Source organism: Roseivirga sp., assembly GCF_049099775.1.
Taxonomy (GTDB): Bacteria; Bacteroidota; Bacteroidia; order Cytophagales; family Cyclobacteriaceae; genus Roseivirga.
Genome location: NZ_JAGDZM010000009.1, coordinates 1 through 115,343, shown reverse-complemented (window position 1 = coordinate 115,343; position 115,343 = coordinate 1). Strand labels below are relative to the sequence as shown.

Sequence of the window (115,343 nt, the reverse complement as noted above, 5' to 3'; positions counted from 1 at the left end):
CAAGTTAGAAGTTGAAAAGAAGGTCATGTTGGTCGGAAAATTATAAAGAGAGTTAACTAGAACTCCTTTTTCCAAAACGATATAACTTAAACCTGCTTTTTTAGCTTCAATGGCACTATTCAGACCAATTGGCCCGCCCCCGATGATGACAAGATCGTATTTCAAAATACTTGATTATTTCGTTCTTCTAATAAAGCAAAAAGTAAAGAATTGGTTCCTAAAGAATAGAAGGTTTTCGGATTGATGCCCAATAAAGCACAAAACTTAAAGGAAGTAATTGGCACAGATTTATATCAGTGCAAGGCAGAAATAGCCACTTCTACCACTTCCGCCATTTCTTGCTTAGAAATTTCTCCCTTGGCTAACAGTCGAAGGCCTCCGGCGGTGTTGAAAATAAAACGTGCATAAGATTCGCTGGTGTGCTTGCTAGAAAACTCACCTGCTTCCTGACCTTCTTTGATCAACTCGTTTAACACACCCTCCATTTTAATGCGATTGTCAGTAAACATTGTATTTACTTTTTCATCACAATAGGCCAACTCGGTTGCGGAGTTAGATAGGTAACAACCTTTTTTCAAATCATCTTCAGAAGAGTCTTGAACAATGTCTGCCAAGAAGTCTTTGATGATTTCTTTTGCCGTTTTTTCTGATCTTAATTTTTCTAGAAACTTTCCGGATGAATGTCTCCGGTATTGTTTAAGGGTTTCAAGATATAGGCCGTGTTTGTCGCCCCAAGTATCATAGATACTTGCGCGATTAATCCCCAGATGGTTTACAAGGTCTTGAATAGAAGTGGCGTGGTATCCTTTTTGCCAAAATAAATTCAATGCGCTGTCAAGCACTTCACTTTCAACAAAATTTTTAGTCCTAGCCATAACCTAACTATTATTTGAAAGGCGACTTAGCACTATTTAAGCGCTAAGGCCACCTTTTCATTTAAATTTAACTGAACGTTCCAGAATTAGCAACTTAGATCGTTGCAATCCCGCCGTCCACAAGAATCTCTTCTCCTAACACGTAAGAAGAATCATCAGAAGCTAAGAAAAGAACCGCTTTAGCTACTTCATCAGAAGCACCAAATCTTTTCATAGGAACCATTGCCGCAAAGCCTTCAGCCATACCCGCCAATTGCTCTTCGCTCATACCCATTTTACCATAGATTGGTGTTTCAATCGGGCCTGGGCTTACTACGTTTACCCGAATGTTTCTTGGCGCTAAATCAGTAGAAATTGTTCTTGCAAGATTTCTTACTGCACCTTTTGTTGCCGAATAAACACTTCCGTTTTCAAAGCCTTTATGCACAACTGCAGAGGCGTTTAATACAATAGAACCACCATCATTAAAGATTGGGAGTAGTTTTTGAATCGTAAAAAAGAGTCCTTTTACGTTAGTATTAAAGTGTGCATCGAAGAAAGCTTCATCCACTTGATCAATAGGAGCGAACCAAGCGATACCAGCATTGGCGAATAAGATATCTATAGTACCGAATTGTGCTTTTATTGTGGCAGCAAGTGCATCTATTTCATCTAGCTTCGAAGTATCAGATTGAATAGCAGTCAGGTTGTCGCTGTTGATTTCAGCAACTGCAGCATCAAGTGTTTCTTGGGTTCTACCCGTGATTATAACTTTTGCTCCTTCAGATAAGAATGTCTTGGCTGTTGCCAGTCCAATACCAGTACTTCCGCCAGTAATTACAGCTACTTTGTTGTTTAATTTTGTCATTATTTTATTTATTAGAATGATTGTTCCAGAATTATGATTTCCATAATAGAACGTTCATTCTAAAAAAGAGTTCAATGAATTGAAAAAAGAATTCAGAAATTTTATTTATCGCCGTTATTGGAGCGGAAACGACTAAAATGAAGATAGACGGTATTGATAAATGCTAAGATTAATCCGACCCCTATAATGATATAAACGATGGTAAAGGCTTTACCAAGATCTGTTTGAGGGGCAAAATCTCCAAAACCAATGGTTGTTAAGGCTATTACCGAGAAGTACAGTGAGTCGAGCCAGTTCCAGCCTTCCACATAGTGATAAACAACGGTACCTACACTCACAATAAAAGCAGAGGCCATTAACAGGCCTCGATATTCACGATCCTTTAAGAATAAGAGTAAGGTGCGTATAAAGATCATTTAAACTTAATTTCTGCGGCTTTCAATTCTTCACCTCTTTTGTATTCTACAACTGTTTGCTCACCAGACTTAAATCCGCTTAATGCACGCATGTAACTCATCATATCTACAATGGTTGAATCTCCTAGTTTAATGACGATATCACCTTTTTTCATACCGGCATCGGCCGCTGGTTTTCCATCAGTAACACCATCTATTCTCATACCAGAACCATCGTAAAGGTAATCTGGAACGACACCCAAAGAAACTGTAAATCGAGGTGAATCACCTGAACTGTCTTGTGTTTTGGTGAAGGCAAGTTTTTCATTTTCATCTACCTTATCTATGAGCCTTTCGATATAGCGAATCACGTAAGTTAGACCCTCATAGTTAATTTTGTCAGCATCATCAGACGGCTTATGATAGTCTTCATGTTGTCCTGTAAAGAAATGAAGTACTGGGAGGTCTTGTAAATAGAAAGAAGTATGATCCGAAGGTCCCACTCCTGATTCCGAGGTCACTAATTTCAAGCTATCAGTATTAACTACTTCTAACACTTCATTCCATATCGGGCTAGTTCCAACACCGTTTATGGCCAACGTCTTTTCTTCGTTCATACGACCAACCATATCCATATTGATCATAAAGTTTACACTATCTAAACTAACCGTTGAGTTTTTAGAGAAGTAGTTCGATCCCCAAAGGCCATTCTCTTCACCTGAAAATGCTAAGAACAGGAAATTGTAATCACTCTTTGTCTCTTTTAAAATTCTAGCGAGTTGTATGACTGCTGCCGTTCCGCTGGCATTGTCATCAGCACCATTGTGAATTTCAGGCTCACCACGGAAAAGTGAACCTTCCTCGCCATATCCTAAATGATCGAAGTGAGCGCCAATTACGATTGTGTAAGCCGCATCATTATCAACAAAGCCAGCGACATTATGACCAGTTACTCCTTCACCATTAGATCCAATTACAGCTTGTTCATGAGGGCTAGTAGCTTTTTTGACTTTAAATGGCTGTAGGTAGCCTTCAGTTCCTTTGGGGTCTAAACCAATTTCTTTGAAAGCATTGGCAATATAGTTTGCTGCCTTAACCTCTCCAGCAGTACCTATCGCTCTACCTTCAAGGGCATCATCGGCAAGGAAGTTAATGTCTTTAGTAAGCCCTGCCTTTATCTCTCTATCTGTTGTAAAATCGGTACACGATACCGTAAAAAAAGCAATGCAAACGACTATTAGAAAAGGAACTAGATTCTTCATAATTGAAACTTTAGCACAAAGATAATAATGATTATCTTCGCGCCATTATTGAACGAATCATTAATTCCATGCGATATATTTCTGTTTTATTAATCCTTTTAGTTTTTGGATGTGGGGCACAAAAAAGTGACGAGACTAAAACTGCTGAACCGAGATCTGAACAAGATTCTTTATTGCTTCATCCTGAAGAAATGAAGTACCTCAAGAATATAAAGCAACTTACGTTTGGTGGTAACAATGCCGAAGCTTATTGGAGTTTTGATGATACGCATTTAGTATTTCAGTCCGATTATGCTGAATGGGGTGTGGGTTGCGATCAGATGTTCATTACTGATTGGCGAAACGATGATTTGAAGAATAACAAACCTCAAATGGTGAGTACCGGAATGGGAAGAACAACTTGTTCTTACTTCTTGGCAGATAACAAAACCATAGTCTACGGTTCTACTCATTTGGGAGATAAGAATTGTCCAGTTGTACCTGAACGTCGCGAAGATGGAAAATACGTATGGCCTATATACCCTGATTATGACATTTTTACCGCAGATCTAGAGGGTAATATTTTGAATCAGTTAACCACAAATGAAGGCTATGACGCTGAAGCTACAGTTTCTCCGCAAGGTGATAAGATTGTGTTTACTTCTATGAGAACGGGAGATTTAGAACTCTTTACTATGAATGTTGATGGTTCTGATGTAAAGCAAATTACTAATGAGTTAGGATATGACGGTGGAGCATTTTTCTCTCCTGATGGTTCAAAACTTATTTTCAGATCATCAAGACCAAAGACTGAAGAAGATATTAAGATTTACCAAGACCTGTTAAAGGAAGGACTTGTAATGCCAACGGACATGGAACTCTACATTTGCAATGCGGATGGCTCTGATTTGCGAAAATTGACAGACTTAGGGCAGGCAAACTGGGCGCCATTCTTCCACCCTTCAGGAGAAAAAATCATTTTTGCGTCGAACCATACAGCTACACGTGGTTTCCCTTTTAACCTCTACATGATCAATGTTGATGGTACAGGATTAACGCGTATCACAAGAGACGAAACGTTCGATGCCTTCCCAGTATTCTCAAATGATGGTAAGCACATAGTATTCTCTTCTAACCGAAATAACGGTGGTGGAAGAGACACCAACCTTTTTGTAGCTGAGTGGATTGGAGGGTGATTTTAACCTTTTAGTCGCTTATTTAATTCCGCCTTATAGCTACGGCTAATGGGTAGGGTTGTACCATCTAACTCCACATACTCTTGTGTGTATGAAATGATGTGATTGATGGCGACGATGTAAGAGCGATGAATTCTCAGAAAATTAGATTTAGGTAACCTCGCCTCGATATTGCTGATCGTTTCTCGGGTTACTATCGTTCCGTCTGAAGTATGTATTTTCAGATAATCTTTAAGGCTTTCGATATGTGATACTTCGTTAATCACGATTTTCACCATTTTTCGCTCAACTTTTACGAAGAAAGACTTTCTAATTTCTGGAGCCTTTTCGGGCACTTGAATTTCCTTCGGTTGGATGAAAATCTCAAAGTAGCGATTGACGGCTTTGAATATGCGCTCGAATGAAATAGGTTTCATCAGGTAATCAAGGGCATGAAGCTCAAAACCTTCCAAGGCATATTCCCTATAGGCAGTTGTGAAAACCACCTTTATGTCTTTATTCAAAGATTTTGCAAAGGATAAGCCAGATAGCTCAGGCATGTTGATGTCGAGAAAGACAAGATCAATGGATTGTTCATGAATGACGTGAAATGCCTCAAGCGCGCTGCTACAACTGCCTGCTAATTTGATACTTGCGATTTGTGCAAGATGATTACAAATAATATCCCTCGCCACTTTCTCATCATCTACGACAAGACAATTTACAATTGCTTTTTTATCAGCCATTTGTGTCAATTATCAGTTCGACATTAAACCTGTTGGGTGTTTTTTCTATCCGAAGCTCGTGCCTATCGGCATAGAGCATGGATAGTCTTTTTTTAATGTTTTCAAGGCCAATTCCCTCTCCCTTTTCAAAAGGAAGGCTTTCTCTCAACGTATTTGAAATTGAGAAATTTACCTTGCCCAATTCTGCTTTCACATTAATATCAATTTGCAGTTTGCCTTCCGTAGATCCGCCATGCTTAAAACTGTTTTCGACAAAGGGAATAAAAAGCATAGGTGCCACTTGAAGTTCGGCCGGAAAATCTTCCAGTTTCATTCGTATGTCTAGGCTATCGCTAAACCTTGTTTTTTCTAAATCAATGTAGTCTTGAATATGGTTCATTTCGCTCGACAAATCCACCATAGGTTTATCCACTTGATAGAGTAGATAGTCCAATAAATTGGAAAGCTTCAGAATCAAATCTGGAGTTTCTTCCGCCTTGGACAAGGCAAAACCATAAAGCGTATTTAATGTGTTAAAGAGAAAATGAGGGTGAATCTGCATTTTGAGGTATTTCAACTCTTGCTCTTTTAGCTTTAGCTGAGTTTCTAGAACCTTAGTTAAAAGCTTGTCATTATTCGTTTTAGAACCATAGTAATGTCTTAATAGTGTTATTCCACTGGCCAGAAATATGATCAAGTAAACAGCAATAAGAATAAATGGAAAACTCCTAGCGATGGGTAGCTCTACTATTTTTAAGTCTAGGATGAAAATGAGGGCATAAAAAACGGATAGTACAACTGCAAAGGCTGTGAGTATGAAAGTATACAACCCATATAACAAGAAACTAGAATACTTTTTGAGCAAGAGGTATTTAGGGATTAAATAGTATACCATTACATAACAAGAGGCAATTGTGATTGGCATCAAGAATGAAGAAAATGCTATGTTAATCTTCATGTTACTATTATTAAACCCGAAAACATATAGGTAGAATAGAAATACGGATAACCAGAAAAGAAGGTGGATTCCAGATTCCATGGTTTTTTCCAAAACTGTCTTTCTGGTAATGATCATGACTCGAATAAACAATCTTTCTTTTTAAAGGCAATGTTTATGCGACGAATTACCGATTTGTGTAGGCCTTTAACATAAGTTTTCACACTGTTCGATCAACCGGGTAAAACTGGTCAAACGTCTTACTTGACCTTCAATAGGTCGCATATTTCTGTTTAATCAGATATCTTCTTTTATCATCGTATCAGGATAACAATTAGGAAAGTTACCTATTTTGTAGTGGTGTTTATTTTACAACAACTTACGGTTAAGTCTTTTGTCTTAGATAAGGTAAATGAGGGAGGACCATTCATTATGATACCCTTGCTATTGATATTTGCGGTATGTTTGCTGCTTTCTGTCAGGAGTTTTATCCAAGTTAAAAAGGGTAAGGAGTATTCGGATAAAAGTATAAAACTGCTGAACTCTTTGGGCCTGTTTGCATTGGTCTATGGAATTTTTGGTCAGCTGCTTGGATTGGTTGAAGTATTAGACCAATTCAGTTCTGATATAGAAGCTTCTGTTAACCAATTGGCTATGGGATTGAAATTCACAATACTGTCTACCGTACTAGGCTGCTTCATATTTCTTGTTAACAAGGGCGTTTCGGTTGTATTGACATCATTGCAACCAAATAAGTAGAGTGCCTTCCTAATGTTTCCATAATTAATTCCTATATGGTATTGTAGGTCTTTTGACTACTCTTCCAGATGGGTTCATAACCAAGTTTTAAACAAAAAAACAAGCATATGCGTAGCATTAAACACCTTTTGGCTTCACTTTTTCTATTGGCTTTTAGTACTGGAATTCTTTATAGTCAGAATAAATCAGAAGTTATAGCCCAACTTGATAAGTATATGGATGAGCTGGAAGCCAATGATGAGGCAATGGGGATTCTCTCAATATCAAAGAATGGCAAGGTAGTGTACAGTAAAGCGATTGGTTTTTCCAATGTGGAGAAGGGTACTAAACTTACACCCAACACTATTATGAAAATAGGCTCAAACACTAAGGTTTTTACAGCCACAATGATCTTTCAGCTTATAGATGAAGGAAAAATAACCCTAGACACCAAACTAAGTGACTTTCACCCTGAATTGAAGAATGCTGGCAAAATCACAATCTCTCAAATGTTGAGGCATAAAAGCGGAATTTTTGAGATGATTCAGGACAATGATTTTGGCAGTTATCGGGTGAAAGGCCTAACGGCAGAAGAACAACTAAAGAAAATTGCATCCTTTGACAGTAAGTTTGAACCAGGAAGTCAATACGAGTACTCAAATACTAACTATATCTTACTAAGTTACATCATCGAAAAAATCACAGGTATCTCGTATGGAAAAAACCTGTCAGAACGTATCACAGATAAGCTAAACTTAAGCCATACGTTTTATGCTGCCGACCCTGGAGTATTAGATAAAACGGCCCGAGGATATTACTACGAAGATAGCTGGAATGAGATTCCTTCAACAAGTATGAATTTACCTAGAGGTGCGGGAGCAATTGTTTCCACAGCTGATGAATTGAATCAATTCTTAAGGGCTTTGATGCAAGGAAAGCTAATGTCTAAAGCATCATTGGAAAAAATGACTGACTTTGAAGAAGGTCGAGGTAGGGGCATTAATGGCTTTGAAGTACCCCCTTCAATAACTACTGAGAAGGCTGTTTCTCATGGAGGTCAGATTGACGGTTTTTTGGCGCAGCCTACCTACTTTCCTAATTCAGATATCGCATTGACCTTTATTTCAAATGGGCTTAATTGTCCGCCGCAAAAGATCATTGGCTTGCTGGCCACGTATGTGAGAAATCCTTTTTGATTAAAATAGCTCATACTATAGACTATTCTAGATAATAAAGCCTGTCCCTGAGACAGGCTTTCATACCTACTTCTTTTGAATCAGCTTTTTTAAAATCTGGTTCTCCTTTTCTAAGGCCTTGATTCGCTCTTCTTGAGCACTGGTCTTTTTATTTTGTTCTATCATGTATAGCGTCAACTCCTCTACTTTCTTTAAAAGCGTTGCCTGAATATCTCCCAAATCTTGTCCTTTTTTTTCAACCTCTTTGGCAGTTGGTACTTCAGGTAAATGTTGGTTGGATTGAATGTAAGCTTCTAATTCATGGAGGGATTTGAGCTTATAGTTTGGAGAGAAGACATAGTCTGGCCAGTTACCAGGGGTTTGAGTGACTTTTACTTTCTTGGATTCCAAGTCTCCATTCAGAATCATTGAACCACCGCCATTAACTCTTAGAATTTCACCATTAGATGTATTTCTTAAGATCATTAGTGTATGACCACTAGATGCACCAGTATCTACGACGAACCTTGCAGCTTCTTGACCAAGCGCGGAACTTCCTTTCAACCTTAGAGTTCCATTATTTATATCCAAAGTTGTTCCAGGTGAAGCAGTGCCAATCCCGACATTGCCTTGAGAATTGATACTCATTCTTATGTTTTGATCCGAATTTGCTACCTCATCCTCAGTAACGCTACCGTTTGCACTGAATAAGTCAATTTTCCCATCTAAGCCAAATTTGAGACCTGAGAACCCTCTTGAGCTTGTAGAGCCTACCAGAGCCTTATAGTTGTAAGTAGCGTTATCGTATCGAGCATATATGTTTTTGCCCAAAATGAGGCCTCCATCCGATCTTGTTGAACCAATTCCTGCGTATGCTTTACCCCCACCGAGGTAAACCATTCCATTCTGTGTATAGTTTCCAACCTGTATACTTCCACCGGAAACATGTAATCTAGCTTCAGGCGAAGTAGTGCCAATACCGACACTACCGGTTGTTGGAAATGTATTTTGTCCAAATGTTAATTGAGATACACAAATCAGCGTAATTATAGAAAGTATTTTATTCATAGTGTTTATTCTTTAAGGAGGGTTGACAAATGGGCCACTGTTTATTAAATATAGTAATAGTTCAAATTTATCATCGTTAAATTAGATATTATTTGATTAATTATTTAGCATCATCTTGCCATTTCTAAACTTTTCGCTTCCTTTGTTATCTCAATAAAGAAATGCAAACAAACGCTTCTACATATTTCCAAACCATTCAGCTACCTCAAGTAGCCATGGAAGCTGTTGCATTAAGGGTAAGGAATAGGAGGCGCTAAGCCTCGATATCATACCGACTGCCTATGTGGTGGTCATCAATTCCTCAAACTGTATTTATTTCAATTATCTCAAACTCATCATTCGATGCGTCAAACTGGTTTCTCTAATTGTCGCGTTGAGAGGTTTTTATAAAAATGAAAAAGAATTTTATCATAAGAGCTGCTGATTCTTCCGACGTGAACTATGCCCAAGAGATCGTACAAGAGATCGCTGATTCAGCCAAAGTTCGTGGTACGGGCATCGCGAAACGAACGCCTGAATATGTATCTAAGAAGATCGAGGAAGGTAAGGCTATTATAGCGACTACGAAAAGTGGCGAATGGGCAGGTTTCTGTTACATCGAAGTTTGGAGCCACGGTCAATTCGTTGCCAATTCAGGCCTAATCGTATCCCAAAAATTCAGAGGAGAAGGGCTAGCCAAAAAAATTAAAGAGGCAACATTTAATCTGTCTGGCGAAAAGTACCCCGAGGCTAAAATCTTTGGTTTAACAACGGGTGCTGCGGTGCTTAAGATTAATTCGGAACTGGGCTATAAACCAGTTGTCTACGGTGAGCTCACCCAGGACGAAGAATTTTGGAAAGGTTGCCAAAGCTGTATCAACTTTGATATTCTTACGGCTAAGAAAAGGCAAAACTGTATCTGTACAGCAATGCTGTATAATCCAGCTTGGGAAAAAGATCAAAAACCGAAACGGACGCAATGGAAAGGAAGAGAACTCGATAAGGACTTAAAACTCTTCGAACGCTGGTTAAAATTTAAGAAAACAGTCTTACTCAAACGAGAAGCTAAAAAGAATAAAAATGGAAAATAAGAAAGTTGTATTAGCATATAGTGGCGGACTAGATACATCTTACTGCGTCAAATATCTTAAAGACGAGAAAGGTTTAGATGTACATTCTGTATTGGTAAATACAGGTGGTTTTACAAGTGAAGAACTCGTTGAGGTGGAGAAAAGAGCCTACGAATTGGGTGTAAAAACCCATACAACGATCGAAGAAACCGAGAACTACTATCAAAGTGTAGTAAAGTACCTGGTTTATGGGAATATCTTAAAAAACAGTACCTATCCGCTTTCGGTAAGTGCTGAAAGAGTAAGCCAAGCGATTGCCATAGCGAAACACGCTAAAGGACTTAATGCAGATTACATCGCACATGGAAGCACAGGTGCTGGAAACGATCAAGTGCGTTTCGATATGATTTTCCAGAGCTTCCTTCCAGAGGCAGAAATCATTACACCAATTCGCGATTTACAATTGTCGAGAGAAGAGGAAATAGAATACCTAAAGGAAAAAGGGGTTGAGATGGATTTTGAAAAGGCAGCATATTCTGTGAATAAAGGTTTGTGGGGAACATCTGTAGGAGGAAAAGAAACGCTCACTTCTAATGGCTTTTTACCAGAAAGTGCCTTCCCAACACAAGTAAAAAAAGAAGAACAGGAGGAATTAATACTGGGCTTTAAAAAAGGACAATTGAAGTCTATTAATGATAAGCCTTTTGAGAAATCACATGAGGCCATTCAATATTTAGAAGCCTTGGCAGGTCCATTTGGCATTGGACGTGATATTCATGTTGGTGATACAATTATCGGAATAAAAGGTCGCGTAGGTTTTGAAGCTGCAGCGGCTGTTTTGACTATTAAAGCTCATCAGGCCTTAGAAAAGCATGTTTTAACCAAATGGCAGATTTATTGGAAGGATCAAATCGCTGCATTCTATGGCAATTGGTTGCACGAAGGTCAGTTTATGGACCCGGTAATGCGCGATATGGAAGCAATGATGGAAAATACTCAGCAGCATGTAACGGGTAAAGTTTTTATTTCACTCTTGCCCTACCGATATCAAGTCAATGGCATTGAATCTGATCATGATTTAATGTCTGCCAAGTTTGGCCATTATGGTGAAATGAACAAGGCTTGGTCTGGAGATGATGTGAAGGGATTTGCAAAAATCTTTGGCAATCAAAATGCGATTTATCACCAAGTAAACTCAGAATCATGATTAAAGTAGGAATAGTTGGTGGCGCGGGTTATACAGGTGGCGAACTGATTCGTCTGTTGCTAAACCATCCATCAGCAGAAATAATTTTCGTTCAAAGTAGAAGCCAAGCGGGAGAACCACTTCATACAGTTCACGCTGATCTTCTCGGCGAAACAGAAATCGGCTTTACCGATGAAATGAATTTTAATGTGGAAGTACTTTTCTTATGTATGGGGCATGGTGCGTCTTCGGAGTTTATAAGTCAGCATTCGCTACCTGAGCACGTTAAAATCATCGATTTGAGTCAAGATTTTCGGATGGACACCGAAAAGGTGTATGGGCTACCAGAATTAAACAAAGAAGCCATCCGGTCGGCTAATTTTGTAGCCAATCCAGGTTGTTTTGCTACGGCAATTCAATTAGCCCTATTACCAATGGCACATAACGGCGCGTTAAAAGAAGTTCATATTTCCGGAATTACCGGATCGACCGGTGCAGGGTTTCAGCCCTCTAAAACAACACATTTTAGCTGGCGCGATAGCAATGTTTCTAGCTATAAAGCATTCGATCATCAGCATATGGCAGAAGTCACAAGGAGCCTGATGCAATATCAACCTTGGTTCGATCAGCCGCTGAACTTTATTCCATATCGAGGCAATTTCACCCGAGGGATTCTCGTAACTGCCTATCAATATTGCGAATGGCCTTTAGAAGAAGCCATCAGGGTATATAAAGAATATTACCAAGAGCACCCATTTGTAAGCGTAAGTCAGCAACCTGTAGATGTGAAACAAGTTGTGAACACGAATAAGTGTTTCGTCAACATTACCATGCATAATGGCTATTTAATGGTACAGACCGTAATCGATAATTTATTGAAGGGTGCTTCTGGACAAGCTGTTCAAAACATGAACTTGATGCATGGTCTTGAAGAAACGACTGGGCTAAAATTAAAAGGAGGGGCTTTCTAATGGAAATGTTCGACGTATATCCGCTTTACCCTATTGAACCTGTAAAAGCCTTAGGATCAAAGCTATGGGATAAAAAAGGAACTGAATATTTAGACCTTTATGGTGGTCATGCTGTTATTTCAATTGGGCATAGCCATCCTACTTATGTGAAGAATATTTCTGACCAACTCACAAAAATTGGTTTCTATTCTAACGCGGTTCAAAATAGTCTGCAAGGAGAATTGGCCTTGAAGCTTGGGAAGATTTCTGGCTACTATGACTACAAACTGTTCTTATGTAGTACGGGCGCTGAAGCCAACGAAAACGCTTTAAAACTTGCCTCTTTCCATACGGGTAGAAAAAAGATTATTGCAGTTGAAAATGCCTTTCATGGACGAACTTCAGGTGCAGTTGCCGCTACACATAATCCCAAAATAGTAGCGCCTTTTAATGCCGATCATCAGGTAGAGTTTGTGCCGATGAATGATTGCGATGCCCTTGAATTGGCCTTCGATGAGGAGGTAGCTGGTTTTATTATAGAACCGATTCAAGGAGTTGCAGGTCTCTTTGAGGCAACTAATCAGTTTCTTCAAAAGGCACAGGATCTGTGTGAAAAATTTGAAGCTGTTTTTATAGTAGATGAAGTCCAATCCGGTGCAGGACGTACAGGAAAGTTTTTTGCGCACCAATACTCGAATATCCGTCCTGATATTATTACCCTAGCCAAAGGAATGGGGAATGGTTTTCCCGTAGCCAGTGTACTCATTAATCCCAAATTAGAACCATGGCATGGCATGTTAGGGACTACTTTTGGAGGGAACCACTTGGCTTGTGCTGCGTCGCTGGCCGTTTTAGACGTACTTTCAAAAGAAGCCTTAATGAAAAATGCTTCAGTGATGGGTGACTATATAGTAGAGCAATTGAAATCTATTTCTGGGGTGAAAGAAATCAGAGGTAAAGGCCTAATGGTCGGTGCGGCATTTGATTTTCCGATTGCCGAACTCAGAAAGAAGCTTTTATTCGATCACCATATTTTTACCGGTGCCGCTGCAGACAAACAAACGCTGCGTTTATTGCCTTCTCTCGCTGTGAGCCAGTCAGAACTTGATCAATTTTTCGACGCATTGAAAAAAGAGATATGAAGCATTTTACCAGCATAGCGGATGTTAATGATGTCAACCAATTAGTTGAACAAGCCATTTCCTTCAAGGCAAATGCTTTCCAACCTGAATTGAGAAAAGGAAAGAAAGTGGGCTTAGTATTTCTGAATCCGAGCCTTAGAACAAGATTAAGTACCCAAGTGGCGGCACAAAATTTAGGGGCAGAGGCCATTGTACTTGACATCGGGAAAGACGGATGGGCTTTGGAATTCGAAGATGGAAAAATCATGAACGGTGACAAGGCAGAGCATATTCGTGAAGCAGCTGCCGTTATGGGTCGATACTTTGACGTATTAGGTGTTCGTACATTTCCTAGTCTCACCGATAAAGCAACCGACTATTCAGAAACCTTACTACAGTCATTTTTAAAGCATGCAGGAATTCCTGTGTTGAGTTTAGAGAGCGGAACGAGACATCCCCTGCAAAGTTTGGCCGATTTGATGACGATCAAAGAACATTGGACAAAGGATCGGAAACCAAAAGTCGTCTTGACTTGGGCACCGCATATAAAGGCGCTTCCCCAGGCAGTGCCGAATTCATTCGCTGAATGGATGATGCATGCAGACGTAGATTTTTCAATCACAAATCCAGAAGGCTACAATTTAGCCCCAGAGTTCCGTGAAGGAGTTTCAGTTTATCATGATCAAGCAGCTGGACTTGCAGGTGCTGACTTTGTCTATGTTAAGAATTGGTCGGCCTATGAGGCATATGGGCAAGTGCTTTCTCAAGATGAAAGTTGGAGTTTTGGGAATGATCAGTTGGCACTTACTAACAATGCAAAAGTAATGCATTGCTTGCCCGTAAGACGAGGCTTGGTGATTAAGGATGAAGTGCTCGACAGTGCTAATGCAATCCATTTGGACCAAGCCGAAAACCGGGTTTATGCTGCTCAGTCTGTTTTAAATGAGTTGTTGAAATGAAGGAATTAACAGTTATAAAAGTTGGCGGAAAAGTCATCGATGATCCGGAAGCACTTAAGCGTTTTCTAGATTCGTTTGTGGAGGTTTCCGGTGCGAAAATACTCGTTCATGGTGGTGGAAAAATCGCCTCTGATTTTGGAAATCGATTAGGAATAACGCCTCAACTCATAAATGGAAGAAGAATTACCGATAAACCTACTTTAGAGCTAGTAACCATGGTTTATGGTGGGTTAGTCAATAAGAATATTGTAGCACAACTGCAAGAAAGAGGCGAAAATGCGATAGGTTTAACGGGTGCCGATGCGAATGTGATTTCGGCCAATAAAAGACAAGTAAGCGCGATAGATTATGGATATGTGGGAGATGTGTCAAGAACTGACGTTAACACTGCTATGATATCGAATTTTATCGATGCAGGTTTGGTTCCAGTTTTGTGCCCACTTACGCATGATGGCAATGGCAACTTACTCAATACAAATGCTGATACAATTGCGAGTGTACTAGCAACGGCCATGACAGAAAAATTTCGTGTTAACTTGATCTACTGTTTCGAACAGGATGGTGTCTTAGAAGATTTTGCGAAGAATAAAGTTATAGCGACAATAACATACGATCAGTACGATAAGTTAAAAACTGAGGGGGTTATTCAGGCGGGTATGATCCCGAAAATGGATAATGCTTTCGATGCTATAAAAGGTGGAGTAGATACTGTAAAGATTGGTTCTTTTCAATCTGTTCAAACGTTAGTAAAAGGAAAGTCAGGCACAAAAATTACACTAAGTTAATGAGTATAGAGGCGTTAACATCCGATGCAATTGAATTGCTGAAGAAACTGATACAAACACCTTCCTTCAGTAAGGAAGAAAAGGTGACGGCTAATGAAATTGCTCAATTCTTACAACGAAATGGAGTAGAGACGAGCCGAATTGGCAATAATGTTTGGGCTAAGAACTTACACTTCGAATCCGCAAAGCAAACCATTCTTTTGAATTCGCATCATGATACAGTAAAACCCAATGCCGGCTACACAAATGATCCGTTTGATGCTAAAACTGACAATGGAAAACTCTATGGCTTAGGAAGTAATGATGCTGGGGGATGTTTGGTGTCTTTAATCGCCACTTTTCTACATTTTTATTCACAAGAAAATTTAACCTTCAATTTGGTATTGGCCGCTTCGGCCGAGGAAGAAATTTCAGGAAAAGGAGGAATGGAAAATCTTGTGCCCCATTTACCGGCGATTGATTTTGCGATAGTTGGAGAACCCACACAAATGAATTTGGCCATTGCTGAAAAGGGGTTGATGGTGTTGGACTGTGTGGCCAAGGGAAAATCAGGGCATGCCGCCAGAAATGAAGGTGAAAATGCCATTTATAAGGCGTTGGAAGATATTCATTGGTTTAAAAATTATGCATTTGAAAAAGTGTCCGAATCATTAGGGCCTATTAAAATGAGCGTAACCGTGATTGAAGCAGGTGAGCAACACAATGTAGTGCCTGATGAATGCAAATTTGTGGTGGACGTTCGAACGACCGATGCTCATTCCAATCAAGAAACACTTCAAATTATTCAGGCTCATGTAAACTGCCAAGTAACGGCTCGATCCACCCGTTTGAATCCATCAGGTATACCAAAAGATCACCCAATTGTGAAAGCAGGTCTTGAATTAGGCAAAGAAACCTATGGGTCGCCAACACTTTCCGATCAGGCTTTAATGCCCTTTCCATCTTTAAAAATGGGTCCTGGCGATTCTGCAAGATCACACGCTGCCGATGAGTATATTTATATATCAGAAATTGAAAATGGCATTAAAGATTATATCCAGCTGCTTGAAAAAATGCTATAGCATTTCCATTATCCCAAATCGAAGAAAAACTACTTAAAACGCACTATGAAACTCTGGCAAAAAGAAACGAACGTATCTGAAATTGTGGAACGCTATACGGTTGGTCGCGATTTAGAATTTGATATACAATTGGCCCCATATGATGTATTAGGTTCGCTGGCTCATACGGAAATGTTGGCTTCTATCGATTTACTGGAAAAAGAAGAGAAAGTTCTTATTCATAAAGAATTGAAGGCTATCTATCGGGATATTATGAGTGGCGATTTTGAGATTCAGGCAGGCGTGGAAGATATACACTCTCAAATTGAGCTTTTACTGACCGATCGTTTGGGCGATGTTGGCAAGAAGATACACAGTGGCCGATCTCGAAATGATCAAGTTTTAGTGGACTTGAAGCTTTTTATGCGGCAAGAAATTCAGGAGATAACTGATGGCGTTTCTACCCTTTTCGATCGATTGATTTCACTGAGCGATGAACATAAGGAAGCCCTTATGCCAGGCTATACTCATATGCAAGTGGCTATGCCTTCATCCTTTGGTTTATGGTTTGGTGCTTACGCCGAAAGCTTGGTCGACGATTTACATATGCTATATGCGGCTTATAAAATCGTGAATAAGAACCCGCTTGGTTCAGGGGCTGGATACGGCTCATCATTTCCTTTAAACCGTCGATTGACGACTGATTTACTCGGTTTTGACGATTTGAATTATAATGTTGTTTATGCCATGATGGGACGTGGCAAGGCTGAAAAATCTTTAGCAACTGGTATGGCTGCTATTGCGACTTCGCTCGCCAAATTTGCTATGGACGTATGCCTATATATGGGGCAAGATTTTGGGTTTCTTTCCTTCCCAGATGAACTCACGACAGGCTCTAGCATTATGCCGCACAAGAAGAACCCGGATGTCTTTGAGCTAATGCGCGGTAAGTGTAATCGAATACAAGCTTTACCTAATGACATTGCTCTGGTTACAGCCAATTTACCGGTAGGGTATCACCGAGAGATGCAATTGATTAAAGAGGTACTTTTTCCGGCGATTCAAGATTTGAAAGACTGCTTATTTATGTGTGATTTCATGCTTCAAAAAGTAGCAATCAGTACGGATCTGGTCGAAAAGGAAAAGTATAAATACCTATTTAGCGTTGAGGAAACGAACAAATTGGTACTAAACGGCGTGCCATTTCGAGACGCATATAAGCAAATAGGCCTGGCCATTGAAAACGATGACTTTAACCCTGAAAAGCAGGTGAATCATAGCCATGAAGGAAGTATAGGACAATTGAATTTATCTGAAATACAAGAGCAAATGTCTCAAGCCATGCAACAGTTCGATTTTGATAAATGGAATGTGAAAACCAAAGATCTTGTTTCGGTGTAACAATATTTAATAAATAAAACTATTAAATATTGTCTTATAAGGTTATTTATGTATTTTCAAGAACGATAAAACCCACACTAATGAAGATACTTTTTAATGTTCTTGTTCTTAGTCTTTTGGTTTCTCTAGGCACTACAACAGTAGACGCCCAGTCTAGGGTTAGGCTTAGTAGAGAGCAGGATAGGCATAATCCTGAGGACTATAATATTTATGCCAACAACCCCACTGGTACAGATCAGCATGTTGTAGTTGTATTTATGGACCTTGTCGGTTATACTCCTTCGCTAGGCATCCCTCCAGCAGTCAATGTTGAGCCTGGTAGAAGTAAAATCTTTGAAATGAAAAGGGATGAATTAACGAGTGAAGGTACTTTTCAATACCAGTATTATGTATACCCAGGCGTTGCAAATCCAGATATTAAATATGTAGACTATGTGCTACCTGTTTCGGCCGGCAATGAAGTTTCAGTTCGAAAATTAACGGATGCGCGTTTATCTTTTGGTGGCTCTTCGGCAGAGAATGTTTTTTATGGGTTGGCATTTTTGGGCAATGAAGGTGATACTATCCATGCAGCTCGTGGAGGAGTCGTCCAAAAAATTGTTCAAGATCAAGAGACGGAAGGTGAAAACGTGGTCTTCTCAAATGTTAAGAACTACATGCACATTAAGCATGCGGATGGCACGATAGCGCGATATGAAGTTTTCAAAATAAATTCTGCTCAGGTTAAAGAAGGAGATGAGGTTTTAGCGGGTGACCCATTGGCATTGTTCACTGGAGAAAATTATCAAATGGGTCCTAATTTTAGGTTTAGCGTGCGCTATTTGAAATTTACATATACAAAAGCATTAAGATCTAATGAGTGGTATTCACATCACTACTTAAAACCAAAGTTCAGTACGGCAAAAGAAGGTGTAAAGGAGCTACAAAGTAACTATACCTATACCGCTGTTTTGAATGATGAATTAATCACTCAAGACATGTCTCGAAAACAGAAAAAGAAGTATCTGAAATCGAAGCGTTAAAACAGCTCAAGGGCAAAGACTAGAAATGCATAAACTGCGGTAATAAAGGCGAGTCTTCTACTTTGTTTCAAGTCCTTTTCAGGAATACCCATCGCCCGAATTACTTTGATGTTGAAAGAGAGTGATACAAGTATAAAGCCAAGCGACAGCCCAAATACAAAATCTGGGTTTTGATAAGTTACCCATCCCTGACTCTCACTTAATTCAGTAAGTGCGGAAAGGATAAGGAGTATGAAAGATATGAGTTGGAGTCTCTTGTGTTTCATGGCAACCAAAAATCAAAAATGATGTCGTTCATACATTTAAAGTGCCCTTTAGGGCATTTATCATAGCCAATTTTGGAACAAGGTCTGCAAGAGAGTTTCTTATTTTCTAACAGCGTAAACTTGGTTTGATATGGGTACATGCCAAATTCTGGAATGGTATTGCCCCAAATAGAGAAAATGTTTTTATTCATTGCTGCCGCAATGTGCATCATGCCAGTGTCATGCGTAAAAACATAAGAGGCCTTCTTAATTATTGAGGCAGATTGATTGATGTTAAATTTTCCGCAGGCATTATAAATTTCCGCGTTCTTGCCAAGCGCTTCTAATGACTCTCGGTTTTCTTCCGTTTCGCCCTCGCGATCAAAAAAAGCTTCGATTTTAGCGCCATTCTCGGCATCTTCCTTACCACCTAGCAATATGATCGGTTTGTTGATTTTATCACACAACTCAATCATTCTATCTAAAGGAAGTTTTTTTGTCTCATGTTGCCCTCCTATCGCAAAGGCGACAAAGTTTTTCTGATGAGTTTTAGGTAGCCAATCGTCTTCAATTTCATCCTTTTCGGGAATGAAATAATCTAGTCCTAATAAATCCTTTTTAACCCCCAAAGGCTTGGCAGCTTCCAAATACCGATCTACAATATGAATATTAGGAAGCTTGTCAACTTTGAGGTTGACGATAAGCCATTTTTCCCAATTTAATTTTGGAAACGCCTGGCTTTCAGTGCCCAACTTTGACTTTAAAATTCTTGTTCTCAGGTTGTTGTGGAGGTCTACCACAAAGTCGAATTGTTCTGCTTTTAATGCTTTCGCCAGCGCATTGAGATCTTCTCCCAGAAAATGAAATTTGTCTATGTACGGGTTGGCCTCTAAAATGCTATGGTATTGTTTTTTGGTACAGTAGTGAACTTCAACATCGTCTAATTGACTTTTAATAACCCGTATCACGGGAGTAGTCAAAACAATGTCTCCAATTGACGAAAACCGTATAATGAGTATTTTCTTAGGCATTGGTTTTGGCTTGTGCCTTTTTCTTTTTGAAGTGTTTAGAGATCTCATCAAGCGTCAATGCGTTATAAGTCATTTCTGCAGTTAGCCCACCTTTTCTCCCTACCAGTAATCCATATTTCATATGATGATAGCCGGACATTTGATGCGCATCTGGATTGATCGACAACATAACCCCTTGCTCTAGCGCATAATTGGCCCAACGCCAATCTAGGTCTAGCCGCCAAGGATTCGCATTAATTTCTATCACAACATTGTGCTTTGCACAATGGTCAATCACTGCCTTATGATCAATAGGATATCCTTCTCTTCTCAGCAATAATCGACCTGTTGGGTGTCCCAAAATAGTGGTGTATGGATTTTCAATTGCAGTTAAAAGTCTTTGTGTGGCTTTTTGTTTATTCATTTTAAGCACGGAATGAACTGATGCGACTATAAAATCAAAGCTAGCCAGTACATCATCTTCATAGTCTAGTTGTCCATCATAGAGGATATCAGATTCTATGCCTTTCAATATCTTGAATGGGGCAAGTTTTTCATTCAACCGATCTATTTCTTCATGCTGTGCTATGATGCGATCTTCATTAAGCCCATTGGCATAAAATGCAGACTTACTATGGTCGCAAATACCTAGATATTCATAGCCTAGTTCTTTGCAATAAGTAGCCATTTGGTCAAGGCTATGTTTACCATCACTATAGGTAGAGTGATTGTGTAAAATTCCCTTGAGGTCGCCCATTTCAACGAGTTTTGGTAGCTCGTTTTTCTTGGCAGCTTCTAATTCAAAAGTTCCTTCGCGCAGTTCTGGCAAAATATATTCCATACCAGCTGCGGCGTATATTTCTTCCTCAGAGCCATAAGGTTTGGCGTTCACAATATCTCTTAGCGTCTGTTTATCAGTTATGGGTGTCCCTAGATGTAAATCGCTGCCAGATCTAAGAAAAAGATCTTTTACAAATGCACTTGGGTCGGTAAAAGTAAATTCACAAGGAATTCTGTTTTCCATATAAGTACCTCGCCAAGTGATGGGACCACTCGCTTTTAAGTCTTGTGTAAACTCAGGCAAATCACTAATGGCTGTTTCCATGTCGTCGAAGTCTTCCCCAGAGATCAGTAATTCTAAACGATCAATTATTTCGAGATTTCGTCTTAAACCACCAATGGCTTGTACATTTTCTATGTCACTAATTGATTTTAACTTCTCAATTACTTCCTCAATTAAGGCTTCTGCATCAGCATAGTGAAGTTTATTCGCATTGGCCTCTTTAAATTCAAGCGCATCGATAATTACTTGCTGCGTTTTATCACCAAAGCCCTTCAATTTAGCCACAAGCCCTGCATTGGCCGCTTCTTTTAGTTCATGACCACTTTCTATGCCCAAATCTTTCCACAACACTTTAATTTTCTTAGGGCCAATACCTTTAATGTCTAGTAGTTCTACGATGCCTTCGGGTGTAGCCTCTAAATACTCAGATAAAGCTTCAGAAATACCCGTACTTGAAATCTGGAATATGGTTGCGGCAATTCCCTTTCCAACGCCTTCAATTTTTTCTAGCTCTTGTAAGCCAAGTGATGCTAAATCAACGTCAATTTTGTCTAAATGGAAAACGGCATTTTGATATCCGCGAATTTTAAAACTGTTTTCATCGTGCAGCACCATAAGTGAAGCCTGTAGTTTCAGTTGTTTAAGTATAGTAGCGTTATCCAATTATTTGATAATTTGAATTGAGAAGTGTTTTTCAAGGATTTTTAATCCCTTGATGGTTTCATTAATTTCAGAGATACAAAGTTAAAAATAAGTCTTTATGAACTACTGGCTAATTAAATCTGAACCAAATGCCTATTCTTGGGATGATTTGGTAAAACTTGGAAGAGACCATTGGGACGGTGTAAGGAATTATCAGGCTAGGAATAACATGAAAGCCATGCAACCGGGAGATCTGGCACTTTTTTACCATAGCGTCAATGAAAAGTCGGTGGTAGGTGTAGCTGAGTGTGTCAGTGAATTTTATCAAGATCCGACTACAGAAGATGAACGTTGGGTTGTAGTAGATTTTGTGCCAAAAAATAAGCTAAAAAAGCCGGTAACGCTCGAACAAGTAAAATCAGATTCTCGTTTACAAGATATGGTATTGGTTAACAATTCCAGACTATCCGTTCAGCCTGTGAAGAAAGAAGAGTTTGATATCATTTTAGCCATTTCTGAATTATGATGAAACGCATTTCCATTTCTTGCTTTTTTCTTTTTGCCTTAGCTACTGCATATGCTCAAGTAGGACACATTGCCCGATTTGAATCTCCGCATGAGTGGAATAATCAAGACCATATTGTTATTTCTAATGAAGAAAAAGGGGTGCTTCTTGTACAACCAATGACACCAGGAACATCGAAAAATGTGGACATTCAATACCGCTACCTCGATAAGAACTTAGAAGAACAATGGATTGGCTTTTTCGAAGTTTCCAGGCGACTTTTTCTAAAAGGATATCACTATGTAGATGGCGTAGCCTATTTGCTTTTTCAGAATAGATCAAGCCAGCGCTATATTAAGTTAGTTACCATCGATTTAGATAATCAAAAGGTGGATTCTTATGAACCAAAACAGATTGTTGAACTCGATATTCAGGAATTTGAGGTGATTCAAAAAACGGCTATAATCGGTGGGTATATAGAAGGAAGACCAGCCGTTTTTGCCTATGATTTAGCCGGCGGAAATGTTCGAACACTCCCCAATGTTTACCAGAACAACTCCGATTTACTAGAGGTAAGAGTGAATAGTGATAGCCTAACGTTCAATGTTATCGCTTCTGAAATAAACGAAGTGAAAGACAGAACAATTCTAGTGAATACCTATGACTATAAAGGAAATGCTGTTCGAGATTATCAATTACAAACTGAAGAAGGACATCAACTTTTATCAGGAATATCTTCTTCCATTATAGATCGAACACAAACAATAGTTGGGCTTTACAGTATGAAAACCGGCACCTATCCATCGGGTATTTATGTCAACCACGTTGATAAAACCGGTCAGCAATCGATGAAGTACTATTTCTTTGGAGAGTTTGAGACCTTTCTAGATCATACAGGAGAAAAACGAGCAAAAAAATTGAAAGAACGGGCATTGAGTGCAAGGCAAAATAATAGAGATTGGCGTTATAAGACCGATGCGCTTTTCAGAGAAATAATTGAGCAAGATGGCAAACTGATTGTTGTTGGTGAATTCTTTAAACCTTGGACGGTTAACACCGATAATTATTGGAGGAATAGGAATCAATTTAGTCGATTTTCAGATTTTGCGGACCCGACGCTTGGTACTTTTCAAGGATTGACTAGAGATCCTAATGCCTTTCGACAAAATGGAATTCGTTCAGATTTCAACTTTACTCATGCTTTTGCCTTAGTACTTGATGAAAAGGGTACAGTTGAATGGGATAGTAGCTTTGAAATAGAAGAAAACGTAGATGGGGCTTTAGAAGATTTTGGTGCTTTTCAATGGTATGATAATCAAGGCTTTTATGCCTTTTATCATGACAAGGAGTTAGTAGTAAAATATTTGAATGATAAAGAAAATCAGAAAGGAGATATCAGCGAGCTTGCTTTAGTTTATGAAGACGACAAACTCAAATTTGAGCGCGACCAATATAGAGGAATCACACGATGGTATGGCGATAAATATCTAGTGTATGGCCTTCAACATGTACGATCGGATGAAACAAAACCGAACCTTCGTAAGGTGTTTTTTATCAATGCCATAACCGTAGGGCCAAAATTTGAAAGTACAAATGATGATTAAATAAGGGAGCTTAATTTCTATGACCAGTTCCTTTTACTATATTTGTTTCCTGAAATGCAAAACAGGCTTTTACTAGGTCATCCACAGTTAGCCATCACCATCGGCCGCCTCTGTCAGCAACTGATAGAAAACCATCAAGATTTTGAGAATACAGTGCTTTTAGGCCTCCAACCTAGAGGAATATTTTTGGCGGAACGTGTGAAGGAAAGACTTGAATCATTTACAGGTACTCAGATTAACCTAGGTTATTTAGATGCCACCTTCTTCCGAGATGATTTTAGAAGAAGAGATAGCCCAGTTCGGGCCAATGCCACCAAAATCAATTTCTTAATTGAAGGAAAGAAAGTCATCCTTATTGATGATGTCTTTTACACAGGACGATCAGTAAAGGCAGCTTTGGATGCGATGACGGCCTTTGGCAGACCAGAAAAAGTAGAGCTGCTCGCACTCGTCGTGAGAAATTACGCCAAGCATGTTCCCATTTTCCCTGACTATGTCGGCAAGAAAGTAAATACGCTCGACAGCCAGAAAGTATTGGTAGAATGGAAAAATGAAGGAGATAATGCTGACGAAAATAATGTATGGCTAATCAATAAGGAAGAATAAATGGAGCAGTTGAGTACTAAGCATCTTCTCGGCATAAAAGACCTTACACCAGAGGATATACAGCTTATTTTCCAAACTGCAGACGAGTTTAAGGATGTTATAAATCGTCCAATAAAGAAAGTCCCTTCTTTACGAGACATTACTATTGCAAATGTCTTTTTCGAGAACTCTACAAGAACTAAACTGAGCTTTGAGCTGGCTGAAAAACGACTTTCGGCTGATATTGTAAACTTTTCGAGCAGTAATAGCTCTGTAAAGAAAGGCGAAACTTTGCTCGATACAGTCAATAATATTCTATCCATGAAAGTGGATATGATTGTAATGCGACATGCCAGCCCTGGCGCACCACATTTCCTTTCTAAGCATATAGAAGCAAACATTGTCAATGCAGGCGATGGTACCCATGAACATCCAACACAAGCACTGCTAGATACTTATTCCATTCGGGAGCGTTTAGGCGATGTCGCCGGAAAGAAAGTAGCTATTATAGGAGACATTCTTCATTCTAGAGTCGCATTGAGTAATATTTTTGCCCTACAAAAACTGGGTGCAGAAGTAATGGTTTGCGGCCCAAATACACTCTTACCCAAATACATCAGTTCCCTTGGTGTAAAGGTAGAGTTGGATGTACGCAAAGCACTTGAATGGTGTGATGTTGCCAACATATTGAGGATTCAGTTAGAGCGTCAACACATCAAATACTTCCCTTCATTAAGAGAATATTCGCTCTACTATGGAGTTAACAAGGCTTTACTCGATTCACTGGACAAAGAGGTAGTGATTATGCACCCAGGTCCAATTAATCGAGGGGTAGAATTGAATAGCGATGCGGCAGATTCAGAAAATGCCATTATCTTAGATCAGGTAGAAAACGGTGTTGCCGTTAGAATGGCAGTGCTTTATCTACTCGCATCGGTATCTAAATAAACAACCATGAAGAAGTTTCTCAAAATACTAGCAGTCGTCGTTGTGGTGATTGTAATAGCCTTTTATTTTTTGGTGATTCCTAAAACCGTCAATATGGTCACTGACTATGACCGACATACTTTTGAATATGTTATCTCTGATTCGGCGGTATTAGCTAACTACGCCATCGGTGAAGCGCGAGGACCTGCGGATTATGGTTTTCCAGATTTTGAGGAGATAGACTTCGAAACTTTATTCGATGGACTTAATTTGAATGGTTGGTATGTGCCTTCATCTAAGCCAGAGGTTTCAAAAACATTGATTATCAGTCATGGTAGAACTTCCAACAGGTTGAAGGCCATGAAATACTTGGAAATAGTGAAGGTCAAAGGCCTCGATTCGCTATACAATGTATTTATTCCAGATTTACGGAATTCGGGGAAATCCGATGAAGCAAAAACGGGAATGGGTTACGAATTCGCAGAAGATATAACGGCCAGCATGAAAATGCTCAAAGATACTTATCAGCAGAATGAATTTGTGCTTTGGGGCTTTTCAATGGGTGCAATGGCCAGTGCTACGGCTATAAATCGACCTGATTTAGTAGAGCTACAAGAAAATGAAGGGCTAAAAGTTTCTAAGCTTATTTTGGCCAGTCCGTTAAGTAACATTAGAGAAACGGCACGTTTAGCTGGTGCTGATATGGGCATACCTTACTTCATTTTTAAAGCGTCTTGGAAAGGCTTTGATAAGGTAATAGACGGATGGAGTGAGAACATGAAATTCTCTTACCTGCTATCTAATAAAAAAGTTCCTGCCTTGGTGCTTTATGGAGACGGTGATGCAACTACACCAGCACCTATTTTGGAAGCTGAAATAGATGGACTTATGAATGTTTATCCTATCCTCTTTAAAGGCGCTGACCACGTTCAGATTTATACGCAGCCAGAATTTAAAAACCGATATGCCGATAGGGTAGATGGTTTCTTAAGAATGGATTAAGCCATATCATTCAGGTAATTACAGCAACTGTTTCTAATAAATTGATTTTGCTTAGCGACAGTAAAGCCAATATTCATATTAGCTTTTTGTGAAGAAGAGATTTTTGACGCTTTCTACTGCGCAAACGATTGAGAAACTCCTAGATTTGCAGAAACTATTAAGAAAAAGGAAATGCGTTATTACGATTCAATCATAGAAACTATTGGGGATACTCCACTTGTGAAGCTTAATGCTGTTAATAAGGGTGTTCCAGGTACTATTTTAGTGAAAGTTGAGTACTTCAATCCGGGGAACTCAATGAAAGACAGAATGGCCTTGAAAATGATTGAAGATGCTGAAAAGCGCGGCGATTTAAAGCCAGGAGGAACTATAATTGAAGGTACTTCTGGTAATACCGGAATGGGCTTAGCGCTCGGTGCTATCGCCAAAGGATACAAATGTATTTTCACCCTTGCCGATAAACAGTCACAAGAGAAAATGGATATTCTCAAGGCTGTAGGTGCGGAAGTAATTGTTTGTCCGACTAATGTTGAGCCAGACGATCCAAGATCTTATTACTCAGTGGCATCAAAGCTTAACAGAGATATTCCTAACTCTTACTACCCTAACCAATACGATAATACGTCAAACGCTCAAGCCCATTATGAGACTACTGGTCCTGAAATATGGCGAGATACGGAAGGAAAAATTACGCATTGGGCAGCAGGTGTTGGTACTGGCGGTTCTATGTGCGGTACTTCTAAATATTTAAAAGAACAAAATGCAGACATCGTTTCAGTAGGAATAGATACTTACGGATCTGTTTTTAAGAAATATAAAGAGACTGGTGAATTCGACGAGAAAGAAATTTATCCTTATCTAACAGAAGGTATCGGAGAAGATATCTTACCTAAAAATGTTGATTTCAGCGTCATCGATCATTTTGTAAAAGTGACAGATAAAGACGGCGCCATTATGACCCGAAGACTTGCTAGGGAAGAAGGTATGTTCTGCGGATGGTCATGTGGATCAGCTGTAGCTGGTGCGCTCGAATGGGCCAAAGAAAACATGAATGATGACGATGTAATGGTTATTATTCTTCCTGATCACGGTACGCGCTACCTTGGTAAAATTTACAATGATGATTGGATGAGTGCCCGAGGGTTTGTTGAAGAAAGAGACTTTGAAACGGCAGCCGATATTCTAGCTGGTCAAGGCGAAAATGGTCACTTAACTACTATAGCACATACCGCTACGGTGTCAGAGGCCATCAAAATGATGACAGCCAATAGTATTTCTCAGCTTCCGGTAACGAATGGAGACAACTTTGTGGGTAGTCTTATTGATTCTAAACTATTGGCTCAAATGATTAATGATGCTGAACTTCAATCGAAGCCAGTTTCTGAAGTGATGGAGAAACCATTCCAGTTTGTGCCTTTGGATAATACACTCGATGTATTATCGTCAGTGATCACCAAAGACAATCCAGCAGTAATGGTGAGGGATGAAAATAGAAACCCTCACATTATTACTCAGCATGACATTCTAAAAGCAATGACTTCTAACTAGTAGTTGCTTTTTTACAAATCTTCAGATAATTGACTAATAAGGCCTTTTAGTCTGGAGATTTGTTGATTCCATATTTTGTAAGAGATCAGGGTGAAAGCAAAAAGCCCTAGAATGAGCCCGCCAAGAAAAATATATTTATGGGTTGTAAACTCAATGTTTATTGTCATAAACAGAAGCATTGATCCACCGAAAAAGAAGGCACTTCCACATGAGGTGAAAGACAAATTCTTCAGCTTCTTTAATAGTTGAATCGACATTGTCTTTACATCTAAATCGGTATTCGGAAGGTTAACTATTCTAAGACCTATCAGTCTATTAGTAATGTAAATTAACCCGCTTAGCACGAGGATTATATTTGTCCAGAGTGGCTTTTCTGCTCCATCTAGTCCGTTGTAGAACAGTAGAATAAAAACGAAGACAAGCGTAGATTCTATGATTAGTCGCTTGCGCATTCTTTTCAACCGACCATTATTTTTTAATTCAGTCATCAAACTCAACGCTTCAGCACCTGTATGTTGATTGCCGGAATTTTGCCACGTATTTTTTAAGTCATCTATTTCCATGATTCTCGGTTAATAGTTCTTTAAGTCTTTTTTTAATTCGATTAATTTTTACCCCAACGTAGTTTTCGCTTATCCCAATGATTTTGGCAATTTCTGAATAAGAGTATTCATCTAGGAATAAGGAAATAATGGCTCGATCAGTTACTTCTAGTCGGTGAAGTGCGTCATAGAGAAGCTCTTCCTGTTCCGATTTTTCATCCGGCCTACTTTTGTCCAAAGTATCTGGGAGGTCGGGCGTTAAGGCTACATCAGGAGCTTTTTTTCGATAGAATGCCATCGCCGTATTCAGTGCGATCCTATATATCCATGTACTAGCTTTGGATTCTCCTCTGAAGTTTGGGTACGACTTCCAGAGTTGTAAGACAATGTCTTGGAAAAGGTCCTTTTCATCCTCAATATTATCACGATACATACGCGATACTTTGTGAATGATGCGCTGATGCTCATCAACTAGCCTTAGGAAAGAATCCTTCATATTATTGCTTCTTGAACTCATATGTCTGGCCCATCCTTTTGGCAATTATGCCTTGAGTTTGCCCGTTTACAACGTTGAATTCTAACTCAATATCGATTTTCTTTCCAAGAAATTTATGTTTTCCTGTTGGCGTCAGAAGAAAACCTGGTCTTCCTTGAATTTGAGCAAATAACTGCTTATCACGGAACATTACATTCATTTGCATAGGACTAGTTGATGAGGCATATGTTCCTTCATAAGCTTGCAATGCTATTTCAGGTAATACTTTTTTGCTATGGCTTGTTGTCAATTGAAGTTTTTCACCGTTGAGGATGGTCTCTATTTGTTTGGCAATCGCATTCATGGGCAAAGTAGAAAGGTTACTCAACACGATTATACTCACACCTGATGCCGGGAAGAAGGCATTGTAACTACTATAGCCCCAAGTTCCACCTCCGTGATAGTAATTCACGTCCTTACCCGAATAATCAGTATACCATCCGTAGCCATAGTTTTTATCTCTGAACTGATCGTTGAATATTTTGACCTGATCCGCTTGATTGAATAGTGTCTCTTTCCGAAAACTATTATTCCATTTAAGTAGATCTATAGCAGTGCTCACTTGATCACCAGCACCTTTCAACATACTATAGTTGCGGTACGGAGCCTGTACAATGCTATCATTGGGTAATTGATGATATCCATTGACGCGACCTTCAATAATAGCTAGCGTATTGGCGCTGCTGGTATTTGACATGCCTGCTTTAGCATATATTTTCTCATCGAGGAGTTGTTGAAATGGTTTTTGATAAGTCTTTTCCAGAATACTGGCGAGTAAATAATACCCTAGGCTTGAATACTTCATTTTCGTTCCCGGTCGAAATAGTAATTCTAGCTGATTGATTTCGTGAATCACTTTTTCCGTTGGCAAGCTTAGCCTTGATTTCTCTTGCCAATAATTTTCGATGGCTTCATTATGAGGGATTCCTGATGTATGGGTTAGTAATTGCTCAATCGTGACTTGTTTGAATTGATTTCCTAGATGCTCCAAATACTTTTGAGCCAAGTCATCCAAAGATATTTTCTCCTCTTTCTCCGCAATCTTGATAAGGGCTCCGGTAAAGGTTTTTGAGATGGATGCGATATTATATTTACTGCCTTTTGCTAATGGCACTTTTAGTGATCGTGAAGCAAATCCGATTGCTTCATGAAACTGCACATCTTCATTTTGGGCTATTAATATTTCACCGCTAAACCCTTTCTCGCTGTGGAGGTACTCTAAATAATTTTGTAAGCGTTGGTTATTTCCATTTTGTCCAAACCCGAATTGGTTCAAGACTAATAATAGGGCTATCGCAAAGGCAAAACGAAAAGTAAAGTAAGGAAGGTGCATAATGTTCTCTTTCCCTATAGGTTGCTAAAGGGAAAGAGAAACTTACACGGAGCGGAAATATTTTTTCAAATGGCTGTTCAAAGCCTATTGAAGCAAGATTCGTTTGGTTTTACTTCTGAACTTATCCGACCATACACGAAGTAAATAGATACCTCGCGGTAAAGTAGATACATTCACCGTTAGGTCAGATGAAGAGAATTGTTGTTGCACAAAGTCTCTTCCTTGAAGATCGGTTAGGGTGATATTGGTTTCTCCTTGCCAATTTTCATTCAATCTTACCCTAAGAATTTCTGTAGCTGGGTTAGGAAAAGCTTCTACCGCTAACTCCGGCAATTCTGGAGTGGAAGTAATAAAATCATCTACATTGATTTGACTTTCGTAGATGCCTCTTCCGTGCGTAGCGGCTACAAACCAACCATCGCTTTTACGAATTTTAATCATGTCAACTCGAATATCGCCAATACCAACTTGTTCTTGTCTCCAAGTCAAACCATCACCCTCAGTTCTGTCTAAAAACCAAATGCCTAATTCTGTGGCTAAGTAAATTTGGTCTCTGTTTAGTGGGTTAAAAAGGCCTTGTCTAACAGGCATATCGGGTAAGTTGCCTTCGATTGACTCCCAAGTATCCCCGGCATCGTTTGAGTACCATACAGAATTGACGCCATAGTTAGAAAATGTCACCAATAGTTCTGATTCGGAGCGGCCCACGTCAATACTTGAAATACTTGAAGTAGGGAATTCTGTTCCAGTCCGTTCTCTAGTTAATGGACTTTGGCCGCCATTCAGTGTTCGGTAAAGTCGGCCTGATTGTGTTCCAAAGAACAAATTTGAACTCGTCGCGGTAGAGTAAGGCGAAACTTTAATGGTAGAAATAGGAGAGTTGATTTCCACGCCAAGATCAAGGATCGTTTCAGTAATGCTCTGATTACCCACGCGAACTCTCAAAAGTGGCGTTGTGTTGTTTTCGTTATTGTTAATGTCTATTCCTATTCTGTTGGCATACAATAAGTTGTTGTCAGAGTCATAGTCTGCGGGATTAATAAATAGCCCTGTGCTCCTGTTGGCAATTGTTGTTGTATTCGAAGGTACATTTCGATCATAAACTATATTGAAACGATTGTATTGCGAGGAATGAATAACCAAGTCAGGTTGATTTTTATCAATAAAAGTATACGCCCCGTCGCCGCCAGCTCCTGGAAAAAAACTAACAACGCTGTTAGATAGCTGAGTCGTATTATTGTCTTGCGTACCCGCCATTAAAAATTCTTCTCCTCGTTGATTCGAAATGTCAAGCGTATAGTATTGAAGGGTGTTAAAGCCTTTATTGATTTCGCTAAAAACCGGCGCATCTCCCTGAGCATTTGTACCCATAAAAACACCACCATCGGTGGAAACATAAAGAGTATCAGGTCGCTCAGGGTCATAAATTATGTCGTGCTGATCGGCGTGAACATATTTAGAGCCGCTTGGCGGATTCCAAAAACTAGTAGGTGTCCAATTCAATCCACTGACGATTGAAGCGGCATCTGCATTTTCAAGTTTGAAACCATTTAAAGCGCCTATGATAATGTCATTAGGGTTTGTTGGGTTTATGGCAATAGTAGCGGCATGCCAAGTAATATTTGACCAAGTGCCGAGTGATGGATCAGGTAAAGCAAACTGTGTCCAACTATCGCCTTGATCGAAAGATTGTATAATAATAGAGTTACTGCCAGCATCTCTTATCCAACCAGTTTTTGCCTCTGTTAACCCACCACTAATAATTGCATATACTCTGTTAGGATCAGAGGGTGCCGATTTTATAATAACTCTACCCGGATAATATTGGTTAGCTGGATCGAAAGTGGCTTCGGTAATTTCATCAAATACTGTCCATTCTAAACCATCGTCAGAATAAAGAATTACTCCAGCACCTAGTAAATCATTGTTTCTCATGGTACCAACAAACATTCTTCCAATGCCGTCTACTTCAATATCAGAAGGCGAATAAGGCGAATCTGTATTTGGTATGTTTGGTAAAACTTGCGTCCATGTTTCCCCATTATCTACTGATCTGAAAAGTCCGTCAGAAGGAGTCGAATCGAATGTTGCTCCTTTGTAAATTCCTGAAACCACGGCCACATAAATAACTTTCGTTTCCCCTTCCATGCGAATTTCAATGTCATTAATGTATTGAAAATCTGTTGTTGATTGAAGCTGCTCCCAACTGTCACCATGATCGGTAGATCGCCAAATTCCATTGCCTACGGAAGAGGATTCCCTGTAGATATTTACTGCTGTATAAGATTCACCCGTTCCTACGTAGATAGCGTCGTCATTTTCAGGATCGAATCGTATAACGCTAACCCCTAAGTTATCTCTCAAACCATCAACTGGCGTCCATGAAGATTCTGGGTTACCTGCATCATCATTTACCCATAAACCACCAGTAACCGAACCTGCCCATAGTCTTGTCGTTTCTCTGTCGTCTATCGTTGGTCTTTCAGGATCAATCACAATTCCTCTTACACGCCCGGCAATATCAGCGGGTACGTTATTCCATTCTAAATCTGAATTTGTTTCTGCCACGCTCATGGCCAAATTGGCACTGTTTCTCATAGAAAGCACTTCTTCTGAGGCTTCATTTAAACCATCTAAAGGAACGTGACCAATCGCTGGGTCTAGCGTTTGAAGATGGTTTAGGAAATAGGCGTGGTCGGGTTGATCCGGTCTTTCGGATTCATCTTCAGAAGCGGGATGACTGGTATTAAATTTGGCATACTCCGCTTTCAGAAAGGCTTCATAAGCCTCTCTCTTGTCGACAGTTTTGTTCGAAAAAATAAGGAAAAACGCGCTGATGATGAGTACAGCACCAATGATGGAGATTCTAACTTTGGCCTTCATTAAAACTTGTTTACAGGGTAAGGATACACAAGTGAGTTATCCGTGTATTCCTAACGCTTTTTCAGGTTAAAGTTACAAACCAAAAGCTACCTTGCAGAAGAAATTTTCTTCAAAAGTACCTGAAAGACCAAAAGCACAGCGCAGGTAAGTGCAACCCATTGAATGGTAGGTTGTACTCCCCATTGTTTCATGGAAATAGCGAGAATGGCCCAAGCGCCGACTAGGGCAAATGTAAGCATACCTCTCTTTTGCAAAACTAAGGTGTAGACTATCGTGGCAATAACGATCATGGTAATCGCCCAATTGATTTCACCTAAACCAATTTGCCAATCGATTTTGGCCAGATAGGCTGATATATTGGCTACAATTGCTACTGTAATCCAGCCAGCATAAAGGGAAGTGGGCCACCAAACCCATCTTTTTATGGGAAGGGTAGTTTTTGATGTGCCGATCTTTAGTCTTACGACGGCTCCTATGAGTGCTATTAAAATAGCAGCCATTACGATTACGCTTTCTCCAGTTCTTTCTGTCAACCAAAGCCATATCCACGCGGCATTTCCTATGTTAGCTAGTATAAGTGCTGGCCCTAATTTTGCAATAAAAGAGTTGTCTTGTGTGCTAAAAGCTGATCGGATAAGGTAAACTGCATTGATTGTTAAGGCAATGTATATAAGGCCCCATATGGAAAAGGCATAACTGGAAGGGGTGAAATAATTATCGTAGCGATTGCTAAGCGATCCGACAGAATTGTCATTGATGCCTTGAGCATTGGCATAGTAATTCCAATAAACAACAAGCGCTAAAATTATTGCGTTTGCTACAGCCCAGAATTTAGTGCGAGGAGTAGTCATGGTCTAGTTTTATATCATAACATCTCTTCTAGCATTTTGTTAATTCACCAGTCTTCTTTAATAGGTGGTTTGCTATTGAAGTGCCTTACTTTATCGCCATAAATAGGGTCGTAATAGTGCCCTCCTTCAAGGTAATCCTCATTCCATATTTTTACACCTTCACTGTTTAAGCGATAAATAAAAGGAGATAGGTGTAAACGTTCTAAATGCCAGCGTCCTGCCTCACCAGAGGGTATTTCCTCCCCAGCTCCATAAAGCATAAGCCCACCTTCTGCAAAGATTTCATTTTCGGGGTCCGTATCCATGTATTCATGGCTTACATTCATGGCTTTGTGCCCTATTTCATGAGCAATAGTACTTCTCAAACGATCTGTTCGGCTCAGGTTAGTTATAGTCATTACCCCTCGGAATCGCTCAGGAAGAGTGTTCACAAAGGAGTATGTGGGAAATGACATACCTCCCGTTCTTACGGCCTTAGTCATCCAATTTCTCCCCTCCGAAACAGCTAAAAACGGATAGAATACTTCTTGAAGTACGACTAAATAGATGGTTCTTGAATTACTTTCATCTGGTTCTATGATGTGATCAAAAGCATTCAAAGTTCTTTCAGTTGGGATAGAAGGGTGTCTTTTGCTATGTACATACATATTGGCATATTCTGTTCTGGGTACAGTAGGTACTTTGTTAGATTCGATGGAAAAGTATTTTGGGTTTACTTCTCCGGTTTTTACCCAAAGTAGTTTTAATTGAACATCAGTGGGGGCATAAATTTCTTTAGCTGCTAAAAAGCTCGTCATCATTTTATCGAGCGTGACTTTCTCAAAGTTTGAATCAAAGTTCGATGGAAAATAGATGCCGACATCAATGGTCATTTTACCGTCAACAAGGTCATTATTGATTTCATTCACATCAATATTTTGAACTATCTGCCATGTTGCTTTTGGATCTTCGGGGAGCTCTACAGGAGTTTTATTATCAGAAGATAAACATGAGCTAGTAAGGATAAGGATAATGGAAAGTGCGAGGAATTGCTGTTTCATTGGCCAACGATTTTAAGTAAGATAGTAAAATCTAAGAGGTCAGTGAATAGAGAAACCCTGAAGTAGTCTTGCCTTTGGCCAAATTACTTCAGGGTTTAGAATTATAATTCTGTATTACGATAGAACTGTCGGATGTTGCCTTCTACTTGGCCATAAACACGGTCTATAAAGCTAATAAAGAGCGTTTGAGGATCTGGCGGAGGTAATTCTTTACGTTTCGACATTCTAATTTCGTCTTTATCCAAAGCGCGAGAATCGCCATTGAAAGATGCCCAGCTATGTTTCCAAACATCCTCACTTCTTAGTTTTCGTTGCGTGAGCACTTTGTTGGTATAGGCATCTCGAATTTCAAAATTCAAAACGCCTGCCGAGAAAAGTGACTTTTCATTTGATGTAAAATCAGCTTTAACCGTATTGTAGACATCGAATTTTTTTCCGTTATCATCAGTATACTGTCCTACAATCACGCTATCCCGCTTTATTTCTACGGTTTTCGAAACGATTTTTGCTTGTCCTAAAACAAAATCATCGAATTCTAAGCTTAAAATATGATCAGGCTCAACACCTCTTTCTTCAGATTCTTGTGCATTAAAGAACTGAACAAATCTATCTCTGCTGTAAGCATCTAAGTATTCGAACATCTTATTTTCTAAATACTCATTCGTCAATTTTAAACTTCTAGAATGAATAGGAATAGGTTCAATTAAGACACGGACAGTACCAATTAATCGGGCCTGTGTTAGCAATGAATCAATACCTGGAATATCATTATTGAAGCGAAGTGCCATCTCGAAATGGCTATAAGCTTGTCTGGCAGTTTCAATAGTATTAAGGCTTAAACTCTCCTTACCAATATCTACTTGTACTGTGGCGGCTTTCGATGCTGCTTCCTCTTGTTCTATCAAGTATTCTTTTGGAGATACTAAACTCATACAAGAAGGACACCTTTGAATATCTCTGTAATAGTTATTCAATTGAGCATATTCACGATAAATAGATTCCCATTTAAAATCGTTTTGACTTCTCTTAAACTGTTGTATTCTTTTTAGACGGAAATCTGAGGCTACGCTATAACCATCCATTAGCACATCTTGTGCTTTTTTATTATTTGGGTTGGATTGTAGTCTTTTGACTGCTCGATCGAGTGCAGTATTGTAATCGCCTTTATCAAAAGCATTTTTACCTGTTGCACATGCTGCTACGCAAAAGGCCAATGCACCTAATAATATGTTTTTGTAGAGCGTGTTCATAAGCTTTATCGTTTGGTTGTAATTCTGTTATTGAAAAAATGATGCCAAACAAAATTAGACGCTTTCGTCTAGGGCAACAATCTTATCTTTCATCATTTTAAAAACATCGCCTGCTAGGCGTTCAACATCACTCTCTGTCATTCCTTCAACAGAAACTTCTGGTAAGACGTATGAGTGAACTACACCCGGTTTTAAAAGAAGGCTTCCTCGTTTCATCAGTTTTGAAGCGCGATGTATCACTACGGGAATAATATTGATGTTGGATTCTATTGCCAATCGGAACGGACCATGCCTAAATGGTAAAAGCGTTTCTTCGGTATTGTTTCTTGTGCCTTCTGGTGCCACCAATACAGAAGTGCCTCCACTTAATAGTTCTTTCATTCTTGTAATTCCTTCTTTCCGACTTTCTGGACTGGATCTATCTACCCACACTGCAAATCTGCTGGTAACCCAGCCAAAAACAGGAATTTTAGAAAGCTCTTTTTTGCCAAGCCCCACTAAACTCGATGGTATGGCGACTGGAATAGCACAGGCATCTAAAAAAGAGGTATGATTAATAAGGAAGATGAATGATTTTTTAGTGTCAACTGATTTTTTGTTGTGCCCTACAAACCAAATTCCTGTAGTAAGGCTAAACATGTAAACCCAACACCTGATAAAAAAGAAGGTAATGCCTTCCAGTTTTCTGGAAATCAAAAGTGGGATTACCATGAAAGGACTAAAAATGACCATGGGAATAACGAACATTATGCCGCACCAGCCTGTATAGATATATTGAATGAGCTTGCCTATCACGTTATTTTTTCAAGAATTCTTGAAAATAATTTTTTTAAGTAGTTCTGCTTTTTAGATTTGATGCGAATTTAATGAAAACTGGTCGTACTGACTCATCCTAAGTACGATCATTAAAAAGGATGAAACCTAACTCTTTGCTTGCAAGCCTCGACACGTCGAGGCTTTTTTATTTTACACAAACACTTAGCTTGTTTCTGAGGTTGTCCATCATATGAAGTTTGGTAGCATTACAGATCCTTCAAAAGTAGATTTTGCCTTGCCTGTTGATCACCAAGATACTCGCGGAATTCTTCGTGCTTCAGCTTTTAAAAGTAGACCGAGTATCTATGTTGGTTGCGCTAAGTGGAGCAGGCAATCCTTAAAAGGATTTTACCCACGTGGAACCAAAGATGAGTTAGCGTATTATGCTCGCCAATTCAACAGCATTGAGTTAAATGCCACTTTCTACACTTTCTATGGAAAAGAACGATTTGAAGTTTGGAGCGATAAAACGCCTGATGACTTTAAGTTTTTTCCGAAAGTGAACCGCATGATTAGTCACTTGAAAAGGCTCAATGACGATGTTGGAAGATACACCGAGGAGTTCTGTCATAGCCTAGCTGGTTTTGGTGAAAAACTGGGCGTAGTGTTTCTTCAATTACATGATAATTTTGCGCCTAAGAACTGGGAGAGGCTTGAAAAATTTCTAGAGAACTTTCCTAAGGGGATTCCCCTTGCTGTAGAAGTAAGACATACCGACTGGTTGAATGACCCTAAGTTATCAGATCGATTTTACGCACTGCTAGAAAAATATCAGGTGATAAATATTATAACAGATACGGCGGGAAGGAGGGATTTACTTCATATGAGGTTAACCACACCTTCGGCTTTTATTCGCTTTGTGGGCGCTAATCATAAAAGTGATTATTCACGATTAGATGACTGGTTTGAACGTATTAAATTTTGGATAGAAACTGGAGGAATTGAGGCTATTTACTTTTTTGTTCATCAAAATCTTGAAAAAGCTTCGCCATTATTATCGACTTATTTTATCAATAGATTGAATAATGAATTGGGCTTTGATTTACCACTTCCAGCGGTACAAAAGGAGTTGACACTTAAATTTTAAATTTATGAAACTGACTGTCCGAAAGTTAGCCTGAAGCCATTCAAATCGACTAAATCAAAATCACGCATACCATATTCTGCATTTTCTAACTCACCTTTCACAAGGCCTTTAGCTTTGAATTCTTGAAACAGAAGATCTACATCGTGTACAAAAATGTAGATCGCAGTATGTGTTTTTGAGGGTTCAAAGTCATCTTCTTTTTCCGTCAAGTGAATTTTTATTTCTTCCCGACTTATTACCGCGTAAGTCGGTGGGTTCTGCCATTTAAAATCGGTAGTAAAATCTAATTGCTCTTCGTACCATAGTAGCGTTTCTGATACATTTTTAACAGGGAAAACAGGTGAAAAATGAGAAAGTAGTTTCGGGTTATTAGTAGACATAAATCTTCTTTTATTGACTTACGCTTTAGATCATTCAACGTTTTCGCTTATTCTAAAATCGCAATTTTCAACATTATTCAACTAATGCACTAGCCCTAAACTTAAGGTAGATTATACTACTTATTAAGATGGCTCCGGCTTCAATTAGGAATAAATCGGCATATCCTAAGATTACAAAGAATATGATAGCAGTAGAAAAGAAAACATACTTCATGAATTGCTCCATGTCCTTTCCTCGTAGCATTGAAATACTTTTATGAAGTAGTAGAACACAGGGTAATAGTAATGCGAGTCTCAATAAATCAATCATTGGTACTGATGAAATATTATTACCTAAAAGAACAAGTATCTCAGGAATAGCTAAAATAAGGTATGTAATTGAGTCTTTTCCATAGATGTTTATGTTCGACAATGGAAGGTTTCTGAATAGCTTCAGATCGTTAGCATCAAATAGTTTATGCTTCAATGTAAAGCTTGAATTTGCTGCCGATGTGAGTAGCATACCTAAGCCTAAATACCTTAAATCTATACCTTCAACATGGAAAATGGCAGTAGCACCAAAAATCAGACTGATTGAAAAGATCTTTGTTAATAATAGAGAGAAACCGTGGCGATGAAAAAGATGATGTATGAAATAGAATGGATAAACTTTCGGCAAAAAACGCCACCACTTATTCAAATTAGTTGAAGCAGAGGAATCATTGGGCTTTATGAGCTTTTTATCGAGTAGGGTAGCTGAAAATATCAACAACACCAGGTTTCCTAGCCCTACCATTATTGCAGAACTTATTTGACCAAGGAGAATGGCTTGATAGAAAAGAAACAAACCATAACCTAGAATAGGAGCAAGCATTAAGCCCTGCAGATAAATAGAGATTAATCGACGCTTGTGTGGACTTATTAATACCACCTCAGTGAGAAACCAGTTATCAGCATATAGCTTAGCAGAGGAACAAAAGTGATATGTTTTAAATGTATAAAATGCCCAGAGAACAAGTACTACTAAGTAATAAAGAGGATTAAACGCAAGGGCTGAGGCGATGGCAATGTGTTCTGGTGTTTTTAAGAACCCAAAAACAAGGCCCATTGTCAATAAGAGAAAGCCAGCGTTTTCTTTATAAAACTCTTTCACAAGAGTTCTTGTTAAAACTTGCCGAATCACCTTCATGCTAAAAGGCTTATGGTTCGGTTTGATACTTCATATACCCGATCGGCTTTTATTCGAGTATTTTCAAAGTCTTGATGTGTAGCAAAAATAAAGGAAGTACCTGTCTGCGATTCTTTTGAGATCAGTTGCGCAACTAAGTCTTGCGCCTCTTTATCTAAAGTAATCAAAGGTTCATCAAGAATGATCCAGTCAGGATTGCCAAGAAAAGCGATTACTAAGGATAACTTCTTCATCATCCCGCTTGAATAAGTACCACAGGGTTGGTCGGCATAACTTTCAACACCGAGGTTTTCTTTTAGTGCTTTTACTTGTTGGGGTGCTGCTTTCTTCAGCTTAGCGAAGTATTCGATTAATTCGCTTCCGGTAAGAAATTCTGGGAAGGTTGGTTCTGATTGGCTGTAGTTTAGCAGGATTTTGAAAGCTTGTGGAGACTTACTTAAGCTAATGTCATTCAGGACTACCTCACCATTAAAGGGAGATAGTCCTGCAAGACAATTAAATAAGGTAGATTTTCCTGATCCGTTTTTGCCTTTTACCCAATGAATACCGGGGGCAAATGATAATTCAGGAATATCGAGAATAAGGTATTCGCCAAAGGCCTTTCGAAAAGATCTAACTGTTAGCATACAATTGCTAACATACGGAAATTACTAAGAGAAAGATTCCTTCAAAAGGCTAAGCCCTTTTTTACTGAATAGTTGTAGTAAATGTAACTTCAACGTCAGTTTCTCCATTAGCATTAGTTGGGTCACCATCGCTAACGCCGGCTCCTGTTTTAGTTGGCTCATGGATTAGGCTAACAGTTACACTTCCAGTACTTGCCGCTCCAGTAGTTGCAGTTCCTGCTAAACCTAGTGGGTTGCCGTCACCGTCCTGGTCAGTGTATGCGAAAGTAAAGTTTAAACCAGCAGTCGCTACATAAAATACTTGGTGCTCATCATCTTCTTCAGCCACTTCTTCAGTAATATCTTCAGCTGGAGTTTCTTGTTCGTTTAAGAATTCGATTGATACAGTATATGTACTGTTAGCAGAAAGTGCAAGATTAGACTGCGTAGCTGCGTTACCGCCTGGTCCGTCTAAATCTTGGAAAGTAGCAGTCACAACATCTCCAGCATTTGCCGTATTTGTGAATGTTACGTTTACAGTAGTTATTAATTCTTCTTCATTTACCGGTTCTGGATCGTCGTTATCACATGACACGATTGCGAAACCAATAGCAAATATTGCTAATACCTTGAGTGTTAATCTTTTATGCAAATTCATGATTGTTATGTTTTTTTAACAAGATGCAATATTAGTGCATGTGCAATATTGTTGCAAACAATATCTTTGAATTTTCTTTAAACGGTAAATAGGCCGACAAATGACGCTTCAGAACATATAAAGTTATATTGTCGTATATTTGGTGCAGTGAAACGTTTCAGCACCATACTGTTTACGGCAATTTATTTGATCGCTTCCTCAGGCATTCTGGTAGGACAGCACCTTTGTATGGGGCGTGTAAAGGAAACCGCGCTTTTCAAAAAGGTTGAGAAGAATTGTGGTATGAGTTTGGAAATGCACCAAGAAATGGAAGGGTGCTGCCAAGATGAGCTAATTCTAAAAAAACTAGAAGACGATCAACAGTTAACTACTGTAAAAATAGCTCCTGACACCAAATATTTCTTGCTTTATGAAGCGTCTTTCAATGAATTAATAACTACAAGTTTCTCTTCGATTCATGAGGTAGAAGTTCAAAATACAGGACCGCCAGATATTGAAGCCCCTAACTTGTTTATTCTTTACCACTCCCTGAAGATTCCTTCAGCACTACAATCCTAATTCATCTCGTTTTAGCGACTTCGTAATTGCTATATCCCTTATTTCATTATTCAAGTAAGAGTCTCTAGCCTTTCAGATTCGCCCAAACGAGTCCACCTGATAGAACACTTAGATCAGGTATAATTATTCAGAACGGATTGTAAATAAAAATCAATGCTCAATAAGCTTATTAAGTTCTTCTTAGAGAACAGATTGGTTACGCTCATACTCATCTTAGTTATTGTGGGATGGGGCATGGCAACGGCTCCATTCCAATGGAATTTACCTTTGCCTAAAGACCCTGTACCAGTTGATGCTATACCCGACATTGGCGAAAATCAACAAATCGTTTTTACCAAATGGGATGGCCAATCGCCTCAGGATATTGAAGATCAAATCACTTATCCTTTAACAACTTCGCTCCTTGGAGTACCTGGCGTAAAAACTGTCAGAAGTTCATCGATATTCGGTTTCTCTTCTATCTATGTCATTTTCAATGACGACATCGAATTCTATTGGAGTAGAAGTCGCATTTTGGAAAAACTGAATGCACTTCCCAAAGGGCTATTACCCGAAGGCGTTCAGCCCGCCTTAGGTCCTGATGCTACAGCACTTGGCCAAATCTTTTGGTATACAATTGAAGGGCGAGACGAAGAAGGTAACCCTACAGGTGGATGGGATCCACAAGAAATACGTTCGGTTCAAGACTATACCGTACGATATGCATTGGCTTCAGCTTCTGGAGTATCAGAAGTAGCCTCAGTAGGTGGTTTTGTAAAGGAATATCAAATTGATGTAGATCCGGCAGCCATGGAAGGGTTCGATGTGAACCTAGCCGATGTTGTAAAGGCTGTTCGTGAAAGTAATCAGGATATTGGAGCGAAAACTTTAGAAATAAACCAAGTGGAGTACCTAGTGCGAGGCTTGGGCTATGTAAAGAGCCTAGCCGACCTTGAAAATTCTGTGGTAAAAAGCACCAATAATACGCCAATTCGGATCAAAGATATAGCGCGGGTAAGTCTAGGACCCGCTTCAAGAAGAGGCGCACTTGATAAGTCAGGAGCAGAAGCGGTTGGCGGTGTGGTTGTAGCACGATATGGTGCCAATCCGATTGAAGTTATCGATAACGTAAAAGCCAAAATTGAAGAAGTAAGCATAGGTTTACCGACCAAGTTTCTAGCAGATGGTACTCAGTCTAAATTGACTATTGTTCCGTTTTACGATAGAACAAAACTGATCAAAGAAACTATCGGAACCTTAGAAGAAGCGCTGAGCCTTGAGGTAATCATTACCATTCTAGTTGTGCTCGTCATGTTGCTTAACCTAAGGGCCTCAATTCTAGTTTCTTCACTATTACCGATAGCCGTTTTAATGTGTTTTATCGCCATGCGATACTTTGGCGTAGACGCTAACATAGTCGCACTTTCCGGTATAGCGATTGCCATAGGCACCATGGTGGATGTTGGAATTGTCTTGACTGAAAATATCACAAGGCACATTAATCAATCTAAAGGTCAAAAGCTGATAGACAATATCTTGGCAGCGTCAAAAGAAGTAGCCCCAGCAATTGTTACCGCTGTGCTCACTACCATCATCAGTTTTATTCCAGTATTTACATTGGAGGCAGCGGAAGGTAAGCTTTTCGCGCCACTCGCCTATACAAAGACTTTTGCATTGATTGCAGCTATTTTAGTTGCCTTAATTGTACTACCAACGCTTGCTTATTGGGTATTTGGTTTTAAGACGAATAGCAAAAAATTAAGGCTGCTTTTCCATACCATCACTTTGTCGTTAGGAATTGTTGCGCTCATTTTAGGCTACTGGGTTTCGGCCATTATTTTGATCGGAATAGGCTTCATTAATGTTATCCAATCACTAAGTCCTAAGCTCAAAAAATATCTCAAACATGGCGATGTCGTATTTGCCCTATTTGGGATAACCGTATTTCTAAGTCAAGAGTGGCTTCCTTTGGGCGTTCAAGTAAGTGGTCTAACCAATTTCATTTTTGTGGCTTTGGTAGTAGGTTTCACTTTGGCCGTGTTTGTTGGGTTCATCAAAATCTATCCATTGCTATTGAACTGGTGTTTAGAAAATAGACTGCTATTCTTGGTCTTGCCGATGGCTATTGTATTACTCGGCACAACGATTTGGCTCGGATTTGAACGAGTTTTTTCATTTGGCGATAAGATTAAGCCTTCCAGAACATACGAGCAATTAGCGGAAGCATTTCCTGGAATCGGTCAAGAATTTATGCCTTCATTAGGTGAAGGAGCATTCTTACTGATGCCCTCCTCCATGCCACATGCCGGTATTCAGCAAAACAGAGAAATCTTACGCATGCTAGATATGGCAGTTACTGCCATTCCCGAAGTAGAATCCGTTGTGGGCAAATTGGGAAGAACTGAGAGCGCACTAGATCCGGCGCCAATTTCCATGTATGAAAACCTGATCAATTATAAGACTGAGTACAAAACTGATGAAAATGGTAAACGCTTAAGGTTTAAGAAATCTGAAGGTGAGTTTGTGCGTAATGCGGTTGGCAACCTTATTGAAGATAGTAATGGAGCATACTTTAGACAGTGGCGTGACGAGATAAAATCTCCTGATGATATATGGCAAGAGATTTTGAAAGTGACGAGCATTCCTGGCGTTACATCGGCACCAAAATTACAGCCAATTGAAACCCGATTGGTGATGCTGCAAACTGGTATGCGTGCGCCGATGGGTATTAAGATAAAGGGACCCGATCTGGAGACTATTGAAGCCTTTGGGATTCAACTGGAATCTTTCTTAAAACAGGTGCCGCAAATAAAAAAAGAGTCTGTATTTGCTGAGAGAATTGTAGGCAAACCCTATCTCAATCTAAACCTGAATAGAGAAGCTTTGGCACGTTATGGGCTCAGTATCAGCACGGTTCAGGAATATATCCAAGTCGCAGTCGGCGGTATGGAATTAAGCCAAACCATTGAAGGCAGAGAGCGGTACCCTATTCGGGTGAGGTATCCTAGGGAACTTCGAGATGACCCTGAGGCTATTGAAAATATTCTAATTCCTTTAAAAACAGGGTCGAATATTCCGCTTAGTGAATTGGTGGAGATTGGTTATGAAAGAGGTCCTCAGGTGATTAAAAGTGAAGACACCTTTCTTATCGGATATGTCATTTTTGATAAAGAAGAAGGTAGCTCAGAAACACAAGTGGTTGAAGCAGCACGAGCTAGCTTAGATGAGCTGGTAAATACGGGCCAATTAAATGTACCAGAAGGTATCTCATTTGAGTTTGTGGGTAATTATCAAAACCAGGTACGTGCTCAAAAACGATTGAGCTTGGTCATTCCGATAGTGCTGGCACTCATCTTTCTAATCCTATACTTCCAATTTAAGTCACTATCTGTATCGCTAATGGTTTTTAGCGGTGTAGCAGTTGCGTTTGGCGGTGGGTTTATCATGCTGTGGTTATATGGCCAAAACGGCTTTATGGACTTCAACTTATTTGGCAGCAACATGCGCTCCCTTTTTCAAATCTCAAACATCAACCTTAGTGTAGCAGTATGGGTAGGATTTATAGCGCTTTTCGGCATTGCTACGGACGATGGTGTGCTGATGGCAACTTACCTGAAGCAATCATTTGAAAATGAAAGCGAACAAAGTAAGAAATCGATTAAGGCCAAGATTATTGAGGCAGGAAAGAAAAGAGTACGCCCTTGCCTAATGACAACGGCAACTACGTTGCTTGCTTTGCTTCCAATTTTAACATCAACTGGCAGAGGTGCCGATGTTATGATGCCAATGGCCGTTCCGATTTTCGGAGGTATGACGGTGGCGCTGATAACACTCTTTGTGGTTCCTATTCTCTACGCCTATCATCAGGAAGCCAAATTGAAATTTTCCAAACGCATAAGAACTGAAGAATCATGAGACGATTTAATTATATAATCTTATTGCTGATTTTCTCTACTGCGGCGTACGCACAGATGAGCTTGAACGACTATCTGAAGATAGCTGCGGAGGAGAATCCAATGCTAAAAGCCAAATTTAAAATGTACATGGCGGCTTTGGAAAAAGTTAATCAGACAGGAAGTTTGCCTGACCCAACCCTAACTTTTGGGTATTTCATTTCCCCTGTGGAAACACGAGTTGGTGCACAGAAATTTAGGCTAGCAATAGCGCAAATGTTTCCTTGGATGGGAACGCTAAAGGCTAGAGAAAGGGCATCTGCAAGCTTGGCCAAAGTTCAGTTTGAAGCTTTTCAAGAGGCAAAAAGTGAACTCTTTTATCAAGTTCAAACCAAATGGTTGGCCATCTATGTACTGAGACGGGAACTGAGCATTATGTCAGCAAATCTGGAAATTTTAAGAACGTTCGAACCCGTTACAAAAACGAAATATGAGGCCAACCTGGTTTCGTTAGCCGACTTGATTAGAGTTCAGATTAATATAGAAAATGCTGAAACTGAGCTTGAAATTGCTAAAATGAAAGAAGGCGTATTGATAAGCGACTTTAATACTTCAATTAACCGATCGCCAGAAAGCCCAGTAATCACCGCACCGTTTAGTGTGTTGATCAATGAAGATGTAAGCTCTGAGGATTCACTTTTTAATCAGCCTAGAATAAAAGCCATAAAAGCCAATATTCAATCTATGACCGATGCTGAGGTTTTGGCTGATTTAAGACGAAAACCAAATATAGGTTTTGGTTTGGAATACGGGTTTGTTAGCAAACGATCAGGGGTTACTCTATCGGATAATGGCAAGGATATTTTATTGCCAACAGTATCCATGAGTTTACCCATTTTTGGCAAGAAGAATAGATCCTTCAAAAAGGAAGCGGTTTTAAAGCGAGAAAGTTTTGAAGCAGAACTGGTGTCAGTAAAAAATGACCTTAAAAATGAATGGAATAGCGTAGCGTTTGAAAAGACTTCGGCCGAAAAACAACTCGAAAAATTTCAATCAGAAATTGAAAAGGTAGAGGTACTGCTAAATGTTTTAACAAGTGAGTATTCTAACAATAATCGCGATTTTGAGACACTTCTTAGTACACAGCAGCGCTTGCTTCAGCTACAATTGGCACAAATAAATGCACAGGCACAACTGCAAAAAACGGCTTTCAAAAAAGGCTATCTAACATCCCAGACTTTAAATCAAATCAGATGAAATTTAACAAGAGTATACTATTAACGATAGGTGTAGCACTGGTAGTTGGTGCAGCAGTTGGAGCACTTTTGTTTGGTAATAAGGCGCCGCAAACACAAGAGGAAAGCCATCAGCATGAAGTGGATGAAAATGGTTTGTGGACATGTTCAATGCATCCGCAAGTGCGACAGCCGGAATCAGGCTCATGTCCATTTTGTGGTATGGATTTAATTCCTTTGGCAAATGGTGATTCGGGAGACCCTACTATTCTGAAAATGTCGAATGCTGCTATGCAGTTGGCCAATATAGAAACAGCAATTATTGGTTCTTCTGAAAAAACCACGCCGATTCGATTGAATGGGAAAATCAAAGTAGATGATCGATTAGTCAATTTACAGACGACTCATTTCGAGGGTAGAGTAGAGGAATTATATAAAGGCTTTGAGGGCGATGTAGTAACAAAAGGAGAAAAAGTGGCTTCCATTTATTCACCAGAATTGGTTACGGCACAGGAAGAGCTAATTGCCGCGAAAAAACTAGCTGATACTAATCCTGTTTTACTAGAAGCGGCAAGGAAAAAACTCCACCATTGGAAACTTTCAATGGATCAAATTATGGAGATTGAAAAGTCGAATGAGCCCCTTCGGAATTTCGACTTACTCTCAGATTATACGGGCGTAGTGACAAAGAAGGTTGTGAACAATGGAACACACTTACACGAGGGAGGTGGCTTGGTTGAAATCACAGATTTAACTTCACTTTGGGCTGTTTTTGAGGTTTACGAACGAGACTTAAATAATATTTCACTGGGCCAAAAAGTGAGTTTTAAAACGTCTAGAGATAATGAGCAATATGCGGGAGTGGTGTCTTTCATATCTCCAAATGTAGATCCAAATACAAGGGTAGTTGAAGTAAGGGCAGATGTTCGGAATAGAGGCTTAAAGTTGAAGCCAGATATGTTCATAGAAACCAGTATCTCACCGAACAGTGTAAGCGCTCTTGTGGTACCGAAATCAGCCGTTTTATGGACCGGAAAAAGATCAATTGTATATGTGAAAATACCTAACGAATCCAGTTTTCAATTGAGAGAAGTGGTATTGGGTGACGCCATCGGTAATGCCTACTTAATTGAAGAAGGTTTGAAAGCGGGGGATGAAGTGGTGACTAATGGTGCTTTTACTTTGGATGCGGAGTCGCAGCTAAAAGGCAATAATAGCATGATGAACCCTTTATCGCCTACGGTGGCTCCAGAAAAGGTGATTTTTGAGGAAATTGATTTACCCGAACCAAAAGATTTATCGGACAAAGCAGGTGCTATTTTTCAGGAACAGATAGGTGCTCTTTCGATAGAATATATTGCTTTGAAAGATGCAATGGTCGCTGGAGATGGCTCAACGATAAGGAAAATTGGCGTATCAGTTAGGAATGCCTTAAACCGTGTAGAGTCTCCGAGCCAGAATGAGGAAGTCAATGCCTATTGGGGATCTCTAAAAGAACCAATGCGTCAAAGTCTCGAACTCATCGCAAAAACTGGTGATAGAGATGCTCAGCGACTTGAATTCATCAATTTATCCAAGGCTTTGATCAATGCTTTGAAGGCCTTTGGTACCTCCTCTGAAAGTCCTTTTTACGTTCAGTATTGCCCTATGGCTAATAATAATACCGGCGCAACTTGGATTAGCAGAGAAGAGGAGATAATAAACCCATATTTCGGTGATGTAATGCTCAATTGCGGTAACGTGGAAGAAGTAATTAACCCTAATAATTAAAGAAACAACATATAATTAGTTTAGTATGAAAAGAGAAATCATTGTTTTAGCTGTACTTATGTTGACAGTTGCATGTGGCCCTAAAGAAAAAGGGGAGTCCATTGCGAAAGAGGAAGATGGAATGAGTCAATATTTGGCAATTAAAGATGCCTTGGTTTTGACGGATCCGAAAGCAACCCAAGAAGCTGCTAAGGCTTTTATAAGTGTCAATACCAATTCCAGACTTACATCTACTTTAGAATCGATTGCCGCCACTACAAATGTTGCTAAACAAAGGGTCGCTTTTGAGAAACTTTCGGAAGAAATGTATAGTATTGTAAAATCTGACGGCGCTACTACATTACTGTATAAGCAATATTGCCCTATGGCTTTTAATAACAAAGGTGCCTTTTGGTTAGCAACCGAAAAAGAAATTAACAATCCCTATTTTGGAAACTTGATGCTACACTGTGGTAGTATTCAAGAGACTATAAGTCAATAAAGATATCTCTAAGTCTTCGGACCCTAGAGACGTGTGTGTATGTGTAGGCCACCCCAGCAATGGGGTGGCTTTATTTTTTTGAGATTAGAAATCGAAAATAAACCCTGCATTAATAATGCTACCGTCTGTTGGTGCCCATACTTCTGGGAAAGCAGGTTTGAAATGATTACTGAATGGTTACTGCGAATTCAAATTCAATAACTCTATTTCCACCAGAGAGTTCAGGAGTTGGTATGCCAGTAAGGTTATCTTTGTTAGGCCCTTCAACTAACGTGACAGTAAGTTCCCCTGTGCTATTTGCTCCTGCATAGGCCGTTCCTTTCAAACCTACCACTTGCCCATTGGCATCCTGATCGTCATAAACCACCACAAAATCTAATTCTTCAGCAGAAATATAGAATACAATATGATTTTCATCTTGTTGAGCTACTTTTTGTGTAATATTTTCCGCGGGTGATTTATTCTCATTCAAGAAGGTAATACTAGTATTGTATACAGTGTTTTGACTTAATATTGGATTAGTTATTACTGCCACGTCTCCTCCAGGTCCGTCAATATCTTTGAAAGAAGCAATTACAACATCATTGGCGTCTTCAGTATTGGTAAACTTAACAGTTACTGTAGTAATAAACTCTTCTTCGTTAACTGGAAGAGCATCATCATTGCTACAGCTAAAAATAGCAACAATGATAAGGGAAGTTAATAAGACATTGAGTAATTGAGAATTTTTCATAATAGGCAAAAGATATTTTAGATTAAAATTAAGTAAAAAGTAAATAACTAATTACTGACTGGAGTCATTTTTCTCGGAATGTATATGAGATGTTTGATCGCTTCTTAAGCCACAAAATTATATTTACACTTTCATCCAATCGATCATAGTGAATAGAGTTAAATAGGCTCCACTTTCAGCGCTTCTTTGATCCATGTAAAACTAAGCAATATTGCCCTATGGCTTTTAATAACAAAGGTGCCTTTTGGTTAGCAACCGAAAAAGAAATTAACAACCTCTATTTTGGAAATTTGATGCTACACTGTGGTAGCGTTCAAGAGACGATTAGTCAATAAAGAAACCTCTTAAGCCTTTAGGCTTTAGAGACGTGTGTGTATGTGTAAGCCACCCCAAAAATGGGGTGGCTTTATACTTTTAGCTTAAAAATCGAAAATAAACCCAGTATTGATAATGCTGCCGTCTGTAGGGGCCCAGATTTCAGGAAAAGCCGGTTTAAAATGGTTTCCAATGGTGAAGTTTTCGAGCTTATGCTGACGTGTATCTGTGAAGTTTTCAAAGTTGATGTAGAGACTCAACTTTTCGAATTTTCTCAGCACCATAAAACCCACAATCCAAAAATCATCAGTTGTACTACCATCACCTCTAAACTGAGAACCTGTGTAGTATGACTCTAAACCGACTCTCCATTTATCTTCAACCTCATAAACTAAGACCGCCCCAATGTTGTGCTTAGCCGTCAAAGGTTTTTGTCTGTTAATGTTGTCATACTTCAGTTTAGCATCAATAAGGGCATAATTGGCAAAGAACTTAAAGTCTTTATAAGTCAACTTAATATTCGTTTCAATTCCTTGACTAGTCACAGGGCCATCAGCATTTTCGTAGAAATATTGCCCTTGATTCTCTCTGAAAACTAGCGCGTCGTTTATACGGGTAGAAAAGAAAAGTTGGTTGACCGAAAGGGTCCAATCTGTACCAATCGCTGTTTTGTAATTAAGGTCGAAATTTCCACCCAATGACTGTTCTGCTACTAAGAGATTTGGGTCTATTGGCAGAATGTTCTGAAAGGTCAGGTTCTCGGCATCTTCGGTAAAAATAGTAGGTAGCTTATAGCCCAAACCACCTCCAAGGCGAACGGAGAATTTATCATTTACTTTGGCTAATAACGAGGCTCTTGGTAGTGCAAAAGGGCCGTATTCATCATTGTAATCAATGCGCATACCACTTTCAAGTGCATACTTCTCTGAGATTTTAAAGGTGTTTTGTGCGAAAACGCCGATTGTTGTGTGACTGTAATCTCTTGAAAGACCGCCTAAAGGATTTTCGTCAAAGCGATCAGTATAAAGATTAGCTCCAAGGATAAACCGAGAACGCTCTTGTCCAAAATTATAGGATGCTTCATTAAAGGAAGACCATTGTTTTCCGGCAAAAGTAAAGCTTGGCTCAACGATTTCTCTATCGAAATATGTGATACTATGTTTAAAGTGGAATGACTTATTTTCATCAACATCCCTATCATATGACAGTTGATAGTTGAAGCGTTCAGATTTATTCTCCTCAGTGAATTGATGAATTCCGTTTGTGCCGCCTTCTATGACTTGAATATCTCCTCCTAGTCGATTTTCTAAAGTGGCATTTAGCGTAAGCCTTAGTCTCGATTTAGGGTTAAAATTGTAAAAGAAACTCGGATTAAAAGTCAGGCCTCTTATACGAGGTATATCGCTGAAATCATCATTATTTGAGTCATAAGCATCTTGTCTTCCTAGCGATGTAAAAAGCGTAAGGCCGAATTTATCGAACTGCTCGGCGTAAAAACTGTTGATTGTTGTGCCTCTGGCTTGTGTTTGATCTACCATTAATCTTAGTGCCCTCTCTTCATCAGGCGTACGCGTTACCAAGTTGACTAATCCGGCGATCGCTCCGCCTCCATAAAGTGTTGAATTACTGCCTTTGACCACTTCAACCTGACGAAGGTCTAAAGGAGGGATTTGCATAATACTCAGGCCACCCGAAAACCCTCCAAATAATGGAAATCCATCTTTTAGAATCTGCGTGTAGCGTCCGTCGAGCCCCTGAATTCTAATGCTTTGGTTAGCCGAACTTGCCGAGGTTATCTGCATCTGAATGCCGGTACTTTCTCTTAATACCATGGCAATATTTGAAGAGCGCATCACTGCTTTTTCAGCTAATTCCTCTGTGCCTAATACTTCGATCCGGGTAGGAATATCATCAATAGTTCCGCCACTTCTCGTGGCACTAACGATGACTTCTTCCTCGTCTTCAGAAGGTTCTAGTTCAATTATGACTAATGCGTCTTCTCTTGGGAAGATGTACTTTTTAGATATTGCTTGATAACCAACAAAAGAGAACTTGACCTTAACGTCTCCATTGGGAATATTAGTTATTGTAACCTGACCATTCTCATTGGCAATGTCGCCTTGAGTAGAGGATATTTGTGCTGTTGCACCAATTAAGGGTTCGCCGCTTTCCGCGTCGATAATTTTTGCTTTAAACGTATTTTGACCAAATGCTGTAACTCCATAGCTGAGTAACAACATGACGAATATATTTTTCATGAGGGGTGTTATGAGTTAATGTAAAAAATAGCGCCAATTGATTGACGAAATCTGGTGAGTATTAACCCAGTTGTGGAGGCTCCCAAATGGTAGTGGAGAATGTTGATCTCCAAAGAGATTGCCTTTCGTGTGAGGCTATAGTATTGAATGACGGTACATCATCCATTGAATTGTCAACACTATGTACTTGAGTTTGACAGCAGTTACATGCACAAAATGGTGAACAATCATCCGTGTGGTTTTCAGGAGATTCATCTGATTGATGAGGGCCTTCAACCTGGGTTATTTCATCCGAATTGAGTGCCTCAAGTTCATCCGCACAAGGCTGATTCAACGAACTGACTATTAGAATAGATAATATGATCGCCACGATCTTCACAGTACAAATGTAGAGAATAACTGAGTGCAATGAGATTGCAAAAATTTAATAATTACAGCGTTTCTTAGATGGGTTTTCAATTAATAAGTTCTACAAATGTTGTAATAATAGAAATTATTCTCTTCATTTGTTCTACAATAGTTGTAGATATATGAGTCAAAGTTTAGGAAATCTAGAGGAAACAGTACTGCTAATAGTGGCAGTAAAACAGGAAGAGGCCTATGGCTATACTGTGTCGGAAGCCTATCATGAGCATATGGGAAATAGAATTTCTATTTCTGCAGTGCATACGGTTTTAAAACGCCTTGAGAAAAAGGGCCTGATCATGTCGAAAATGGGTGGTGCCACAGCCGAAAGGGGAGGAAGGCGTAAACGAATTTTTGAGGTTACGAAAATTGGTCTTTCCACTTTGGAACAAATTCAGTCAAACAGAATGAAACTGTGGAATCTGATGCCCAAGCTTAATTTCTCCGTCTAGTGACTGAATTGAATAAGAATAAGATGCCCCCAAAATGGGCAAATCGCTTTCTGGAATGGTATTGCGCTGATAATCTTCTCGACGAGATACAGGGGGACCTTTTGGAGGCATACTATTACCGAAAAGAGGAAGTAGGAAGTGGGAAGGCCAAATGGTGGTTCATTTGGGATGTCCTAAGGTTTTTTAGGCCCTCCTCCTTCAAGAAAAAGTCAATTAACTCAAACGCTTTATTTATGCTAAAGAACAACATCAAAATTGCCCTCAGAATTATCAACAGAAGAAAATGGGCATCATTCATCAATATTTTTAGCCTCACCTTGGGGATTACTGCCGTTGCGCTCATTTCAATTTTTGTAGTGGATGAATTGTCTTTTGACAAACACCATGAAAACAAAGAATCTATCCACCGAATTATTACAGATTACTACTCTCCTGAAGGGGAATATAATTATACAGGAGCAAGTCATCCGCTGCCGATGGCCAAGGAGTTGATTACGGATTTTTCAGAGATTTCTGCCATTACACGAATTGCCGATGATAGTCGGTATGTACGTACAGATGGAGCAGCCCAACAAGAAGATGCTGTGTTTGTAGATAACTCATTTTTCCAAATGTTCAGCTTCCCTTTTGTTGTGGGAGACGAAAAATCGGCTCTTCAATTTTCTAAAAATGTAGTCATTACGCGTCAGATGGCTGAAAAGTATTTTCAGAGCGTAGATGTATTAGGAGAAACGATTGAAATAAGACAGGATGAAGAGTTTTCGGCTTATCTCATTACTGGCGTAGTGGAACGTATACCTACCAATTCTTCCATTCAGTTCGATATGGCGATGAGCTATGATCAGGTAGAGTATTACAGCTGGGCGGCAAATAGTTGGGGCGTCCGAATTGATGAAGTCTTCATACAACTCAGCGAAAACGTCGATATCAATGAATTTAATACCAAACTCAAGGACCAATGGAAGAAGTATTTGCCAGATGCCGTTGAGGAGAGTAAATCGTTCAAAGGCGACTATCAGAATTACAAACTACAAGCGCTGACTGACGTTCATTTGGCGTCGGATATCGGAAGTTCTTTATCAACAGGAGACCCTTCAGAATCTTATATTCTTTCCATTATAGCGGTTATCATATTGCTCATTGGTAGCGCCAATTTTACTATTCTGTCCATGGGAAGATCAACCTTAAGAGGGAAGGAAATTGCCATAAAGAAGGTGATAGGGGCAAAACGAGGACAACTTATCCGCCAGTTCTGGACAGAGGCGATAACCTTAAGTGTATTGGCCATGCTCTTGAGTATAGCCTTAATGGGGCTTCTTCTGCCATCATTCAATTTGCTGGCTGACAAAAACTACCAACTCAATGACATTATAAATCTTCGATTGCTTATTCTGCTTCCTTCAATTGCCTTACTAACAGGGCTGGTTGCCGGAGCATATCCATCATTAGTCTTGTCTGGTATTAGTATTTTGGATTTTTTCAGAAAGAAACTGAAGCTTGGAGGTTCTAATCTTTTTACGAAATCACTTATAACGGTTCAGTTCAGTCTTTCAATCATGTTATTACTCGGTTCATTCGTTGTCTTCGAGCAGATTCAATATTTTAAAGTAAAGGATCTAGGTTATGATCCGACTAATGTGATCGTATTGGAAAATAATTTAAATACCGATCCTGAAAAGCTGAAGGTTTATAAAAACTTACTTGCAGCCAATCCAGATATCTCAGGCGTCACATCAATTAACAGTTCTTTTTCTAGAGGTGGTTTTTCATCCGTCTTAGATAAATCCGATGGTACAAAAATGACTTATTCCATGTATTTCGTTGAGCCATCTTTCTTTGAGGTAATGGATATTCCTTTCAACGAGGGTAGGAATTTTAATGTTGGATCAGCGGCAGATAGTAATAGTGTTATAATGAACGAGCAGTTTAGACGTGCCTTCGGCGATGACTATTTACTTGACGGTAATATTCAAAATTATAGGAATGCAGGGTTAAAAAACCCAAAAATGATCGGGGTAACTAAAGACTTTCATTTTCAATCTTTAGCAAGAGAATTAAGGCCAGTGCTATTGGTATTAGGATTGTCTGAAAGAACGTATGAGAACTTGCTGATAAAAGCCAATAAGCCTGTTAACGCTGAAATGGTCACTTTTCTTCAAGATAGCTGGTATGAGATTGCTCCCGATGCACCTTTCAAATTTAATTTAATGTCCGACGAACTGAGTGCACAATATGCCGCTCAAGAGCGCTGGTTTGCCATTGTGAAATACGCCACCATTTGGGCACTGGGTTTAGCAACGCTTGGACTGATTGGTATTGTGAGTATTTCAATTACTGGAAGACTGAAGGAAGTGAGTATCAGAAAAGTTCTTGGCGCGAATTCGTACCAACTTTACTTAATACTATCACGACAGTTCTTGTTTTTGCTCATACTGGCATCTATAATTGCCGTACCACTGACAATCCATTTTGCATCGGATTGGCTTGATAATTTTGCATACCATATCACGCTTAATCCATTTGTTTTTGCTGGCGTGATTCTATTCGTGTTCTGTCTTATTATTGGGATTGTATTTGTAGGAACATCTAAAACGTTAAGAAGTAACCCAGTTAAAGCTTTAAGAATGGAATGAAAAAGTTAAATCCACCACATTGGGCTAACCGCTTTTTAGAATGGTATTGTGCTTCGGACATGGTCGACGAAATACAAGGTGACCTTGTAGAGGCTTTTTACCATCGACAAGATGAAGTGGGGGTTAGAAGTGCCAAATGGTGGTTTATTTTGGATGTACTAAGGTTTTTTAGGCCATCATCTTTTGAAAAACGGTCATACAACTCAAATCAAATTGCCATGTTAAAAAACTATTTAATCGTCAGTTTTAGAAATTTTAAAAGTCACAAAGGTTATAGTTTTATCAACCTGTCAGGCTTAATCGTAGGTATAACAGCCTGCTTGCTCATTAGCATATATGTTTTAAAAGAAGTCACCTACGACAACTTTCATCCTAGAGCAGAACAAACATATCGTGTGGTTATGGATATGTACGGCCAAGGAGAGTTAAAAACGAAAAGTGCCCCTATTTATCCTGCTGTGGCAACTAATCTTGTAAACGACTTTCCTGAAGTTGAAATGTCGACGAGGATTCTCCCCTTTGGTGGAGGTGTATATAGTGTTCGCGATGAAGACGGTAGGCTAATTCGCTACAATGAAGATAAAGCGGTTTTAGCAGATGGTAACTTCTTCGATATGTTTGGTTTTGAGCTAATCAATGGCGACAAAAAGAACGTAATCGCACAACCAGGTCAAATTGTGGTTTCAGAGTCTACTGCCAAACGATATTTTGGAAATTCTGACCCAATAGGTCAATCAATATTCTGGAGAGGAACAACAGAGCTCAAAGTTTCTGGTGTATTCAAAGACTTTCCAGAGAATTCACACATGCAGTTCGAATTGATCACATCTCTGTCTACATGGGATGGCTTTGAAGAGTTTGTTTCCAATTGGGGTTGGTATGACTTTTACACTTTTGTAAAAGTTAGTGACGGAGTAAGTCAAGAAGCACTTGATGCAAAGCTTGGTGTTTATTTGGACGAAAAAAAGGCTGAGCCTTACGAAAGGAATGCTATAAGAGAGGTGCTTTGGACGCAACAAGTAGGCGATATTCATTTAAAATCTGTAGGGATAAGTTGGGATATGGGCGAAAATGGTGGCGGTCAGCAAATCTATTTTTTATTGATAATAGCTGCTTTGATTTTACTCATAGCTTGGGTTAACTATATTAATTTAGCCACTGCTAGGGCTATAAAACGAGCTAAAGAAGTTGGAGTTCGAAAAGTGGTTGGTGCAGGGAAGTCGCACTTGCTTGTACAATTCTTAGTAGAATCTTTTATCTATAATTTTCTATCTGTTCTTGCTTCCTTTATTCTGGTTTGGTTATTCATTCCTGTGATCAATCGAGTAATGGACATGACGCTTGAACAGTCTTTGTTATTAAGCCCTACCGTTCTTGGCGGACTCTTTATCCTGGTATTTATGGGTACACTTTGTTCGGGTTTTTATCCAGCGATAGTGCTTACATCTTTTAAACCACTCACTGTACTTAAAGGTGGCTTGGATTCTCGCAAACGTAAGTTTGGGTTTCGCCAAGTTCTAGTCGTTTTTCAATTTACAGCCTCTATTACTTTGATACTTGGAACGTTTTTAGTCTTTAAACAACTGAATTATATGCGTGGCTATGACTTAGGAATTGACTTAAGTCAAACACTCGTTTTACAAGCGCCATCGTCTGGCAATTCTGATACAGATTTAGCGGAAAGACTTCAGGTTTTTGCCAATAAATTGGAAGAGTTTCCTGAGGTAGAAGGGTTCACGATTTCAAGCAACGTACCGGGCATTGAAAACTTCAGTATCAGTGGTTATAATAGTAAGTTCTATCCAAACGAATTGAGAGACTGCTATACACTAGGGGCAGATGAGGATTTCACTGACTTCTTTGATATTAAGGTATTGGCTGGAAGAACTTTTTCTAGAGAAATGAAAACTGATACTGCTGCCGTACTTTTAAATAGAATGGCAGTAAAGCACCTTGGTTTTAGTGATCCTGAGTCTGCCATTGGAGAAAAAATCAATCCGAATAGCAATAGACCGATGACTATTGTTGGTGTTATTGAAAACTATCATCAGGCAACGATCAAAGACGATTTGAATCCAGTGCTATTTGTCTTCAATGAGCGTAGGGCTGCTGCATACTATTCCGTGAAATTAAGTAGCGATGATTATCCAGAAGTTATTTCAAAAGTAGAAGCTTCTTGGGATGAAATCTATCCAGACAACCCATTCGATTTCTTCTTTTTAGATGAGTTATTTGATAGACAGTATAAAGCCGATCGTCAGTTTAATACCGTGTTCGTTGGCTTCGCTGTACTAGCCATTTTCGTAGCGTGTCTCGGACTATTTGGACTCGTTTCATTTACTACGGAGCAGGCAAAAAAGGAAATAGGCATACGAAAAGTTCTTGGCGCCTCAGTTGTTAGGCTTGTTTTCCTATTAGCCAAAGATTACGCTAAGCTTGTTTCGGTGGCGATATTTTTAGCCTTCCCATTATCTTTTTACCTCATGAAAGAATGGCTCAATGGTTTTGCTTATCAAACTGAAATAGGCCCAGGCGTCTTTATTTTAGGTGGGTTCTTAATTTCAATGATAGCCTTCGTTACCGTTAGTTATAATTCATTTAAGGCAGCAAATGGCAATCCTGTGAATGCATTAAGGGATGAATAAGCAGTTTTAAATTTTGCAGAAAATATGAAGGGCTTTATGAATTCAATCATAAAGCCCTTCTTTAGTAATAGCTATATTCTTTTCGACCTTACTGGATCAGTACCCTGCGGCTTGTCCATCCTTTCTGGATTCAGAAGCTCCGAAATACACCTTATTAAGTTTATCCCACATGATGGCTTGGTATCCACCATAACTCCCAACATTCCAAGAAATTTTGTGTCCAAGTAACACCAGTTTACGAATCACTTCATAATCAATTCCACTTTCCAATTGCAGTGTACCTCCATCAGTCATCATCTCACCAGTAGGCTGAGATGAACCGGTATGAAGAATTCTCGGTGCATCACCAGCTTCTTGAAGGTTCATGCCAAAATCGATCATGTTAATTACAATCTGTGCATGTCCTTGAGGTTGTGTAGCACCACCCATTAGCCCGAAACTCACAAATGGTTGACCATTTTTAGTAATAAATGCGGGGATGATTGTATGGAATGGTCGTTTATGTGGTTCATAGACATTAGCATGACCAGCTTCTAATGAAAAGAGTTCTCCACGATCCTGAAGAATAAACCCAAGCCCGGGAGGAGTCATTCCTGAACCCATGCCTCTATAATTGCTTTGGATTAAAGAAACCATATTGCCCTCTTTGTCCGCTACTGTCATGTAAATAGTGTCTCCATCTTTTAATTGGCCAGCGGGTACAGATTTAGCGGCTTTATTGGGGTTTATCAGCTGTCTTCTTTCAGCGGCATATTCTTCAGAGATTAACCAGTCGATAGGAGTCTTGTAAAAGTCCATGTCAGCATAAAACTTTGCCCTATCTTCAAAAGCTAGTTTTTTAGCTTCGGTAAAAGTGTGAATGTATTCTGTACTCCCATACCCCATTGATTTCAGGTCAAAGCCTTCTAATATTTTTAATTGTTGAAGTGCTGCAATGCCTTGACCGTTTGGAGGAAGCTCCCAAACATCGTAACCTCTATAATTAATGCTTACAGGTTCAACCCATTCTGACGTATGATCGGCTAAATCTTTTTCGGATAAAAAGCCTCCCATTTGATTCATATAATTAGCTATGGTTTTGGCAATGTCACCATTATAAAATGCATCGCGGCCACCTTCAGCAATTTTTGAAAGCGTATTTGCTAAGCCTGGGTTTTTAAAGACTTCTCCTTTCGCTGGAGTTTTCCCATTGGGCATATATACTTCTTTAAAACCCGGAAAGCGTTTAAGGTTTGCCGCACCTTTTTCCATGTACCAAGCGATGAGCTCACTGACAGGAAAACCGTTATTAGCATAATCGATAGCCGGCTGAAGGATATCTTTCATATCCATAGTACCAAACTTACTATGCAGTTCAAACCAACCGTCAACGGCACCGGGTACAGAAACTGGCAGCGGACCGTAAGCAGGGATTTTTTCATAGCCATTACTTTTGAAATACTCTAGTGAAAGATCATAAGGAGATCTGCCAGAAGCATTCAGTCCATGAAGTTTTTGCGTTTTAGCATCCCAAACAATGGCAAAAAGATCGCCTCCTATCCCATTGCCAGTCGGTTCAACTAGTCCGAGCACCGCATTCGCCGCTATAGCTGCATCAATAGCATTTCCGCCTTTTTTCAGGATGTCCAATGCTACTTGTGTAGCTAGCGGTTGACTGGTGGCGGCCATTCCATGTTGGGCAATTACTTCAGAACGCGTTGCGAACTTTCTACCAGTGATTCTGTCTTGAGCCTGTAATGCAAATGCGCTAAATGTCAGCGCTACAATCAATAAATATTTCATACTTAATTCGTTAATTCTGCTCCTCCAAAAATAATTACACCTGTAATTATAAGCGTTTCTGGTTTTTCTGGGTTGTATGCTTTTACAACTCGCTTATCCGTTAGCGCACCAAAAATACTGGTAGCCTTTACTTCTACATTCCAATCTGTAGGTACTCTTATTTTTGACCCACCAAACATATAGAAAAGGTCTAATTGCCTTGATTCAGTAGAAAGCTTAGACATGGTTAAGTCTATATTGGATCCTCCAAATACTGCGGTTAAACTTCCTCCTTTAAAATTATCACTATTGACAACTTTGTCACCACCACTAAAAATGGCAGTATCTTGGATCGTATCTTTTTCATCGAGATGGTTCTGATTCAGGTCGTCCGCTGTTACTGGTTTTCGGTTAAGAATGTAAACACCAATGAAAATGAATGCAATTGGCCAAAAATCCCAGATTGAAAGATTTACCCTGAACCAATCATCTAGTACAAAGAAGAACCCAAGTACAAAAAGTATAATTCCAGCTTTTTTATCCTCCTGAGTAAAAAAGAAGAAAACACCAAGAAGCATGAGTATATTTTCCCATTGAAATAGAAAATGTCTGACTTCCCACGGAAGTAGCCCTAAATTCTTAGCAGCTATTGAAGCACCAATTGCTACGAGTATGATTCCTAAAAGAGAGTTTTTATTGATTTTATTCATTTTTCACTGTAAAATCTAAAGCTAGAAAACTCATTGAGGTTAAACAACGGAGATTTGTTGAAAGGTGGTGACTTCTTATTTGAATTACCTCAATTCTTCTTTACTTTTGGCAACCCAATTGAAAAATCCATGCGCACGTGGTGGAATTGGTAGACACGCCACCTTGAGGGGGTGGTGCATTAACTTGCGTGGAGGTTCGACTCCTCTCGTGCGCACAACCTTGGCAGTATTGCCAAGGTTTTTCTTTTTCTGGAGGCTAAGTGTATTGAATACACTTGCATCTATTCAAGCATCCTTTGTAAACGATTTATTATTGTATGCCCGAGATAAATGAATATTCGATTTATCGCTTCAGTAAGATTGAAATTATTAAACCCTATCTCTGTTTAGGTCAATTATTTGAAAAAAATTGATTTTTATACATACAAAAGTTTGTTTCTGGCATTAGGGTTTCAACAATTCGTCCTCAGAAAGACCTGAAAGCAACGTAATTAGGTCAATTCGTATTGTGCAAAATCGATTGAAACTTTTATATTTGACATACCTAACATCGAGAACTAACTTATTTTGACTACGCGTCACTCTAGACTTTGGAGTTTCCTCTCCATTGCCATGATTGGTGCATTATGTTTGATGATCACCAATATCGGTTTCGCTCAAACTAATGGACTGAATACGGCTTTAACCCTAGACTTTTTAAAGTCTGGCGGAACTGCGTCTGCAGATGATGTTGTGACCAATGTCATTAAAGCTAAAAACAGAACTACACGTCCCTTAAGATTTTCATTAGACTTATCATCCCCATCCGGTTGGAAAGTGGTTAATAACCTCGAAAAGGTTCATGTCGTTGCGGCAGGTGATTCTACCTTTATTCCTATCCGATTAGTACCGTCTAAGTCGACTAATGGTAACACAAGCTATTTTATAAGCGCTACAGCTTATTCTCAATTTGGTGACGCCTTGGCTTCCAGTGCTTGGTCAGTGGAAGTGAAGAAGGTTTCCAAATGGAATATGCTTGTAGAAGAAAGGGAGGTATACTTCACAAATGATTCAGATAGCGCAAGTGTTCATGTAAGGTTGGTTAATGAAGGAAATTCTGTCGAAAGATTGAGAATTAATCTATCTACAAATATTAGACTTGACGTTTTGGATCATGAATGGAAGCGAATTCAAGATAATGCCATATATGCTGAATTGCCTGTTGGTCTAGATAGTACGTTTGTTCTTAATGTTCGTGTAAGTGAAGATAAAACAAAAGGATACTTTTTTACTGATACACCTGACGATGAACAGGAACAATTAAATAATAGGAAGTATCGTCTTCAGATTAACGCAGCAAGTGTTGACGACATAGATAGAGTAAAAGGAAGAAGAGTAAGCTTCACCAAACTCTCTAACAAAGCAAAATTCGATTCTGGTAAAGGAAGTGCTATCATTCCACTCACAGCTGAATTAAACTCTTATAATATTCTTTCAAACTTTACTAATTTCTCTTTAGACCTAAGAGGAAACGCCGATTTAGGCAGTCAAAGGTTTCTAAGTTATTACTATCAGGCGATAATCACGACTAGTTTAGTAGGTGGTACTCAGGTAAGAAGTGCCAATCGATTTGTTCAATATTCTACTCCAAAGTATTCTGCCGCAATTGGCGGTATTGGCGAGAACCTCGGAGTTTTCATTAACGGAATGGGAGCTAAGGGGAGCTATCGATTTAATAAGTTTGAAGTCGGAGCTATTTACGCAACTAATGCCAATAGAGGTGGGCGTCTCTCTCGAAACGACCTTACTTATTTAGGAGGTAGATTAAAGTATGAAGCTAAACAAGGCAGTAACATTGAGCTACAATATGTTAATCAAATCGATAATTTCAACGTTATCGACAGTCACCTTTTTAGAATACAAGCGAATCATAAAATTGGGAAGCGTCACCGTATAGGTATTGTAGGTGCATACAGTATTCAAGAAGATAGTTATGATCCAGACAGTGTTTTTCAAACGCCTGGCCAAGGGGCTGAACTAAGATATTACGGATCATTTAATAAGCTGAATATTGGTTTAACAGGTGCGTATTATTCCGATACATTTTTTGCACAGAGAAGTGGAAGTCGGCAATTGGCATTAAATGCAAGGTATCCGTTGTCGAATGGATCTAGTCTTAGCTTTAGAGGATCAATAAATAGTAATCAGCCTGTGAGGTTCTTGCGAGGCAATCTTTTTACAAGTCAGTTAAATAAAAGAGATCGCTATGAATTGCGCTATGAATGGAGATTGAATAAGGCTACTATGAATGTGTCTCCTATTTATCAAGATGACGAAGTATTAGGCTTACGTGTTAAAACTTCCGGGTTAGCCGCTGGGTTGAGTAGAAATAACGGTAAGCGTTTCAGAGTTTTCACAAGATTTTTTGCAGGTTTTTCAGATGCTCCTGAATTTGAAATAGAACCCTTTCCTGTGGCGCGGTGGGAAAACAGGATCCGCTATAAAAACTTAAACTTTGTGGCGAGGTATAATTATGGCCCGGCCACGGTTACAGAAAACATTCGTGTAATCGAGGATAAGATTAATCCTCAATCCGTTTTCATTTCAACATATGCATCACTTTACTTCCGAAAGCAAGGTCTCTTATTTAGACCTAGAATTAACAGTAGGTATGAGTCGGTTTTTGCGCGGTGGCGAACAAACGTGACGGGAGAATTCGTCTATTACGCTAAGAGTGGATATACCTTCACAATGGCTACGGAGTTGGTGTCGGTAAAGCAAGGTGAGAGCCCTATAGCTCTACAAAATCAACAACAAGGAATAGACGGTGTATTAGAGCCATTCAATCAATCGAACATGTTCTTGCGATTTGGAATCAAAAAAGATTTTGGGTTTAAGCGACCTGGAGGTAAGGCGTTTGATTTAAAAGTTTTAGTCTTTAAGGATGCTGATGGAAATGGTAAAAGAGACAAGGGAGAAGAATTCGTTGATAACGTAATGATCACCTTAAAAGATCAGACTGTGATGACGGACTTTAATGGTGAAGCCAGTTTTGAGAACTTAGAAGTGGGAAACTATCTGGTTAAATCAAAAATGTTGAGTGATAACGAAGGGTGGTTTAAAGCGGGAAACAATCCTGTCTTAATGAATAAGAGCCAAACCTTACTTATACCATTAACGAGAGGTGTGCAGATTACAGGTAGTGTGATTGCGCAAAAGGCCGCCTATTCAAGGTCTTATGATGATATTAAATTAGGTGGTATTCGGGTGTCAGCTATTGGGGTTGATGAACGTGTATACTCAGGCATTACTGATCGCGACGGAAAGTTTAAGATTTATGTTCCTTTCGGAAAGTATGTAATTGATGCCAGTTCTTCTACAATTGATGAGCAGTTTCAATTTGCTCAAGATTCTTATCAGTTAACGATTGACAATGCAGATTCAAATTACGAACTGACTTACTACCTGATAGAAAAGAAACGAAAATTGAATATTAAGAAATTCGACAATAATTAATGATTAATAATATGAACATCAACGCCAAAGACTTGAGGTCATTGAAAATTATTTCAATGATGTTATTGCTGATGACTTATTTTACTTGGGATTCAGCTGCACAAAAGATTTCTACTTCGCCTACAAGGATTAACTATAAGGTCACACCTGGTGGATCCGGAACAAGTAGAATTACGGTAGCTAATAATTCTGCAGACCGCCAAGGCTTCCAAGTAACTTTTGGTGATTTTTCGGCAAACGTGGCCGGGAAGAGTCAATTTTCAGCGCAAGGCACGCAATCTCGAAGTTGTGCACAGTGGCTTACAGCTACTCCAGCAGTATTTCAGTTAGAGCCAGGGGAAACGCAAGAAGTTTCCGTATTGATGGATGTACCGGCAGATTCTGCGGCGCTAATTGCGAGATGGGCAGTGGCTTATGTACAATTAACAGCACCTGAAAATGACGGGCAGGGTAGTGGAGAAGGATTAAAGGTTCAAGTGAATCAGTCTTATCGTTTTGGAGTTTACATTTTCCAGACCCCTCCAAGTGCAACGGATTCAAGAGGCGAAATAACAGGCCTTAATTATGCCGAGAATAAATTCACGGTGAAAATGAAGAATGCAGGAGAAACATTTCTTCGTTGCAACTCATACATCGAATTAACAAGTCTTTCAACAGGTGAGACTAAACGTGTGACTACGCGAGGTTTTACCATGTTGCCAGCTTTAAACAGAAATACAATTTTTAATATTCCAAATGATACGCCACCTGGTAGGTATTCCGTACTGGCGGTGATGGATTATGGAAATAGAGATGAAGTAGAAGCTGCTGAAATGGAGATTTTAATACCCCAAAGGGGAAATAATAAATAATGTTGGATTTAAGTACTTATACAGTAAAACAAGGCTATTGTGCTGATAACGAGGACGTGAGAGAAAGAGAAATGTCAAAATGTTTTACTGTTAATTTGTATATATGAAAATAAGTCCATACATTCACGTATCGAAACTTTTAACCTAAACATTTATATCATGAAAAATGTAATTAAACTAAGGATGTTAGCCGCTGTGGCATTGGTATCCTTCGCGTTCACTTCAAATGCGTTCGCTCAACTTCCAACAGACAATGAGAATGTATATGTCTCTTTGGAATTACAAGGTGTGCTTGACCTCACTTTGGTAACAAATCCTAATTTGGATTTCGTATTCAGTACTATTCCTCAGTACCAAAATGGTATTACTAAAACGAATGCTACTGAATTAAGAGTAGAAGCTACTGTAGCTTGGGACTTAACTGTAAATGCTGAAACTGCTATTTGGGAGAATTTCGAAACGTATTCTTCTGCTGGTAGTACTGCAATTCTATCTGACATCATTGGTGTTAGAGCTATTGATGCTGCTGGTAATTCACTAATTGACGGTGGTGGAGTAGCAAATACTTATTTTTCGTTAACAGGAACTGATCAGTTACCAATTATTGGTGATGTAACAGGTACTGTAGATGCAGGTGATGCTCCAGGAGTTCCAGGATCTTACCTGACTTCTCCTGATACTCATCAGTTCAGAGTAGATTACAGATTATCTCCAGGATTAGATACTTATACTGCTGGATACTACGGAATTAACCTAGTATACACTCTAGCAGAAGACCTTTAATAAAAACATAACTATTACTAAGACGTAGTAAATAAGTTAGTTCGATTTATGTTGATTGGTAAAAGGGGTAACAATATTGTTACCTCTTTTAATATTTATAACTTTATGCATGCGGACACTGGTACTGGCGACGGTCTTGCAATTCTTTATGGTCTTTGGAGTTTCAAGTCAAACCATTGACTTGACAATTACTAAGGGTACTGATCTTGTTTTTACTTTCAATTCTATTAGAGCTTATACCACAGGAGCTATCCTTGGTAATGCCTCAGAAATCACTGTAGAATCTACTGTAGAATGGGATTTATATGTTGGTACCCAAACAGTAACTCCTGGTTTTTGGGACCTTATTCAATCTTACTCTGACGCTGGCGATGACAATGTTCCAGTAAGCATACTATCCATTCGGGCAAATAGCCCAGGCTTGACTTCTCAAGAATCCGCTTTTTTTCAACTTCAGGATATTGCCAACCCAACCTATCTCATTGGTTCAACAGGAAATGATGCGACTACAGGTTCTGGTATAGGCACAAATGATCCCGGTGATTCTAGCACCGACCCATTTACTCATCGTTTTAGAATAAGTTATCGATTAACCCCCGGCTTTACTTATTCGCCTGGTATCTATACAATGGAAGTTCTTTTCACTATTGCGGAGGATTTGTAGTCCTCAACTTCACTCTCACCTCCTTTACTATTATATTCACAACAAATCTTATTTGTTATGGCATTGAATATTCCCTTACTCAAAAATATCTGTGAAATCGCAGGGGCCCCTGGTTTTGAAAAGCGAATTCGTGATTTGGTAATTCAAGAGGTTTCCTCGCTTGTAGATGAGTTGAGCATTGATAATATGGGAAATGTTATTACCATAAAAAAAGGTGTTAATAACCCTGAGCATAAAAAGGTTATGGTTGCGGCTCATATGGATGAGATCGGATTCATTGTATCGCATATAGATGATAATGGTTTTCTTAGATTTCAGACTTTAGGAGGTTTTGATCCAAAAACGTTAACGGCTCAGCGTGTTATTGTTCATGGTAAAAAAGATGTTATAGGGGTAATGGGAAGTAAACCCATTCATGTGATGACGGCTGAAGAACGCACGAAAGTGGCGAAAACGGCTGACTACTTCATCGATTTAGGGATGCCAAAAGAGGAAGTTGAAAAAGTAGTGTCGATAGGAGATCCTATCACACGAGAGCGAGAATTGATTGAAATGGGCAATTGCGTTAACTGTAAGTCTATAGACAATAGAGTCTCCGTTTTTATTCTTATCGAAGCTCTTAGAAATCTTAAAAATCATCCTTATGATGTGTATGGTGTTTTTACGGTTCAAGAAGAGGTAGGCTTACGTGGAGCGAACGTTTCTGCCCATACGATTAACCCAGATTTTGGCTTTGGTTTGGACACCACGATTGCATTTGACCTACCAGGCGCACAACCACACGAAATGGTTACGGAATTGGGAAAAGGAACAGCGATTAAAATACTAGATGCTTCCACTATTTGCGATTATAGAATGGTAGCCTATATGAAAGAAATAGCCATCAAAAATGACATTAAATGGCAGCCAGAAATTCTTGTGGCAGGAGGAACAGATACGGCCGGCGTTCAGCGCATGGGGAAAAATGGTGCTATTTCTGGTGCAGTTTCAATCCCCACCCGTCATCTGCACCAAGTAATAGAAATGGCGAGTAAAGATGATATTCAAGCCTCTATTGATCTATTGATAGCTTGCCTGGCTAACCTAGATCAGTACGATTGGAGTCATTAGCAAGGTTTAACCTTTAGTCAGCTTATAGCCAAAATAAGCGGCCAGTAAGCCAACGATTATACTCAAGCCGATATATAGGATGGCTTGAATCGGTTTGCTGGAAAGGAAGAGGTTATGACTTTGAAAGGCGAAGGTCGAAAAGGTGGTGAAGCCACCGCAAAACCCAGAAATTAACAACAGATTCATAGATGAGCTGAGCAATTTTTCTTGCTCAGCGAAACCCGCTAGTAGACCTAATAAAAGGCACCCTAAAATATTGACGACAAAAGTGCCGTAGGGCTCAAAGCTTTCGATTTGCTTATGTAATGTCTCTTGAAGTAAATAACGAAGTGCACTTCCAACTCCACCACCTATGGCTACTATGATGAGGTTTTTAATCATCAGTCTTTTACCTCCTTTTTCGGTGCCTTACGTTTTACGTATTTATAAACTTTATCGTAATTGCTATTTTCTTGGTTGGACAGTTTCACATAGCCTTTATTTAAAAAGACCAATTTAAGCTGGCGGAACTCTGTTTTATTCGTAGTTACCTTGGTTTCTTGCCATGCACCAAGATTCTTAATCTCCTGGGTGCTTTTAAAGAACCGGAAAGGGAAATAAATATGTACCAAATCGTGGCTAATTTTGATCACTTTGTAGCCAAAAAGGAGTTTAGATAAGAGAATACTAGTAGTCAAAACTAAAATTCCCAGCATAATATAACGCCAAGTACCTTCAGCATCGCTTAGGATTTGTCTCAGAAAATAGAGTGAACCAAAACCACATACAATAGTGAAAATTGTAAGGGAAAAAATAGTCTTGCGCTGTGGCTTAGAAATGATCATTGAGACGAATTAATTAAATCTTCACGAAATTTTGAAATATGTACCTCAATCTCCTTGAAGAAAGACATGAATTCACTTTCAAACTCACTATCAAATTCTTGTAAATCTTGAATGGCATACTCCAGTTTTGAATCAAATTTGGTTCTTCTTGATAAGCCTTGGAGTGCCCTATGAATGCCCTCACGTTTCCCGTAGTTCACCAGCCAGTTTCCTCGAATCATATAGGGAAGCATTTTTTGTCCACGGGGTGGTATAACATCCCAATAAGATTCAACTATTTGATAACTCATTTGGGCAAAATCAGTCAAGTGGGTACTGGAATAAAGTTCAAAGTTTTTGGCCAAATAGTGGTCGTAGAACATATCTACTATTACTCCGGAATAGTGCCTGTACTTTTCACGCAATCGGTCTTTGCTTAAAGCAACAATGGCATGATTATCAGTATAGAAGTCAATTTCCCTATGTAGAAGCACGCCTTTACCGATCATTGGATCTAGTGTTTCGTACTGTTTCCCTTTAATAAAATCCCCTATGAAATTGCCAACCTTTATTTTAGGGTTGTTACCAGAGAGTAATAAATGAGCTAGGTAATTGATATTTTTCCTTTTAACTAAAGGTATCAATGAGTCTAAGGATTCCCAAGACTTACTTAGTGAAGATTTTCTTGATGTTCAGATAATCAAGGAAGTATACCAATCTGATCGTTATGGTATCAAAATTAGGTGCGTTGAACGTATTGTTGAAATTATCGAAGAAGTCCAACTCCGTATTGATGTCGTTTGTGCCGATAGATCTTTTCCAAATTGCTCTGATTTCACTACCTGGAGAAAACTGCCAGTTGTACTCCATGTCTATATTGAATACGTTGAAGTTTCTATCATGAAGAGGGTCATTAGTGGTTTCATCACGACCTGTGTAATTAGAATCTAATAATTCATCTCCTTCTGTCAACTCTAGGAAATTGCTATACTCTACTCTATCCCAATTGTGTCTTAAACGGAATGTTACTCCCATTCTATTGGAGAAGATGTATCTAGCATCAGTTGTCGTGGTCAAACGTTTTCTATCTCTAACTCCAAAGATCACGTCGGTTAGACCTCCTTCATCATCATAAAAACGAGTTACATAACCTCTGTTGTTCTTGCGATCCAAGATGTCAATACGTTGTGTTATTTCGGCTCTTTCTCCAATTCTGATTCTACCTGTTAGGTTGAAAGAGTTTTCGGTGAAATCCCATTCCGACCGAACTGTTCTTCTGAATCTACCATTCACACTTAGCTTCTTTCTGCTATCAGAACGAAAGTTCATCCCGACTTGAAGGCTCTCAGGACGTCTGAAAACATAATCGGCAACCCTTGATTCAAAGAAATCATTACTTGATCTTGGACTACCACCAATTTCACCTGAAAGTGACCAGAAGTTTCTAAACTGGCCATTGATATTCAAGTTCATACTCATGTTTGTAAATTCCTGAGTTGCATATAACTGGTTGTAGTTGGTATTTAATCTTACTGACCAGCTATTGAAAATACCTTGAGGTCTGAATTGGTTGTAAGAAATTTGCCCACCATGTTCCAATTTGTTAGCCCTTCTTAAAAAACCCAAGTCGTTAATATCGTAATCATCGGTCTCTACATTTCTTTGTGCATTGAACTGAAAGTTTCCACGTGTTTTGGCAATGGAAAGGTTATACTTATAACCAGTCTTGTTATTACTTGTTGCCGTCTCAATGTCATGTGATATGACTTGGCTGTAAGAATAAGAGCCTCCAAAACGCCATGTCAATGAAGGGTCATTCAGTCTTAGGTTAAGGCCAGTTACATTAGCATCATCTCCATTTTTACCTCTCCATACGTTAGAATTCGTAAGTGTTACACTTGAATTGTTCTTTAAATTTTGATCAAGTACCAACAAGTTGAAGTTTGTCATAGGATCGGCTTCGACCTGTCTGACTTCTCCAGTTTCTGAGTCTTCTACTTCAACAAAGGTTCTATCCGTAACAGCGTTAAATAAGCCAATACCAAGGCCGCTGTTGGTTCTTCCAGTAATCTTACTAGCATTTATGAGCTGGGCCGCTTGAGGGCTAGAAGTTATTACTTCATTTTCCCCTAGTGTCTCCGTTAGATTGCCAAAAGTGGAGCCGATTCTTCTTGAGTAGAAGATACCCGCTCTGTTGAATAACTCAACACCTTCAGTGAAAAACTGTCTATTTTCGTCAAACCGAACTTCGAAAGGAGATAGGTTCAGCACTTGATTATCGGAACGCACTCCACTAAAATCCGGTATGAGCGTCATGTCTAGTGTAAACGCATCATTAATACCATATTTAATGTCCATGCCGCCATTCAACTGTGGCGTTACAAAGCCAGTTTCTGTCGATCGACTAATTACAGTCGAAACATATGGATAAAAGAAAAGTCGTGTTGGTGTTTTAATATTTTCGAGATTCTTTACTTGGCCGGCTTGATTTAAAAAACCATTGATTTCGGGGTCAATTGGATTCCAAAAAGAATCTTCATTAATAGATGTTGATTTTCTGAAGAAGTTAATACCCCATTCTTGAATATCGTTTGATTTGAACCTAAGTACTGCGTAGGGAATTTTGAATTCAACTGTCCAATACTCATCAGAAATCTTAGTCTTTGAAAGCCATACAGCATTCCAAGCCCGATCGTTTCTCCATATACGCTCATTTCCGCCATTGGAATAGCGTGCATCGTATTGCACCCCTGCGACTGTAACGAAAAGCCCAACACCATTTAGCCCGGCATTAAAGGGATCAATTGAAACGCCGAAGTAATCTGAATTACCAATATTATCTCTGTTGGTTAAAAGATTAAATACGCTGTCTCTTTTTTCATAGAGTTTAGCAGAAATATAGATGGCTTCGTCATCGTAAAGAAACCTTACTTCTGTTTTTCGAGCAGATGCGTCACCTGGTGATGGTCTTCTCTGTACGAAATCAGTGAGAATAGGAGCTGTTTCCCATGCTGCTTCATCAAAAATCCCGTCAATTTTTATTTTCTCGGATGTTCTAACGGCATCAAAGGTTTTTGGGTCGCATTGTGCGCTTAAGCCCATGCTAAAACTCAGTAAACCACTGATAATTAAACTAAAAGTAAAAAGTGCCTTCGTCATCCTTATTTATAATCAATGCAATTTGCCAAAAATGGGGTCAACAGTTAAATGAAAGTTATCCTAGAAGTAGATATTTGGTTTGAATGGTAAATGCTCAATAACTTGTTGTTAATAAGCGCTTTATGTCTATTTGTCTAAGGCCTATCTGGAGCTGATTTTTATTTGTTTATACATGCATATAACAGGTATTGTACTGTAATGTTTAATTGTAACAGAATTTTATTTTGTAGGCTATTTTCATGACATTTTGATTTACTGATTGATATGTTCTTTTTTGAAAAATGAACCCTTATGGCACTGCCCTAAAAGCATTTGGTGAAGAGAAAGCAACATCACCTTTGTTGCTCCATAATTCTTATGGTGAACCTGAAGAAATGCCCATTTGGTATTTTTTTAGAGAATATGAGGATATGCCTGAACTTGAAAAAATCGCATTATCGGTTTGTGAGGGGGAGGTGATAGACGTTGGTGCCGGTACAGGTTGTCATACCTTGTGCTTACAACAAATGGGCAATGATGTAACAGCGATTGATGTGGACGAACAAGCAGTTGAAATTATGAAGGCATCTGGGGTTAAAAATGCTTTGAATACCGATTTTTTCGACTTAGATGAATCACGTCAATACGATACCATTTTAAGCTTAATGAACGGATTGGGTTTTGTTGGTAAACTTTCGAGGCTCACCGTATTTTTAGAAAAGGCGGCTAAAGTTCTAAAGCCAGGTGGACAAATAATCATTGACAGTAGTGATATAAGCTACTTATATGAAGCGTCTGAAAAACCCAAAAACCAGTATTTCGGTGAGGTAAGGTTCCAATATGAGTACGAAGGCCTGAAAGGAAAGTGGTTCGACTGGGTTTATATCGATTCTGATACTTTGGATCGCGTAGCTTTTGAAGCTGGCTGGTTCGTTTATTTTCTTCACACGGATGAGAATGGCCAGTACTTAGCAAGGCTTATTCGAAAATGAATTGTGCTTAATTCTCTAAGGTTACTCTTTCATTCAAGACCAAGTATTCTGTTGTCGCTGTCCCTAATTGGCCATTATTTCCTACTCCTTCAATCAAGATTTGTATTATCTGTGGTCTGTCTGCATTGTAGAAAGAGAATTCTGCATTTCCATTTTTATCAGTCATTAGCTTAGGGTTCCAAAAAATAAGGTCCCTTGCATCAGGAACTACATCTTCTACACGCTCTTTAGTGTTATATATTGGTCTATAATACTCATCTGGCTTATTCTCAAATTTCCCAATATGATGATAGCTCTGGATGAACGTTTTTCTATTGATAATAGCATTTTCCGTAGTTACTAAAATAATTGGACGTTCCTGAGACTCTCTGATGGATATGGATTCGACATTGGTAAAGTCAATTTGATTGGGGTCGTAATCTAAGTAATAAGGTTGGCCAGGTCTAAGTCCAGCTATTATTAATTTCCATACGTCAGAGGTGAGTTCAGCCGCATTAAAAGGAATTCTTGAACATTGACAATTAATGCAGAACTCGAAGGGAGCTCTGGTATTGTAGCTTATTATGGTTTCAGAGATCGGTTTTTGACCAAGCCTTTGTCTATACAAAAATGTTCCTTGAGCCATCTCAGTAGTCAATATGGCGTACTTAGCAATAGCAGCACCTTCCAGGCCAGTTAAATTTACTTTTACCGGCCTGCCAAAATCATCATTACCTTCGAATTTCTTTGGGGTTATACCTGCAAATGGAATATTTCCTATTCCATCTATAAGTGGACTCACTTGTTTCAGTAAGGCTAATAAACTAGTGTCATTTCGGTCTAATTGGGTGGCCGTTTTAGTTACCCACCCTTCTGGCTCCCTTGAGAAAACACTACAGCCATCCGTTGGAAGTCTCTGGTCGGTAACATAAACTGAATTAAGTAAAGTGGCACCTTGAAACTGTTCTCGCCTCACTTTTACATTTGATAAGTACACGTCGTTTTTAACCAGTGTCTCTCCTCGATTAATTACATCTTTTTGAAAGTCAGTATTTACGAACAGGTACTTTGAATCAAGTGCAATGTTGGGCCGATTAAGCTTTTTATCCTGTGATCCAATAAGGGTCAAAGTATCACCAAGTCCTTTCATTTGTGAGGCAACTATTTTAAATCTCCCTGTCGTATCAACGGGATAGCTTTTCATAGTCTGGTATAACTCACTTATCATTTCAATGTTGGTATCTAGAAAAGGCTTGCTATTGTCTCTCTTTAGAAGTGTCCTTCCAACAATGGCTTCTGGATCTTCTATGGTGCTAGGGCTATACTGGCGCCAACCGTTGGTAAGCATTACTAAGTTTAACGCCGTTAAGGACTTCTCTTGATTGGAAAAGTAAAAATTGGGGGTAGGTATAGATCCTTTAAGTTCAGAGTTCAATAGGATTTGCGCCTGTAAGTTCGGTTGCTCGGATTGGGGTTTCAGTGCTCGTGATTTATAAACGGCACTTATCGAAAAATTACCAGCTACTGGACTCCCATTACTATCTACTGCCGTAAGCTGACCATCTACTTTTTCACGTCCTTTGTAGACGCTTTTATCGGTTTTAATGTTGATTGATAGCTGATCATTGGGCTTTATAAAGATAAGTCGTTCTGCAACGTGACGCTTGTCCCTGGTGTAAACTCTGATAGCATATATACCCGTATTAAGTTTATCTATCGGTATTCTAATTAATTGTTGTGGTTGAAAGCTGAATTCAAATTGCCCTGCTGACCTATCATTTTTTGTCAGTTCGAAAATACCAGCTTTGCCTTCAAGGTCTTTGCTAGATTGAATCAGAAGACTAATAATGCTCGAAGTATCCAATGAGTCAACAGAAATGCTTATTCCTGAAGGTTGAACTTCAGGTAAGTTAAATTTTGAATCACCCGAGCGACCTTTGATTTGGAAATGGTAAGCGGTATTTGGCTGAGGAGTCAGCCTAAACTTGCCCATGCCTTTATAATAGCTAGTTATGGATAAGATTTTATCACCATTGTTATCCATTAGGTCACCTTCTATATCCACTGGTAAGCCCTCCGAATTGATCGCCTTGTAAGCAATACTATTACTAACACCCGCAACTAAATTACCTCCTTCAGGAAAGAATTGTAGGTCGATGGTCTGCTGCGCTGATTGGATCGGTATTTTTAGTCGGCTAGTTTTTAAACCACTCCTTTTAGCCTCCAATAGTAGATGAAGCTGTTTTCCTGTAGCGTTCAGGTTTTCCAAATGTACTTGACCTTCTCCTTTCTCATCCGACTTTGTTTCACCGGATGTAATTATTTCGTTATCATCCCATATCTCATAGCCCAGGTTAAAGTCTTTTACTGCCTCACCAGTGTATGCGATAGCATAATCAACTTTTAGTGAGGAGTCATCTTGGTGTACAGCATTTCTCGTGAGTGACTTTAGATTGATTATATCTGATTGATTGGACCTAATGTAAATCTTTTTACGAAAGACTTGGTCAGCATCTGAAGCGGCCATTTGACCACTATAAGCATGCAGCATATAGGAACCCTCTTTCGAAGGTAAAACTATATTTCCATGAGTCAGAGCATTCATAACTGACCACGAGGAGCGGTTTACCCTCTTTTTGTTCTCGTCAGATATGACCACATGAAGTGCTAAACTTAGGTCTGACAGTTGATTGAATCGGTTGAAGACATAACCTTTGAACCAAAGGGTATCCCCAGGAGCATAAACTTCTCTATCTGTAGTGACATAACTCTTTTCAATGACCTGAGCATTACCATGAAAAGAGAGTAAAATCAGCCAAAAAACGATAAAGTATCGCATATGCTTCGGGTAAAGTGTGAGTTGAGAAGTTAACATTCTCAAACTATTTAACGCTAGCGTTTCTCGCATTGTTTAAAGGTTTTTACTAACGGTTGTCCTCCGTTTGCGGTCCTTCTAAGACTTTGTATGTGCTCGTACCAAAACCTAATCTGCTGTAGCCATCGACCCCTTCGACGGTTAGCTTGATTTCATTTGGTCGGTCGGCATTGTAGTATGTTATTGTGGCTTCTCCATTTTCATCGGTAAAGACATTGGCCTGCCAGAATATGGTGGTTCTTAAATCTGGCACTGGGTCGTTTCTTTGCTTTTCCGTTTCGTAAACGGGCGCGTAAAATTCCTTCGTGTAGTTCTGGTAGGTACTATGAAAGTACTTCATATCAAAGATAGGCTTATAAATAAGCTGATCATTGATGGTGTTTATATTGACGAGTGGAAAAGTCCAGTCCGCAAAAACAATATCTGTACCATTAGCGCCTGTCTCAGCCGACCTGAAAGTGGAATTGATTGAGATAGATTCGATATTACTCCAGTCAATTCTATTGAGTACTTCTTGGGCAAAGTATTGACCATCAACGGTCTCAAACCCTCTCATTTGAGTAAATTCAATTACTTCCATGGGTTCACAATTAATCTGAATCCTCATTGGGGCGCCATCTGGAGCAGCAGGTATTTCGTTTGATAGTAAAGCATCATATACCATTGGTTGAAGCCTATTGAGTGGCTTAAAGTTTCCAAATTGTTTTACAATGGGGCTTACTTGTTTTAAGAGGTAGAGTAGGTTAATGTCCGTCATATCGAGTTCTTCCACTCTTTTGGTTACCCATGGTTCTTGGAAATGGTAGTCTCGTAATTCACAGCCTGTATTTGGCAGTATTTTGTTTCCTTCAACCACCACTGAGTTGAGCAATAGCGTATTTTGAAAACGATCAGGTTGGAGTTTGTGCTCTTTTCTGAAAATGAGGTTATCGGTTAATAGTTTGCTATCGCTATGGTAACTCAGGTAGTTTTTGAGCCCGATTGATTTTTCAATTCTTTTCTTTTGGTCGGGCCTAAGGCTAAATTTATCTTTTTTGCTAGTTTTCTCCGAAAATATCAGAAATGAGTCTCCCTTGTCTTTCAGGTAGGTTGCAGGAATTCTGAAAATGCCTGAAGTATCAACGTCGAAATAATCTATACCTCCATTCCTTAAGGAAGTAATAACTACCTCTCTATCTGTCAGCAACCTTTTCTTACTATTCATTTTGTGTAAGCTACCCGAAATACCTTCAGGCTCTTTAAGCTCTGAAGGTTTATACTTTCTCCAACCATTGGTCATCAAAACGAGGTCTAAAGCAGGCAGGGACTTTGGATCATTGCTAAAGTAAAAATTTGGCTTTGGAATATTGCCTCTCAGTTCAGAGGCTAAAAGCACCTGCGCCAGTAAGTTGGGCTGTTCACTTAAAGGGCTTTTGCTCCTAGCGTCATCAATCGCGGATAAGGATAGGTTGGCTTGAATTGGTAAGCCTAGATGATCTGTTACTTTTAGGTTGGCGGTTACTTTCTCTCTTGATTGGTAGGCTTCTTTATCAGTTTCTATGGACACTGTTAAGCCTTTGTCTGGGTTGGAAAAAAGGAGCCTTTCGGCCAGTGGAATATCATTTTCGTTTAGAATGGTGATTCTATATATGCCGACGTTCATATTGTCAAAAGGTATCTTCCAAAGCGATCTTTCACTAAGCTTAAAGTTTAGAATTCCAACTTGCCTTTCGTTTCTGTATAGCACCAATTTACTGTTTTGATTATAGAGGTCAGGGCTTGCTTTTATGACTGCATATTTACTGCTACTGTCATTGTTCACTACATCTGCAATGCTTAAGCTAACGCCTGAGTCAACCCCATGTGGTAAGGTGTAGGTGGAATCTAGTAATTCAACTATGTACCGTTGGCTTGACTCAGGAACAAAGGAGAATTCTCCCATTCCTGCAAATAATGATTGAATATTGGCTATTTCTTCACCATGCTGATTGAGTACTTTACCCCGAAAGTCAAAAGGCTTACCATTTTGGTCAATAGCCTTGAAGGCGACTTTATTCTCTAGGCCATTAACCAAGTTTCCACCTTCTGGAAAAAACTGTAAGTCGATGTTTTGCTCCTTTACAGGAATGGGGACAGCTAGTTTTATGGGTTTTGTGAGCCTTTTGTCTTCGCTTTCGATGAGCAATGTAAGGTCAGATGCCTGCGGGTCGATATCTTTTAAATTGAGCACTACTTTACCTTCTGCAGAAGTTTCTATCCTTCGCTTTCTCGAGGTTTTATCACCATTTATGATTCGGTAGGTTAGTTTAACTTCTGGTGCTGAATTATTGGCAGAGAACCGGGTAAAAATATCAACAAGGTTTTGGTCGTTAGGAACAAATTTTTCAAACCGAGGGAAAGCGAGCAACTGAATTTCATCTGCTATTTCTGATCGCACAAAGAGGTCTTTGCTGAATATTTGATCGGGTGGACTTCCGATCATTTGTCCGCTAACGGCCATGAGCCTAAACCTACCTTCCAACATTGGGGCAACAAAATAGCCGTCTGTTATGCCACCATTAATTGGCCAAGAGGTATCGAGTAATTTGTTGCCTGCTGCGTCTACCATTAGCACATGATAGGCTATGCTACTAATGGAAAGTGTATTGTCAGTATTGAAGACATAGCCTTTAAACCAAACCGTATCGGAGGGCGCATAGATGTCTTTGTCTGTGGTTAAATAACTCTTTTCAATGACTTGTGCATTGCTAAGTAGCGAAAGGAAAATCAGCCAAGAAACAATAAAGTATCGCATATCCTTCGGGTAAATTGTGTGTTGAGAATTTAAGATTCTCAAATTGTTTAACGCCAGCGTTTATCGTATTGTTTGAAGGTTTTTACTAACGGTTGTCCTCCGTTTGCGGTCCTTCTAAGACTTTGTATGTGCTCGTACCAAAACCTAATCTGCTGTAGCCATCGACCCCTTCGACGGTTAGCTTGATTTCATTTGGTCGGTCGGCATTGTAGTATATTATTGTAGCTTCTCCATTTTCATCCGTGAATACATTGGCCTGCCAGAAAATGGTTGTTCTTAAATCTGGTACAGGATCTTTACGTTGCTTTTCAGTTTGGTAAGCCGGAGCATAGAACTCTTTTGTATAATGCTGAAACGTACTATGGAAGAACTTCATATCGAATATAGGCTTGTAAATGAGTTGATCGTTGATTGTATTGATATTTAGAATTGGAAAAACGTTCTGCGCATGATCCATCCATGTGAGAATTTGTGTAGTTGTATTGATAGAAATTGACTCAATGTTTCGAAGATCAATCCTGTTTACGGTTTTAGCGAAATTGTATTCCCTTTCTGTAATAAAAGACTCGCTCGAATTCATAGGGCCAAGCGTGCTTCCCCAGGGCTCTTGGTCTTCAACGGCTTTGCCGTTTCGTTCAGAATTGGCAGTAGTAACTTGACTTACTTCTCTTGCTGGCCCACTGCTTACTCTTATTACTCTGAATTCAATCCTCGGTATGGGTACACAGTTTATATACACTCTCATTGGCCATGTACCATGCAATTTATGCCTACTGAAAACAGCATCTCCGTCACCACCAACGGTCTCATAGGGGTTGACTTGTGTTATCATATCAACTATGTTATAATCACCTAGATCTAATTCTTCTCTGGTTTTGGTCGACCAAGGTTCTTTGAAATGATAATCTTCCAGTTTGCAAGATCCATCAGGTAATAGGCTCTTCCCTTCCACAACTACAGAATTTAGAAGTAGTGTATTTTGAAATCGATCTGGTTTTAATTTAAAGGTGCGCTTGTATAGTCTTAAATCTGATTGAAGGCCATCTTCTATAACACTCTGTGTATAACTGTAAAGTGCTTGGTCTTTAGCAATTCTTTTGGTTTGATTAGGGATTAAACTGAACTTATCTTTTTTGTCGTTTCTTTCAGAAAATATTAGAAACGAGTCTCCTTTAGCTTTTAAATAAGAAGATGGAATGTTGAAAATGCCACTGCTATCTACCTTAAAATAGTCAATACCTCCATGTCTAAGAGATGTCAGAATAACCTCACGGTCAGTGAGTAACTTCCGTTTTCTATTGGTTTTGTGCAAGCTACCCGCTAATCCCTCGCCATCAATTATAATACTGGGTACATATCTTCTCCAACCGTTAGTGAGCATTACTAAATCGAGTGCCGGTTCAGCCTTTTTATCAGAAGTAAAGTAGAAATTAGGTGTCGGTATATTCCCTTTCAGATCGGAGGTTAGTAGTATTTGGGCTAGTAAATTCGGTTGATCAGGCATTGGACTTTTTGTTCTTACTGCATCAATCGCCGCAAAGGAGAAGTTGCCTTCTACAGGATGACCGTCTTTATCAGAGACGTTAATTTTAGCTTGAACAAGGTCGCGAGCACCATATTCTTTTTTATCAGTCTCAATATTGACTTTTAATTGGTTCTGCGAATTGGCAAAAAATAGTCTTTCAGTAATTGGAGCATTACTTTCATTGGTGACTCTCAGGTTGTAAACTCCAATCCCAAGGTTTTCAAAAGCAATTTGCCAGTTTTCTTGTTCTGAGAAAGTAAAATCTACTTCGCTGAGGATACTGTGGTTTTTAGCAATTATAAACTTTCCTTTTTGTCCGTAAAGGTCTGGAGAGGCTTTTACGACTGCATATTTTTCTGAGACTTCTCCTTCTTGTATTATACTCAGCTGAACCCCAGAATTTATGACTTTAGGAAGTTTGTAAAGGGAGTCGACTTTATAGGGTTCATTTATTTTAAAAAAATAAGCGTCGTCGGACTTTGGGAGAAAGTTAAAGCTGCCCATGCCTTTATAGTAACTTTCCGTTGCAGCGACCATTTTACCATTTTCATCTACAACAACTCCTTTAAGGTTAACGGGGGTTCCATTTTTATCTATGGCTTTGTACGCAATTTTATTAATTATTCCGCCAATCATTTGGCCACCTTCAGGGAAGAATTGTAGATCTACTTTTTCTAATTTGACAGAGATCGGTAAAGCAAGCTTAACTGGTTTAGTCAATCGTTTATCTGAGCTTTCTATCAGTAACGTAAGGTCTTCTTTTAATTGACCCTTGACCTTTTCAAGGCTCAGTGTAGCTTTTCCATCTTCTGATGTTTTTAATCTTCCTTTTTTGAGTGTTTCGCCCCCAGAAAGCAGGTTGTAAGTCAACTTTACATCAGGGGCTGAATTGTTTGTAGAATACCGAGTAAAGATGTCGATCTCATTTTCATCACTAGGACTGTAAGTTGTGAATTTCGGGAAGGCCTGTACATCAATCTCATCAGCTATTTCAGAGCGAATAAAGATGTCTTTTTGGAAGGTTTGTTCTTCCGGACTTCCGATCATTTGGCCGCTAACAGTTATAATTCTGTATCGCCCCTCGTCTTTTGGTGCTACTAAGTATCCGTTTGTAATACCATCTCTAAATTCCCAAGAAGTATTGAGTTTTTTAACTCCTTCTCCATCGATCAGCATGACGTGAAGGGCAAGGCTGGCTTCGGAGAGTTGGTTGAGTAAATCGAAGCTGTACCCCTTAAACCAGATGGTGTCCTCTGGTGCATAAATATCTTTATCTGTTGAGAGATAAGCTTTTTCGATGACTTGCGCTTGAATGCTAAAGGCCAGGGTGAGTAGAATAAGTGATATAATGTAACTTCTCTTCATGCCTATTTCCCCCCTTCCGTCATGGACCCTTCTAGTACTTGATAGGAAGCCGTACCAAAACCTAATCTGCTGAAAGCATCTACACCTTCGGCTATCAGTTTAATTTCATTAGGTCGGTCGGCATTGTAGTATGTTATTGTAGCTTCTCCATTTTCATCTGTGAATACATTGGCTTGCCAGAAAATGGTTGTTCTTAAATCTGGCACTGGGTCTTTGCGCTGCTTTTCAGTTTCGTAAACGGGCGCGTAAAATTCAGTGGTGTAGTTTTTAAAGGCCATATGATCGATTTTACTAGTGAAAATCGGCTTATATACTACCTCATCATAAAGGGTGTTAATTTGAACAATTGGCCATTGTATTGAAGCGAAATAATCCGTCAATCTTTGACGTGATAAATACGCTATCGGTAACTCAATGTGAGTTTGATTAATTGATATTGACTCTATAAAATCTATGTCAATCCTTTCAATGGCATACTTTGCCTGAAAATTCCCTTCATCCATATCGAAGTTCAAGTAATCGAAAAATAGGTCAATTTTATTTACTGGTTCACAATTGAGGTAGATTTGGAAAGGGACGACTCTTTTATTATCTAACTCGCCAACAAGGACATCTAGGTAAAGCCCTAGAACACCCGCAATCGGTTTATTGGGTGCTCTCCAATCATTCCAGTCATAGATGTTTTGGAATTTTTTTATGAATCCAACTTGCTTAAGCAGCGATAAGATGTCTTTGTTTTTTGTGTCTAGTTCTTCAATTCTTTTGGTAGTCCAAGGATCCTCAAAATGGAATGACTCTAAGGGGCAACTGCCCACAAATTCTTTTTTTGTTCTCGACGCTTCTACTGTTACTGAATTTAAGAGAATGGTATTCTGAAAGCGGTCGGGTCTTACCTTATTTGACTTTTTATGCAGAGCGAGGTTTTCCGTTTTGGAAGGTCTAGCTTGAAGTAATTCATTGAAGAATTTCAGTTTTTCAAGTCTACTGTCATCAATTAGTGATAGGCCAGGTTGATCCTTTTTATTCTTAATTCCGGTAAATATGTGGAAGGAGTCACCTCTATTTTTTAAGTAGGTCGAATTGATGCGAAAAAAACCTTCTTCATCTGTTTTAAACGTTTCAATACCACCGCTTTTTACGGGTGAGAAGTAGACCTCCCTATCTTTTAAGGGCTTTCTTTTAATGTTTTTATAGATTAATCTTCCGTAAAGTCCTTCTATGTCTTCTATTGAGCTTGAAATATGTTTTCTCCAGCCATTGGTCAGCATCACTAAATCGAGCGCTTTTACAGCTTTAGGATCCTTTGAAAAGTAGAAATTTGGTGTTGGTATATTGCCCTTCAGCTCGGCAGTCAAAAGTACTTGCGCCAGTAGGTTCGGTTGATCGGGCAGGGGATTTCCATTTCGAGTTTGGTCGAATGCGGTAAAAGAGAAATTTCCAACGACAGGTTTGCCATTATGATCGGTAACTCGAATTTTAGCTTCAACTTTTTCGCGGGCCAGATAGGTAGTGTTATTAGTTTTTACTTCGACATTGAGTTGTTGTTCCACGTTGGAAAAAAAGAGTCTTTCAGCCAATGGCTCATTGTTTTGGTTAAGCACTTTGAAGCTAAATGTGCCGACTCCTAAGTTTTCAAACGCCACTTCCCAGTTTTCTTGCGCTGAAAATGTAAAATCAATATCACTTATTACCTGATTGTTTTTGGTGATTAGCAGTCTCCCATTTTTACCTACTATATCATTACTGGCTCTTACCAAAGCGTATTGTTTACCATCTTTTTGTTGATCTGTAATGCTTAGGGAAATACCAGACTCTTTTGCTGATGGTAGTTTATAAAGAGAATCGATTTTGAAAGGCGAATTAATTTTGAAGAAGTAGTCTTTGCCACTTTCAGCCATTAAATTAAATGCCCCTGTACCCTTGTAATAACTTTCAGCCGCCGCCACAATTTTACCATCACTGTCAATAATTAGGCCCTTGAAGTCTATGGGTATGCCGTTTTCATTAATCGCTTTGAAAGCCACTTTGGAAACGGTGTTGCTAATCAAATCTCCTCCTTCTGGAAAGAACTGCAAATCTATTTTAGGTTGAGCTGTCTGGATTGGAAGAGTCAATTTGACTGGCTTAGAAAGTCTTTTGTCTTCGCTTTCGATAACAAGCCTAAGGTCGGTGTATTCCTTCTTGATATTTTGAAGGTCTAGTGTGACTTTCCCGTCTTGGGTGGTCTTGAGCCTACCTTTTTTTATCTGATCCTCTCCAGAAAGGAGTTGATAAGTTAGTTTGACTTCTGGGGCGACATTATTTGCAGAATACCGCGTGAAAATATCTATAGAGTTATTACCTGAATAGTTTAAGGTCTCAAATTTTGGAAAGGCTTGAACTTCGATTTCATCTGCAAGATCCGAACGCACATAGATGTCTTTTGCAAATGACTGATCAGTTCTTGACCCTATCATTTGCCCACTGATGGCCTTTATTCTAAATCTACCTTCGTTTTCAGGAGCAATCAGGAAACCATCGGTTACTCCACCGTTCAATGCCCAAGAAGATCTACTGACCTTTATTCCATCTACATTGACGAGGATCAAATGAAAGGCTAAGCTGCTATCGGAAATTGCGTTGAATTGGTCAAAGACATAGCCCTTAAACCAGATGGTATCCTCTGGTGCGTAAATATCTTTATCTGTTGAGAGATAAGCTTTTTCGATGACTTGCGCTTGAACAGAATAATTGATTGCAACCGCTAATACAATTGATAATACACCTACTTTGAGTGCATGGCGTAAGAATCCGGATATAGTTTGGTTAAGGCGTTTTTTTAATCCCATAAATACTTTTTGCCAAAGACATGAATAGTCTGAAGAAAAGAATTTATAGTATTAACGAAGGTTTCTTCTAAGGAAACAAAACTTAGTTTGAATGATTTGTATTAGAATTGGATGAATGGCTCAAGTAAGAAAGCACATTCCCAAATTGATCGATTTTAGCTAAATCTTCTTCTGTTACTTTTTCATCTTTCATGCGAGCGATCAATAAACCGAATACGCCATTCAGACAAGCTTGAATGGGATCAGAAATATTACCCTCGGATGCAATAATGTTTTCTCTAATCGCAGGTCGGGCGGCATTAAAAATTGTTTGATAGTTTGTATCCTGCGTTAACAGTTTCAAGCTTAGGTCAGATAGCTTTTGAACCATTTCTTGCACAGAACTTAGGTGGCCTGCTTTTTCAAGCCCCTCTTCTTTCATAGACTCAATAGTACTAGAATACCAATTAATTTCGGCCAATTTGGCACTTTCATCAAGTGTTTCTTGTGGTATTTTGTCTACAATCTCTTTTTGAATTTGGTTGATGTCAAATTCAAAATTTCTAATCAACAATTCCGTCTGATACATATAAATGATGTATTGAGAAATGTTTTGCTCTTTTTTCCTGTCTGCCAATAACATATCTGCAAAATTAATGCTTATCTCTTCAAAGCAAATGATCCGCTTTTTTCTATTTTTGCACTTCTTTTAGAAAGCATGGATAAAATTCGAAATTTCTGCATAATCGCTCACATTGACCATGGTAAGAGTACTTTGGCCGATAGACTGCTTCAAAGTACAGGAACAGTCAGTGATCGTGATATGCAAGCCCAATTGTTAGATGATATGGATTTGGAGCGTGAGCGAGGCATTACGATCAAGTCTCATGCTATCCAAATGGATTATGAATATAAAGGGGAGCAATACACTTTAAACCTTATCGATACCCCAGGACATGTCGATTTTTCTTATGAAGTGTCGAGGTCTATTGCAGCTTGCGAAGGTGCTTTGTTAATTGTGGATGCCTCTCAGGGTGTAGAAGCACAAACTATTTCGAATCTTTACTTGGCTTTAGAGCATGATTTGGAGATAATTCCTGTGCTTAATAAAATTGATCTTCCTGGTGCCATGCCTGAGGAAATGACAGATCAGGTAGTAGAACTATTGGGCTGTTCACCTGATGATGTAATTCATGCAAGTGGGAAAGAAGGTCTTGGTATTGAAGACATTCTTTCGGCTATAATAGAAAAAGTACCTGCCCCAAAAGGAGATCCTGAGGAGCCACTTCAGGCCATGATTTTCGACTCCGTTTTCAATTCTTACCGAGGGATTGAAGTAATCTTTAGAGTTTTCAATGGCTCAATAAAGAAGGGTGATAAGATTAAATTTGTCAATACTGGGAAAACTTATAATGCCGATGAGATTGGAATTTTAAGATTGAACCAAGACCCTCAGCAAGAAATTAGCGCAGGAAATGTAGGCTATTTGATTTCAGGAATTAAAGTAGCGAAAGAAGTCAAAGTAGGTGATACCATTACCCACGTAGAAAACCCAACACAAGAGTTGATTAAGGGTTTTGAGGATGTAAAACCGATGGTTTTTGCTGGTATTTATCCGGTTGAAACATCTGAGTTCGAAGAATTGAGAGCGTCTATGGAGAAACTTCAGTTAAATGACGCTTCTCTAGTTTGGGAGCCTGAGACTTCTGCCGCCTTAGGTTTTGGTTTCAGATGTGGTTTCTTGGGTATGCTTCATCTAGAAATTGTGCAAGAAAGATTGGAACGAGAATTCGATATGACGGTGATTACGACCGTTCCCTCGGTTCAATTCCACGCCATCATGACTGATGAGTCGGTACAAATGGTAAATGCTCCTTCTGAATTGCCCGAGGCTAATGCTACAGCTCACTTAGAAGAACCATTTATTAGGGCACAGATAATCTCCAAAGCAGAATACGTTGGCCCAATCATCGGTCTTTGTATTGATAAGCGAGGAGAAATCAAGAATCAGGTTTATTTAACTTCGAGTAGGGTAGAGTTAACTTTTGAAATGCCGCTTGCTGAAATTGTCTTTGACTTTTTTGATAAGTTGAAGACAATTTCAAGAGGTTATGCGTCACTGGATTATGAGCTCATAGGTTTTAGGCAATCTAACTTGGTGAAGTTGGACGTGATGCTTAATGGAGAAACGGTAGATGCACTTTCAGCTATTGTACATAGAGATAAAGCCTACGATTGGGGTAAACGTTTGTGTGAAAAGTTAAGAGAACTTTTACCAAGGCAGATGTTTGAAATTGCGATTCAGGCATCTATTGGAACAAAAATTATAGCCAGAGAAACTGTGAAAGCCTTGCGTAAAAACGTTTTGGCCAAGTGTTATGGCGGCGATATTTCAAGGAAACGTAAGTTGCTTGAAAAACAGAAAAAAGGTAAAAAGAGAATGCGTCAGGTAGGTAATGTGGAAATTCCACAGGAAGCTTTTATGGCGGTTCTGAAATTAGATTAATAAGATTGCTATGGAATTACTAGACGGAAAGGCTACAGCACAGTCTATCAAAGACGAGTTGGCAGGTAAAGTAAAGGAAATTGAAGCTAAGGGTGGTAAAGTACCCCATTTAGCAGCAGTTTTAGTAGGAGAAGATGGTGCTAGTAAAACCTATGTAAACGCTAAAGTAAAAGCTTGCCAACAAATTGGTTTTGGTTCTACGCTTATTCATTTGCCCGAAGAAGCTTCTGAAGAAGAAGTGCTCGCCACGGTAGATAAGTTGAACAATGATCCGGATATAGATGGGTTCATAGTACAGGTACCTTTACCTAAGCAGATTGATGAGCACAAAGTAGTGGAAGCCATTTTGCCAGAAAAAGATGTTGATGGTTTTCATCCATCGAACTTAGGGAAGATGCTTTTAGACTTGCCAACTTTACTTCCAGCAACACCAAAAGGTATGATGCTTTTGATGGAAAGAAATGGCATTGAAACTTCCGGTAAAAACTGTGTAGTGATTGGCAGAAGTCATACAGTAGGAACACCCATTAGTGTTTTAATGTCAAGAAATGCTGCGCCTGGTAATGCTACAGTAACGCTATGCCATAGCCGAACACAAAATTTGGCTGAAATTACAAGCCAAGCCGATATATTGATTGTTGCTATAGGCCGAGAAGGTTTTGTCACTGAAGAAATGGTAAAAGAGGGTGCCATTGTTATTGATGTAGGAATCCACAGAGTACCGTCTACCCAAACTAAATCCGGCTTTAAGTTAAAAGGTGATGTAAGGTTTGATGAGGTTGCTCCAAAATGCAGTTTCATTACCCCAGTTCCAGGTGGTGTAGGGCCAATGACTATTGCTTCATTGCTTTGGAATACGTATTTGGCTAGTCAAAAGCTAATATAAAGCTTGCCTAGCATTATTTTAAAATAGCAGTTTCAACACCTGCTTTAAAAAATTGAAAATGATAAAAGAACAAATCAAACTTCCAGTAATGGAAGCATTCTATACTATTCAAGGAGAAGGTCATTTCTCGGGTAATTCAGCATATTTTATTCGATTGGGAGGTTGTGATGTCGGTTGCGTTTGGTGCGACGTGAAAGACTCATGGAATGCAGATCAATGGCCAAAGCAGTCGGTAGAGGAGATTGTATCTATGGTAAATAAATCGCCTACCCGATTAGCCGTTATCACTGGCGGTGAGCCATTAATGTATGATTTGACGAACCTTACAGAGGCGCTGCATACTTCAGGCTTACAAACTAACGTTGAAACCTCAGGAGCACACCCTGTAAGTGGGAACTGGGATTGGATATGTTTTTCTCCGAAGAAATTCATGAAGCCCCGTGAAGAATTTTACCAAGTAGCCGATGAATTGAAAGTGGTTATATATAATAAGAGTGATTTTGAGTGGGCTGAAGCACATGCTGCACAAGTAAGACCAGATTGTTTATTGTATTTACAACCAGAGTGGGATAAGTCGGAAAAGATGCTCCCTGAAATAATAAATTATGTTAAAGACAACCCTCAGTGGAAAATTTCGCTACAAACACATAAGTTTATGAATATTCCTTAGTGTTGAGAATAACTACCATTCTATTAACCCTTCTTTTTTGCGGAACGTTATCCGCGCAAACCCTTCATTCAAAAAACAAGAAAGCACTAGCGAGTTATCGCGAGGCTCGTGACCTTTTTCAGATCGGTAATCTCCGCCAATCAGAGTTTGCTGTGCTTCAGGCTATAAAGAAGGATAAGAGTTTTGATGAAGCGATTCTGCTTCTGAATAGGATTCTTATAAAGAAACTGGATATTGAAGAATCCGAACAAATTCTTCAAACGTATAAAAATGCTTTAGCACCAGAATTTGTTAACCGGATACGCTATGATCAGGCGCATTTTTATTTCTCAAGTGGTTTATATCAGGAAGCAGCTGAAATTATAACAAAGATCAGCGGAGATATTTATGGTATTTCACCAGATTTTGTTTCGCTTCTAGATTCCTCAATCGAGTTTTCTATTTCTCAGATGGCTAAGAAAGAGGTAATAGTATTTGAAAAACTACCAGATCCCCTAAATCAATTCGAAATGCAATATTTCCCTTCAATCACTGCTGAAAATCAACTGGTATTTATTGTTAGGGAGAATAACGGTCGAGGAAATGAAAATATATATCAAAGCACAATGCGTAATGCAAAGTGGACGGAACCTGAAAGCATTTCTGATAACATTAATACTGATAGAAATGAAGGAACAGCTTCAATTTCTGCCGATGGATCTACTTTAGTTTTTTCTGCCTGCAACCTCCCTAGCAATATTGGTAGTTGCGATTTGTATATAAGTTATAAAGTAGGTTTGGAATGGAGTAAGCCCGAATTGCTTAGCGAGAACGTCAATAGTAAGGATTGGGATTCTCAGCCATCGCTTTCAAGAGATGGAAAAAAACTCTTTTTCGTTAGCAGCCGAAAGGGTGGTTTAGGAAAGTTAGACATTTGGGTAAGCGAAAAAAGTATTAGAGGTTGGTCTGAAGCTGAAAACTTAGGATCAGAAGTCAATACAAAACTAGATGATTCCTCTCCTTATATATCTATAGATCAGCGAACCTTGTTTTTTGCTTCGCGAGGAAGAGTAGGGATGGGCGCCTATGATTTATACGTTTCTGTTTTAGAAAGTGGGAAATGGAAAACTCCCCAAAACCTAGGCTATCCTATTAATAACAAGTTCGACCAAGTGGGCTATACGTTCAGTTCGGATGGTTGGGCCTATTATAGTTCTGCTTTGCCGACGGGTAAGATAGAGTTGAACAGATTCAAAGTGCCTGCCGACATTATGTCTTCGGTAAATGAATTGAAATACTTTTCAGGAATTGTATTAGATAAAAAAACACTCGAACCTATTTCCTCTTCTATAAAGTATAAAGAATCAGTACTCGTAAAGACGGATAGTATCACCGGAGAATTTAAGTTGTTTTTAGATGAAGAACAGAGCGATCTAAATGTGAGTGCTGATGGTTACGCGTCAAGCACTTTGCAATTGAATGAGCTAGATGAGCTTACTAACATTCAAGTATTATTGGAGCCCTTGAGTATTGGTAAAAAATTCGAGTTTGGAAACATCTATTTCGACTTCAATAGTACTACGATAAAAGAGGGGAGTAAAGCGACTCTTTCTGCTGTACAGGAATTTCTTGAAAGTAACCCAAAGGTAGTTATTGAAATAGGAGGTCATACAGATGGAATTGGTGGCGAATCTGAGAATTTGGTGCTATCACAAGAAAGGGCAAGGTCGGTTTACCGATATTTTATTGAAAAAGGGGTATCCAAAGAAAATTTGGTTTTTGCTGGCTATGGCGAAGACTATCCATTGACAGCGGGATTAACACCAAATGAACAAGAAAGGAATAGGAGAATAGAGTTCAAAATCGTCAATATCTTGAAATAAGACAATTCGAAAACTTAATAATTAATTAATACTGTATTTCTAGTATTAGATGATTAAAAGATTAGCCCGAGACTAGGAATTTAACATCCTTTAACACTACGGATTTCCTTAGAAATGGTTTACCCTTACTCAACCAAACAAAATTCTTAAATACACTAAAAAAGGGTTTAAACACAGTAAAACAAAGATTCTGGGCTTATTCAGGACATCAAATTTATTTTGCAATTATTATTATTTGATGACATTTTCTTTTATGTTTGGAGTTCTAAGCAAATTAATTTTTCATCAATTAAACTAAAACGAAAGCAAAATGAAGAGAATTTTACTGACTTGTGTCATGCTTATGTTGGCGGGATTAACTACCGTTGCATTTGCTCAGAACAGGACAGTAACTGGAAAGGTGACGAGTTCAGAAGATGGACTTCCACTTGTTCAGGTTACTATTCAGTTGAAAGGTACTTTTGAAGGTACACCTACCAATGTGGACGGTGAATACCGACTTGAAGTGCCTGCATCAGGCGGAACCTTAGTATTCAGTTACCTAGGATTCGTTGACCAGGAAATCAAACTTGTACCGAATCAATCAGTGTACAATGTGATAATGGTTCCAGATGCGACTTCTTTAGGAGAGGTTGTAGTAACTGGTGTGGCTGCTGCTACTCCAGTAAAGAAGCTTCCATTTACAGTAAGTTCTGTAGGTGAGAAGGTAATAAAGCAGGTTCCTGCAACAGATGCTGGTTCTGCACTAGCTGGTAAAATTGCCGGTGTTCGTGTTCAGCCAAGTAATGTTCCAGGTGCTGGACCTCAAATTCAAATTAGAGGTGCTTCTTCTTTAGCAGGTAACAACAGTCCACTTATCGTATTGGATGGTGTGTTAATAGAAGGCAGTCTTTCAGACATTAACCTTCAGGATATTGAGCGTTATGAGGTATTGAAAGGTGCTTCTGCTGCTACTCTATTTGGTTCAAGAGCTGCGAACGGTGTAATCCAGTTATTCTCTAAAAGAGGTGACAAAATTGCTCCAGGTTCAACTCAGTTCTTATTAAGAACGGAATATGGTGGTGAAAGCGTTTACAAAAGCAGAAACATTGAAAAGGCCAATTATCACCCTTTCCTAATTGATCCTGCAACTGGTGATTTCGAACTTGATAACACTGGTACTGCGCAAGATGATCCAGATTTGATTTCTGACAATGCATTCCCGCGTTACAGAGATCACATTAACGATTTATTTACTGGAAGTACATTCTTTACTCAATACATGAGATTAAGTACAAGAGGTGCAACGGGTAACTTAGCTGTTTCAGCTGAATACCAAGATAGAACTGGTGGTGTAGACTTTTATGACGGTAACCAACGTTATAACATTACTGTGCAGTCAGATCAATACATTGGTGAGAAACTGAAATTATCTTCATCTTTAAGGTTTATCCAAGATGAGCAAGATAACGTGTTGCCTAGTATTAGAACTTTGACTATTGCAGATCCAAGTGCTGATTTCTTCGCTCCAAACGAAGAGGATGGTTCTCCATTCAACTACAATGCAAACAGATTTTCTCCTACTTCGGAGTTTAACCCTTTCTATATCTTAACTAACAACAGAAACGAAAGAACTCGTAAGAGATTCATCGGATCAGTTAATGTTAAGTATGATATTATTGAAGGTTTAACTGCGGAAGGCCGTTTCGGTATGGATACATGGCAAGATTACTCTAGAAACTTCCAGGATATTGGATACCTGGCTAACCAAGGTGTTCCAGGAACTGGTTCTCTAGGTAGAGGTTACAGTGATTTCACTGCAATTACTTCTTCTTTCCGTTTAACATATGTAACTAAAATCCAAGATTGGAATTTAAGATCTAACGCTTTCTTCCAGTATGAAGATAGAGGTGGAGAGTCTTTCAGTGCTAACGGTACTAACTTAGGACTTGCTGCTTTTGATCGTTTCAACAACGTAACACTTTCTCCAACGGATGGTCTTCCTTTCTTAGGGGCTAATGCAGCTGAAGAAAACCAAGTAGTTGCTAACAACTTCTCATTATCAGTTGGTGGTGATTACCAAGACAAATATCTATTTGATATTGTTGTAAGACGTGATGGTAACTCATTATTCGGTAGAGATAACAGATGGCAAACATTTGCTAGATTCTCAGCAGGATGGAGAATTACTGAGGATTTCGAAATTGATGGAATTCAAGAAGCAAAAATTACAGGTTCTTGGGGACAAGCTGGTGGACTACCAGGTTTCTTCGATAGATTTGAAAGAGCTCCAGTTGTAAATGGTGTTATCCAAAACCCAACTGTTCTTGAAAATCCATTATTAGGACCAAATGTAACGGACGAATTAGAACTAGGATTGAATGTTGATTTCCTTGATAAATTCAGTTTCATAGGTTCATACTCAGAGCAAAAGAACAGAGACCAAATCTTAACGATTCCTCTTTCAGCTGTAACTGGTAGAACTTCTCAGCAGCAAAACGCTGGTACTTTGGAAACAAATACTATTGAGTTGACTTTAGGATATGATGCGATTCAGAAAAATGACATGAACTTGTCATTCAACTTAATCTTTGATAGAACTAGATCTGAAATCACAGAATTTAACAGACCGAGATTCCAAGTTGGAGCTCGTAACATCTGGGATCTTGGAAACAGACCAACTGAAATGTTCGGTAGAAAAATTGCTCGTTCTTTGGATGAGTTAACTATCCTTCCTGATGGAACAGTTGCTAACGTTACTGGTGGACTTACTCCTTCTGATTTTAAAATCAACAGAGACGGTATCGTAATTGTTGCAGCTGATGAGTTTACTACAAACGAAGCAGCAGTATACATCACTGACGAAGCTGGTGTTCAAACTGATGACTTGTTAATTGGTGATGCTCAGGCAAACTTTAACATGGCGTTAACTACTTCTTTTGACTACAAGAACTTCTCTGTATTCATGCTATGGGAGTACCAAAACGGTGGAGATACTTACTACCAAGGTGGTCAGTGGTTAGCTAGAGATAGGTTACACCCAATCTTTAACCAAGGCGACTTCCCTGAAGGACAAAGAAAAGCTAATACTTACTTAGCTACCATTTATAACACAAACAGAACAACTGATTTCTGGGTTGAAGATGCTACTCACCTTAGATTAAGAGAGCTTGCAGTAAACTATGACCTAGGTGGCGACCAATTGGCAAAAATTGGTATGGACAAAGTGTTCAAGAATGTGAGATTAAGTGTAGTGGGACGTAACTTGTTCTTATCTAGTGACTACCCAGGATATGATCCTGCTTCAGGTGGTATCACTACAAGAACGGATGACTTCGCTTACCCACTTGTTAGATCTTTCAATGGATCAATTGCATTGACGTTCTAATAACAAAGATTTAAATCAAGAAAAAATCATGAAGAAAAATTTCAAATATTTTGGGGTAGTAGCAGCGATAATCGCTGTTACTTTCACCTCTTGTGAAGATCTAGAAGTGGAGAACTTGAATGAAAAGAATAGTTCTGACATTTTCTCTGATCCTACCACGTTCCCATCGGTTGTTGATGGTGCGTTCTTAACCTGGTGGCAGGCGACTCAGTTGAGTTCTCCAAACATGCCAATCTCGGTTTATGCTCAGACATTGAGTTCAAGTTGGGGTAACTGGGGTATGAGAGATTTAGGTACTATTCCTAGAGCTCCAATTCAGAATACATTGACGTACAACAACCGTGCTTTCATGACGACTCCATGGGCACGTTTGAACCAATCTTTAGCTCAGGTTAATGACTTGTTAAGAGTTATGAACAGTGAGTTTGGTGGTACAATCGATGATGGTAACGGAAACGACCTTACTAATCAAGTATTGGCTAATGGTAAATTAGCTCAAGGTTTAGCACTTGGTACATTAGGTCTTATTTTTGACCAAGCTTTCATCGCTGATGAAACTGTTTCTGCTATTGATTTAGGTACTTTGGAGCTTAGCCCTTACACTGATGTAGTGGCTGCTGCAATAACTAAGTTGACAGAAGCTGCTGCAATTTTTGATGGAGATGCATCAACTACTCATTCTGCAATCAATGGATTGAACTATGATAATGTTGAAGCTGCTCGTTTTGCAAGATCATTTGCTGCTAAAATTCTAGCTTATTCTTCTAGAGATGCTGCTGAAGCTGCCGCTAATGATTGGAATCAAATCTTGAGTTTAACGGCTAATACTGTGACTGCTGATATTTCACCTGCTGGTGATGGTGTATTCTGGTGGACTCGTATCTTGATTCAAGGTCAGTTCCCATTATGGACAAGAGTTAGTCAAAGAATCATCAACATGATGGAAGGTGGTACTGGTAGCGGAACAACTTCGGACCCTAGCAATGCTACTGCTCCTTACCCATGGCCTGATGGTACTAATACATTGCCAGAAATTACTGCTCCTAGAGATGCAAGGATTTCTACTGACTTTGTATACAACTCTGGTGTTCAGTTTGCTGCAGATAGAGGTTATTACTTCTACAGTAGCTATAACTTCAACAAGTATAACTACTACATCGCTGCCCTATTAGGACCAATGCCTCACTTAACAATGAATGAGATTGGAATGATTAGAGCTGAAGCTTTAATTAGAACTGGTGGAAGTAAGACTGAAGCAGCTGCATTAATCAACGCTACTCGTGTAACGAGAGGCGGATTAACTGCCTTGACTGGAACAGAATCTGATGCAGACATGTTGAAAGAGATCACTTATGAGCGTCTTGTAGAATTCGCTTGGGATGGTGCTTTGAACGGTTGGTACTTCAGAAGAATAGCGTCTGATCCTTCTCACTTCTTGCAGCCAGGTACTGCTAGTCAGTTACCTCTTCCTGCACAGGAGCTAGAAATCTTAGGACTTGATGTATACACTTTCGGTGGATAATCAATTATAGATACTTTAAAAGCCTCAAGTTTTACTTGGGGCTTTTTTATTACCTTTATTTGAAGTTTTTTTAATGCTAGAAATACAACTTGGAAATGAAAATGAATAAGTACTTAGTAGGTTTAATATTCGCTGTAGTATTAATATCAGCTAGTTGTGGTGAGAGAAGGCCTTATGTTTTGGCTGAAACAATCGAGGTTGAGTTCAAGGATACCTTAAAAATGGAGGATTGGATTTCTATAGATGGTGTAAAGTATACACATGTAAATAACTATGACAAGTTAAAGGAAGATACAACAGCTACTAAAACTGTTTATGATTTAAAAGTATTACCTGCTTCAGTACAGAATGTAGCTGTACCCGGTGCAGGAGAAAAAGAAGTTAAAGGTTATACCCCTACATCAGGTATTGCGTTTGCTTTACTTCAAGCTCTGAGCTTAACTGAAAAAAATGATTTAGGTATGTTCTATGGATTCACAGGCCATACCTTAGAAATGTCTTCAGGTAAAATTAAGTTTTACCGTAAAGATGGAGAGAAGATAAAAGTAATGACCAGTGATGGTTATACAGGTATTATCAGAAAGATAAAATAGAGCCTTGATCTCCGCTTAATTATTACTAATTTATTTTCTGTTCGAGTAAGGTCATACTCAAATTCAACAATAATAAGACTCCCACACACCGATAGGTCGTAAAAGTCGAGTGTTTCTGTGGTTCTTGTCAGATTTGGTGACTCACCATGCTGTATGTTGAATAGAAATATTTTTTTACTGCTTCTTTTATTATCTATACTATCCTGTGAAGGTGAGAAATCTTCAAAGAATAGATTTAAACTCTTGTCGTTAGAAAATGGAATTACTTTTTCTAATGTTCTAACCGAGAGTGACTCCATTAATGCTTACAAGTACCTTTATATGTATAATGGTGCTGGAGTGGGAATAGCTGATTTCAATAACGACGGTCTCCAAGACATCTTTTTTGGTGGTAATATGGTATCGAGTAAACTTTTCATCAACCAAGGTGAATTAAAGTTTAATGACGTTACACTAACTGCAGGCTTGACGACGACAAGTTGGGTTCATGGTGTGTCTATAGTAGATATTAATGCTGATGGATATTTAGACATCTATTTGAGTATTGGTGGCAGAGCAATAGGGAAACACACTCAAAACCAACTCTATGTGAATAATGGTGATTTAACATTCACTGAGCAATCCGGCGAATATGGGTTAAACGAGTCACGTTTAACCACCTATACCGCCTTCTTTGACTTCGATAAGGACGGCGATCTTGACGCCTATCTGATAAATTACGAAAACAACCCTAATAAAGATCCTACAGCTATAAAAAGAAAGAGGCCAGATGGTAATTCAAAAAGTAGCGATCGATTAATGCGTAATGACAATGGAAGATTTGTCGACGTTACATTACTCGCTGGTATACAGCATGAAGGATATGGGCTTGGTCTGGCAATCAATGATTTTAATAATGATGGTTGGCTGGATGTTTATGTAAGTAATGATTTTACTTATGATGACAATCTCTATATAAATGACCAAAATGGTGGTTTTCAGGATGAAATAGCAAGCTATGTAAACCATACAAGTAATTTTGGAATGGGCATTGACATGGCTGATATTAATAATGATGGTTCCATGGACCTATTTCAGGTAGATATGTTGCCTGAGGATAATAGAAGGCAGAAGAAACTACTGAGCGGATTGAACTATAATAGATTTCAACTCTTAACAAAGAATGGTTACCTCCCTCAATACATGAGAAATTCAGTGCAATTAGGTACTGACAATTCTACTTTTCAGGAAGTAGGCCTTCTAACCGGGATGAGTAATACAGATTGGAGTTGGTCACCGCTCATAGCCGATTTAGATAATAATGGTTTCAAGGACGTTTTTATTACTAATGGCTATGTAAAAGATGTAACTGACGTTGATTTTAGAGATTATATAATTAGTGAAAACCAGCGAAGAAGTGCAGTTTTTGACCCAAATGTTGTAGTTGAAGCTTTAAGAGAGCTTAAAGGAGAAAAAGTTGCCAATTATGCCTATGCCAATGAAGGTGACTTAAATTTCTTTAATAAAGCAGAAGACTGGGGACTTGCCCAACCAAGCTTTTCAACCGGAGCTTCATATGGTGACTTGGACAACGATGGTGATCTTGATATTGTAGTAAATAACCTAAATCATGCATCATTTGTGTATGAAAATAGGTCGCGAGAACTAGATAGTTTGAGTTATCTGACTATAGATGTCACAATTGAAAACGATCATGCGAAAGCTATTGGAACTAAGGTTAATCTTACAGTAAAAGGAGAGAAATATAGTGCCGAAGTTTCCCCATTTAGAGGTTTTCAGTCCACCGTAGATGCAAGGTTACACTTTGGACTAAACAAACACACCAAAGTGGATGAGATTGAAATCGTTTGGCCTGATAAAAAGGTGACTAGGTTGGAAGATGTCAAAGTTAATCAACTGCTAAGTATTGAAAGAGAAACCTCAGAAACAGAAGTTGTAATTCAAAAGCCAAAATTTCAAAGCGTTTTTGGCAAAGCCAGCCGTGTTTCTTTAGACTATACCCATAAAGAATCTACGTTCGTAGATTTTAACCGTGAACCATTGTTGCCACATAAACTTTCTCAAGAAGGCCCTTGCGCTAGCACAGCAGATGTTAACGGAGATGGTCTACAAGACATTTTTATAGGAGGCGCAGCGGGAGAACCTGGAAGGCTGTTTACCCAGTATTTTAGAAATGGAGCACTTGGATTTAAAGTTCAGGAACTAGAAGGTAATCAATCAGAAGATGCAGGAGCCCTGTTTATTGATGTAGATTCAGATGGAGATGAAGACTTATATGTCATCTCAGGAAGCAATGAGTTTGAGAATGGGAGCGCTTTATACGCTGATAGACTGTATTTAAATGATGGTCGCGGGAATTTCATAAAATCTGAAGAAGGCATCAATTATGCATCATTTAGCGGAGGTGTAATTGTTAAAAATGACTTTGACAATGATGGCGATATTGACCTATTTGTTGGAGCAAGATGTAAGCCAGGAGAATATCCTTTAGCCGGCACGAGTAAGTTTTTATCCAACGATAATGGCGTTTTCAATGACGTTACGGCTACAATTGCTCCTACAATTCGAGAAATTGGAATGGTAAAGGATGCCGTTTGGGCCGATTTGGATTCAGATGGTTCGAATGAATTGATAATTACCGGTGAATTCATGACGATTAAAGTGTTCACCAATATTGCTGGCTCCTTTACGGACGCTACGGAAAGCTATGGTTTATCAAACTATGTGGGTTGGTGGAATACCCTAGAAATAGTAGACATAGATAAAGATGGTGATTTAGACATCATTGGTGGAAATCTCGGTTTAAATAGTCGATATAAAGCCACTAATCAAGAACCATTATCCATCTATGCTTCTGATTTTAATGGAGATAGAAGAATTGACCCTGTTGTTGCATACTTCAATGATGGGAAAGAATACATCTTGCACGATCGAGCTACACTATCACAACAAATCAATTCCATTAAGAAGAAATTTGTAAAAAACATAAGCTATGCCGAAGCAACAATCGACATGGTGTTCGGACAAGAACGATTAGACAAAGCTACTAAGTTGAGTGCCAATCATTTTAAAACGAGCCTGTTTATAAATCACGGAGAGGAAGGCTTCATGTATATGGAATTACCTGTAGAAGTCCAGTATTCTCAGGTAAATGATATTGAGACCCTTGACTTCGATAAGGATGGTATACTTGATATCTTATTTGCAGGAAACTCCAATAGCCCTGAAGTATTCAATGGTAGATATGATGCACAAAGTACCCTATTAATGAAAGGGCTTGGTAATGGTAAGTTTTTGCCCCTTTCACAAACCCTAAGTGGCTTAGTCAATAGTGGTATCGTAAATAAGATTCAAAAACTTTCAGTCAATGGGGAAGAGTTAATTCTTCTATTAAAGAATAACGAATCTCCAGATTTGCTCCAAGTCAGAATGTCGGATAATCACCTTCAAGGTGGCTATTGAGCACATTTTAATGTAAATCACTTCATTATTTCTAAAGTAGCCATTTTGGATTGGGTATATTTGTCGAAGATTTTAAATCATTAGAACAAATGATCGTAGTTACAGGTGCTGCAGGTTTTATCGCCAGTTGTTTAGTCAGCAAATTGAATAAAGAAGGCTTCAATGACATTATTGCTGTTGACAAATTTGATATACCTGATAAGGAGAGGAATCTCGAAGGAAAAAGTATATCTCAAAAAGTAGATAGAAATAACTTCTTTGATTGGCTTGATCAAAATGCTAAGCATGTGGAATTCATATTTCACCTAGGCGCCAGAACTGATACTGCAGAATTTGATTATAAACTGCTAAATCAACTGAATTTAGAGTATTCTAAAAAGATATGGCAGGCCTGCATAGACAATCAAATCCCATTAGTATACGCCTCTTCAGCAGCAACTTATGGTTCCGGAGATGAAGGGTATGATGATGATCACTCAAGGCTTGACCAACTTCAGCCTTTAAACCCATATGGTGTTTCAAAAAATGAGTTTGACAAATGGGCATTAGCGCAAGAACAAAAACCATTCTTTTGGGCAGGCCTAAAGTTCTTCAATGTTTATGGACCCAATGAGTACCATAAGGGAAGAATGGCCTCTGTGGTGTTACATGCATACAAACAGATTACAAAAACAGGGAAAATGAAGCTCTTTCGATCTCACAACCCTAATTTTAAGGATGGAGAGCAGTTGAGAGACTTTGTTTTTGTAAAGGATGTGATAGAAGTGTGCTACTTCCTAATGAATCATCGTTTGGATTCTGCAATTTATAACCTTGGAAGTGGGAAAGCTCGCACGTTTTTTGATCTAGTTTCAGCAACCTTTAAAGCGCTTGATAAAAAAGCAGATATAGGATTCATAGATACACCAGAAGATATTCGAGATAAATATCAATATTTTACTGAAGCGAATATGACTAAACTTAAAAGCATCGGTTATTCAAAACCATTTACAAGTTTAGAAGAAGGTGTTGAAGATTACGTAAAGAACTATTTAATAGAAAATAAAACATTTTAAACCATGAGAGTAGGAATAGTATTGACATTGATGATTGCTTTTACTTTTAACTCTTTTGCACAAAAGAGTTCCAAAAAAGCGGCAGCCAAAGATAGTGTAGCTTTCTTTTATGCCTCTTTCGAACTGAGTAATGGACTTAGTGTAGTAACGCCAATTGATTCTATTAGCACACCAGCTAAAGAAATGGCCAAATCCCTTTTTCAAGTTAACTCTTCAAACCGACTTCGTATTTTACAGTTTGCGCAGACTACTATGAAAGACCGTAGTCTTCAAATGAAAAGCGATAAAACAGTAATCGTGCTGACTAGTAAAGCTACATTAAAAGCATTGCAGGCTGACTTAGATCGCTTTTTGAACGTAAATAAAGGCTCAGTATACAACCTAGATAGATACAAATTTATTAAGCCCACAGATACTGGTGAAGAAAGCCCATTTGGCAAAGTCACCGTTCACTGATGTTAGGTTATATTCGGTGTTTGGTGCTGTAAAACAAACATTGTATGTGTCTATTTGATTTATGCGAAATATATAGATCTTAATATGAATTAATACTTATATTTAGTCCTTGTCAACACCCATATTTGGCGTGGATTAATATACAATGAAAGTAAAGAAGAGGGTATTCTATTTTATTACACTCCTTATACCTCCCGTTTTTTTTATCATTCTAGAGATAAGCCTGCGGGTATTCAATTACGGAACGGAAATTCAACCAGTATTTATTTCAGATCCTTTTGATGCTAACTATTCGATTCTTAATCCGAGAGTAGCTGAAAGATATTTCCCTGTCACTGAATTTGCACCTTCCGGTCAGTACGATCTTTTCGAATCAGAAAAAAGTGATTCTACCTTTAGAATATTCGTTCAAGGTGCATCTACATCGGCCGGGTTTCCTTACCACAACGCCTCTTCGCCAAGACTGCTAGAGCAAAAACTTTCTGCGCTATATCCAAACCTGAATATTGAAGTTGTCAATACAAGTTTAGTGGCTACTAATAGTTTTACACTGTTAGACCTATCTGACGATATCATAAAACAGCAGCCAGATGCAGTAATAATCTATAGCGGGCACAATGAGTTCTATGGAGCACTTGGCGTAGCCTCAAGTCAATCCTTTGGTAAATCTCCACTGCTTACCAACCTGTATTTAAAGCTTAAGCATGTAAAAACCGTGCAACTTGTTAAGAATATTATCAGGTCTTTCTATTCAAATAAGCCTGAAGGTGATCGTGAGACATTGATGGCGAAAATGGTAAAAGAAGAAAGTATACCATTTGATTCTAAATTACATGAATCTGGTGTAAAACAGTATGAATTCAACATTTCAGCCCTACTACAAAAATATCAGGAAGCTGAAATCCCAGTTTATATTTCGACGCTAGTAAGTAACCTTAAAGACTTTAAGCCATTTACAAGTAGTGAAAAAGGAGGAGCAGATAGCCTTTATAGTGAGGCAGAGAAAATGTTGTCTACTAATAATATTGAGCGCGCTAAAGGCTTATTTCAAAACGCTAGAGATTTCGATCTCTTAAAGTTTAGGGCTACTTCGGGAATAGAGAACCTAGTGCCAGTCCTAGCTAAGAAGTACAATGCCGAATTAGTCAATATGAGAACCGCATTCGAAGCAGCCTCAGATCAGGGTATTGTCGGTAATGATTTAATGAACGAACATGTCCATCCAAACCTGAAAGGGCAGAGAATTATGGCAGACGAGCTGTTTGATGCAATAGAGGCGCTTGTTTCAAAGAAGGGAAAACAGGCTTCTCGTTCAGACTTTGAATATAGTATAGCATCAGTAGATAGCCTTTATGGGCACTTAATGGTTCAGCAACTATTATTAGATTGGCCTTTTGTCAACGCTTCAGAAGCACAGACAAATCAGCTCAAGCAATCCAATGAAAGTAAAGTTCTAAGCGGCCAAATACCTTGGGTGGAAGTGCTCACAAAATCAATTTACGCACAACTCGATGCGGAACCATTAAAAGCCCTTGCCACCGCTAAAGTCTTACATCAAGAATTACACAATCAAGTTCAACCCACTTTACTACTGGCGCAGGCCTACAGCCAATTAGGCTTGTACAATCAAGCGGAAAGTCTGCTGAAGACTTTTAGTCAAGAGGCATCTCAAGTGGAAGTACAAAAATTTAGGTTAACTAATTTAATTGCGGCAAGTGACTACCAAAAGGCAATTCAGATTGCAAATGAGCTGCTAGAATTAAATAAAAATGACGTACAAAGCAGTAGAACAAAAGATGCACTTCTGTCCATTGTCAAAGTTGATTTATACAAGGCCTCAAATCAAGATATAAGTACAAAAACCGATGATTATTTAGATGCGCTGGAAGGCTTAATTTTTATCCAGAAAAAAGACATTGCAGAAACTTTACAGAAGCGAATCTCTAAAGCTATTAAAGGAAAAAACGATCGTTTTTTGAACTTAACGCGAAGAATGAATTACTAATTATGAGACACTTAAGAGAACTATTTCGGTTTATGGCAGTCAGAAAGCGATTGTGGTTAGCTCCAATAATCATCGTTTTATTACTGCTAGGTGTATTGATCGTTTTTGTTGAAGGTTCTGCAATTGCACCTTTCGTTTACAGCATGTTTTAACTATGAGTAAAACAGCTTCCTATATTCTAGGAATATCCGCATTCTATCATGATTCCGCAGCCTGCCTAATTCATAATGGTGAAATAATATCTGCCGCACAAGAAGAAAGGTTTACTCGGGTAAAGCACGATTCCGCCTTTCCGAGCAATGCTGTAAAATTCTGCCTGATGCAGGCGCAAATAACATTAGATGATGTAGCTAGCATTGCGTTTTACGAAAAGCCACTACTGAAGTTTGAACGTGTTTTAGAAAATTTTCTAGCCATTGCACCTAGAGGACTACGTGGCTTTATCAAGTATATGCCAGCCTGGTTAAAGGAGAAAGTTTTTTTTAGAAAGCTGCTAGATGATGCATTAAAGAAGCTTGATTTAGGAGGAATAAAACACCTCAAGGTTCAATTTTGTGAGCATCATTTGTCTCATGCCGCATGGGCATATTACACATCACCCTTCAAAGAAAGTGGCGTACTTACAATTGACGGTGTAGGAGAATGGACAACCACCGCTATTTATCACGCAAAGGAAGGCGAAATCAAGGTGCTCAAAGAGCAAAGTTATCCGCATTCACTCGGCTTATTATACTCCGCATTTACTCAATTCTTAGGGTTTAAAGTCAATGATGGAGAGTATAAAATGATGGGTTTGGCTCCCTATGGCAACCGGAACTCCGAAAGATTCAATGATTTTTATCATAGCATTAAACGCGACTTAATTACACAATACAAAGACGGGTCAGTTCATTTGAATCTCAGCTACTTTAAATTTTTGGAAGGCAAGCAAATGATTAATGATAAGAAGTGGGCGGCACTTTTTAAGATGGAAAGACGCGGATGGGAACAAGAACTGGAGCAAGCCCATTGTGATTTTGCCTTGGCAGTTCAAACGATAACAGAAGAAAGCGTGCTTTTATTAGCTGAAGAAACAAAAAGACTTACTGGTTCTGCCAACTTGTGTATTGCAGGTGGGGTGGGCTACAATTGTTCCGCAAATGGAAAGGTAGTCCAAGCAAAACTATTTGAAAATCTGCATGTACCACCGGCGGTTGGCGACGCAGGTAGTGCGGTAGGGGCCGGTCTTTTGGTTCATGCATTCCAAAACAATGAATTTCATAAAACCCAAAAAGAACAAAAGAATGACATTTCGTTTCTCGGACCTGAGTTTTCTGATCAAGAGATTAGAGCATATTTAAAATCTCAAAGTCAAGAATTCAAAGTATCAATAGATTTTGCCACAGTTTGTCAAGAAACAAGCCAGCTGTTGAGTGACGGATTGGTAGTGGGCTGGATGCAGGGAAGAATGGAATTTGGGGCAAGAGCCTTGGGTGCAAGAAGTATACTTGGTGACCCGCGAAACCCAGATATACAACGAGTCATCAATCAAAAAATAAAGTTTAGAGAATCGTTCAGACCGTTCGCGGTAATTATTCTTGAGGAAGATTTGAAAGATTATTACGACCTAGACATGAATTCGCCGTACATGGCTATAATCTGTGATATTTTGCCAGCGTTCAGAAAGGAAAAACCAGCAACATATGAGTCTTTGTCTATCAGGGAAAAATGTGATTGGATTAATTCTGATTTTCCAGGAATAACGCATGTAGATGATTCTACAAGGATTCAGACGGTAGATCAAAAAACTAACCCGAAACTCCATCAGCTTCTTACAGTATTTAAAAAATTTACCGGCTGCCCAATGTTGATAAACACAAGCTTCAATATAAAAGACCAACCAATTGTATGTTCCCCAAAAGAAGCATTTGAATGCTTCCAGAACACCAATATGGATGCTTTGGTAATGAGCAATACCATAATTTATAAGAAGGGAAAAGATGAGTGATAATAGAGATTACAATAAAGCACAATCCATTGTACTTGGTTTGGTAGCAGGGTTGCTAGCTATTTATTTTTATTTACTAACCTTTAGAGATGAAGAAGTAAGAGAGCTTCTATTGATCATATGCCTCATCGCTTTGCTATCTGTATTATCTAAGCATGTGGCACACTATATTTCTTGGGTTTGGATGAAGTTTGGGTCACTACTTGGAAAAATAAATGGAACCATACTTTTAAGTATAGTCTATTTAATTGTGGTAACGCCAATAGGGTGGATAAAGAAACTCGTATCTCCAGGAAGTCAATTTTCGCCTAAAACTGAAGCAAAGACTGCCTTTGTAGAAAGAGACAAAACTTTTACTAAGGTAGATATAGAAGAGCCTTGGTAGCTCAGCATTAATAAGTTAGCACGTTCTTTTCATAGTAAAGATTGTTGAGAAATACTTTTTAATATCTTTGCACCAAATTATCTAGAAGATGGTTTACGTCAGTAGAAAAGAACATTTTAACGCAGCCCATAAGCTATATAATCCGAATTGGTCTGATGAGAAAAATCAGGAGGTTTTCGGCCCATGCGCTAATGCCAATTGGCATGGTCATAACTTTGAATTAATTACCACAGTTAAGGGACTACCAGACCCTGATACAGGATTTGTGGTTGACCTGAAAGAACTTTCAGTATTGATCAAGAACGAGGTAATCGAAAAACTAGATCATAAAAACTTGAACATAGACGTAGACTTTATGCAAGGTAAAATGGCTAGCTGCGAAATTCTTGTGATGGAGATTTGGAAGATTCTAGCTCCTAAAGTAAATGAGATTACTAAAGAAGGTGGTCTGTATTCCTTGAAGCTTTACGAAACGCCAAGAAATTTCGTTGAGTATTTCGGAGAGTAGGGATATAAAAAAAGTGGCCTAAGCCACTTTAAGTTTTTTGAATTTCGATTTCTCGAATTTTTCCTGAGCATAAGCCCGATCTATTTCTATAGCATTGGCATCATCATCTGAAGGCACTTCAAACATTGCATCTGTCATGATAGCCTCGCAAATTGAACGCAATCCTCTAGCACCAAGCTTGAACTCTAAAGCTTTTTCTACAATATAATCCAGCGCATCATCGGTGAAGGCAAGCGCCGTCTCTTCCATATCGAAGAGTTTGGTATACTGCTTTGTCAGCGCGTTTTTAGGCTCTGTCAATATGCTTTTGAGGATTTCAGTGTTCAAAGGGTTCAAATGTGTAACAATTGGCAAACGTCCAATTAATTCTGGTATCAAACCATAGTCTTTCAAATCTTGCGCGTTCACGTGCTGATGTAAATTGTCTCTATCTACATCATGAGCGTCGTCGCTAGTAGCCGCAAATCCAAGAGGTTGCGTATTCAACCTGTTGGCGATATGCCTAGCAATTCCATCAAAAGCACCACCACATATAAAAAGAATGTTTTCTGTATTTACAGAGATCATCTTTTGGTCAGGGTGTTTTCTACCACCTTGAGGCGGTACGTTTACTGATGTTCCTTCTAATAATTTTAGAAGTGCCTGCTGAACACCCTCGCCACTTACATCTCTAGTAATTGAAGGGTTGTCCGACTTTCTGGCAATTTTATCTATTTCATCAACATAGATAATGCCCCTTTCGGCTGATTCAACATCGTAATTAGCCGCTTGAAGGAGTCTTGTAAGAATACTCTCCACATCTTCACCCACATAACCAGCTTCTGTCAAAACAGTAGCGTCAGCTATGCAAAATGGGACTTGAAGAATTTTTGCTAAGGTTTTAGCAATGTAGGTTTTGCCAGTACCTGTTTCACCAATCATGATAATGTTCGATTTTTCAATCACAATATCATCTGGATCAGCCTTTTGAATCAACCTTTTATAGTGATTATAAACAGCTACTGAAATTACCTTTTTAGCTTCATCTTGGCCAACAACATATTGGTCAAGATACTTTTTCATGTCTATGGGTTTGATCAAATTAAACTTAGGAGCATCTTCAGACGTTTTCGTCTTTAATTCTTCCGATAGTATTTGATTGGCTTGAGTAATACAATGATTACAGATGTGTGCATGTATACCTGATATCATCAGATCCACATCTTTCTTATTACGCCCACAGAAAGAGCAAGTAACTTCAGCCATATTCTTATTTTCTTTCAAGGACCTCGTCAATTAAGCCATAAGATTTTGCATCTGCAGATCTCATCCAATAGTCACGATCGGAGTCCTTCTCGATTTTACTGTATTTCTGACCAGTGTGATGAGCTAAAATCTCGTAAAGATCCTTTCTTAACTCTTGCATTTGAATTAAGGTTATCTCCATATCCCGAGATTGTCCTTGCATGCCACCACTTGGTTGGTGTATCATAATACGTGAGTGCTTTAAAGCTGCTCTTTTATTTGCTGCACCACCTGCCAGAAGTACTGCGCCCATAGATGCAGCCATACCAGTACAAATTGTAGCCACATCGGGCTTAACAAACTGCATGGTGTCGTACATCCCTAAACCAGCATATACTGATCCTCCGGGGCTGTTAATGTACATAACAATATCCCTGTTCGGATCCACAGATTCTAAAAACAATAACTGTGCAGTGATAATATTTGCAATATTATCATCAACGCCCATGCCCAAGAAGATAATTCTATCCATGATCAATCTCGAGAAAACGTCAATTTCCGCAAATCGCGTAGGACGTTCCTCAATTACTGACCTTGTCATATTTTGAATATGATTAGAATAATCATCTATGGCAGTGCCACTCACACCTTGATTGTGAATCGCAAATTTTCGAAATTCTTTACTATTATTCATTCGTTTGTTTAAACCTTAACTAACAAAATTAAAAAAAAAGCCCTTGTACGAAAGGACTTTTAAATAACAACGAAAAAGGGTAAGTGGTTCTAACTACGCACCAACTATTTCTTTGAACTTGTCCAAGCTCACCTTTTTAGTCTTAATATCAATCTTTTCGACAACAAAATTCAACACCTTTTCTTGCTGAACTTGCTCTGCCATTTTCATGTAATTCTGTCCGTTTTCACCCTGTAGATAGTTTTCTACAAAAGAATCCATTTGGTCTCCCAATTGGCCTAAACCAGAACCCATAAACTGAGCTTCAATCATTTTTCGAGTAGCCGCTTGAATATCTTCATGTTCCGCTTTTACCTCATTATCTTTGGCTACCTGTCCAGAAATTAAATTCCATCTTAGCTGATCGGCATATAAATGGTATTCTTTTTCAAGGTCAGCGTCAGTTACTTTGCCTTCGCCAGTATGCTTCAACCAATCTTTCAAGAATTCATCTGGAAGCGTAATTTTAGTATTCTTGATAAGCGTATCCTGAATCGTTTTGTTCAACCAACCTTCAGTTTCTCTACCATAGTTTTGGCTTACCGTATCAACGATCTTGTGCTTAAACTCTTCTTCAGAAGTAACAGTATCAGGACCGAAAGTCTTATCGAACAACTCTTGGTTGATGTCTGCTAATTCTTTTCTGTTTACGTTTTTAACCTCAAATATAAAGTTACTATCCATTTCAGCGAGCTCATCAGCAGTTTTACCAATTTGGGCAGCCTGCTTGGATTCATCTTTATGAAGTTTCTTTAAGTCAACTTTAATTTCGTCGCCTTTCTTCTTTCCAATGAATTTTTTGGCAGCTGTTTTCGTAAGATCACTTGGCTCAATGGTAGTATCGTGTGAGAAATCACCCTGTTTGATCGCTCCAAAAAGCACATCACCCTCTTCGCTTACATCAGGGTTAGTCATTTTACCAAACTGACTTCTAACATTGTCGATCGTTTCATCGATAACTTTGTCGTCAACTTCGATTTCATATGAGGTTACTTTAGTCTTCTTAGAAAGCTCTACTGCAAAGTCTTCAACAAGTCCAATATTGTATTCAAACTCAAAACCTTCTTGACTATCCCAATCCACTGCATCTACAGATTTTTGATTGGGAAGAGGCTCGCCTAAAATTTTAAGATCGTTGTCTTTAATGTAATCTTGCAAAGCATGACCAACCAAGTGATTGATCTCTTCAACAAGAATAGACTTGCCATACATTTTTTGAATTACTCCTTTAGGCACTTTTCCAACTCGGAAACCTTTGATTTGCGCCTTCTTGCTGTAATCTTTGATTTTTTCGTCTACTTTCGATTGATAATCAGCCGCGTTTAATTTAACTTTAATAGAGGCTAAATTCGAATCTTTTTTGTCTAACGTGATATCCAATTCTTTACAGTTTTATGTCAACATAAATAAAAACCCTCGAGTCTTTCGACTGAGGGTTCCTTTAGTGCGGATGAAGGGACTCGAACCCCCATGCCCTGAGGCGCTAGATCCTAAGTCTAGTGCGTCTACCAATTTCGCCACATCCGCGGGTACTCTGAAAATGGACTGCAAAGGTATGAGATTTACTTTTTAAATCAACAACAGTAAGAGGAAAATTTTTACTAAAAATTCATGCAGAATCTTATATAACTTTGGACTATGATTGCGGTTGATTTAGAAGAAGAAAGAAAAGAGATCATACGACGGTATCGTAGGCTTTTACGCAAAGCCAAACCCTTTTTAAAGGACGACGATGCCAAGTCAATAAAGAAAGCATTTTACACCTCTCAGGAAGCGCATAAAGAAATGCGCCGAAAAACAGGAGAGCCTTATATATACCACCCTCTAGCTGTTGCCGAAATTTGCGTTGAAGAAATCGGACTAGGGACAACATCCATAATTGCAGCCCTTTTACATGACGTAGTAGAAGACACGGAAATTGAATTAGATGAAATTGAGTCAGATTTTGGCCCCAAAGTCGCCAAGATCATTGATGGGTTAACGAAAATTTCAGGCGTTTTTGACCACGGAAGTTCTCAGCAAGCCGAAAATTTTCGAAAAATGCTGCTTACCCTTTCAGAAGATGTTCGGGTCATTCTAGTTAAGCTCGCAGATCGTCTGCACAACATGCGGACTTTAGGCAGTATGCCGAGGCATAAGCAGTTGAAGATAATTTCAGAAACTATCTATCTCTATGCCCCCCTAGCACATAGGCTAGGCTTATATGCCATTAAGTCTGAACTAGAAGATCTTTGGTTGAAATATTCAGAGCCAGAAGTCTATCAGGATATTGTCGCTAGAATTGCAGAGAATAAAGCTTCCAGAACCAGGTTCATTAAGAGTTTTATGAGCCCTATTCTAGACGAAATAAACAAAGCAGACATTAACTTTGAAGTAAAAGGAAGGCCAAAATCTATCCATTCTATATGGAGTAAGATGAATAAGCAGAATATCCCGTTCGAAGAAGTCTACGACTTATTTGCAGTAAGAATTATAGTGGATACTCCTTACGATCAAGAAAAAGCAGATTGTTGGCAAGTATATTCCATAGTTACAGATTTCTATAAACCGAATCCCGATCGTTTGAGAGATTGGGTGAGTACACCTAAGGCCAACGGTTACGAATCGTTACATACCACTGTAATGAGTAAGAAAGGGAAGTGGGTAGAAGTGCAGATTCGTACCAAACGCATGAACGATATTGCTGAGAAAGGATATGCGGCCCATTGGAAGTATAAAGATGGCATGTCTCAATCACATGAGTCTGGCCTAGAGCTCTGGATTGGCAAGGTTCGCGAAATGCTAGAGCAGAACGATACGAATGCCATTGAATTTGTCGATGACTTTAGAGCGAACTTATTCAATGAAGAAGTTTTTGTTTTTACACCAAAAGGCGATTTAAAGATCTTACCAAAGGGAGCCACCTCCTTAGACTTTGCATTTGATATTCACACAGAAGTAGGCGCCAAATGTTTAGGCGCTAAAGTAAATAACAAATTGGTTCCGCTCGACTATACCTTAAAGAACGGAGATCAAATTGAAATTTTAACCTCTGGAAAACAAAAGCCGAATGAAGATTGGCTACGTTTTGTCGTTACGTCAAAAGCCAAATCAAAAATAAAGGATACACTTAAGGAGGCTAAGAAGAAAGCTGCATTAGACGGAAAAGAGATTGTACAGCGTAAGCTAAAGCAAATGAAAATTCCTTTCGATGGAGATGTTACTAATCAGCTGCGGGCTTATTTCGAAGAGAAAACGGTAACAGACTTCTATTATAAAGTTGGAAAAGGCCTGATAGATGCTTCTAAGATTAAGAACTTCAAAGACTTTAAAACCAAGAAGCAGAAAAGTACAAGGGTAAAAAGTAAAGACTTTGAATACTCTGATGATTTCAGCAAGGTTAAGAAAGAGGGCACCGATATCCTCTTGATTGGTGAAGACATGGATGTCTTCGATTATAAATTTGCCAAATGTTGCAACCCGATTCCTGGAGATGATGTTTTTGGATTTGTGACAATTAATGAAGGCATTAAAATCCATAGAACAACCTGCCCGAATGCACCAGAACTATTATCAAATCATGGTAATAGAATAGTAAAGGCCAAATGGCTCTCCGAACAACAAAATGCATTCTTGGCAGGCCTTAGAATTATCGGTACCGATAGAGTGGGCTTAATGCGTGATGTTACAGACATTATTTCCAATGAATTGAAAGTGAATATGCGATCGATAAGTATCGACACCGAAACAGGAATTTTTGATGGTCAGATTAAGCTCTATATAAATAGTACACGTCATTTAGATCAGCTGATTCAAAAGCTTGAGAAGGTAATGGGAGTAATGCGTGTTACAAGAACTATTTCCGACCAAGAGAAAGAAGAAGGCTAGTATTCTAAATGGTAAAGAATCTTATATTTGCATCCTAATAAATCGAAATGTCGCTTAACCAAAAAGTCTTTGATGAAGTCAGGGAGATTTTCACCGCTTATCTTGAGAATAAGGGGTTAAGAAAGACACCCGAACGTTTCGCCATACTTGAAGAAATTTATACCCGCGATGGTCACTTCGATGTAGAATCACTCTACATCAGCATGAAGAATAAAAACTATAGAGTTTCGAGAGCAACAGTTTATAATACCCTTGATTTATTAGTAGAGTGCGATTTGGTTACAAAGCACCAATTCGGTAAAAATATGGCACAATACGAGAAATCGTATGGCTACAAACAGCATGATCATATTCTCATGGTTGATTCTTCAGAAGTAATTGAGTTTTGCGACCCAAGGATTCAGAATATCAAGAATACCCTTGAAGAAATGTTTGACATAGATATTATGCACCACACGCTTTACTTTTTTGCAAAAAAGAAGTCGAACAAAGCGGAAACAAAAGAAAAAGAAAGTTGATATGGAGTTTACCGCTAAGCAAGAGAATGGCGTACTGATGCTTTCCTTAAATGGAGATTTAATAGGAGAAAATAGTGGGTCGGGAATCCTAGAAGCTGCTAATGAAGCTATTAATAAAGGAGTAATACTTTGTCTGGTCGACATTGAGCATGTCAAGTATATCAATAGTAGTGGTATTGGTGTGCTGATTACTTTGCTTACCAAATTCAGAAATCAAAGCGGAGAAGTAGCTATTGTTAAACCATCGGAGCATGTAAAAAAGCTTTTGATCATAACGAAGCTTACCGCGATTTTCAAAATAGCAGATTCACATGAAGATGCCATTGCTATACTGAATTCATAGTAGCGGCAAAAAGAAATTAGATTAAACGAGATCTATTAATCAAATAATTAAGGTCTCTCAAATAAAGTCTGTCCTTAGGGGCAGTTGAAAACAAAAAACAAATGAAAGTAGACGTACTATTGGGCTTACAGTGGGGTGACGAAGGCAAAGGAAAAGTTGTTGACTATTTAGCACCCAAATATAATGTTGTAGCCAGGTTTCAAGGTGGACCAAACGCCGGACACACGCTAGAATTTGATGGCCATAAGCACGTTTTACATCAAATACCTTCCGGTATTTTCAGAGATAAGATCAAAAACATTATTGGTAATGGTGTTGTCTTAGATCCAGTTGTATTTAAAAAAGAAATTGAAGGTTTAGCTAAATTCGAGATCGACCTTAAGGCTAATCTGTTTATATCTAAGAAAACGCAGCTAATCTTACCTACACATAAATTGCTTGATGCAGCCTATGAGAAGGCCAAAGGGAAAGATAAAATAGGTTCAACGCTGAAGGGCATAGGCCCATCTTATCAAGACAAAATCGCAAGAAATGGTCTGCGCGTTGGAGATATCATGGCGCCAGGTTTTGAAGATCGGTATAGAAACTTAGTAGGTAAGCACGAAAACACTTTAAAGCATTACGAATTAGAATATGACCTAGCCGAAGTCGAAGCGCCATTCTTTGAAGCGATTGAATTTTTAAGAAGCTTTAAGCTTGTTAATTCTGAATACCTAATCAACAAAAGCGTTGCGTCTTCTGAAACTATTTTAGCAGAAGGTGCACAAGGATCTTTATTGGATATTGATTTTGGAAGTTACCCTTATGTAACTAGTTCTAATACCATGACAGCAGGAGCCTGTACTGGATTAGGAGTAGCACCAAAGAACATTGGTGAAGTATTTGGCATTTTCAAAGCTTACTGTACTAGAGTTGGTGGAGGGCCATTCCCAACAGAGTTATTTGATGAAACAGGAGAAGCTATTCAGAAAGAAGGTCATGAATTTGGAGCTACTACAGGTAGAGCACGAAGATGTGGTTGGTTAGATTTGCCAGCATTGAAATATGCCATTATGATTAATGGTGTTACTCAATTGTTTATGATGAAGGCAGACGTTCTTTCTATACTTGATGAAGTTAAAGTCTGTACAAGCTACAAGCTAGCTGATGGGTCTCTGACCGAAGAGATGCCATTTCAACTAGTTGATGAAGAAGTGGAGCCTGTTTACGATACATTACCAGGGTGGAAAGTTGATGTTACTGGCGTGAAGTCTATGGATGATATGCCCCAAGAGCTTTCTTCTTATATTAAGTATATAGAAGAGGCCACTGGAGTGCCAATCAAAATTGTTTCAGTAGGTCCTGACAGAACACAGACAATTCTTCGATAAATAGATTTGTCTTTAAAGCATTAAGCGTTTCTCGATATCGGGAAGCGCTTTTTTTATGAATTGCAATGCGATCTAGCCTTTTAAAGGCTTGTTTCTTTTAGCAATAACACTGTTTCAATATTGGATAAGTTGATTTAATGTAACGTTCAAGTCATATGTCTGATTTGAATTTGAGCGCCACTTTAAAATGAAACTCATGAAAAAGTATCTATTACCCGTTGCGATTTTTACTCTTGTAAGTGTCTCATTGCAAAGCTGTAAAACCGATGATGGGCCCTCTGGTCTTGATGCACGTTTGGTATATAACAATCCGCTAGAATTCTTCGATATAGTTGATCACTCCTATGCATCATTCTGGGCGGCTACCCACCAAACTTATCCCAATATGCCTATCAATGTTATGGCACAGGGGCTAGTATCGAATCTCGGAAATTGGGGTATGAGAGACGTTAGTGCATTACCTAGAGTGGCCTTAAGAAATGATGCAGATTACATCTATTCCGATCTTTTCTCTATACCGTGGGAAGGGTTATACGAAACGCTCACGCCCCTCAATGGAATTTTAGAGGTAATGAATGAAGATCGCGATGAAGTGCTGGCTATAATTGGTGCGGATGAATTCAATGCAATTGCAGCCAATGCTAAAGCACTTCAAGGCTTATCTTTAGGTTATCTGTCTCTTATTTATAACAAAGCATTTATAGTTGACGAGAATTCTGACTTGGATAATTTAATCTATAGTTCCTTTGAAGATGTTAATGATGCGGCCATTGAAAAGTTGGTGTCAGCTGTTGATTTATTTGAGGAAGGTGGTGATATGACCGGTTGGAATGGACAAACGTTCAGTAACCTCGAAGTGATCAATATTTTAAAAGCGTTTATCGCAAAATTTGAAGTGTCACAAGCAAGAAATTCGGAAGAAGTTTCTAGCCTTGATTGGAATAGAGTTTTGGCGAATACTGAAGGTAGCATCACCGATCTAGCACCGCTCGGGACAGGCGCCGAGGAAGAGTGGTGGAACAGAATGTTGATACAAGGGCAGGATAAAATTTTCACACGCGTTCATCAGAAAATTATTAAAATGATGAATCCCTCTAAGCCTGAAGCTGAAGTGCCATACCCTATTCCCGATGGTACTCCTTTTTTACCAGAAATTGAAGAGCCAGATGACAACCGAATCTTAACCGATTTTGATTATAGCGAAACGCCTGAGATCGCTAGTAGATTACCTACCATTGGCGCCTATAGTTACAATCGATATAGTGTATATAGAGAAAGCCTCGCTGGGCCAATGATTTTTTTATCTGATGCTGAAGTAAGGTTGCTCCGCGCAGAAGCTTTGTTGAGAACGAATGGAGATAAAGTCGAAGTGGTAGGGCTCATAAATGAAACCAGAGTTAATAGAGGAGGTTTGACACCGCTTTCTGGTCAAGAATCTGATGAGTTGATTTTAGAAGCTATTGCTTATGAAAGGATAGTTGAATTTTCTCACCATGGTACTTGCAATGTTTGGTTTTACAGGCGAATGATTACGCCTTCTGGAAATCAAGATGCATCGTCGCTATATTATTTGGAACCACGTACCGCAAGACATCTTCCAGTTCCTGCCAGTATATTAGAATTTAGGGGAGAGTCACTTTATACATTCGGTGGAGATGAATCAGAACAATAGCGCTTTTGATGGGATATGGATTCCCTGAAAAATGCGAGAAATCATGAGTTTTGCATCTTCTTGAGTGCAAATCTAAAAATACTTTTACTGTCAATATCTGATTATGAGTATGTTATCAATTAGGTGTAATTTCTTTTTAGAAATCTTTCCCCATGAAGAATAATTAACATACCTTTGTCGTCCCGTTCGAAAGGAGCGGGTTGAACATGTTGAGCACTTAAAATAGGGATTAAAAATATTTTTAAATTATTTTCTCCTGTTTGTTTTGAGTGTAAATATTTTCATTACCTTTGCATCCGCTTTGGGGATGAGAGTTGTCAAGGTGTTAAAAAAAGGGGTTACTAAAACGTTGGTGGCTTTAAAGATTTGGGAGAGTTAGTGCTCTTTTAGATTACG

The 115,343-nt window shown here is 38.9% G+C and carries 93 protein-coding genes and 2 tRNA genes (1 of these 95 running past the window's edge); 54 read left to right on the top strand and 41 right to left on the bottom strand.

What is annotated here, in order from left to right:
• The 5 genes from JXQ92_RS15250 to JXQ92_RS15230 form a co-directional block, all read right to left on the bottom strand.
• Window positions 1-165 carry the 5' portion of a YpdA family putative bacillithiol disulfide reductase gene (locus tag JXQ92_RS15250; protein ID WP_421987500.1) on the bottom strand. The gene continues 798 nt to the left of window position 1, outside the view, so 165 of the gene's 963 nt are visible here — the first part of the coding sequence; the start codon lies at window positions 163-165; the stop codon falls past the left edge of the window.
• A gap of 128 nt (window positions 166-293) precedes the next feature.
• The gene (locus tag JXQ92_RS15245) at window positions 294-875 is read right to left on the bottom strand and encodes a TetR/AcrR family transcriptional regulator (RefSeq protein ID WP_421987499.1); all 582 of its coding nucleotides are present in this window, start codon (window positions 873-875) and stop codon (window positions 294-296) included.
• 94 nt (window positions 876-969) lie between these two features.
• Window positions 970-1,722, bottom strand: coding sequence for an SDR family oxidoreductase (locus JXQ92_RS15240; protein ID WP_421987498.1), 753 nt, complete (start codon window positions 1,720-1,722; stop codon window positions 970-972).
• A gap of 101 nt (window positions 1,723-1,823) precedes the next feature.
• Window positions 1,824-2,138 carry a potassium channel family protein gene (locus JXQ92_RS15235; protein ID WP_421987497.1) on the bottom strand — a complete coding sequence of 105 codons (315 nt, stop codon included), beginning with the start codon at window positions 2,136-2,138 and terminating at the stop codon, window positions 1,824-1,826.
• Entirely contained in the window at window positions 2,135-3,379 is a 1,245-nt protein-coding gene (locus JXQ92_RS15230) for a M28 family peptidase (protein ID WP_421987496.1), read from the bottom strand. Before JXQ92_RS15230 ends, JXQ92_RS15235 begins: the two co-directional genes overlap by 4 nt.
• Before the next feature lie 68 nt (window positions 3,380-3,447).
• On the opposite strand from JXQ92_RS15230, the gene JXQ92_RS15225 reads away from it, so the two are divergent.
• The gene (locus JXQ92_RS15225) at window positions 3,448-4,554 is read left to right on the top strand and encodes a TolB family protein (protein ID WP_421987495.1); all 1,107 of its coding nucleotides are present in this window, start codon (window positions 3,448-3,450) and stop codon (window positions 4,552-4,554) included.
• A 2-nt stretch (window positions 4,555-4,556) separates the two neighbouring features.
• Here JXQ92_RS15225 and JXQ92_RS15220 read toward each other — a convergent pair whose 3' ends face one another.
• Together JXQ92_RS15220 and JXQ92_RS15215 are read right to left on the bottom strand one after the other, a co-directional pair.
• On the bottom strand, window positions 4,557-5,279 hold the full coding sequence (locus tag JXQ92_RS15220) for a LytR/AlgR family response regulator transcription factor (protein WP_421987494.1): 723 nt from the start codon (window positions 5,277-5,279) through the stop codon (window positions 4,557-4,559).
• Entirely contained in the window at window positions 5,272-6,216 is a 945-nt protein-coding gene (locus JXQ92_RS15215) for a sensor histidine kinase (RefSeq protein WP_421987493.1), read from the bottom strand. The genes JXQ92_RS15220 and JXQ92_RS15215 overlap by 8 nt, the downstream gene beginning before the upstream one ends.
• Before the next feature lie 336 nt (window positions 6,217-6,552).
• On the opposite strand from JXQ92_RS15215, the gene JXQ92_RS15210 reads away from it, so the two are divergent.
• Both JXQ92_RS15210 and JXQ92_RS15205 read left to right on the top strand, forming a co-directional pair.
• Complete coding sequence (locus JXQ92_RS15210; protein WP_421987492.1) at window positions 6,553-6,954, top strand: MotA/TolQ/ExbB proton channel family protein; 402 nt, start codon at window positions 6,553-6,555, stop codon at window positions 6,952-6,954.
• Between the two features lie 107 nt (window positions 6,955-7,061).
• Complete coding sequence (locus tag JXQ92_RS15205; protein ID WP_421987491.1) at window positions 7,062-8,129, top strand: serine hydrolase domain-containing protein; 1,068 nt, start codon at window positions 7,062-7,064, stop codon at window positions 8,127-8,129.
• A 66-nt stretch (window positions 8,130-8,195) separates the two neighbouring features.
• Here the strand turns inward: JXQ92_RS15205 and JXQ92_RS15200 are convergent, their stop codons facing one another.
• Complete coding sequence (locus JXQ92_RS15200; RefSeq protein WP_421987490.1) at window positions 8,196-9,176, bottom strand: hypothetical protein; 981 nt, start codon at window positions 9,174-9,176, stop codon at window positions 8,196-8,198.
• Window positions 9,177-9,568: 392 nt separating this feature from the next.
• Here JXQ92_RS15200 and JXQ92_RS15195 point away from each other — a divergent pair, with 392 nt between their 5' ends.
• The 9 genes from JXQ92_RS15195 (at window position 9,569) to JXQ92_RS15155 (ending at window position 18,689) form a co-directional block, all read left to right on the top strand.
• Window positions 9,569-10,246 carry a GNAT family N-acetyltransferase gene (locus tag JXQ92_RS15195; protein ID WP_421987489.1) on the top strand — a complete coding sequence of 226 codons (678 nt, stop codon included), beginning with the start codon at window positions 9,569-9,571 and terminating at the stop codon, window positions 10,244-10,246.
• Window positions 10,236-11,432 carry an argininosuccinate synthase gene (locus JXQ92_RS15190; protein WP_421987488.1) on the top strand — a complete coding sequence of 399 codons (1,197 nt, stop codon included), beginning with the start codon at window positions 10,236-10,238 and terminating at the stop codon, window positions 11,430-11,432. The genes JXQ92_RS15195 and JXQ92_RS15190 overlap by 11 nt, the downstream gene beginning before the upstream one ends.
• On the top strand, window positions 11,429-12,382 hold the full coding sequence (argC, locus tag JXQ92_RS15185; RefSeq protein ID WP_421987487.1) for an N-acetyl-gamma-glutamyl-phosphate reductase: 954 nt from the start codon (window positions 11,429-11,431) through the stop codon (window positions 12,380-12,382). The genes JXQ92_RS15190 and argC overlap by 4 nt, the downstream gene beginning before the upstream one ends.
• Window positions 12,382-13,503, top strand: a complete 1,122-nt coding sequence (locus JXQ92_RS15180) for an aspartate aminotransferase family protein (protein WP_421987486.1) — start codon at window positions 12,382-12,384, stop codon at window positions 13,501-13,503. The genes argC and JXQ92_RS15180 overlap by 1 nt, the downstream gene beginning before the upstream one ends.
• The gene (locus tag JXQ92_RS15175; RefSeq protein ID WP_421987485.1) at window positions 13,500-14,441 is read left to right on the top strand and encodes an N-acetylornithine carbamoyltransferase; all 942 of its coding nucleotides are present in this window, start codon (window positions 13,500-13,502) and stop codon (window positions 14,439-14,441) included. The genes JXQ92_RS15180 and JXQ92_RS15175 overlap by 4 nt, the downstream gene beginning before the upstream one ends.
• Complete coding sequence (gene argB, locus JXQ92_RS15170; RefSeq protein WP_421987484.1) at window positions 14,438-15,226, top strand: acetylglutamate kinase; 789 nt, start codon at window positions 14,438-14,440, stop codon at window positions 15,224-15,226. The genes JXQ92_RS15175 and argB overlap by 4 nt, the downstream gene beginning before the upstream one ends.
• Window positions 15,226-16,287, top strand: a complete 1,062-nt coding sequence (locus tag JXQ92_RS15165) for a M20 family metallo-hydrolase (RefSeq protein ID WP_421987483.1) — start codon at window positions 15,226-15,228, stop codon at window positions 16,285-16,287. Before argB ends, JXQ92_RS15165 begins: the two co-directional genes overlap by 1 nt.
• Window positions 16,288-16,332: 45 nt before the next feature.
• A complete protein-coding gene (gene argH, locus JXQ92_RS15160) occupies window positions 16,333-17,667 on the top strand; it encodes an argininosuccinate lyase (RefSeq protein ID WP_421987482.1) in 1,335 nt (444 codons plus the stop codon).
• 80 nt (window positions 17,668-17,747) lie between these two features.
• Window positions 17,748-18,689 (top strand): peptidoglycan DD-metalloendopeptidase family protein, encoded by a 942-nt coding sequence (locus tag JXQ92_RS15155; RefSeq protein ID WP_421987481.1) that lies wholly within the window; start codon window positions 17,748-17,750, stop codon window positions 18,687-18,689.
• Here JXQ92_RS15155 and JXQ92_RS15150 read toward each other — a convergent pair.
• From JXQ92_RS15150 to polX, 3 genes are read right to left on the bottom strand one after another with little or no spacing between them, the layout of a single operon-like run.
• Window positions 18,686-18,955 carry a hypothetical protein gene (locus JXQ92_RS15150; RefSeq protein ID WP_421987480.1) on the bottom strand — a complete coding sequence of 90 codons (270 nt, stop codon included), beginning with the start codon at window positions 18,953-18,955 and terminating at the stop codon, window positions 18,686-18,688. The two genes, JXQ92_RS15155 and JXQ92_RS15150, sit on opposite strands and share 4 nt — an antisense overlap.
• The gene (locus JXQ92_RS15145; RefSeq protein WP_421987479.1) at window positions 18,952-19,965 is read right to left on the bottom strand and encodes a glycosyltransferase family 9 protein; all 1,014 of its coding nucleotides are present in this window, start codon (window positions 19,963-19,965) and stop codon (window positions 18,952-18,954) included. Before JXQ92_RS15145 ends, JXQ92_RS15150 begins: the two co-directional genes overlap by 4 nt.
• Complete coding sequence (gene polX / locus JXQ92_RS15140) at window positions 19,958-21,670, bottom strand: DNA polymerase/3'-5' exonuclease PolX (protein ID WP_421987478.1); 1,713 nt, start codon at window positions 21,668-21,670, stop codon at window positions 19,958-19,960. The genes JXQ92_RS15145 and polX overlap by 8 nt, the downstream gene beginning before the upstream one ends.
• A gap of 97 nt (window positions 21,671-21,767) precedes the next feature.
• Between polX and JXQ92_RS15135 the strand changes: the two genes are divergently transcribed.
• The 6 genes from JXQ92_RS15135 (at window position 21,768) to JXQ92_RS15110 (ending at window position 27,820) form a co-directional block, all read left to right on the top strand.
• Entirely contained in the window at window positions 21,768-22,175 is a 408-nt protein-coding gene (locus JXQ92_RS15135) for an EVE domain-containing protein (RefSeq protein WP_421987477.1), read from the top strand.
• The gene (locus JXQ92_RS15130; RefSeq protein ID WP_421987476.1) at window positions 22,172-23,758 is read left to right on the top strand and encodes a hypothetical protein; all 1,587 of its coding nucleotides are present in this window, start codon (window positions 22,172-22,174) and stop codon (window positions 23,756-23,758) included. The genes JXQ92_RS15135 and JXQ92_RS15130 overlap by 4 nt, the downstream gene beginning before the upstream one ends.
• A gap of 54 nt (window positions 23,759-23,812) precedes the next feature.
• The gene (pyrR, locus tag JXQ92_RS15125) at window positions 23,813-24,364 is read left to right on the top strand and encodes a bifunctional pyr operon transcriptional regulator/uracil phosphoribosyltransferase PyrR (protein ID WP_421987475.1); all 552 of its coding nucleotides are present in this window, start codon (window positions 23,813-23,815) and stop codon (window positions 24,362-24,364) included.
• Window positions 24,365-25,291, top strand: coding sequence for an aspartate carbamoyltransferase catalytic subunit (locus tag JXQ92_RS15120; protein WP_421987474.1), 927 nt, complete (start codon window positions 24,365-24,367; stop codon window positions 25,289-25,291).
• A gap of 6 nt (window positions 25,292-25,297) precedes the next feature.
• Window positions 25,298-26,272, top strand: coding sequence for an alpha/beta hydrolase (locus JXQ92_RS15115; protein ID WP_421987473.1), 975 nt, complete (start codon window positions 25,298-25,300; stop codon window positions 26,270-26,272).
• A gap of 171 nt (window positions 26,273-26,443) precedes the next feature.
• Complete coding sequence (locus tag JXQ92_RS15110) at window positions 26,444-27,820, top strand: pyridoxal-phosphate dependent enzyme (protein ID WP_421987472.1); 1,377 nt, start codon at window positions 26,444-26,446, stop codon at window positions 27,818-27,820.
• Between the two features lie 11 nt (window positions 27,821-27,831).
• Here JXQ92_RS15110 and JXQ92_RS15105 read toward each other — a convergent pair whose 3' ends face one another.
• From JXQ92_RS15105 to JXQ92_RS15070, 8 genes are all read right to left on the bottom strand, one after another.
• A complete protein-coding gene (locus JXQ92_RS15105; protein ID WP_421987471.1) occupies window positions 27,832-28,383 on the bottom strand; it encodes a hypothetical protein in 552 nt (183 codons plus the stop codon).
• The gene (locus JXQ92_RS15100) at window positions 28,370-28,858 is read right to left on the bottom strand and encodes an RNA polymerase sigma factor (RefSeq protein WP_421987470.1); all 489 of its coding nucleotides are present in this window, start codon (window positions 28,856-28,858) and stop codon (window positions 28,370-28,372) included. Before JXQ92_RS15100 ends, JXQ92_RS15105 begins: the two co-directional genes overlap by 14 nt.
• A 1-nt stretch (window position 28,859) precedes the next feature.
• The gene (locus JXQ92_RS15095) at window positions 28,860-30,230 is read right to left on the bottom strand and encodes a serine hydrolase domain-containing protein (protein ID WP_421987469.1); all 1,371 of its coding nucleotides are present in this window, start codon (window positions 30,228-30,230) and stop codon (window positions 28,860-28,862) included.
• An 84-nt stretch (window positions 30,231-30,314) separates the two neighbouring features.
• The gene (locus JXQ92_RS15090; protein ID WP_421987468.1) at window positions 30,315-33,113 is read right to left on the bottom strand and encodes a T9SS type A sorting domain-containing protein; all 2,799 of its coding nucleotides are present in this window, start codon (window positions 33,111-33,113) and stop codon (window positions 30,315-30,317) included.
• Window positions 33,114-33,199: 86 nt separating this feature from the next.
• Window positions 33,200-33,964: a hypothetical protein gene (locus tag JXQ92_RS15085; protein WP_421987467.1), complete on the bottom strand. Its 765-nt coding sequence runs from the start codon at window positions 33,962-33,964 to the stop codon at window positions 33,200-33,202.
• 44 nt (window positions 33,965-34,008) lie between these two features.
• On the bottom strand, window positions 34,009-35,004 hold the full coding sequence (locus tag JXQ92_RS15080) for a hypothetical protein (RefSeq protein ID WP_421987466.1): 996 nt from the start codon (window positions 35,002-35,004) through the stop codon (window positions 34,009-34,011).
• Window positions 35,005-35,105: 101 nt separating this feature from the next.
• Complete coding sequence (locus tag JXQ92_RS15075; RefSeq protein ID WP_421987465.1) at window positions 35,106-36,254, bottom strand: hypothetical protein; 1,149 nt, start codon at window positions 36,252-36,254, stop codon at window positions 35,106-35,108.
• A gap of 54 nt (window positions 36,255-36,308) precedes the next feature.
• The gene (locus JXQ92_RS15070) at window positions 36,309-37,049 is read right to left on the bottom strand and encodes a lysophospholipid acyltransferase family protein (RefSeq protein WP_421987464.1); all 741 of its coding nucleotides are present in this window, start codon (window positions 37,047-37,049) and stop codon (window positions 36,309-36,311) included.
• 211 nt (window positions 37,050-37,260) lie between these two features.
• On the opposite strand from JXQ92_RS15070, the gene JXQ92_RS15065 reads away from it, so the two are divergent.
• A complete protein-coding gene (locus JXQ92_RS15065) occupies window positions 37,261-38,157 on the top strand; it encodes a DUF72 domain-containing protein (protein WP_421987463.1) in 897 nt (298 codons plus the stop codon).
• Window positions 38,158-38,159: 2 nt separating this feature from the next.
• Here JXQ92_RS15065 and JXQ92_RS15060 read toward each other — a convergent pair whose 3' ends face one another.
• From JXQ92_RS15060 to JXQ92_RS15045, 4 genes are all read right to left on the bottom strand, one after another.
• Window positions 38,160-38,537, bottom strand: a complete 378-nt coding sequence (locus JXQ92_RS15060) for a VOC family protein (protein ID WP_421987462.1) — start codon at window positions 38,535-38,537, stop codon at window positions 38,160-38,162.
• Window positions 38,538-38,610: 73 nt separating this feature from the next.
• Entirely contained in the window at window positions 38,611-39,669 is a 1,059-nt protein-coding gene (locus JXQ92_RS15055) for a hypothetical protein (protein ID WP_421987461.1), read from the bottom strand.
• 32 nt (window positions 39,670-39,701) lie between these two features.
• Window positions 39,702-40,331 carry an ABC transporter ATP-binding protein gene (locus JXQ92_RS15050; protein ID WP_421987460.1) on the bottom strand — a complete coding sequence of 210 codons (630 nt, stop codon included), beginning with the start codon at window positions 40,329-40,331 and terminating at the stop codon, window positions 39,702-39,704.
• A gap of 61 nt (window positions 40,332-40,392) precedes the next feature.
• The gene (locus JXQ92_RS15045; RefSeq protein ID WP_421987459.1) at window positions 40,393-40,968 is read right to left on the bottom strand and encodes a hypothetical protein; all 576 of its coding nucleotides are present in this window, start codon (window positions 40,966-40,968) and stop codon (window positions 40,393-40,395) included.
• 147 nt (window positions 40,969-41,115) lie between these two features.
• Between JXQ92_RS15045 and JXQ92_RS15040 the strand changes: the two genes are divergently transcribed.
• The 5 genes from JXQ92_RS15040 (at window position 41,116) to JXQ92_RS15020 (ending at window position 48,884) form a co-directional block, all read left to right on the top strand.
• Complete coding sequence (locus tag JXQ92_RS15040) at window positions 41,116-41,526, top strand: HYC_CC_PP family protein (RefSeq protein ID WP_421987458.1); 411 nt, start codon at window positions 41,116-41,118, stop codon at window positions 41,524-41,526.
• Between the two features lie 153 nt (window positions 41,527-41,679).
• Window positions 41,680-45,420, top strand: coding sequence for an efflux RND transporter permease subunit (locus JXQ92_RS15035; RefSeq protein ID WP_421987457.1), 3,741 nt, complete (start codon window positions 41,680-41,682; stop codon window positions 45,418-45,420).
• The gene (locus tag JXQ92_RS15030) at window positions 45,417-46,655 is read left to right on the top strand and encodes a TolC family protein (protein ID WP_421987456.1); all 1,239 of its coding nucleotides are present in this window, start codon (window positions 45,417-45,419) and stop codon (window positions 46,653-46,655) included. Before JXQ92_RS15035 ends, JXQ92_RS15030 begins: the two co-directional genes overlap by 4 nt.
• Window positions 46,652-48,403, top strand: a complete 1,752-nt coding sequence (locus JXQ92_RS15025) for an efflux RND transporter periplasmic adaptor subunit (protein WP_421987455.1) — start codon at window positions 46,652-46,654, stop codon at window positions 48,401-48,403. The genes JXQ92_RS15030 and JXQ92_RS15025 overlap by 4 nt, the downstream gene beginning before the upstream one ends.
• Window positions 48,404-48,428: 25 nt before the next feature.
• A complete protein-coding gene (locus tag JXQ92_RS15020) occupies window positions 48,429-48,884 on the top strand; it encodes a DUF3347 domain-containing protein (protein ID WP_421987454.1) in 456 nt (151 codons plus the stop codon).
• 166 nt (window positions 48,885-49,050) lie between these two features.
• On the opposite strand, the gene JXQ92_RS15015 is transcribed toward JXQ92_RS15020, so the two are convergent.
• The 3 genes from JXQ92_RS15015 to JXQ92_RS15005 all read right to left on the bottom strand — a co-directional run bounded on the left by JXQ92_RS15015 (window position 49,051) and on the right by JXQ92_RS15005 (window position 52,560).
• On the bottom strand, window positions 49,051-49,617 hold the full coding sequence (locus JXQ92_RS15015; protein WP_421987453.1) for a hypothetical protein: 567 nt from the start codon (window positions 49,615-49,617) through the stop codon (window positions 49,051-49,053).
• Between the two features lie 419 nt (window positions 49,618-50,036).
• Window positions 50,037-52,190 (bottom strand): TonB-dependent receptor, encoded by a 2,154-nt coding sequence (locus tag JXQ92_RS15010; protein WP_421987452.1) that lies wholly within the window; start codon window positions 52,188-52,190, stop codon window positions 50,037-50,039.
• Between the two features lie 61 nt (window positions 52,191-52,251).
• The gene (locus JXQ92_RS15005) at window positions 52,252-52,560 is read right to left on the bottom strand and encodes a DUF6660 family protein (RefSeq protein ID WP_421987451.1); all 309 of its coding nucleotides are present in this window, start codon (window positions 52,558-52,560) and stop codon (window positions 52,252-52,254) included.
• Window positions 52,561-52,720: 160 nt separating this feature from the next.
• Between JXQ92_RS15005 and JXQ92_RS15000 the strand changes: the two genes are divergently transcribed.
• From JXQ92_RS15000 to JXQ92_RS14990, 3 genes are read left to right on the top strand one after another with little or no spacing between them, the layout of a single operon-like run.
• Window positions 52,721-53,047 carry a PadR family transcriptional regulator gene (locus JXQ92_RS15000; protein ID WP_421987450.1) on the top strand — a complete coding sequence of 109 codons (327 nt, stop codon included), beginning with the start codon at window positions 52,721-52,723 and terminating at the stop codon, window positions 53,045-53,047.
• An 8-nt stretch (window positions 53,048-53,055) separates the two neighbouring features.
• The gene (locus JXQ92_RS14995) at window positions 53,056-55,680 is read left to right on the top strand and encodes an ABC transporter permease (RefSeq protein WP_421987449.1); all 2,625 of its coding nucleotides are present in this window, start codon (window positions 53,056-53,058) and stop codon (window positions 55,678-55,680) included.
• Window positions 55,677-58,325: an ABC transporter permease gene (locus JXQ92_RS14990; protein WP_421987448.1), complete on the top strand. Its 2,649-nt coding sequence runs from the start codon at window positions 55,677-55,679 to the stop codon at window positions 58,323-58,325. Before JXQ92_RS14995 ends, JXQ92_RS14990 begins: the two co-directional genes overlap by 4 nt.
• Before the next feature lie 96 nt (window positions 58,326-58,421).
• Here the strand turns inward: JXQ92_RS14990 and ggt are convergent, their stop codons facing one another.
• Together ggt and JXQ92_RS14980 are read right to left on the bottom strand one after the other, a co-directional pair.
• A complete protein-coding gene (gene ggt / locus JXQ92_RS14985) occupies window positions 58,422-60,107 on the bottom strand; it encodes a gamma-glutamyltransferase (RefSeq protein ID WP_421987447.1) in 1,686 nt (561 codons plus the stop codon).
• Window positions 60,108-60,109: 2 nt separating this feature from the next.
• Window positions 60,110-60,796, bottom strand: coding sequence for a LiaF transmembrane domain-containing protein (locus JXQ92_RS14980; RefSeq protein WP_421987446.1), 687 nt, complete (start codon window positions 60,794-60,796; stop codon window positions 60,110-60,112).
• A 131-nt stretch (window positions 60,797-60,927) separates the two neighbouring features.
• Here JXQ92_RS14980 and JXQ92_RS14975 point away from each other — a divergent pair.
• The 6 genes from JXQ92_RS14975 (at window position 60,928) to JXQ92_RS14950 (ending at window position 67,699) form a co-directional block, all read left to right on the top strand.
• Window positions 60,928-61,011, top strand: a tRNA-Leu gene (locus JXQ92_RS14975).
• Between the two features lie 352 nt (window positions 61,012-61,363).
• On the top strand, window positions 61,364-64,291 hold the full coding sequence (locus tag JXQ92_RS14970) for an SdrD B-like domain-containing protein (RefSeq protein ID WP_421987445.1): 2,928 nt from the start codon (window positions 61,364-61,366) through the stop codon (window positions 64,289-64,291).
• Window positions 64,291-65,142: a hypothetical protein gene (locus JXQ92_RS14965; protein WP_421987444.1), complete on the top strand. Its 852-nt coding sequence runs from the start codon at window positions 64,291-64,293 to the stop codon at window positions 65,140-65,142. Before JXQ92_RS14970 ends, JXQ92_RS14965 begins: the two co-directional genes overlap by 1 nt.
• A gap of 159 nt (window positions 65,143-65,301) precedes the next feature.
• On the top strand, window positions 65,302-65,925 hold the full coding sequence (locus JXQ92_RS14960) for a hypothetical protein (protein ID WP_421987443.1): 624 nt from the start codon (window positions 65,302-65,304) through the stop codon (window positions 65,923-65,925).
• 109 nt (window positions 65,926-66,034) lie between these two features.
• A complete protein-coding gene (locus tag JXQ92_RS14955) occupies window positions 66,035-66,589 on the top strand; it encodes a hypothetical protein (RefSeq protein ID WP_421987442.1) in 555 nt (184 codons plus the stop codon).
• A 57-nt stretch (window positions 66,590-66,646) separates the two neighbouring features.
• Window positions 66,647-67,699 (top strand): M42 family metallopeptidase, encoded by a 1,053-nt coding sequence (locus tag JXQ92_RS14950; RefSeq protein ID WP_421987441.1) that lies wholly within the window; start codon window positions 66,647-66,649, stop codon window positions 67,697-67,699.
• 6 nt (window positions 67,700-67,705) lie between these two features.
• Here the strand turns inward: JXQ92_RS14950 and crcB are convergent, their stop codons facing one another.
• From crcB to JXQ92_RS14930, 4 genes are read right to left on the bottom strand one after another with little or no spacing between them, the layout of a single operon-like run.
• The gene (gene crcB / locus JXQ92_RS14945) at window positions 67,706-68,080 is read right to left on the bottom strand and encodes a fluoride efflux transporter CrcB (RefSeq protein ID WP_421987440.1); all 375 of its coding nucleotides are present in this window, start codon (window positions 68,078-68,080) and stop codon (window positions 67,706-67,708) included.
• Window positions 68,080-68,523 (bottom strand): hypothetical protein, encoded by a 444-nt coding sequence (locus JXQ92_RS14940; protein WP_421987439.1) that lies wholly within the window; start codon window positions 68,521-68,523, stop codon window positions 68,080-68,082. The genes crcB and JXQ92_RS14940 overlap by 1 nt, the downstream gene beginning before the upstream one ends.
• A complete protein-coding gene (locus JXQ92_RS14935; RefSeq protein WP_421987438.1) occupies window positions 68,520-69,146 on the bottom strand; it encodes an ACP phosphodiesterase in 627 nt (208 codons plus the stop codon). The genes JXQ92_RS14940 and JXQ92_RS14935 overlap by 4 nt, the downstream gene beginning before the upstream one ends.
• 22 nt (window positions 69,147-69,168) lie before the next feature.
• On the bottom strand, window positions 69,169-71,661 hold the full coding sequence (locus JXQ92_RS14930) for a DUF5916 domain-containing protein (RefSeq protein WP_421987437.1): 2,493 nt from the start codon (window positions 71,659-71,661) through the stop codon (window positions 69,169-69,171).
• Between the two features lie 281 nt (window positions 71,662-71,942).
• On the opposite strand from JXQ92_RS14930, the gene JXQ92_RS14925 reads away from it, so the two are divergent.
• Window positions 71,943-72,632 (top strand): class I SAM-dependent methyltransferase, encoded by a 690-nt coding sequence (locus JXQ92_RS14925; RefSeq protein ID WP_421987436.1) that lies wholly within the window; start codon window positions 71,943-71,945, stop codon window positions 72,630-72,632.
• 7 nt (window positions 72,633-72,639) lie between these two features.
• Here the strand turns inward: JXQ92_RS14925 and JXQ92_RS14920 are convergent, their stop codons facing one another.
• The 5 genes from JXQ92_RS14920 to JXQ92_RS14900 form a co-directional block, all read right to left on the bottom strand.
• Entirely contained in the window at window positions 72,640-75,519 is a 2,880-nt protein-coding gene (locus tag JXQ92_RS14920) for a hypothetical protein (protein WP_421987435.1), read from the bottom strand.
• A 16-nt stretch (window positions 75,520-75,535) separates the two neighbouring features.
• Window positions 75,536-78,259 carry a hypothetical protein gene (locus tag JXQ92_RS14915; protein ID WP_421987434.1) on the bottom strand — a complete coding sequence of 908 codons (2,724 nt, stop codon included), beginning with the start codon at window positions 78,257-78,259 and terminating at the stop codon, window positions 75,536-75,538.
• A gap of 85 nt (window positions 78,260-78,344) precedes the next feature.
• Complete coding sequence (locus JXQ92_RS14910) at window positions 78,345-81,149, bottom strand: hypothetical protein (RefSeq protein WP_421987433.1); 2,805 nt, start codon at window positions 81,147-81,149, stop codon at window positions 78,345-78,347.
• 2 nt (window positions 81,150-81,151) lie between these two features.
• A complete protein-coding gene (locus tag JXQ92_RS14905) occupies window positions 81,152-83,977 on the bottom strand; it encodes a hypothetical protein (protein ID WP_421987432.1) in 2,826 nt (941 codons plus the stop codon).
• An 82-nt stretch (window positions 83,978-84,059) separates the two neighbouring features.
• On the bottom strand, window positions 84,060-84,599 hold the full coding sequence (locus JXQ92_RS14900) for a DUF4924 family protein (protein WP_421987431.1): 540 nt from the start codon (window positions 84,597-84,599) through the stop codon (window positions 84,060-84,062).
• A 75-nt stretch (window positions 84,600-84,674) separates the two neighbouring features.
• Here JXQ92_RS14900 and lepA point away from each other — a divergent pair, with 75 nt between their 5' ends.
• The 15 genes from lepA to JXQ92_RS14825 all read left to right on the top strand — a co-directional run bounded on the left by lepA (window position 84,675) and on the right by JXQ92_RS14825 (window position 105,220).
• Complete coding sequence (gene lepA, locus JXQ92_RS14895) at window positions 84,675-86,462, top strand: translation elongation factor 4 (RefSeq protein WP_421987430.1); 1,788 nt, start codon at window positions 84,675-84,677, stop codon at window positions 86,460-86,462.
• Window positions 86,463-86,472: 10 nt separating this feature from the next.
• Window positions 86,473-87,348 (top strand): bifunctional 5,10-methylenetetrahydrofolate dehydrogenase/5,10-methenyltetrahydrofolate cyclohydrolase, encoded by an 876-nt coding sequence (locus JXQ92_RS14890; RefSeq protein WP_421987429.1) that lies wholly within the window; start codon window positions 86,473-86,475, stop codon window positions 87,346-87,348.
• Window positions 87,349-87,406: 58 nt separating this feature from the next.
• On the top strand, window positions 87,407-88,018 hold the full coding sequence (locus JXQ92_RS14885) for a 7-carboxy-7-deazaguanine synthase QueE (protein WP_421987428.1): 612 nt from the start codon (window positions 87,407-87,409) through the stop codon (window positions 88,016-88,018).
• Window positions 88,018-89,880: an OmpA family protein gene (locus JXQ92_RS14880; RefSeq protein WP_421987427.1), complete on the top strand. Its 1,863-nt coding sequence runs from the start codon at window positions 88,018-88,020 to the stop codon at window positions 89,878-89,880. Before JXQ92_RS14885 ends, JXQ92_RS14880 begins: the two co-directional genes overlap by 1 nt.
• 310 nt (window positions 89,881-90,190) lie before the next feature.
• A complete protein-coding gene (locus JXQ92_RS14875) occupies window positions 90,191-93,247 on the top strand; it encodes a SusC/RagA family TonB-linked outer membrane protein (RefSeq protein ID WP_421987426.1) in 3,057 nt (1,018 codons plus the stop codon).
• A 28-nt stretch (window positions 93,248-93,275) separates the two neighbouring features.
• A complete protein-coding gene (locus JXQ92_RS14870; protein ID WP_421987425.1) occupies window positions 93,276-94,769 on the top strand; it encodes a RagB/SusD family nutrient uptake outer membrane protein in 1,494 nt (497 codons plus the stop codon).
• A gap of 101 nt (window positions 94,770-94,870) precedes the next feature.
• Window positions 94,871-95,362, top strand: coding sequence for a hypothetical protein (locus JXQ92_RS14865; protein WP_421987424.1), 492 nt, complete (start codon window positions 94,871-94,873; stop codon window positions 95,360-95,362).
• Window positions 95,363-95,605: 243 nt separating this feature from the next.
• Complete coding sequence (locus tag JXQ92_RS14860; RefSeq protein ID WP_421987423.1) at window positions 95,606-98,824, top strand: VCBS repeat-containing protein; 3,219 nt, start codon at window positions 95,606-95,608, stop codon at window positions 98,822-98,824.
• Between the two features lie 89 nt (window positions 98,825-98,913).
• Window positions 98,914-99,879 carry an ADP-glyceromanno-heptose 6-epimerase gene (gene rfaD, locus JXQ92_RS14855; RefSeq protein WP_421987422.1) on the top strand — a complete coding sequence of 322 codons (966 nt, stop codon included), beginning with the start codon at window positions 98,914-98,916 and terminating at the stop codon, window positions 99,877-99,879.
• A 3-nt stretch (window positions 99,880-99,882) separates the two neighbouring features.
• The gene (locus JXQ92_RS14850) at window positions 99,883-100,335 is read left to right on the top strand and encodes a hypothetical protein (protein ID WP_421987421.1); all 453 of its coding nucleotides are present in this window, start codon (window positions 99,883-99,885) and stop codon (window positions 100,333-100,335) included.
• 145 nt (window positions 100,336-100,480) lie between these two features.
• Window positions 100,481-102,340, top strand: coding sequence for a hypothetical protein (locus JXQ92_RS14845; protein WP_421987420.1), 1,860 nt, complete (start codon window positions 100,481-100,483; stop codon window positions 102,338-102,340).
• 2 nt (window positions 102,341-102,342) lie between these two features.
• Window positions 102,343-102,492, top strand: coding sequence for a DUF5989 family protein (locus JXQ92_RS14840; RefSeq protein WP_421987419.1), 150 nt, complete (start codon window positions 102,343-102,345; stop codon window positions 102,490-102,492).
• Window positions 102,493-102,494: 2 nt separating this feature from the next.
• Window positions 102,495-104,327, top strand: coding sequence for a carbamoyltransferase (locus JXQ92_RS14835; protein ID WP_421987418.1), 1,833 nt, complete (start codon window positions 102,495-102,497; stop codon window positions 104,325-104,327).
• Window positions 104,320-104,712, top strand: coding sequence for an SxtJ family membrane protein (locus JXQ92_RS14830; protein ID WP_421987417.1), 393 nt, complete (start codon window positions 104,320-104,322; stop codon window positions 104,710-104,712). Before JXQ92_RS14835 ends, JXQ92_RS14830 begins: the two co-directional genes overlap by 8 nt.
• 88 nt (window positions 104,713-104,800) lie before the next feature.
• Window positions 104,801-105,220 (top strand): 6-pyruvoyl trahydropterin synthase family protein, encoded by a 420-nt coding sequence (locus tag JXQ92_RS14825; protein ID WP_421987416.1) that lies wholly within the window; start codon window positions 104,801-104,803, stop codon window positions 105,218-105,220.
• 18 nt (window positions 105,221-105,238) lie between these two features.
• Here the strand turns inward: JXQ92_RS14825 and clpX are convergent, their stop codons facing one another.
• From clpX to JXQ92_RS14805, 4 genes are all read right to left on the bottom strand, one after another.
• A complete protein-coding gene (gene clpX / locus JXQ92_RS14820) occupies window positions 105,239-106,465 on the bottom strand; it encodes an ATP-dependent Clp protease ATP-binding subunit ClpX (protein ID WP_421987415.1) in 1,227 nt (408 codons plus the stop codon).
• A 4-nt stretch (window positions 106,466-106,469) separates the two neighbouring features.
• Window positions 106,470-107,138, bottom strand: a complete 669-nt coding sequence (locus JXQ92_RS14815; protein ID WP_421987414.1) for a ClpP family protease — start codon at window positions 107,136-107,138, stop codon at window positions 106,470-106,472.
• A gap of 93 nt (window positions 107,139-107,231) precedes the next feature.
• Window positions 107,232-108,557 carry a trigger factor gene (tig, locus tag JXQ92_RS14810; protein ID WP_421987413.1) on the bottom strand — a complete coding sequence of 442 codons (1,326 nt, stop codon included), beginning with the start codon at window positions 108,555-108,557 and terminating at the stop codon, window positions 107,232-107,234.
• A gap of 65 nt (window positions 108,558-108,622) precedes the next feature.
• Window positions 108,623-108,704, bottom strand: a tRNA-Leu gene (locus tag JXQ92_RS14805).
• 111 nt (window positions 108,705-108,815) lie between these two features.
• Here JXQ92_RS14805 and JXQ92_RS14800 point away from each other — a divergent pair.
• From JXQ92_RS14800 to JXQ92_RS14780, 5 genes are all read left to right on the top strand, one after another.
• Window positions 108,816-111,044, top strand: a complete 2,229-nt coding sequence (locus JXQ92_RS14800; RefSeq protein ID WP_421987412.1) for a RelA/SpoT family protein — start codon at window positions 108,816-108,818, stop codon at window positions 111,042-111,044.
• 47 nt (window positions 111,045-111,091) lie between these two features.
• The gene (locus tag JXQ92_RS14795) at window positions 111,092-111,562 is read left to right on the top strand and encodes a Fur family transcriptional regulator (protein ID WP_421987411.1); all 471 of its coding nucleotides are present in this window, start codon (window positions 111,092-111,094) and stop codon (window positions 111,560-111,562) included.
• Window position 111,563: 1 nt separating this feature from the next.
• Entirely contained in the window at window positions 111,564-111,905 is a 342-nt protein-coding gene (locus JXQ92_RS14790; protein ID WP_421987410.1) for an STAS domain-containing protein, read from the top strand.
• A 101-nt stretch (window positions 111,906-112,006) separates the two neighbouring features.
• Entirely contained in the window at window positions 112,007-113,275 is a 1,269-nt protein-coding gene (locus JXQ92_RS14785) for an adenylosuccinate synthase (RefSeq protein WP_421987409.1), read from the top strand.
• Between the two features lie 196 nt (window positions 113,276-113,471).
• On the top strand, window positions 113,472-114,947 hold the full coding sequence (locus tag JXQ92_RS14780) for a hypothetical protein (protein WP_421987408.1): 1,476 nt from the start codon (window positions 113,472-113,474) through the stop codon (window positions 114,945-114,947).
• Window positions 114,948-115,343 lie beyond the last annotated feature (396 nt).

Bases quoted from the DNA above. Each gene is read 5' to 3' on its own strand.
- JXQ92_RS14920 (WP_421987435.1), bottom strand. From the start codon at position 75,519: ATGCGAGAAACGCTAGCGTTAAATAGTTTGAGAATGTTAACTTCTCAA.
- JXQ92_RS15175 (WP_421987485.1), top strand. From the start codon at position 13,500: ATGAAGCATTTTACCAGCATAGCGGATGTTAATGATGTCAACCAATTA.
- JXQ92_RS15145 (WP_421987479.1), bottom strand. From the start codon at position 19,965: ATGCCTAAGAAAATACTCATTATACGGTTTTCGTCAATTGGAGACATT.
- JXQ92_RS14990 (WP_421987448.1), top strand. From the start codon at position 55,677: ATGAAAAAGTTAAATCCACCACATTGGGCTAACCGCTTTTTAGAATGG.
- JXQ92_RS15090 (WP_421987468.1), bottom strand. From the start codon at position 33,113: ATGAAGGCCAAAGTTAGAATCTCCATCATTGGTGCTGTACTCATCATC.
- JXQ92_RS15015 (WP_421987453.1), bottom strand. From the start codon at position 49,617: ATGAAAAATTCTCAATTACTCAATGTCTTATTAACTTCCCTTATCATT.
- JXQ92_RS15000 (WP_421987450.1), top strand. From the start codon at position 52,721: ATGAGTCAAAGTTTAGGAAATCTAGAGGAAACAGTACTGCTAATAGTG.
- JXQ92_RS15180 (WP_421987486.1), top strand. From the start codon at position 12,382: ATGGAAATGTTCGACGTATATCCGCTTTACCCTATTGAACCTGTAAAA.
- JXQ92_RS15115 (WP_421987473.1), top strand. From the start codon at position 25,298: ATGAAGAAGTTTCTCAAAATACTAGCAGTCGTCGTTGTGGTGATTGTA.
- JXQ92_RS14885 (WP_421987428.1), top strand. From the start codon at position 87,407: ATGATAAAAGAACAAATCAAACTTCCAGTAATGGAAGCATTCTATACT.
- JXQ92_RS14835 (WP_421987418.1), top strand. From the start codon at position 102,495: ATGAGTAAAACAGCTTCCTATATTCTAGGAATATCCGCATTCTATCAT.
- JXQ92_RS14905 (WP_421987432.1), bottom strand. From the start codon at position 83,977: ATGGGATTAAAAAAACGCCTTAACCAAACTATATCCGGATTCTTACGC.
- JXQ92_RS14840 (WP_421987419.1), top strand. From the start codon at position 102,343: ATGAGACACTTAAGAGAACTATTTCGGTTTATGGCAGTCAGAAAGCGA.
- JXQ92_RS15025 (WP_421987455.1), top strand. From the start codon at position 46,652: ATGAAATTTAACAAGAGTATACTATTAACGATAGGTGTAGCACTGGTA.
- JXQ92_RS15230 (WP_421987496.1), bottom strand. From the start codon at position 3,379: ATGAAGAATCTAGTTCCTTTTCTAATAGTCGTTTGCATTGCTTTTTTT.
- JXQ92_RS14785 (WP_421987409.1), top strand. From the start codon at position 112,007: ATGAAAGTAGACGTACTATTGGGCTTACAGTGGGGTGACGAAGGCAAA.
- JXQ92_RS15085 (WP_421987467.1), bottom strand. From the start codon at position 33,964: ATGACTACTCCTCGCACTAAATTCTGGGCTGTAGCAAACGCAATAATT.
- JXQ92_RS14830 (WP_421987417.1), top strand. From the start codon at position 104,320: ATGAGTGATAATAGAGATTACAATAAAGCACAATCCATTGTACTTGGT.
- JXQ92_RS15020 (WP_421987454.1), top strand. From the start codon at position 48,429: ATGAAAAGAGAAATCATTGTTTTAGCTGTACTTATGTTGACAGTTGCA.
- JXQ92_RS14910 (WP_421987433.1), bottom strand. From the start codon at position 81,149: ATGAAGAGAAGTTACATTATATCACTTATTCTACTCACCCTGGCCTTT.
- JXQ92_RS15065 (WP_421987463.1), top strand. From the start codon at position 37,261: ATGAAGTTTGGTAGCATTACAGATCCTTCAAAAGTAGATTTTGCCTTG.
- JXQ92_RS15120 (WP_421987474.1), top strand. From the start codon at position 24,365: ATGGAGCAGTTGAGTACTAAGCATCTTCTCGGCATAAAAGACCTTACA.
- JXQ92_RS14875 (WP_421987426.1), top strand. From the start codon at position 90,191: ATGAAGAGAATTTTACTGACTTGTGTCATGCTTATGTTGGCGGGATTA.
- JXQ92_RS14965 (WP_421987444.1), top strand. From the start codon at position 64,291: ATGATTAATAATATGAACATCAACGCCAAAGACTTGAGGTCATTGAAA.
- JXQ92_RS15110 (WP_421987472.1), top strand. From the start codon at position 26,444: ATGCGTTATTACGATTCAATCATAGAAACTATTGGGGATACTCCACTT.
- JXQ92_RS15030 (WP_421987456.1), top strand. From the start codon at position 45,417: ATGAGACGATTTAATTATATAATCTTATTGCTGATTTTCTCTACTGCG.
- ggt (WP_421987447.1), bottom strand. From the start codon at position 60,107: ATGAAATATTTATTGATTGTAGCGCTGACATTTAGCGCATTTGCATTA.
- JXQ92_RS14790 (WP_421987410.1), top strand. From the start codon at position 111,564: ATGGAGTTTACCGCTAAGCAAGAGAATGGCGTACTGATGCTTTCCTTA.
- JXQ92_RS14780 (WP_421987408.1), top strand. From the start codon at position 113,472: ATGAAAAAGTATCTATTACCCGTTGCGATTTTTACTCTTGTAAGTGTC.
- JXQ92_RS15060 (WP_421987462.1), bottom strand. From the start codon at position 38,537: ATGTCTACTAATAACCCGAAACTACTTTCTCATTTTTCACCTGTTTTC.
- JXQ92_RS14870 (WP_421987425.1), top strand. From the start codon at position 93,276: ATGAAGAAAAATTTCAAATATTTTGGGGTAGTAGCAGCGATAATCGCT.
- lepA (WP_421987430.1), top strand. From the start codon at position 84,675: ATGGATAAAATTCGAAATTTCTGCATAATCGCTCACATTGACCATGGT.
- JXQ92_RS14925 (WP_421987436.1), top strand. From the start codon at position 71,943: ATGAACCCTTATGGCACTGCCCTAAAAGCATTTGGTGAAGAGAAAGCA.
- JXQ92_RS14795 (WP_421987411.1), top strand. From the start codon at position 111,092: ATGTCGCTTAACCAAAAAGTCTTTGATGAAGTCAGGGAGATTTTCACC.
- JXQ92_RS14815 (WP_421987414.1), bottom strand. From the start codon at position 107,138: ATGAATAATAGTAAAGAATTTCGAAAATTTGCGATTCACAATCAAGGT.
- JXQ92_RS15100 (WP_421987470.1), bottom strand. From the start codon at position 28,858: ATGAAGGATTCTTTCCTAAGGCTAGTTGATGAGCATCAGCGCATCATT.
- JXQ92_RS15215 (WP_421987493.1), bottom strand. From the start codon at position 6,216: ATGAAGATTAACATAGCATTTTCTTCATTCTTGATGCCAATCACAATT.
- JXQ92_RS14825 (WP_421987416.1), top strand. From the start codon at position 104,801: ATGGTTTACGTCAGTAGAAAAGAACATTTTAACGCAGCCCATAAGCTA.
- JXQ92_RS14940 (WP_421987439.1), bottom strand. From the start codon at position 68,523: ATGATCATTTCTAAGCCACAGCGCAAGACTATTTTTTCCCTTACAATT.
- JXQ92_RS15135 (WP_421987477.1), top strand. From the start codon at position 21,768: ATGAACTACTGGCTAATTAAATCTGAACCAAATGCCTATTCTTGGGAT.
- JXQ92_RS14950 (WP_421987441.1), top strand. From the start codon at position 66,647: ATGGCATTGAATATTCCCTTACTCAAAAATATCTGTGAAATCGCAGGG.
- crcB (WP_421987440.1), bottom strand. From the start codon at position 68,080: ATGATTAAAAACCTCATCATAGTAGCCATAGGTGGTGGAGTTGGAAGT.
- JXQ92_RS15155 (WP_421987481.1), top strand. From the start codon at position 17,748: ATGAAGATACTTTTTAATGTTCTTGTTCTTAGTCTTTTGGTTTCTCTA.
- JXQ92_RS14800 (WP_421987412.1), top strand. From the start codon at position 108,816: ATGATTGCGGTTGATTTAGAAGAAGAAAGAAAAGAGATCATACGACGG.
- JXQ92_RS14930 (WP_421987437.1), bottom strand. From the start codon at position 71,661: ATGACGAAGGCACTTTTTACTTTTAGTTTAATTATCAGTGGTTTACTG.
- JXQ92_RS15050 (WP_421987460.1), bottom strand. From the start codon at position 40,331: ATGCTAACAGTTAGATCTTTTCGAAAGGCCTTTGGCGAATACCTTATT.
- JXQ92_RS15205 (WP_421987491.1), top strand. From the start codon at position 7,062: ATGCGTAGCATTAAACACCTTTTGGCTTCACTTTTTCTATTGGCTTTT.
- JXQ92_RS14915 (WP_421987434.1), bottom strand. From the start codon at position 78,259: ATGCGATACTTTATTGTTTCTTGGCTGATTTTCCTTTCGCTACTTAGC.
- JXQ92_RS15220 (WP_421987494.1), bottom strand. From the start codon at position 5,279: ATGGCTGATAAAAAAGCAATTGTAAATTGTCTTGTCGTAGATGATGAG.
- JXQ92_RS15045 (WP_421987459.1), bottom strand. From the start codon at position 40,968: ATGAATTTGCATAAAAGATTAACACTCAAGGTATTAGCAATATTTGCT.
- argH (WP_421987482.1), top strand. From the start codon at position 16,333: ATGAAACTCTGGCAAAAAGAAACGAACGTATCTGAAATTGTGGAACGC.
- JXQ92_RS15245 (WP_421987499.1), bottom strand. From the start codon at position 875: ATGGCTAGGACTAAAAATTTTGTTGAAAGTGAAGTGCTTGACAGCGCA.
- JXQ92_RS14890 (WP_421987429.1), top strand. From the start codon at position 86,473: ATGGAATTACTAGACGGAAAGGCTACAGCACAGTCTATCAAAGACGAG.
- JXQ92_RS15010 (WP_421987452.1), bottom strand. From the start codon at position 52,190: ATGAAAAATATATTCGTCATGTTGTTACTCAGCTATGGAGTTACAGCA.
- clpX (WP_421987415.1), bottom strand. From the start codon at position 106,465: ATGGCTGAAGTTACTTGCTCTTTCTGTGGGCGTAATAAGAAAGATGTG.
- JXQ92_RS15105 (WP_421987471.1), bottom strand. From the start codon at position 28,383: ATGGAAATAGATGACTTAAAAAATACGTGGCAAAATTCCGGCAATCAA.
- JXQ92_RS14865 (WP_421987424.1), top strand. From the start codon at position 94,871: ATGAATAAGTACTTAGTAGGTTTAATATTCGCTGTAGTATTAATATCA.
- argC (WP_421987487.1), top strand. From the start codon at position 11,429: ATGATTAAAGTAGGAATAGTTGGTGGCGCGGGTTATACAGGTGGCGAA.
- JXQ92_RS15095 (WP_421987469.1), bottom strand. From the start codon at position 30,230: ATGCACCTTCCTTACTTTACTTTTCGTTTTGCCTTTGCGATAGCCCTA.
- argB (WP_421987484.1), top strand. From the start codon at position 14,438: ATGAAGGAATTAACAGTTATAAAAGTTGGCGGAAAAGTCATCGATGAT.
- JXQ92_RS15075 (WP_421987465.1), bottom strand. From the start codon at position 36,254: ATGAACACGCTCTACAAAAACATATTATTAGGTGCATTGGCCTTTTGC.
- JXQ92_RS14900 (WP_421987431.1), bottom strand. From the start codon at position 84,599: ATGTTATTGGCAGACAGGAAAAAAGAGCAAAACATTTCTCAATACATC.
- JXQ92_RS15200 (WP_421987490.1), bottom strand. From the start codon at position 9,176: ATGAATAAAATACTTTCTATAATTACGCTGATTTGTGTATCTCAATTA.
- JXQ92_RS14845 (WP_421987420.1), top strand. From the start codon at position 100,481: ATGAAAGTAAAGAAGAGGGTATTCTATTTTATTACACTCCTTATACCT.
- JXQ92_RS15080 (WP_421987466.1), bottom strand. From the start codon at position 35,004: ATGAAACAGCAATTCCTCGCACTTTCCATTATCCTTATCCTTACTAGC.
- JXQ92_RS14980 (WP_421987446.1), bottom strand. From the start codon at position 60,796: ATGAATAAAATCAATAAAAACTCTCTTTTAGGAATCATACTCGTAGCA.
- JXQ92_RS15240 (WP_421987498.1), bottom strand. From the start codon at position 1,722: ATGACAAAATTAAACAACAAAGTAGCTGTAATTACTGGCGGAAGTACT.
- JXQ92_RS15235 (WP_421987497.1), bottom strand. From the start codon at position 2,138: ATGATCTTTATACGCACCTTACTCTTATTCTTAAAGGATCGTGAATAT.
- JXQ92_RS14850 (WP_421987421.1), top strand. From the start codon at position 99,883: ATGAGAGTAGGAATAGTATTGACATTGATGATTGCTTTTACTTTTAAC.
- JXQ92_RS15165 (WP_421987483.1), top strand. From the start codon at position 15,226: ATGAGTATAGAGGCGTTAACATCCGATGCAATTGAATTGCTGAAGAAA.
- JXQ92_RS14955 (WP_421987442.1), top strand. From the start codon at position 66,035: ATGCGGACACTGGTACTGGCGACGGTCTTGCAATTCTTTATGGTCTTT.
- JXQ92_RS15195 (WP_421987489.1), top strand. From the start codon at position 9,569: ATGAAAAAGAATTTTATCATAAGAGCTGCTGATTCTTCCGACGTGAAC.
- JXQ92_RS15035 (WP_421987457.1), top strand. From the start codon at position 41,680: ATGCTCAATAAGCTTATTAAGTTCTTCTTAGAGAACAGATTGGTTACG.
- JXQ92_RS15190 (WP_421987488.1), top strand. From the start codon at position 10,236: ATGGAAAATAAGAAAGTTGTATTAGCATATAGTGGCGGACTAGATACA.
- rfaD (WP_421987422.1), top strand. From the start codon at position 98,914: ATGATCGTAGTTACAGGTGCTGCAGGTTTTATCGCCAGTTGTTTAGTC.
- JXQ92_RS14960 (WP_421987443.1), top strand. From the start codon at position 65,302: ATGAAAAATGTAATTAAACTAAGGATGTTAGCCGCTGTGGCATTGGTA.
- JXQ92_RS15225 (WP_421987495.1), top strand. From the start codon at position 3,448: ATGCGATATATTTCTGTTTTATTAATCCTTTTAGTTTTTGGATGTGGG.
- pyrR (WP_421987475.1), top strand. From the start codon at position 23,813: ATGCAAAACAGGCTTTTACTAGGTCATCCACAGTTAGCCATCACCATC.
- JXQ92_RS15150 (WP_421987480.1), bottom strand. From the start codon at position 18,955: ATGAAACACAAGAGACTCCAACTCATATCTTTCATACTCCTTATCCTT.
- JXQ92_RS15130 (WP_421987476.1), top strand. From the start codon at position 22,172: ATGATGAAACGCATTTCCATTTCTTGCTTTTTTCTTTTTGCCTTAGCT.